The sequence below is a fragment of the Citricoccus sp. NPDC079358 genome (assembly GCF_040702545.1).
Classification (GTDB): domain Bacteria; phylum Actinomycetota; class Actinomycetes; order Actinomycetales; family Micrococcaceae; genus Citricoccus.
This window is the reverse complement of record NZ_JBFBLI010000007.1, coordinates 57672-171049: the sequence shown is the minus strand read 5'-3', so window position 1 is coordinate 171049 and position 113378 is coordinate 57672. Positions and strand designations below refer to the sequence as shown.

At 69.7% G+C, this 113378-nt stretch carries 102 protein-coding genes, 1 tRNA gene, 1 pseudogene and 2 riboswitches (2 of these 106 cut by a window edge); of the genes and pseudogenes, 45 read left to right on the top strand and 59 right to left on the bottom strand.

Annotated features, from left to right (window positions below):
• Positions 1-365, bottom strand: partial view of a hypothetical protein gene (locus tag AB0333_RS10880; RefSeq protein WP_366218707.1) — the start only. It extends 904 nt beyond the left edge of the window; the window shows 365 of its 1269 coding nt (coding positions 1-365); it begins with the start codon at positions 363-365; the stop codon falls past the left edge of the window.
• A 32-nt stretch (positions 366-397) separates the two neighbouring features.
• Positions 398-997 (bottom strand): hypothetical protein, encoded by a 600-nt coding sequence (locus AB0333_RS10875; protein ID WP_366218706.1) that lies wholly within the window; start codon positions 995-997, stop codon positions 398-400.
• Between the two features lie 133 nt (positions 998-1130).
• On the opposite strand from AB0333_RS10875, the gene AB0333_RS10870 reads away from it, so the two are divergent.
• The 3 genes from AB0333_RS10870 (at position 1131) to AB0333_RS10860 (ending at position 2904) form a co-directional block, all read left to right on the top strand.
• Positions 1131-1355, top strand: a complete 225-nt coding sequence (locus tag AB0333_RS10870) for an antitoxin MazE family protein (protein ID WP_366218705.1) — start codon at positions 1131-1133, stop codon at positions 1353-1355.
• Positions 1352-1681 carry a type II toxin-antitoxin system PemK/MazF family toxin gene (locus AB0333_RS10865; RefSeq protein WP_366218704.1) on the top strand — a complete coding sequence of 110 codons (330 nt, stop codon included), beginning with the start codon at positions 1352-1354 and terminating at the stop codon, positions 1679-1681. The genes AB0333_RS10870 and AB0333_RS10865 overlap by 4 nt, the downstream gene beginning before the upstream one ends.
• A 74-nt stretch (positions 1682-1755) precedes the next feature.
• Complete coding sequence (locus AB0333_RS10860; RefSeq protein ID WP_366218703.1) at positions 1756-2904, top strand: YihY/virulence factor BrkB family protein; 1149 nt, start codon at positions 1756-1758, stop codon at positions 2902-2904.
• Here AB0333_RS10860 and AB0333_RS10855 read toward each other — a convergent pair.
• The gene (locus AB0333_RS10855; protein ID WP_366218701.1) at positions 2901-3503 is read right to left on the bottom strand and encodes a response regulator transcription factor; all 603 of its coding nucleotides are present in this window, start codon (positions 3501-3503) and stop codon (positions 2901-2903) included. The two genes, AB0333_RS10860 and AB0333_RS10855, sit on opposite strands and share 4 nt — an antisense overlap.
• A complete protein-coding gene (locus tag AB0333_RS10850) occupies positions 3500-4837 on the bottom strand; it encodes a histidine kinase (protein WP_366218700.1) in 1338 nt (445 codons plus the stop codon). Before AB0333_RS10850 ends, AB0333_RS10855 begins: the two co-directional genes overlap by 4 nt.
• A 192-nt stretch (positions 4838-5029) precedes the next feature.
• On the opposite strand from AB0333_RS10850, the gene AB0333_RS10845 reads away from it, so the two are divergent.
• The 5 genes from AB0333_RS10845 (at position 5030) to AB0333_RS10825 (ending at position 8519) form a co-directional block, all read left to right on the top strand.
• The gene (locus tag AB0333_RS10845; protein WP_366218699.1) at positions 5030-5524 is read left to right on the top strand and encodes a small multi-drug export protein; all 495 of its coding nucleotides are present in this window, start codon (positions 5030-5032) and stop codon (positions 5522-5524) included.
• 24 nt (positions 5525-5548) lie between these two features.
• Positions 5549-5911, top strand: coding sequence for a cupin (locus AB0333_RS10840; RefSeq protein ID WP_366218698.1), 363 nt, complete (start codon positions 5549-5551; stop codon positions 5909-5911).
• Between the two features lie 128 nt (positions 5912-6039).
• Entirely contained in the window at positions 6040-6864 is an 825-nt protein-coding gene (locus AB0333_RS10835) for an ABC transporter substrate-binding protein (protein WP_366218697.1), read from the top strand.
• 74 nt (positions 6865-6938) lie between these two features.
• Entirely contained in the window at positions 6939-7724 is a 786-nt protein-coding gene (locus AB0333_RS10830) for an amino acid ABC transporter permease (RefSeq protein ID WP_366218719.1), read from the top strand.
• A gap of 9 nt (positions 7725-7733) precedes the next feature.
• On the top strand, positions 7734-8519 hold the full coding sequence (locus AB0333_RS10825) for an amino acid ABC transporter ATP-binding protein (RefSeq protein ID WP_366218696.1): 786 nt from the start codon (positions 7734-7736) through the stop codon (positions 8517-8519).
• Here the strand turns inward: AB0333_RS10825 and AB0333_RS10820 are convergent.
• Positions 8516-9058, bottom strand: a complete 543-nt coding sequence (locus tag AB0333_RS10820) for an SRPBCC domain-containing protein (RefSeq protein ID WP_366218694.1) — start codon at positions 9056-9058, stop codon at positions 8516-8518. The two genes, AB0333_RS10825 and AB0333_RS10820, sit on opposite strands and share 4 nt — an antisense overlap.
• A 115-nt stretch (positions 9059-9173) precedes the next feature.
• Between AB0333_RS10820 and AB0333_RS10815 the strand changes: the two genes are divergently transcribed.
• Together AB0333_RS10815 and AB0333_RS10810 are read left to right on the top strand one after the other, a co-directional pair.
• Positions 9174-9764 (top strand): sugar O-acetyltransferase, encoded by a 591-nt coding sequence (locus AB0333_RS10815; protein WP_366218718.1) that lies wholly within the window; start codon positions 9174-9176, stop codon positions 9762-9764.
• A 46-nt stretch (positions 9765-9810) separates the two neighbouring features.
• A protein-coding gene (locus AB0333_RS10810) for an IS5 family transposase (protein ID WP_366218693.1) occupies positions 9811-10744 on the top strand; the annotation gives its coding sequence in 2 pieces (ribosomal slippage) (positions 9811-10188 and positions 10190-10744; 933 coding nt in all).
• Here the strand turns inward: AB0333_RS10810 and AB0333_RS10805 are convergent.
• Positions 10727-11008, bottom strand: coding sequence for a hypothetical protein (locus tag AB0333_RS10805; protein WP_366218692.1), 282 nt, complete (start codon positions 11006-11008; stop codon positions 10727-10729). The genes AB0333_RS10810 and AB0333_RS10805 overlap by 18 nt on opposite strands.
• Positions 11009-11266: 258 nt before the next feature.
• Between AB0333_RS10805 and AB0333_RS10800 the strand changes: the two genes are divergently transcribed.
• Both AB0333_RS10800 and AB0333_RS10795 read left to right on the top strand, forming a co-directional pair.
• Entirely contained in the window at positions 11267-11953 is a 687-nt protein-coding gene (locus AB0333_RS10800; RefSeq protein WP_366218691.1) for a hypothetical protein, read from the top strand.
• A gap of 27 nt (positions 11954-11980) precedes the next feature.
• Positions 11981-12487, top strand: coding sequence for a hypothetical protein (locus AB0333_RS10795; RefSeq protein ID WP_366218690.1), 507 nt, complete (start codon positions 11981-11983; stop codon positions 12485-12487).
• A 283-nt stretch (positions 12488-12770) separates the two neighbouring features.
• Here the strand turns inward: AB0333_RS10795 and AB0333_RS10790 are convergent, their stop codons facing one another.
• Positions 12771-14189: a glucose-6-phosphate dehydrogenase gene (locus AB0333_RS10790; protein WP_366218689.1), complete on the bottom strand. Its 1419-nt coding sequence runs from the start codon at positions 14187-14189 to the stop codon at positions 12771-12773.
• Between the two features lie 60 nt (positions 14190-14249).
• On the opposite strand from AB0333_RS10790, the gene AB0333_RS10785 reads away from it, so the two are divergent.
• Positions 14250-16283, top strand: a complete 2034-nt coding sequence (locus tag AB0333_RS10785; RefSeq protein ID WP_366218688.1) for a glycoside hydrolase family 15 protein — start codon at positions 14250-14252, stop codon at positions 16281-16283.
• 119 nt (positions 16284-16402) lie between these two features.
• Here the strand turns inward: AB0333_RS10785 and AB0333_RS10780 are convergent, their stop codons facing one another.
• Positions 16403-17029 (bottom strand): hypothetical protein, encoded by a 627-nt coding sequence (locus AB0333_RS10780; RefSeq protein WP_366218687.1) that lies wholly within the window; start codon positions 17027-17029, stop codon positions 16403-16405.
• Between the two features lie 174 nt (positions 17030-17203).
• On the opposite strand from AB0333_RS10780, the gene AB0333_RS10775 reads away from it, so the two are divergent.
• Positions 17204-17824: a class I SAM-dependent methyltransferase gene (locus tag AB0333_RS10775; protein WP_366218686.1), complete on the top strand. Its 621-nt coding sequence runs from the start codon at positions 17204-17206 to the stop codon at positions 17822-17824.
• A 57-nt stretch (positions 17825-17881) separates the two neighbouring features.
• Here the strand turns inward: AB0333_RS10775 and AB0333_RS10770 are convergent, their stop codons facing one another.
• Positions 17882-18433 carry a VOC family protein gene (locus AB0333_RS10770; RefSeq protein ID WP_366218684.1) on the bottom strand — a complete coding sequence of 184 codons (552 nt, stop codon included), beginning with the start codon at positions 18431-18433 and terminating at the stop codon, positions 17882-17884.
• Between the two features lie 136 nt (positions 18434-18569).
• Positions 18570-20231, bottom strand: a complete 1662-nt coding sequence (locus AB0333_RS10765; protein WP_366218683.1) for an alpha/beta-hydrolase family protein — start codon at positions 20229-20231, stop codon at positions 18570-18572.
• Positions 20232-20304: 73 nt separating this feature from the next.
• Between AB0333_RS10765 and AB0333_RS10760 the strand changes: the two genes are divergently transcribed.
• The gene (locus AB0333_RS10760; RefSeq protein WP_366218681.1) at positions 20305-21069 is read left to right on the top strand and encodes a DedA family protein; all 765 of its coding nucleotides are present in this window, start codon (positions 20305-20307) and stop codon (positions 21067-21069) included.
• A 12-nt stretch (positions 21070-21081) separates the two neighbouring features.
• Here the strand turns inward: AB0333_RS10760 and AB0333_RS10755 are convergent, their stop codons facing one another.
• Positions 21082-21522, bottom strand: coding sequence for a YccF domain-containing protein (locus tag AB0333_RS10755; protein ID WP_366218680.1), 441 nt, complete (start codon positions 21520-21522; stop codon positions 21082-21084).
• 65 nt (positions 21523-21587) lie between these two features.
• Between AB0333_RS10755 and AB0333_RS10750 the strand changes: the two genes are divergently transcribed.
• The 3 genes from AB0333_RS10750 (at position 21588) to AB0333_RS10740 (ending at position 27011) form a co-directional block, all read left to right on the top strand.
• Positions 21588-23807 (top strand): penicillin-binding transpeptidase domain-containing protein, encoded by a 2220-nt coding sequence (locus tag AB0333_RS10750; protein WP_366218679.1) that lies wholly within the window; start codon positions 21588-21590, stop codon positions 23805-23807.
• Between the two features lie 49 nt (positions 23808-23856).
• Positions 23857-24786: a tRNA (guanosine(46)-N7)-methyltransferase TrmB gene (trmB, locus tag AB0333_RS10745; protein ID WP_366218678.1), complete on the top strand. Its 930-nt coding sequence runs from the start codon at positions 23857-23859 to the stop codon at positions 24784-24786.
• 200 nt (positions 24787-24986) lie between these two features.
• Entirely contained in the window at positions 24987-27011 is a 2025-nt protein-coding gene (locus AB0333_RS10740; protein ID WP_366218677.1) for a BCCT family transporter, read from the top strand.
• A 114-nt stretch (positions 27012-27125) separates the two neighbouring features.
• On the opposite strand, the gene AB0333_RS10735 is transcribed toward AB0333_RS10740, so the two are convergent.
• From AB0333_RS10735 to dnaK, 5 genes and pseudogenes are all read right to left on the bottom strand, one after another.
• Positions 27126-28265: an alpha/beta hydrolase gene (locus tag AB0333_RS10735; protein ID WP_366218676.1), complete on the bottom strand. Its 1140-nt coding sequence runs from the start codon at positions 28263-28265 to the stop codon at positions 27126-27128.
• A gap of 248 nt (positions 28266-28513) precedes the next feature.
• Positions 28514-28867: pseudogene (locus AB0333_RS10730) on the bottom strand (MerR family transcriptional regulator); the annotation flags it as partial.
• A complete protein-coding gene (locus AB0333_RS10725; RefSeq protein ID WP_366218675.1) occupies positions 28864-29874 on the bottom strand; it encodes a DnaJ C-terminal domain-containing protein in 1011 nt (336 codons plus the stop codon). The pseudogene AB0333_RS10730 and the gene AB0333_RS10725, both read right to left, overlap by 4 nt.
• A gap of 32 nt (positions 29875-29906) precedes the next feature.
• On the bottom strand, positions 29907-30617 hold the full coding sequence (locus AB0333_RS10720) for a nucleotide exchange factor GrpE (protein WP_366218674.1): 711 nt from the start codon (positions 30615-30617) through the stop codon (positions 29907-29909).
• Between the two features lie 149 nt (positions 30618-30766).
• Positions 30767-32656 (bottom strand): molecular chaperone DnaK, encoded by a 1890-nt coding sequence (dnaK, locus tag AB0333_RS10715; RefSeq protein ID WP_366218673.1) that lies wholly within the window; start codon positions 32654-32656, stop codon positions 30767-30769.
• 431 nt (positions 32657-33087) lie between these two features.
• Between dnaK and AB0333_RS10710 the strand changes: the two genes are divergently transcribed.
• Positions 33088-33642: a DNA starvation/stationary phase protection protein gene (locus AB0333_RS10710; RefSeq protein WP_366218672.1), complete on the top strand. Its 555-nt coding sequence runs from the start codon at positions 33088-33090 to the stop codon at positions 33640-33642.
• Positions 33643-33789: 147 nt separating this feature from the next.
• Here the strand turns inward: AB0333_RS10710 and AB0333_RS10705 are convergent, their stop codons facing one another.
• Positions 33790-36219 (bottom strand): MMPL family transporter, encoded by a 2430-nt coding sequence (locus tag AB0333_RS10705; RefSeq protein ID WP_366218670.1) that lies wholly within the window; start codon positions 36217-36219, stop codon positions 33790-33792.
• A gap of 124 nt (positions 36220-36343) precedes the next feature.
• Here AB0333_RS10705 and AB0333_RS10700 point away from each other — a divergent pair, with 124 nt between their 5' ends.
• Together AB0333_RS10700 and AB0333_RS10695 are read left to right on the top strand one after the other, a co-directional pair.
• Positions 36344-36841 carry a MarR family transcriptional regulator gene (locus tag AB0333_RS10700; protein ID WP_366218668.1) on the top strand — a complete coding sequence of 166 codons (498 nt, stop codon included), beginning with the start codon at positions 36344-36346 and terminating at the stop codon, positions 36839-36841.
• Positions 36838-39069, top strand: a complete 2232-nt coding sequence (locus AB0333_RS10695; protein ID WP_366218667.1) for a chorismate-binding protein — start codon at positions 36838-36840, stop codon at positions 39067-39069. Before AB0333_RS10700 ends, AB0333_RS10695 begins: the two co-directional genes overlap by 4 nt.
• A gap of 104 nt (positions 39070-39173) precedes the next feature.
• Here AB0333_RS10695 and cls read toward each other — a convergent pair whose 3' ends face one another.
• Together cls and AB0333_RS10685 are read right to left on the bottom strand one after the other, a co-directional pair.
• Positions 39174-40673, bottom strand: a complete 1500-nt coding sequence (gene cls, locus AB0333_RS10690; protein WP_366218666.1) for a cardiolipin synthase — start codon at positions 40671-40673, stop codon at positions 39174-39176.
• A 9-nt stretch (positions 40674-40682) separates the two neighbouring features.
• Complete coding sequence (locus AB0333_RS10685) at positions 40683-41294, bottom strand: TetR/AcrR family transcriptional regulator (protein ID WP_366218664.1); 612 nt, start codon at positions 41292-41294, stop codon at positions 40683-40685.
• A gap of 198 nt (positions 41295-41492) precedes the next feature.
• Here AB0333_RS10685 and AB0333_RS10680 point away from each other — a divergent pair, with 198 nt between their 5' ends.
• Together AB0333_RS10680 and AB0333_RS10675 are read left to right on the top strand one after the other, a co-directional pair.
• The gene (locus AB0333_RS10680) at positions 41493-44234 is read left to right on the top strand and encodes an MMPL family transporter (RefSeq protein ID WP_366218663.1); all 2742 of its coding nucleotides are present in this window, start codon (positions 41493-41495) and stop codon (positions 44232-44234) included.
• Positions 44235-44306: 72 nt separating this feature from the next.
• Positions 44307-45362, top strand: a complete 1056-nt coding sequence (locus AB0333_RS10675; RefSeq protein ID WP_366218662.1) for an aminotransferase class IV — start codon at positions 44307-44309, stop codon at positions 45360-45362.
• Positions 45363-45365: 3 nt separating this feature from the next.
• Here AB0333_RS10675 and AB0333_RS10670 read toward each other — a convergent pair whose 3' ends face one another.
• From AB0333_RS10670 to AB0333_RS10660, 3 genes are read right to left on the bottom strand one after another with little or no spacing between them, the layout of a single operon-like run.
• Entirely contained in the window at positions 45366-46217 is an 852-nt protein-coding gene (locus AB0333_RS10670; RefSeq protein WP_366218661.1) for an energy-coupling factor transporter transmembrane component T, read from the bottom strand.
• Positions 46214-47827 (bottom strand): ABC transporter ATP-binding protein, encoded by a 1614-nt coding sequence (locus tag AB0333_RS10665; protein ID WP_366218660.1) that lies wholly within the window; start codon positions 47825-47827, stop codon positions 46214-46216. The genes AB0333_RS10670 and AB0333_RS10665 overlap by 4 nt, the downstream gene beginning before the upstream one ends.
• A 3-nt stretch (positions 47828-47830) precedes the next feature.
• Positions 47831-48556, bottom strand: a complete 726-nt coding sequence (locus AB0333_RS10660; protein ID WP_366218659.1) for an ECF transporter S component — start codon at positions 48554-48556, stop codon at positions 47831-47833.
• Between the two features lie 91 nt (positions 48557-48647).
• Positions 48648-48751, bottom strand: a riboswitch (TPP riboswitch).
• A 71-nt stretch (positions 48752-48822) separates the two neighbouring features.
• Here AB0333_RS10660 and AB0333_RS10655 point away from each other — a divergent pair.
• The gene (locus AB0333_RS10655; protein ID WP_236557947.1) at positions 48823-49134 is read left to right on the top strand and encodes a DUF4235 domain-containing protein; all 312 of its coding nucleotides are present in this window, start codon (positions 48823-48825) and stop codon (positions 49132-49134) included.
• Positions 49135-49233: 99 nt separating this feature from the next.
• On the opposite strand, the gene mnhG is transcribed toward AB0333_RS10655, so the two are convergent.
• From mnhG to dcd, 8 genes are all read right to left on the bottom strand, one after another.
• Positions 49234-49674: a monovalent cation/H(+) antiporter subunit G gene (mnhG, locus tag AB0333_RS10650; RefSeq protein WP_256375977.1), complete on the bottom strand. Its 441-nt coding sequence runs from the start codon at positions 49672-49674 to the stop codon at positions 49234-49236.
• Positions 49667-49954: a monovalent cation/H+ antiporter complex subunit F gene (locus AB0333_RS10645; RefSeq protein WP_366218658.1), complete on the bottom strand. Its 288-nt coding sequence runs from the start codon at positions 49952-49954 to the stop codon at positions 49667-49669. Before AB0333_RS10645 ends, mnhG begins: the two co-directional genes overlap by 8 nt.
• Positions 49951-50547, bottom strand: coding sequence for a Na+/H+ antiporter subunit E (locus AB0333_RS10640; RefSeq protein ID WP_366218657.1), 597 nt, complete (start codon positions 50545-50547; stop codon positions 49951-49953). Before AB0333_RS10640 ends, AB0333_RS10645 begins: the two co-directional genes overlap by 4 nt.
• Positions 50544-52352 carry a Na+/H+ antiporter subunit D gene (locus AB0333_RS10635; protein WP_366218656.1) on the bottom strand — a complete coding sequence of 603 codons (1809 nt, stop codon included), beginning with the start codon at positions 52350-52352 and terminating at the stop codon, positions 50544-50546. Before AB0333_RS10635 ends, AB0333_RS10640 begins: the two co-directional genes overlap by 4 nt.
• Entirely contained in the window at positions 52352-53044 is a 693-nt protein-coding gene (locus AB0333_RS10630) for a Na(+)/H(+) antiporter subunit C (RefSeq protein WP_366218655.1), read from the bottom strand. The genes AB0333_RS10635 and AB0333_RS10630 overlap by 1 nt, the downstream gene beginning before the upstream one ends.
• Positions 53041-56271, bottom strand: a complete 3231-nt coding sequence (locus AB0333_RS10625) for a Na+/H+ antiporter subunit A (RefSeq protein ID WP_366218654.1) — start codon at positions 56269-56271, stop codon at positions 53041-53043. Before AB0333_RS10625 ends, AB0333_RS10630 begins: the two co-directional genes overlap by 4 nt.
• Before the next feature lie 126 nt (positions 56272-56397).
• Positions 56398-57774 (bottom strand): MFS transporter, encoded by a 1377-nt coding sequence (locus AB0333_RS10620; RefSeq protein WP_366218653.1) that lies wholly within the window; start codon positions 57772-57774, stop codon positions 56398-56400.
• A gap of 451 nt (positions 57775-58225) precedes the next feature.
• Entirely contained in the window at positions 58226-58807 is a 582-nt protein-coding gene (gene dcd, locus AB0333_RS10615; RefSeq protein ID WP_366218652.1) for a dCTP deaminase, read from the bottom strand.
• A gap of 141 nt (positions 58808-58948) precedes the next feature.
• Here dcd and AB0333_RS10610 point away from each other — a divergent pair.
• A tRNA-Gly gene (locus AB0333_RS10610) sits at positions 58949-59019 on the top strand.
• Positions 59020-59094: 75 nt separating this feature from the next.
• Positions 59095-60108, top strand: coding sequence for an AEC family transporter (locus AB0333_RS10605; protein ID WP_366218717.1), 1014 nt, complete (start codon positions 59095-59097; stop codon positions 60106-60108).
• 22 nt (positions 60109-60130) lie between these two features.
• Here AB0333_RS10605 and AB0333_RS10600 read toward each other — a convergent pair whose 3' ends face one another.
• A complete protein-coding gene (locus AB0333_RS10600) occupies positions 60131-60622 on the bottom strand; it encodes a hypothetical protein (RefSeq protein ID WP_366218651.1) in 492 nt (163 codons plus the stop codon).
• Positions 60623-60646: 24 nt separating this feature from the next.
• Between AB0333_RS10600 and AB0333_RS10595 the strand changes: the two genes are divergently transcribed.
• The 3 genes from AB0333_RS10595 to AB0333_RS10585 all read left to right on the top strand — a co-directional run bounded on the left by AB0333_RS10595 (position 60647) and on the right by AB0333_RS10585 (position 64186).
• Positions 60647-61861, top strand: coding sequence for a hypothetical protein (locus AB0333_RS10595; RefSeq protein ID WP_366218650.1), 1215 nt, complete (start codon positions 60647-60649; stop codon positions 61859-61861).
• 188 nt (positions 61862-62049) lie between these two features.
• Complete coding sequence (locus AB0333_RS10590; RefSeq protein WP_366218649.1) at positions 62050-63405, top strand: glycine cleavage T C-terminal barrel domain-containing protein; 1356 nt, start codon at positions 62050-62052, stop codon at positions 63403-63405.
• Positions 63392-64186 carry an IclR family transcriptional regulator gene (locus tag AB0333_RS10585; protein ID WP_366218648.1) on the top strand — a complete coding sequence of 265 codons (795 nt, stop codon included), beginning with the start codon at positions 63392-63394 and terminating at the stop codon, positions 64184-64186. Before AB0333_RS10590 ends, AB0333_RS10585 begins: the two co-directional genes overlap by 14 nt.
• A 177-nt stretch (positions 64187-64363) precedes the next feature.
• Here AB0333_RS10585 and AB0333_RS10580 read toward each other — a convergent pair whose 3' ends face one another.
• The 15 genes from AB0333_RS10580 to AB0333_RS10510 form a co-directional block, all read right to left on the bottom strand.
• Positions 64364-65743: a glutamate decarboxylase gene (locus tag AB0333_RS10580; protein ID WP_366218647.1), complete on the bottom strand. Its 1380-nt coding sequence runs from the start codon at positions 65741-65743 to the stop codon at positions 64364-64366.
• 31 nt (positions 65744-65774) lie between these two features.
• Positions 65775-67796, bottom strand: a complete 2022-nt coding sequence (locus tag AB0333_RS10575) for a chloride channel protein (RefSeq protein ID WP_366218646.1) — start codon at positions 67794-67796, stop codon at positions 65775-65777.
• A 701-nt stretch (positions 67797-68497) separates the two neighbouring features.
• On the bottom strand, positions 68498-71140 hold the full coding sequence (locus AB0333_RS10570; protein WP_366218645.1) for an FAD-dependent oxidoreductase: 2643 nt from the start codon (positions 71138-71140) through the stop codon (positions 68498-68500).
• Positions 71141-71273: 133 nt separating this feature from the next.
• Positions 71274-71750, bottom strand: a complete 477-nt coding sequence (locus AB0333_RS10565; RefSeq protein WP_366218644.1) for a flavodoxin domain-containing protein — start codon at positions 71748-71750, stop codon at positions 71274-71276.
• Positions 71751-71795: 45 nt separating this feature from the next.
• Positions 71796-73931, bottom strand: a complete 2136-nt coding sequence (locus AB0333_RS10560) for an NHL domain-containing thioredoxin family protein (RefSeq protein WP_366218643.1) — start codon at positions 73929-73931, stop codon at positions 71796-71798.
• A 75-nt stretch (positions 73932-74006) separates the two neighbouring features.
• Entirely contained in the window at positions 74007-74297 is a 291-nt protein-coding gene (locus AB0333_RS10555) for a DUF6480 family protein (RefSeq protein ID WP_366218642.1), read from the bottom strand.
• Positions 74298-74452: 155 nt separating this feature from the next.
• Positions 74453-75409: a hypothetical protein gene (locus tag AB0333_RS10550; protein ID WP_366218641.1), complete on the bottom strand. Its 957-nt coding sequence runs from the start codon at positions 75407-75409 to the stop codon at positions 74453-74455.
• Positions 75406-77511, bottom strand: coding sequence for a cytochrome c oxidase assembly protein (locus AB0333_RS10545; protein WP_366218640.1), 2106 nt, complete (start codon positions 77509-77511; stop codon positions 75406-75408). Before AB0333_RS10545 ends, AB0333_RS10550 begins: the two co-directional genes overlap by 4 nt.
• Before the next feature lie 90 nt (positions 77512-77601).
• Positions 77602-78483, bottom strand: coding sequence for a copper resistance CopC family protein (locus AB0333_RS10540; protein ID WP_366218639.1), 882 nt, complete (start codon positions 78481-78483; stop codon positions 77602-77604).
• Between the two features lie 87 nt (positions 78484-78570).
• Positions 78571-79353 carry a hypothetical protein gene (locus AB0333_RS10535; protein WP_366218638.1) on the bottom strand — a complete coding sequence of 261 codons (783 nt, stop codon included), beginning with the start codon at positions 79351-79353 and terminating at the stop codon, positions 78571-78573.
• 270 nt (positions 79354-79623) lie between these two features.
• Complete coding sequence (locus AB0333_RS10530; RefSeq protein ID WP_115932098.1) at positions 79624-79908, bottom strand: HU family DNA-binding protein; 285 nt, start codon at positions 79906-79908, stop codon at positions 79624-79626.
• A 466-nt stretch (positions 79909-80374) separates the two neighbouring features.
• Positions 80375-80680: a 30S ribosomal protein S14 gene (gene rpsN, locus AB0333_RS10525; RefSeq protein WP_115932099.1), complete on the bottom strand. Its 306-nt coding sequence runs from the start codon at positions 80678-80680 to the stop codon at positions 80375-80377.
• A 3-nt stretch (positions 80681-80683) separates the two neighbouring features.
• A complete protein-coding gene (rpmG, locus tag AB0333_RS10520; protein ID WP_159552753.1) occupies positions 80684-80851 on the bottom strand; it encodes a 50S ribosomal protein L33 in 168 nt (55 codons plus the stop codon).
• Between the two features lies 1 nt (position 80852).
• Entirely contained in the window at positions 80853-81089 is a 237-nt protein-coding gene (rpmB, locus tag AB0333_RS10515) for a 50S ribosomal protein L28 (RefSeq protein ID WP_115932101.1), read from the bottom strand.
• Between the two features lie 421 nt (positions 81090-81510).
• Positions 81511-82071 carry a MarR family transcriptional regulator gene (locus tag AB0333_RS10510; protein ID WP_366218637.1) on the bottom strand — a complete coding sequence of 187 codons (561 nt, stop codon included), beginning with the start codon at positions 82069-82071 and terminating at the stop codon, positions 81511-81513.
• A gap of 234 nt (positions 82072-82305) precedes the next feature.
• Here AB0333_RS10510 and AB0333_RS10505 point away from each other — a divergent pair, with 234 nt between their 5' ends.
• Positions 82306-83685 (top strand): aspartate aminotransferase family protein, encoded by a 1380-nt coding sequence (locus AB0333_RS10505; protein WP_366218636.1) that lies wholly within the window; start codon positions 82306-82308, stop codon positions 83683-83685.
• On the opposite strand, the gene AB0333_RS10500 is transcribed toward AB0333_RS10505, so the two are convergent.
• The gene (locus AB0333_RS10500; RefSeq protein ID WP_366218635.1) at positions 83675-84274 is read right to left on the bottom strand and encodes a DUF6328 family protein; all 600 of its coding nucleotides are present in this window, start codon (positions 84272-84274) and stop codon (positions 83675-83677) included. The genes AB0333_RS10505 and AB0333_RS10500 overlap by 11 nt on opposite strands.
• Complete coding sequence (locus tag AB0333_RS10495; protein ID WP_366218634.1) at positions 84271-86964, bottom strand: ATP-dependent DNA ligase; 2694 nt, start codon at positions 86962-86964, stop codon at positions 84271-84273. Before AB0333_RS10495 ends, AB0333_RS10500 begins: the two co-directional genes overlap by 4 nt.
• 44 nt (positions 86965-87008) lie before the next feature.
• Between AB0333_RS10495 and AB0333_RS10490 the strand changes: the two genes are divergently transcribed.
• Positions 87009-88082 carry a Ku protein gene (locus tag AB0333_RS10490; RefSeq protein ID WP_366218633.1) on the top strand — a complete coding sequence of 358 codons (1074 nt, stop codon included), beginning with the start codon at positions 87009-87011 and terminating at the stop codon, positions 88080-88082.
• A 1-nt stretch (position 88083) separates the two neighbouring features.
• Positions 88084-89145 carry a DNA topoisomerase IB gene (locus AB0333_RS10485; RefSeq protein WP_366218632.1) on the top strand — a complete coding sequence of 354 codons (1062 nt, stop codon included), beginning with the start codon at positions 88084-88086 and terminating at the stop codon, positions 89143-89145.
• Here AB0333_RS10485 and AB0333_RS10480 read toward each other — a convergent pair.
• On the bottom strand, positions 89142-89426 hold the full coding sequence (locus AB0333_RS10480; RefSeq protein WP_115932108.1) for a Rho termination factor N-terminal domain-containing protein: 285 nt from the start codon (positions 89424-89426) through the stop codon (positions 89142-89144). The two genes, AB0333_RS10485 and AB0333_RS10480, sit on opposite strands and share 4 nt — an antisense overlap.
• 289 nt (positions 89427-89715) lie before the next feature.
• On the opposite strand from AB0333_RS10480, the gene AB0333_RS10475 reads away from it, so the two are divergent.
• Positions 89716-90873 (top strand): NRAMP family divalent metal transporter, encoded by a 1158-nt coding sequence (locus AB0333_RS10475; protein WP_211309104.1) that lies wholly within the window; start codon positions 89716-89718, stop codon positions 90871-90873.
• Positions 90874-90878: 5 nt separating this feature from the next.
• A complete protein-coding gene (locus AB0333_RS10470; protein ID WP_115932109.1) occupies positions 90879-91667 on the top strand; it encodes a putative hydro-lyase in 789 nt (262 codons plus the stop codon).
• Positions 91668-91699: 32 nt separating this feature from the next.
• Here AB0333_RS10470 and AB0333_RS10465 read toward each other — a convergent pair whose 3' ends face one another.
• The 6 genes from AB0333_RS10465 to AB0333_RS10440 all read right to left on the bottom strand — a co-directional run bounded on the left by AB0333_RS10465 (position 91700) and on the right by AB0333_RS10440 (position 99087).
• Complete coding sequence (locus tag AB0333_RS10465; RefSeq protein ID WP_366218631.1) at positions 91700-92392, bottom strand: GntR family transcriptional regulator; 693 nt, start codon at positions 92390-92392, stop codon at positions 91700-91702.
• Positions 92385-94187 (bottom strand): biotin carboxylase N-terminal domain-containing protein, encoded by a 1803-nt coding sequence (locus AB0333_RS10460; RefSeq protein ID WP_366218630.1) that lies wholly within the window; start codon positions 94185-94187, stop codon positions 92385-92387. Before AB0333_RS10460 ends, AB0333_RS10465 begins: the two co-directional genes overlap by 8 nt.
• Entirely contained in the window at positions 94184-95983 is a 1800-nt protein-coding gene (locus tag AB0333_RS10455) for a carboxyltransferase domain-containing protein (protein ID WP_366218629.1), read from the bottom strand. Before AB0333_RS10455 ends, AB0333_RS10460 begins: the two co-directional genes overlap by 4 nt.
• Complete coding sequence (locus tag AB0333_RS10450) at positions 95980-96756, bottom strand: 5-oxoprolinase subunit PxpA (RefSeq protein WP_366218628.1); 777 nt, start codon at positions 96754-96756, stop codon at positions 95980-95982. The genes AB0333_RS10455 and AB0333_RS10450 overlap by 4 nt, the downstream gene beginning before the upstream one ends.
• A 126-nt stretch (positions 96757-96882) precedes the next feature.
• Positions 96883-97926, bottom strand: a complete 1044-nt coding sequence (locus AB0333_RS10445) for an NAD(P)-dependent alcohol dehydrogenase (protein WP_366218627.1) — start codon at positions 97924-97926, stop codon at positions 96883-96885.
• A gap of 51 nt (positions 97927-97977) precedes the next feature.
• Complete coding sequence (locus AB0333_RS10440) at positions 97978-99087, bottom strand: glutathione S-transferase C-terminal domain-containing protein (RefSeq protein WP_366218626.1); 1110 nt, start codon at positions 99085-99087, stop codon at positions 97978-97980.
• Between the two features lie 11 nt (positions 99088-99098).
• Between AB0333_RS10440 and AB0333_RS10435 the strand changes: the two genes are divergently transcribed.
• The 3 genes from AB0333_RS10435 to AB0333_RS10425 all read left to right on the top strand — a co-directional run bounded on the left by AB0333_RS10435 (position 99099) and on the right by AB0333_RS10425 (position 101542).
• Positions 99099-99965 (top strand): MBL fold metallo-hydrolase, encoded by an 867-nt coding sequence (locus AB0333_RS10435; protein WP_366218625.1) that lies wholly within the window; start codon positions 99099-99101, stop codon positions 99963-99965.
• A gap of 170 nt (positions 99966-100135) precedes the next feature.
• Entirely contained in the window at positions 100136-100975 is an 840-nt protein-coding gene (locus AB0333_RS10430) for an SDR family NAD(P)-dependent oxidoreductase (RefSeq protein WP_366218624.1), read from the top strand.
• 27 nt (positions 100976-101002) lie between these two features.
• Complete coding sequence (locus tag AB0333_RS10425; RefSeq protein WP_366218623.1) at positions 101003-101542, top strand: universal stress protein; 540 nt, start codon at positions 101003-101005, stop codon at positions 101540-101542.
• Between the two features lie 80 nt (positions 101543-101622).
• Here AB0333_RS10425 and AB0333_RS10420 read toward each other — a convergent pair whose 3' ends face one another.
• Positions 101623-103332 (bottom strand): mechanosensitive ion channel domain-containing protein, encoded by a 1710-nt coding sequence (locus tag AB0333_RS10420; protein ID WP_366218622.1) that lies wholly within the window; start codon positions 103330-103332, stop codon positions 101623-101625.
• A gap of 103 nt (positions 103333-103435) precedes the next feature.
• Here AB0333_RS10420 and hisD point away from each other — a divergent pair, with 103 nt between their 5' ends.
• From hisD to AB0333_RS10385, 7 genes are all read left to right on the top strand, one after another.
• Positions 103436-104743: a histidinol dehydrogenase gene (gene hisD, locus AB0333_RS10415; protein ID WP_366218621.1), complete on the top strand. Its 1308-nt coding sequence runs from the start codon at positions 103436-103438 to the stop codon at positions 104741-104743.
• 136 nt (positions 104744-104879) lie between these two features.
• A riboswitch (SAM riboswitch) is annotated at positions 104880-104999 on the top strand.
• Positions 105000-105072: 73 nt separating this feature from the next.
• Positions 105073-105627, top strand: coding sequence for a flavin reductase family protein (locus tag AB0333_RS10410; RefSeq protein WP_366218620.1), 555 nt, complete (start codon positions 105073-105075; stop codon positions 105625-105627).
• Positions 105628-105722: 95 nt separating this feature from the next.
• The gene (locus tag AB0333_RS10405) at positions 105723-106202 is read left to right on the top strand and encodes an RNA-binding S4 domain-containing protein (RefSeq protein ID WP_366218619.1); all 480 of its coding nucleotides are present in this window, start codon (positions 105723-105725) and stop codon (positions 106200-106202) included.
• Between the two features lie 248 nt (positions 106203-106450).
• A complete protein-coding gene (locus AB0333_RS10400; protein ID WP_115932123.1) occupies positions 106451-106654 on the top strand; it encodes a cold-shock protein in 204 nt (67 codons plus the stop codon).
• 127 nt (positions 106655-106781) lie between these two features.
• Positions 106782-107786 carry an aldo/keto reductase family protein gene (locus AB0333_RS10395; protein WP_366218618.1) on the top strand — a complete coding sequence of 335 codons (1005 nt, stop codon included), beginning with the start codon at positions 106782-106784 and terminating at the stop codon, positions 107784-107786.
• A 222-nt stretch (positions 107787-108008) separates the two neighbouring features.
• Entirely contained in the window at positions 108009-109151 is a 1143-nt protein-coding gene (locus AB0333_RS10390; RefSeq protein ID WP_366218617.1) for an Ig-like domain-containing protein, read from the top strand.
• Between the two features lie 71 nt (positions 109152-109222).
• Positions 109223-109537: a hypothetical protein gene (locus tag AB0333_RS10385; RefSeq protein WP_366218616.1), complete on the top strand. Its 315-nt coding sequence runs from the start codon at positions 109223-109225 to the stop codon at positions 109535-109537.
• A gap of 33 nt (positions 109538-109570) precedes the next feature.
• On the opposite strand, the gene AB0333_RS10380 is transcribed toward AB0333_RS10385, so the two are convergent.
• Positions 109571-110905 carry an MFS transporter gene (locus tag AB0333_RS10380; RefSeq protein WP_366218615.1) on the bottom strand — a complete coding sequence of 445 codons (1335 nt, stop codon included), beginning with the start codon at positions 110903-110905 and terminating at the stop codon, positions 109571-109573.
• A 116-nt stretch (positions 110906-111021) separates the two neighbouring features.
• On the opposite strand from AB0333_RS10380, the gene AB0333_RS10375 reads away from it, so the two are divergent.
• The gene (locus AB0333_RS10375; RefSeq protein ID WP_366218614.1) at positions 111022-112245 is read left to right on the top strand and encodes an MFS transporter; all 1224 of its coding nucleotides are present in this window, start codon (positions 111022-111024) and stop codon (positions 112243-112245) included.
• Here the strand turns inward: AB0333_RS10375 and AB0333_RS10370 are convergent.
• A complete protein-coding gene (locus AB0333_RS10370; RefSeq protein ID WP_366218613.1) occupies positions 112220-112711 on the bottom strand; it encodes a hypothetical protein in 492 nt (163 codons plus the stop codon). The two genes, AB0333_RS10375 and AB0333_RS10370, sit on opposite strands and share 26 nt — an antisense overlap.
• A 74-nt stretch (positions 112712-112785) precedes the next feature.
• Positions 112786-113378: the 3' portion of an MFS transporter gene (locus AB0333_RS10365; protein WP_366218612.1), read on the bottom strand. 646 nt of this gene lie beyond the right edge of the window; the window shows 593 of its 1239 coding nt (coding positions 647-1239); the start codon falls outside the window, past its right edge — the gene reads right to left on this strand; it ends in the stop codon at positions 112786-112788.

The window sequence follows — 113378 nt, the reverse complement described above, 5'->3', positions numbered from 1 at the left end:
TGATCCACCACGCACCGGTGTACCCAGTCGTCGCCGAGATCAAAGGTGTACTGGAACTCCTCCCCCAGGGACACCGTCCGGGTGACCTTGGCGGCCTCGATGTCCAGGGGCGATGCCAGCGGCCCTCCCGGTGAGGACGCCATCTCGGTGCCTGATTCCTCATCGGTCACGATTCGCCCGTCGGACAGCGTGAACACGGACAGATGGGAGCGATCCCACCGGGCGAAGGCGTCGTTGACGGCGTTGGCCAGGTCCATGAAGGTATGCGACGGCCCCACAGCGAAGATACGCCCGGGCCAGGGCCAGAGGTCTCCGCCTCGCCCGCCGAGCAGTTCCACCGTCACCGAGTACCACGTTCGCGCCATGGCCCCATCATGACACCCGGGAGCGGGCGTGGTCAGGCGCTCAGTGCTCCCAGTTCGGCGAGGTAGACCGCCCTGGCCTTGAGGATGGACATGATGTGGTCGCTCAGGTCCAGCTCGTCCAGATCGAGGTCGAACAGGGTGGCGCGGTCCGGAATCGGGGTGATCGCCGCCCGAAGACGCCTCCGTTCCGTTTTCGGCAGCTCGTAATCCTGGACGATGTCCGCCAGGACGTCACGCAGGTCAAAACGGGCCGGTTCCTCTGCGGTCTCGAGCACTGCGAGCGCGGCCTCGAGCCACCGGTGGTTCTCTGGTTCGGAGGCTTCCAGGGCATCGGTGACCACACCGAAGAGCCTCAAGTGCGCGGCCCACGCAGCCGGTGCTGCCTCTTCGTGGTCATCGAACGGCAATCGGGCCGCGCGGTCGGCGTATCGCCGGGCACGGTCGGTATCGTCGGCCTCCAGGGCCCGGACCGCCTTGTCGAGCAGGTTATCGGCGGCGGCCTGGCCGGCGCGGCTGAACGGCTGGAGCGTCCGGCCGGAGACGGCGTCGGTGTCGCCGAGGGGACGGTCTGCCTGTTCGGCCAGGATTGCCTGCAGTGATCGCACCATGTCGGTTCGCTCGTCGTGATCCATCGTGCCGAGTCTAGTAGCACCTGCCGCCGCTGCACCGTCCGTCGTAGCAGCGAAGCACCGGGAAGGTGGCCGTCCTCAGGGCCGCCTCCTCGGAGGGATGGTCCGCCCCACCTGTTACATGTAACATTGATTCATGGCCAGTACACGGGACCGAGTACGTGAATATCGAAAGCGCCTGCGCCGCCAGGGCCTTCGGCCGATCCAGATCTGGGTACCGGACACACGGAATCCCGCGTTTGCCGGGGAGGCCCACCGGCAGTCAGCCGCCATCGCCGCCCGCGAGAACGACTCCGACGATCAGGCCTTCGTCGACTCGATCTCCATCGACTGGGATGACGGTGCGGAGCCGTCCGCATGAGGCGAGGTGACATCGTCATGGCCGCGGCTCGCGGCGCCTACACCGGCAAGCCGAGGCCGGTGGTCATTGTTCAAGACCACCGATTCGATGCGACGACGTCGGTGACCGTCTGCCCTTTCACCTCCCACCCAGTCGATGCACCCCTGGTCCGGATCTCCATAGAACCTTCCGCGGCCACCGGGCTCGATGCAATCAGCCACATCATGGTCGACAAGATCACGACCATGCCGCGGACGGGCGTGCGAGAGCAGGTGGGGCGAATCGCAGACACAGATCTCGTTCGGCTCGATCGTGCACTCCTGGCCTTCCTCGGACTCGCCGGCTGAGGCAGCACTCAACACGCCGCAGGGGTCCTCTGCGAGGTACCGCCACCAGCACAGCACCGGATAACCTCGACACCATGCCCCGCCGCCTGCTTCGCCGTCCGGCACCGGCCCATACCTACGTTCGGCCGCGGTTGACCCTGTTCCACGTGATCCGCCGGACCATCATGAAACTGGTGGGCATGCAGGTGTGGGACGTGGCGGGCGGGATGACCTTCTACACGCTGCTGTCCGTGGTGCCTGGGGCGATCGCCATCGTCTCCATCGTCTCCATGCTGGGGCTGGAGGACGAGACCGTGGTGACCGCCGCCGGGCTGGTCCACGATCTGCTGCCGGAGATCAATCCGGACGTCCTCGCCTCCACGCTGCTGTCCCTGGCCAACAGCTCCACCGGCGTGCTGGGCCTCGTCCTCGGCCTCATCGGCTCCATCATCGCCGCCTCCAACGCGCTGGCCTCCTTCCACCGGGCCATGCACCGCATCTACGACACCCGTGAGGGCCGGCCGTTCCTCTGGTTCCGCACGGTGATCTTCTTCGAGACCCTCGTCCTGATGGTCGCCCTGATCGTCGTTCTGCTGCTGGTGCTGATCGGCGGGGACCTCTCCGCTCGGATCGGTGATCTGCTGGGCCTCACCGCAGCCACGGTGACCCTGTGGAACGTGCTGAAGTGGCCGGCCATCCTGGCCGTGCTCGTCTTCGTGGTCTCCGTGGCCTACCACTTGGGCCCGAACGTGGTGCAGCCCCGTTTTCGATGGCTGTCCTGGGGCGGGCTGACCGCCGTCCTCGCCCTCTTCGCCATGACCCTGCTCCTCGGATGGCTGGCCACCTACGCCGCGGCGCTGAACTGGCTCCTCGGCACCCTGAGCGGCCTCGGCGTGGTCATGATGGTCTCCTGGGTCAGCTTCATCGTGCTCGTGGCCGGCGCCGCGTTCGACGCCGAACTCCTCCGCGGCCGCCAGCTAGCCGCCGGCCTGCCAGCCTGGGACGTCCTGCAATTGCGCACCCGGTACACCCGTACCCTCAAGTTCCTGGACGAGGACGCCGCCCGGGCCCATTCCACCGCTCGGGCAGTGGTCGAGTCGGTCCGCACCGGTGAGCCCGTCACCGTGTCCAGGAGTCCCTGGATCGCCGAGGCGGACACGTTCTGGTCCATCGACTCGTCTGACCGGCCGGTCTCCACTGGGAGGCCCTACCGGACACCTCCCCCGGACCACATGTCCGACTAGATCCAGCCCTGCTCCCAGGCCACCTGGGAGGCCTCCCGCCGGGTCCCCACTCCGAGCTTGCCCATGGCCGAGGACAGGTAGTTGCGCACCGTGCCCGGCGCCAGGTGCAGCCACTCGGCGATCTGCTGCACGGTGGCCGCATCCCGGCCGGCCCGCAGCACGTCCAGCTCCCGGTCCGTCAGGGGGCTCCGCTCCCCGCCGAGGGCCGTGGCGGCGATGTCCGGGTCCACGTACCGCTTGCCGGCGGCCACGTCCCGGATCACCTTGGCCAGCTCCTCGGCCGGAGTGGACTTCGGCACGAAGCCGGACACCTTTTCGTTCAGCGCCCTCCGCAGCACCCCGGGCCGGGCATGCCGGGTCACGATGATGACCTTCGTGGCCACCTGTCGCAGGATCTGTCCGGCGGCCTCCACGCCGTCCATCTCCGGCATCTCCAGGTCCAGCAGGCAGACGTCCGGCGTCAGTTCCCGGGCGGCGGCGACCGCCTGGCGCCCGTTGTCCACGCCGGCCACCACCTCGAAGTCCGCCTCCAGGCCCAGCAGGGTCTCGAGCGCGCCGCGGATCAGCACCTCGTCGTCGGCGATCAGCAACCGGATCATGGGGTGGGCTCCTTCAGCGGGACGGTGGTGGATTCGGGGTGGCCCCGGCCCGGCGCTGCGGGCAACCGGGCCTCGAGGACGAAGGCGCCGTCGTCGTACCGGCCGGTCACCGCACCCCCGGAGGAGGCGAACCGCCGGTTCAGGCCGCACAACCCCGTGCCCGACGCCGGCTCGCCCACCCCGGGTGCCCCGGGGCCGCCGGGTGCCTCGGCGCCCCCACCGACGGGTCTCTCGACGCCGTCGTTCACCATGGCCAGCCGCAGTCCGCCGTCGGTGTCCTCCAAGGTGATGGACACCTTCGTCGCCGAGGTGGCATGGCGCAGGATGTTGGTGGCGCCCTCGCGGACGGCCAGGCCGAGCAGGGTGCGCACGGCGAGGTCCTCCACCAGGACCCCCCGCATGGCGACGGTGGCGCCGGACGCCTCGAGGACGTCCTTGGCATTGGCGATCTCCTCCTCGAGGGAGACCTCGCGCAGGTTGCGCACCAGCGAGCGCGTCTCCTCCAGGGCGGTGCGAGCGATCGTCCGGACCTCGTGGATGTTCGCCGCGGCGGCATCGGGCTGCCCCGCACCCATCAGTCGCTCGGCCAGTTCGGCCTTGAGGGCGATGACCTGCAGGTGATGGCCCTGGATGTCATGCAGGTCCGAGGCGAAGCGCAACCGTTCGCGCGCCACGGCCAGCTGGGCCGCGTCGCGGCGGGCGACGTCCAGTTGGACCACGATGTTCCACCACCACACGGAGAAGAGGAAGACCACCGGGACGAAGACGATGAAGAAGACCAGCGCAGGCATCTGCTGCGCGGCCGCCTCGCTGGGGATGACCACCCCCGTGATCAGCTGCCCGGCCCACCAGTGCACCGCGATCAGGGCAATGGCGACCGCGATGACCACCCGGCGGGTCAGGCCGCGGACCAGGATGGCCAGGATGTTCGCGGCGATCCACAAGGAGATCCCCCCGGGGAATGCCCCTCCCGGCAGCCACAGGGTCAGCACCCACGCGAGGCCTGCCGGCGCCAGCAGGAGCACGGTGGCCCACGGTCGCGGCCAGCCTGCTCCCATGCCGTTTCTGACCAGCCAGCTGCAGATGGACTGGGTCAGCCCTCCGATCGCGATCAGCACGGCGGAAACACTCACCAGCCACCCGTCGTGACCGCCGGCCTCGAGATGAAAGAACCGCAGCATGGCCGCTGTGATGAAGGCCATGAACACGGCGAACAAGACCATCGAGACGTACGTGTACCACCAGGTGACCTGCACGCCGCGGACGGACCGGCCGGGCACCGTGGACGGCAATTGTCCCGATGGTCGGTTCACAGACGGTTCTGGCTGGCTCACGGTCCCCAGGGTAGGCCGATGACAACTGTCACGGGATGGCGGTGACGCTTTCGGGCGCGGGGATGACAGCCGGGCACTGCCGCTGACCCGATCGCCCGACGAGGCTGGAAGCACACCAACCGCAGAACAGCAGAACAGCGGTCCACCTGCATCGAGGCCATCACACCGGCCTCGGCACTGAAAGGCACCACCATGGACATCCTCGCCAGCATCCAGTCCTTCACCGAGTCCCTGCCGACCGCCCTGCGGTTCGTCGGAGTCGTGCTCGCCGCATTCATCCCCTATATCGAGGGAGAGGGCGGCGCCATCGTCGGCATCATCGCCGGCATGGATCCCTGGCTCGCCATCCCGGTGGCCATCCTCGCCAACCTGGCCATCGTGGTGGTGATCGTCCTGTCCTTCGAGAAGATCCGCGCCGCGATCATCAACCGCCGGATCGCCGCCGGCAAGACGCCGAAGCCGGTCTCAGAGAAGCAGCAGAAGGTCCGCCGTGCGCTGGACAAGTACGGCGTCCCCGGCGTCTCCCTGCTCGGGCCCTTCCTGCTGCCGACCCATTTCACCGCCGCCGCCTTGACGTCCTCCGGCATCACCAAGGGCCGGGTCATCACCTGGCAGGCCGTGGCCATCGTCCTCTACTCCACCGTGTTCGGGATGCTGTTCTACGGTGTGCTCTCCGTGGTGGCCTGAGCCGGCGCGGGCTACGGTGACACCATGACCTACTCGCCGGGACCCCACGACCTGACAGCACTGACCCGCACCACGCTCGAAGCCGCCCTGGACAACCCCCACGGTCGCCATGGTGACCTGCTGTTGCGGGACGGCCACCTGCGCCAGTCGATCATCGCCCTGAAGTCCGGGGCACACCTGGCCGACCACAACGCCCCGCCCGCCGCCACGCTGCAGGTGCTGCTCGGCGCGGTGGACGTCACCGCCGGGTCCGGAACGGATCTGCACCTGGAGCAGGGCCACCTCGTCCAGCTCACGAAGGAACGCCACGGTGTGACGGCCCGGGAGGACAGCGTCTTCCTGCTGACCACCGTGACCGGGGTGGACGAGGGCAGCCACGGGGACTGATCCCCCTCGCGCCGGCACACCCGTCAGGCCGCCCGCCGGTCCGCCCGGTGGCCCGCCCCTCTTCCCGGTAGACTGTCCGTCTCGACGCCCTGCACTGCAGCAGGGTCCCCCGCACCGGAAGACCCTTCATGACCCCGTCCCGCACCCGACTCGCCCTGGTGGCCGTCCTGGGAGCCGGTTCACTGGCCCTGAGCGGATGTGCCGTGCTCGGCCCCCAGCTCGGCGGCTCCGAGACCGGCGCCTCTTCGCCCCTGGTCGAGAGCCTCGACCTGGTCAACCCCGGACAGCTCACCGTCTGTTCCGACATCCCGTACCCGCCCTTCGAGTTCATGCAGGGCAGCGACCTGGTCGGGTATGACATCGACATCGTCCAGCGGATCGCCGACGACCTCGGCGTCCCCCTCTCCGTGGTGGACTCCTCCTTCGAGGCCATCGAGTCCGGGTCCTCGCTGACGGGCTGTGACATCAACGCCTCCTCGATCTCCATCACCGAGGCCCGCCAGCAGATCATGGCGTTCTCCGTGCCCTACCTGAACGACGACCTGGTGCTCGTGGCCCAGGAGGGGTCCGGCATCACCGATCTGGAATCGGCCCAGGGCAAGCGCGTGGGCGTCCAGGCCGCCACCACCGGGGAGACCTTCGCCGAGGAGAACGGCCTGTCCCCGATTCAGTTCGAGGACGGCGGCATGCAGATGGAGGCCCTCCGGGCCGGCACCGTGGAGGCCGTCCTCGGCAACCAGTCCGTGGTGCTCTACAACGTCAAGGACGACCCCCAGTACGAGGTGGTCGCGGAGCTGCCGACCGGTGAGCAGCTCGGCGTGGCCGTGGCCCCGGACCAGGCGAAACTGCTGTCCGCCGTGAACGCGTCGCTGCAGGGCATGGAAGAGGACGGCACCCTCGACGAGTCGCGCGCGCGCTGGTTCGGCGAGGCAGCAACGGAGGGCGATCAGTGAGCACCGTCAACACCACCGGCCCGGCGTCGGGCCCCAACCCCTCTCCGGGCAACAGCCCCCAAACCGGCCGCAGGATGAGCAACCGGCGCCGCCGGCAGATCTCCCTCGGCCTGCAGGCCGGCGTCTTCGTCCTGGCCATCGTGATCCTCGTGGCCGTCATGGACTGGCCGACGCTGGGCCAGTCCGTCTTCAATTTCGCGGAGATCGGCCCCCTCTTCCCGGACATCATCCTGGTGGGCCTGGGCAACACCCTGCTGTACACGGCCTCGTCGTTCGTGGTCGGCCTGCTGGGCGGCACGCTGTTGGCCCTGATGCGGCTCTCCTCCTTCCCGCCATACCGCTGGCTGGCCACCGCCTACATCGAGCTGTTCCGCGGCCTGCCCGCCCTGCTGGTCTTCATCGCCTTCGGCTACGGCGTGCCCTTCGCCTTCGGCGTCCAGTGGCCCATCCCCCTCGTGGTGATGGTCTCGCTGGGCATGGTCTCCTCGGCCTACATCGCCGAGACCCTGCGCGCCGGCCTGCAGGCCGTGCCGAAGGGACAGGCCGAGGCCGCCCGCTCCCTGGGCATGCCGGCCTGGCGCGCCATGGTCACGATCGTCATCCCCCAGGCCTTCCGCCTGGTGCTGCCGCCCCTGACCAATGAGGTCATCCTGCTGACCAAGGATTCCTCCCTCGTCTACGTCCTGGGACTGGCCGCCTACGAGTACGAGCTGACCAAGTTCGGCCGGGACGGCATCACCGCCCTGGACGCCGGCCTCACCCCGGTGCTCGTGGCCGGTGTCATGTACCTGATCATCACCGTCCCCCTGTCCCTGCTGGCGCGGAAGTTCGAATCGCGCACCAACCGCACGCGCGTCTGAGAGGCCACGATGACCGAGACCACCAGCCACGCCAGCGCCATCCGCGCCGGCGGCGTCGCCATCACCGGACTGCACAAGTCCTACGGCTCCAATGAGGTCCTCAAGGGCATCGACCTGACCGTGGCCCCCGGCGAGGTGGTGTGCCTGATCGGCCCCTCCGGCTCGGGCAAGTCCACCCTGCTGCGCTGTGTGAACCTGCTGGAGACCCCCAACCAGGGCACGGTGGCCGTGTCCGGCTTCGACGCCACCGATCCGGAGGTGGACCTCAACGCCATGCGCCGCCACGTCGGCATGGTGTTCCAGCAGTTCAACCTGTTCCCGCACCTGTCCGTGCTGGAGAACTGCACGGTGGCCCAGGTCAAGGTCCTGCGGCGCGCCAAGGCCGAGGCGGCCGGCGTCGCCCGGGAGAACCTGCGCCGCGTGGGATTGGACGGCTTCGAGGACCGGTACCCGGACCAGCTCTCCGGCGGCCAGCAGCAGCGCGTGGCCATTGCCCGCGCGCTGTCCATGGACCCGCAGCTGATGCTCTTCGACGAGCCGACCTCCGCCCTGGACCCGGAGACCGTGGGAGAGGTGCTCTCCGTGATGCGCGGCCTGGCCGGCGCCGGGATGACCATGCTCGTGGTCACCCACGAGATGGGCTTCGCGCGCGAGGTCGCGGACCGCGTGGTGTTCATGGACGGCGGCGTGGTGGTCGAGGAGGGCCCGGCCGAGCAGGTCATCGGTTCCCCCACCCAGCCCCGCACCCAGGACTTCCTGCGCCGGGTCCTGAACCCGACCGACGTCGAGCTCTAGGCCGTCACCCCGGCCGCCGGGGTGTCCGGGCTGTAGTGCCTCTTCTGGGCGGGGTAGTAGTCGGCGAAGTCCACCGCGTCCACGTCACCGCCGTCCAGGGCCACGGTGAGCCGGTCGAGATAGTACTCCCAGCCGGGTCCGACATCACCGGCCTCATCCTTCGAGCCGGCCAGCGGCTGGCGGAAGACCAGATCCGTGTCCGTCCCCGCGCCCGACGCCGACCGGTCCAGGGACACCCGGAGCCGCCAGGGATTGCCGTTCGGATCGGCCAACGTCACGTGCAGGCGTGCCGGTCGTTCGCAGACCTCGATCACACACTCGCCCGGATGCTCCGGCGCCTCCACCATGGCCAGCTGCACGCTGCCGCTGGACGGGTCCCCCGTGTAGGTGCCATACCAGCGCAACAGCTCAGGGTCCGCCAGGTAGCTCCAGACGTCCTCCGGCGGGTGCCCGAGGGTGCGCTGGATCTGGATCGTGGGGCCCTCCGGACCGTCGACGACCGCCCCCGTGGGTTCGCGATGTTCTTCGTGGCGTGGCATGCGCCCATTGTGAACCCTCTGGCAGGCTGGGTCCATGCTGCCTGACCCGGACCAGTCCCCCGCCACTCCCGCCCCTGCCGCCTCCCCGTCCCCGTTCTTCCCGGACGGCCGGTCCATGTTCGAGAGGATGGTCGCCGGTGATCCCTACCTCGCCGATGACCCCCGGCTCGAGGAACTCTCCACAGCGGCCTCCCTGCTGACGGAGCAGTACAACGCCACCTCCGTCACCGAGCCGGACCTCCGTGGGCGGCTGTTGTCCCAGTTGCTGGGCTCCCTCGGCGAGGACGTGGTGATCCGCCCGCCGTTCCACGTGGACTACGGGCGGTTCATCAGCATCGGTGACCGCACCTTCGCGAACTTCGGCCTGATGGTGCTGGACGTGGCCCCGGTGCGGATCGGCGCGGACGTGCAGATCGGCACGAACGTCCAGCTGCTCACCCCGACCCACCCCCTCGAGCCGGGCCCGCGCCGGGACAAGTGGGAGGGCGCCGAGCCCATCACCATCGCGGACAACGTGTGGCTCGGTGGCGGCGTGATCGTAGGCCCCGGCGTGACGATCGGCGAGAACACGGTGGTGGGCGCCGGTGCCGTGGTGACCCGGGATCTGCCGGCCAACGTGGTCGCCGTGGGGGTGCCCGCCCGGCCCGTCAAGGACCTTCCCGCCGATCCCGACGGCGGGTGGTCCCGGTTGGCGGCCGGGGGCTAGGGCGTGTCTCCTATATGAGGCGTGATTGATCGGCGAAACTGGGTGCGTGTCATCAATTGTGGGTTCTCGTTCGCGTCGGTTGAGTGATGCGCAGTGGGCGGTGATCGGGCCGTTGCTGCCGTCGAATGCCGGGCGGCGGGGCCGGCCGTTCGAGGATGATCGGCGGGTTGTGGACGGGATCATCTATCGGTTTCGGACCTCGACTCCGTGGCGCGATATGCCCCGGGCGGAGTTTGGGCCATGGCAGACGATCTGGAAGCGACACCGCCGGTATGCCGGGGACGGCACCTGGGATCGGGTCTTGCAGGCGTTGCTCGCGCAGGCGGACGCAGCGGGTTTGATCAACTGGGGCGTGAGCGTCGACGCGACAATCGCGCGTGCGCATCAGCATGCGACGAACACGACGCGCCCTGACCAAGACACAGGGGGCGGTGTCGAATCACAAGAATCTGCCGCTGGGCGAGGTTGAACCTGCAGGTCACGGCATCGGTCGAACCCGGGGTGGACTGACAACGAAGATCCACCACGCTGTCGACGGCAACGGCCTCCCATTGGCCATCGTCGTCACCGGCGGGCAGCGCAACGACGGGGCGATGCTCGAACAGGTCCTCGACGACATCCGCATTCCCCGGATCGGTCGAGGTCGTCCTCGCACCAGGCCGGATGCGGTCTTGGGCGACAAGGCCTACGGCAGTGGTGTGAACAGGCGCATGCTCCGCGCCCGCGGAATCACGGCGGTGATCCCGGAGAAGAGCGACCAGATCGCCTCCCGCAAACGCAAGAGGAGCGCGGGCGGCAGGCCGCACTCGTTCGATGTCGAGGCCTACAAAGACCGCAACGTCGTCGAGAGGTCCTTTGCACTCGTCAAGCAATGGCGTGGCATCGCCACCCGCTACGACAAACTCGCCATCACCTACCGAGCCGGCGCCGTCCTCCACGCCTGCCTCACCTGGGCCACCCTATTAGGCGACACACCCTAGCTCGGAGAGTGTGCCGTACCGAGGCTCCAAGCTAGCGGTCGACATCGCGTAGTAGGCCGACTGGCCAGTGGCCACGTGGGTGATCTTCTGCTTGGCGGCGTTGTCCTGTGCCCAGGGGGTGACCGTGAACCCCATGGCCAGGATGGCGGCCGTCAGCAGGCCCAGGACGATGGCACCGACCATGATCGAGGGCAGGTCCCCGGCGTCGCGTTGGTTGGACAGGAGCCAGCTGAACGTAGCGCGGCACCTGTGGTCGGTTCTCATGACTGCGCACATACGCAGGCCGAGGTGGCTGGGTTGTAGTGGGATCAATATCGGGGTCCAAGCGCCACAGTGACGGCCTAACTGGTAGCACACCTTCTCGCGACCGTAGGTCTACTGGGAAGACCATGGGGCTATGCGCACTTCTTCGGCCCCCCTGTCAGTCCGATGCGTCACTGCCATCGAAGCGATAGACACTTGCGGTGACCTGCAGCACAGGAAATACTTCCCTTGTCACTCAGAAAGAATCCAGAGGGGAACATGAAACACTTACGAACAACTGCCAGCGCTGTCTTCGTTGCAGCCGCGCTACTCTTCACCGCAATGCCAGCGCAAGCAGCTGAAGCGATTGAGGCAGGTCCTGATTCCCCTGCCAATCAGTCAGCGAACGCCGAACAGGTCTACGTGCTCGACGAAAATGACGCTGTGACTCAGAACGGGCAGACCTTCTACCCCGCACCGCCCGAAACCCAGGACATGCATGTCATCATGCCTGATGTGGCTGAAGACCTGGGCATCAATAACATCGGCGCCCTCAATCGTGAGAAGAGCCGGCAGGTCGAGCAGCAGCTGGCTTCCGCAACGACGGCCGAAGATGACGCACCGACCACCATGGCGTCCAATGCGTCATGGACTTCCATCAGCGTGTATGCCAACGGCCACTACGGCCCCTGGACCAATCGATCCCGTTCCATTCAGGGTTCTCATGGAACGCGCTGGACGCCGCAGTGGGCCACTACCAACGATCTTCTGGCAGGCAACATGTGCGCCCAGGCCATCGGATGGGACTACCTCTACTCCTGGGGTGGGTACGGTTACTACGAACGCCAAATCCACATGGGATGCGTATCTGGGCGGAACTCGGTTCCCTGGGGCAACGTGTCCGCCTACCCACAGTTGCGTATGACCAACATCAGTACTTGGGCGGGCTTAGCACGGTTCCAGTAGCCCTTGGCAGATAGGAAGGACTCCACCATGACTGGTAGTCGAACACGAAACACATTGATTGGCTCTACGACCGTGGTGGCAGTCGGACTGCTGCTAGCGGCATGTGGTGGTGGTCAGGCCAGCACGGCCGACCCAAGTGCTTCCGGCTCTATGGCGCCCTCAGCTTCTGCGTCAGGCCAGCATTTCGACAGCCTGGAGGCCGTCTTCACCGCAGTCGATGACGAACTGGGTTGTCCCGCAGAAGTCAGCGGGGACCATTCGTTCATGATCGACGGCGAGCCGACAGGGTTGCCTGGACGTCAGTGTGGCAACAACCTCCTGATCGGCTGGTCGGATGACCCGACTAAGGCGGAGGCGGCACTGGGAATAGTGGCAGACGCTGATGGCGAGGTCTCAGCCGTGCAGGGCCCAGGGTGGTTCGTCGCCGATGTTTCCGAAGTCGCCGAGAGAGCCGATATGTCCGGGCCGGATTCGGAGTCCAATGATCTGAAGGCCCTGGCCGAACAACTCGGGGCCTCATACGGGGCGCTATAGCGCCCACGTACTGGCACTCGGCAGTGGTCGCCTAGCAGCATCCGACGACTACGGCCGAGTGCCAGTAGCGCCGCGAACCTCGGTCAGCAAAACCGCGTGTTTGCGCGGCCGAAACCAAGTACCTGGTTAAGTAGCACCCGGCATCGCGACCTGCATCTAAAAGCCCACAGTCACCTATCATGTGGCCGCAGTCATCCATGCCTGCATCGCCTGGGCAAACCTATTTAGGAGACACGCCCTAGTCAGCCGGTGTCAGGGCCGGACGGCCCCTCACCGACGGGGGTCAATGTGGGCCGGCCGGTCCCGCGGAGGCCGGGCCGGCCGATCCGGCCTCATAGTCCCGCAACGGCACATCCCCGGACGCGTAGGCCGCCGCGATCAGGGCCAGGATGCGCCAGCCCTCCTCGGCCCCGTCACCGCGGACGGTGAAGGCCGTCTTGTCCTCGAGCACCCAGCGCAGCACCGAGCCGTAGGCCGTCAATCCCGGCTCGGGCAACTCCGTGGAGAGCACCGTTCGGGTCATACCCCGGGAGTCGAACGGGCCTCCCGCGTTGAGTTCCAGGTCGATCCGTTCGTCCTCAAAACCGACCCGCAGCACGTCCGGGGGCTGGGGCCCCGAGGAGGGGAACTGCTCGTAGTCGTGCGGCGGGCGGCGGAAGACCACGGCGATCTCCTGCCGGGGCGCGCCGATGGCCTTGCCGCTCCGCAGCACCACCGGCACGCCGTTCCAGCGCCAGGAGTCCACCTCGACGACCACTTGGGCGAAGGTCTCGGTCTCCCGTTCCGGGTCCACGCCCTCCTCGTCCACATAGGACGGCATGGTCCGGCCGTCCACGGTTCCGGCGGTGTACCGGCCGCGTACGACGGACGGGGCCCCATCAGCCGAGTCGCCCCCGGACCACAGCCGGGCCGCCCGCAGGACGTGGGCGGTGTTGGCGGGAATCTCCACGCCGTCGAACCGGGTCGGCGGGTCCATCATCACCAGCGCCATGACCTGGAGCAGATGGGACTGGATCATGTCCCTCGCAGCCCCGGTGGCCTCATAGAACCCGGCACGCCCCTCCAGCCCGAGCACCTCGTCGAAGACGATCTCGATCCGCTCGATGTGGTCCCGGTTCCACAGCGGTTCCAGGATGCGGTTCGCGAAACGCAGGCCCACGAAGCCGAGCACACCGGGCAGACCGAGGAAGTGGTCCACGCGGAAGATCCGTTCCTCGGGGACGAACCCGGCCAGCAGGGCGTTCAGGTCCCGGGCGGAGTCCAGGTCGGTGCCGAAGGGCTTCTCCAACACGAGCACGGTGTCCTGGGGCAGCTGCCCCGCGTCATGCACCCGCGAGAGCGCCTCACAGGAGGCCATGGTCACGGACGGCGGGAGCGCGAAGTACAGGCCGAGGGGCCCCTCCACCCGGTCCAGCAGGGCGGCGAGGTGGTCGGGATCGGTGGCGTCCGCCGTGATCCATCGCGCCGCGTCCAGCGTGTGGCGCACCGCCGGCAGGGCCAGCTGATCCTCGTCGAGCACTCCGGCGAACGCCTCCCGCACCACGGCGGCGAAGTCCTCCCGCTCGTCCAGGCCGGAGCCGACCAGCGTGATGCCCCGTTCCGGCACCCCGGCGGCCAGGCAGGTGGCCAGCCCTGGCAACAGCAGCCGCCGGGTCAGGTCACCCGCGGCACCGAAGATGACCAGCGTGCGCAGTTCGCTCATGGGCCCACCGTATCGGCCCTGGGTCTATGCCAGGAACGGTTCATTCGGTAGACAGGGGACATGACGGACCAGACACCCTCCGCCCGCCCGCACCCGGCACCGGCTTCATCGGAACGGCCCAGATCCTCCCGCCCGCACCCTCGCCATCCCGCCGGGGCTACCCCGTTGGAGGACTACGCCCTGCTGTCCGATCTGAGCACCGGACCACTGGTGTCCCGGCGCGGGTCCATCGACTGGCTGTGCCTGCCGCGCTTCGACTCCCCCGCCCTGTTCTCCGCCCTGCTCGGCGGGCCCGACGACGGCCGGTGGAAGCTCTGGGCCGTGGACGGGGAGGTCGTGGAACGCCGCTACGTGCCCTACACCTTCATCCTCGAGACCGTCTGGCGCACCCCCACCGGCACCGTACGGGTGACCGATTTCCTGCCGCCGGCCGAGGCACAGGATGACCTGTACCGCCGCGTGGAGTGCCTCAGCGGCGAGGTGGTGGTGGAGCACGACCTGCGGATCCGCTTCGACTATGCCCGCGCCCTGCCCTGGTTCCGCCGCACCGAGCGGCCCGAACCGGCGCTGCTGTGCACGGCGGGGCCGGACGGCGTGCTGGTCACCGGTCCCCTGCTCTACGCCACCACCCGGCCGACCGCGGACGATGAACGGTCCGAGGAGGCGGCCGGCGGCGGACGGGGCGGGGCCGGCGTCGGGAATCCCGTCAGTGGGGACTCCGAGTACGGGCGCGAGCTCGGCGGGGAAGAGCAGCCCGCGGGTTCCCCGGACTCCGGCGGCCTCCCGGCACCCCGGCTGGCCGGCCGGTTCCGGTTGCGCGCCGGCGAGCGGCTGGACTGGGTGTTGACCTGGTTCCCCTCCTGGGAACAGCCTCCGGCCCCGGTGGAGCCGGAGGCGGCTCAGCACCGGACCCAGGAGTTCTGGACCGACTGGGCGTCCCGGCTGGAGGTCGATTCGCCGGAGGAACACCTCGTGGCCCGCTCCCTATTGGTGCTGCGGGCACTCACCAACCTGAAGACGGGCGGGATCGTGGCGGCGCCCACCACCTCGCTGCCGGAGGAGTTCGGCGGCTCGCGGAACTGGGACTATCGCTACACCTGGCTGCGGGATGCGGCCCTGACGATCGAGGTCCTGGTCTCCCACGGCTTCACGGAGGGCGCCCTGCACTGGCGGGACTGGCTGCTGCGGGCCGTGGCCGGGGACCCGGAGAAGCTGCGGATCATGTATGGCCTCGCCGGGGAACGGGAGCTGGACGAGAAGGAGCTGGATCACCTGGACGGGTACGCCGACTCCCGGCCCGTCCGGATCGGCAACGGCGCGGCGGATCAGTACCAGGCCGATGTGGTCGGTGAGGTGATGCTCGCCCTCGCCGAGCTCCGGGACGCCGGCGTCCACGAGGACGAGTATTCGTGGCGACTGCAGAAGTCCCTGCTGGCCTTCTGCGTCCGCAACATCGACCGCAAGGACCATGGGATCTGGGAGATGCGCGGCGAACCGCACTTCTTCACCCACGGCCGGGTGATGATGTGGGCTGCGTTCAATGAGGGCATCCGCGCCGTCACCGAGCATGGCCTGGACGGGGACGTGGCATCCTGGACCCGGCATCGCGATGGCCTGCGGGCGGAGATCCTGGAGCGTGGCTTCAGCACCGCACGGGAATCGTTCACCCAGACCTACGGGGGCAGCGAGGTGGACGCCTCCCTGCTGCAGTTGCCGCACACCGGTTTCCTGGCCGCCGACGATCCGATGATGCTCGGCACCGTGGCCGCCATCGAAGGGGACCTGATGGGCACGCGCGGGCTGGTCCACCGCTACCGCACCGGCGCCGACCTCGATGGCCTGGAAGGGCACGAGTACGCGTTCCTGATCTGCTCGTTCTGGCTGGTGGAGCAGTACGCCGCGTCCGGCCGGTTGGACGACGCCGAGGAGACCATGACGCTGTTGTGCTCCTGCGCCACCGACCTCGGCCTGCTGGCCGAGGAGTACGACGCCGGCTCGGGGCGCCTGGCGGGCAACTTCCCGCAGGCGTTCTCCCACCTCGCGCTCATCCGGGCCGCCGACGCCATCCAGAAGGCGCACCGCCACCCCAGCTGAGGGCCCACTGACGTCGAACCGCCGGGATGTCCTTCGGTCGGGGTTAATGCATGATGGCCCGCCCCCGGGTCACCGGGGACGGGCCATCATGACGCTCCGCTGGCATCAGCGGTGCGAGATCAGATCTTCTTGCGAGCCTGCTGCATCTCCTTGCGGGCGGTGCGCAGCGCCTCGGTCTGCTCCACGCGGGCCTTGTTGATGGCCTCGGCCTTCTCCGCGGCGGCGGCACGGATGGTCTCGGCCTGCTCCTCCTTGGCGGCCTCGATCGCAGCGACCTTGGCCTCCTTCGCGACGTCCAGCTTGTGGGCGCGCTTGGACGCGGCGGCGTTCTTGCGGCCGGTGCGGTTCACGGCACCATCCACCATCAGGGCGGTGCCGATGCCGAAGAGGAACACGTCCTTCGCCACGGAGGTGCCCTGCTCGGAGGGGCGGATGCCGTCCGACTCGGTCATGAAGTCGGTGTTCTTGTACATCGCCAGCAGGCCGCCGGAGAAGGCGGTCACGGCCGCGCCAGCCAGCCAGCCCGGCACGAAGGGCAGCAGGCAGGCCGCACCGATGCCGATCTCCGAGGCGGCGATGAACTGCTTGAACTGCTTCGGGGTCAGGTCCTTGAGGAACGGAAGCCCGTTGGCCCCCAGGTCCCTCATCTGTTCAGCCTGCTCCTCCGTGAGCTTGGTCTTGTTGATGCCCGAGTTCAGGATGAAGGCTCCGGCGGTCAGCCGAAGCGGGAGCTGCGCGATGCTCATGGAATTTCCTTCCGAAGGTCTGCTCTGGTTCCAAGGTCAGCCTATAGGCACACGGGGCCCACGGGGAGACCGATCGGTAACCTCGGGCCATCGCGGCCGGCCAGATCCAGGCAGAACCAGGCAGTTCGAGGCAGATCCAAGCGGACCGCAGCGGCCAGGGGCGATACTGGGGTCATGGATGAGAACGCGAGCCAGAACCTCTGGGCCACCATGGTGGCCAACGATCCCGAGCACTCCCGCCGGTACGCCGAGCGCTGGCGCCGTCTCGCCTCCGAAGGCATGGACCTGGACGGGGAGGCCCGGCTCATCGATGCAATGGCCTCCCGCGGCTCCCGGATCCTCGACGCCGGCTGCGGCACCGGCCGCGTGGGCGGCTACCTGGCGCGGTGCGGCCACCAGGTGACGGGTGTGGACCTGGACGAGCACCTCATCGAGGTCGCGAACGAGGACCATCCCGAGGCCGACTGGTACGTGGCCGACCTGGAAACCCTGGATGCGGCCACCCTGGCCGAGCTGGGCGAGTCCGAGCCGTTCGACCTCGTCTTCTCCGCCGGCAACGTCTTTGGCTTCCTCTCCCCGGCCTCCCGCGGGGACGTGCTGCGCCACCTGCACGGCCTGCTGCGGGACGGCGGCCGTGCGGTGATCGGCTTCGGGGCCGGGCGCGGCTACGATTTCGCCGATTTCGTGGACGACGCCGGCCAGGCCGGCTTCCACAGCCAGGGCCAGTACTCCTCGTGGCAGCTCGACCCCTTCACCGACGACGCCGACTTCCTGGTCGCGGTCCTCTCCCGCTGATCCTCGTTGCAAGCCAGCACGGCGGGCCGGCACTGCTGACCCACACCTCGGCGTCCGTTACTCCTCCTCGGCCCCGTAGGCGTCCTTGGCCGCGTCCATCAGGCCCTCGATGCTGAACTTGCTCATGCCCATCATGGCGTTCTGCACCCGGGCCGCCGCGTCCTGGTCCTCACCGGCCAGCAACTCGAACAGGACGTGCGGGACCACCTGCCACCGCACCCCGTAGCGGTCCGTCACCCATCCACACGCGACCTCCTGCCCGCCTCCCGCGGTCAGGGCCGTCCAGAAGTGGTCGATCTCCTGCTGGTTCGCACACAGGACCTGGAAGGAAACGGCGTCCGTGAAGGGCACCGGTTCGGTCGATCCGTTGAGCGCCACGAAGCGCTGACCGTCCAGCGTGAAGTCGACCGTCAGCACCTCGCCGCGCTCCAGCACGGTCTCCCCTTGCGGCGCCACGTCGATGTTGCTGCGGTGGACGTCACCCACCTGCGTGTCGGGGCGATAGCCGGAGAAGGCCTCCACATAGAACCGGGCGGCCTCCTCCGCCTGCCCGGTGAACCACAGACAGGTGACGAGCTGGTGTGCGGTGGTGGGGCGTGGCGCGCTCATGCGTCCAGTGTCCGCCTGGCAGCCGGAGGGGGTCCACCGTTCGCCGCCAGCCGAATCCAGAGAGAATCAGCCGGGCCCAACCGCACCGGACGGGCCCGGGCGTGCCCCGGGAAGGCTCAGACGGGCTCCGACCGACTCAGGCGAAGTTCGGCACGATCGTCCGGCGGATCGCCTGGGCGATGGTCGAGTAGTCCGTCAACGGGTCCTGGCCGAGCACGGCGGCCCAGTACTGGAGCATGTCCTCCACGTAGCGGTGGCCGTGGCCGCCGGGCACGGAGACGGACTGCGGCATGTCCGAGGCCACCTGCCAGAACGTCACCCAGGGCTGCCACTGCAGGCTGCGGGACACGTCCGATCCGGCCTTCTCCTTGGCCCAGTCGGGCTTGCGCCACATCAGGTCCGGACTCCACCACACCACGGGGTCGGAAGCATGCTGGGCCACCACGATCCGGGGGCTGTCCCACGCACCGTAGGGGACACCGGTGACATCGGTGACCAGGTCCTCGGGCCTGGTGGCGAAACGGACGTGCCGGCCGTCGTCGATCACGGGGGCGATCTCCGGGGTCCCGCGCCGGCGGAACGGCACGAGGGACTCCCAGAACTCGGCGAACCGCGGCAGGCCGGACCAGACGGCACCATCCACGCGGCCGATCATGTCGTCGAGGCCTTCGAAGGCCTTCGTGCCGCCGAGGGCGCCCAGCGACTCACCGCCGACCAACAGCTTCGGCCGCCGTTCCGGGGGGCGTTGCTCCAGCTCCGCCTCGATCGCGGCGAGCAGGGCGCTGGCGGCCAGCACGGGTGAGATCCGGTCGGCGATGAAGGCCACGCCGGAGGGCAGGTAGGTGTACTGCATGGAGGCCAGCGCACAGTTGCCGCCGGTGAGGAACTCCACGGAGGAGGCGGACCATTCCTGCAGCCAGCCGGTCCCCGTGGTGGTCAGCACCAGGAGCACCTCGCGGTCGAAGCCCCCGGTGCGGTGCAGTTCGGCGACGACGGCGGCCGCGGTCTCCTCCAGGTCCCGCCCCTCGCGCCACCCGGCATAGGCCCGGATGGGTGTCAGGGCCGGCTTGCCGGTGGCCTCCTCGATGTCCACGGCGCGGGGCCCGTCCGAGACGACGGCCTGCCCCTTGGCGCCCAGGGTGCTCCAGTCCTCGAAGGAGGCGGCCGAGCCGGAGCGCTCGGGTTCCACCGGCGGGACCCGGCCCGGCAGCAGCTTGGCGTTGGTCTCCTGGGCGGTCTTGGACAGCCACTCCAGGAGCCGGCGGTAGACCACCTTGTCCAGCACGAAGGCCGTCCCCGTGGCCGTGGCCCCCGCGCCGATGGCCGCGGCGACCGGGGCGGGCATCACCGGCTTGAGCGCCGAGGAGAGGTTGGCTGCGATCGCGTTGATGCCCCGGCCGACCGAGACGAGGCCGGCGGTCAGGGCCAGGCCGCCGATCACGCCGACCATGTGCTCTCGGCTGCGGATGGGGCGGGTCTCCATCAGGCCGGCGATCTCCGTCTGAGCCCGGAGGTTGCGCAACCAGGACAGCCCGCTGATGCCGAACATGAGCCACGGCAGGGCCTCGGTGGCGGGCCGAGCCTTCTCCTCGTCAATCCGGATCTCGATCCCGAGCTGCCGGCCGACGGCCCGGGCCGCTGCCGTCCCGGCGGCGCCGACCACATAGCCGAAGGTCTGGGATATCCCGGTGTTCACGGCCGTCATCCACCACGTGCGCGGAATGAAACTGGGAGACAGTGAGACCCAACTCATGACGTGGGCTCCGACCAGCCCGGCCGCGTCGGGTTTGAACCGCATGCGCCCCATTATGCCTGCCTTCCCCGGCTCGTCGGTTCGGTGTTCCGCCCTGTGGTCCGGGAGAATAGGGCCCATGACGCCTTCGAACGCCACCGCATCAGCCGCCGGATCCGCTGCCGGGTCCACGGGAGAAGCCTCCTATGGCTGGCTCGGTGACATCGTCGTCTCGATCATGGAGACCATCGGCCCGATCGGTGTGGCGCTGGCCGTCTTCGCCGAGAACCTCTTCCCGCCGATCCCGTCCGAGCTCATCTTGCCCCTGGCCGGCTTCACCGCGGCCGACGGTGCCTTCAGCCCGTGGGAGGCCCTGATCTGGGCCACCGTGGGCTCCGTACTGGGCGCGCTGATGCTCTACGGGCTCGGCGCGTGGCTGGGCCGACGGCGGCTGTACCGGATCGCCGACTGGCTGCCGCTCGTGGACATCGAGGACGTCGAGAAGACGGAGCGCTGGTTCAACCGCCACGGCTACTGGACCGTGCTGCTGGGCCGCATGGTCCCGATCTTCCGCTCGCTGATCTCCATCCCGGCCGGCATCGAGCGGATGAACCTGTGGTTGTTCACCCTCTTCACGCTGATCGGCTCCGGCATCTGGAACACCATCTTCGTCTGGGCGGGTTTCACGCTCGGGGACAACTGGCACCTGGTGTCCGACTACGCCGACGTCTTCTCCAACCTCGTGCTGATCGCCGTGATCGTGTTCATCGCCTGGTGGGTGACGGCCCGCATCCTGCGCAACCGCCGGCGCGCCCAGGACCCCAACTACGTGGCGCCCTCGGCAGACGAGGCCGTGGCCCGAATGGAGGCCCTCCTCGCCGATTCACAGCACGGCCGCACGTAGCGCTCCGGCGGGTTACCGGTAGCCGGCCTGGGCGGCCGGGACGTACTGCGGCAGTGAGCGTGCCTCACCGGAGTCCATGATCTTCTTGCCCAGGGGTAGGAGCGAGACCGGGATCATGCGCAGGTTGGCGATGCCCAACGGGATGCCGATGATCGAGATGAACATGGGGATGGCCGTCAGCACGTGCCCGATGGCGATCCAGACGCCGGCCACGATGAACCAGATGATGTTCCCCAGGCCGGTGAAGACCCCCATGCCCGGCTGGGTGTCCACCACCACCCGGCCGAAGGGCCACAGGGCGTACCCCGCAATCCGGAACGAGGCGATGCCGAAGGGGATGGTGACAATGAGGATGCAGCAGATGAGTCCGGCCAGGAAGTAGCCCACGGCCAGCCACAGGCCGCCGAAGACCAGCCAGATGATGTTGAGGATGAGGTTCAGGGGACGATTCATGTGCCCATGCTCCCAGCAGGTCCGGGTCAGCGGCTACTCTGGCGGGAGTCTTGTCAGGAGATTTCATGCAGATCCACCAGTCAACGGGCCGTTCCCGTCCTCTCCCGCCGTCCAGCCGGACCGCCCGTCCTCACGGTTTCTCCCGCTTCGGCCGTCCCGCGGCGGTGCTGGGCCTCTCCACCGTCATGGTGCTGACCGCCACCGGCTGCTTCGGTGACTCCCGTCCCGCCCCGCAGGAGACCGCCACCGCCCTGGCCGGCGCGATCTCTGCGGGCGACTACTCCACCGTGTCCCTGACACCGGAGTCCGAGGACGTCCCCGAGCAGCTCACCGAGGCGCTGGCAGACCTAGAAGACGTGGACCGCACGGTCACCGTGGCCTCTACTGAGGTGGACGGCGAGGACAACGACCGTGCCAGCGCCACCCTCACCGTCGACTGGCAGCTCGATGGCGGCGACGCAGAGGCAGACGCTGATGCGGACACCGAGGCCGGCGCACGCCCCAACGCCAGCGATGCGGCCGAGGCCACGTCCAGTGCCAGCGGTGCGGCTGAGGCCGACGCCAGCCCAGGCACTGACCCAGAACGAACCTGGTCCTATGAGACCACCGCCGAGATGCAGTGGGACGGGGAAGCCCAGGAGTGGCTCGTCGACTTGGCCCCGGAGACGGTCGTCCCGCAGTTGGCCGAGAGCGGCACCGTCCATCTCACGACCGTCCCCGCCGAGCGTGGCAGCATCCTCGACGGCTCGGGCGAGGAACTGATGATGGAACGAGACGTGGCCATTCTCGGGCTGGACAAGGCCCAGCTCGAGGCAGATGACCCGGAGGCTCTGGCCGAGGCCGCCGGCCAGGTGGCCGAGATCGCCGGGGTGGACGAGGACGCCTTCGTGGCGCGAGCTGAGGCCGCCGGAGAGAGGGCCTTCGTGCAGGCCATCACCGTGCGCAACAACGGGGACACCGAGATCCCGGCGGACCAGCTGCTGGCCGTCCCGGGCGGCCGGGTCCTCGAGGACACCGCCGTCCTGGCTCCCACCCGCGCCTTCGCACGGGACGTGCTGGGCACCTACGGTGAACCCAACGCCGAGCAGGTCGAGGCCTCCGAGGGCGAGTTGGAGGCCGGCGTCGAGGTCGGCCTGTCCGGTCTGCAAGCCACGTGGGAGGACCACCTGGCTGGCTTCCCCGGGGTCCAAATCACCATCGAGAACCCGGATCAGCCGGACGCCGGCGAATCCGGGCCGGATAGCTCCAGCTCCCCCAACGCCACCGCGGCCGCCACGCCGACGGCGGGCACCGAGACGGAGGAGCCGGACGGGCCGGTCTTCAGCACCGATCCGGTGCCGGGCCAGGACCTGACATCCACGCTGAACCGGCGCGTGCAGGAGGAGGCCGAGGCCGTCGTCGCCGCCTCGGACGTGCCGGCCGGGCTGGTGGCCCTGCGGCCCTCGGACGGGCAGGTGCTCGCCGCGGCCTCCAGTCCCGAGGGGTGGCCCGTGGCCGTGTCCGGGTCCTACGCACCGGGCTCCACGTTCAAGGTCGTCACCGCCCTGGCCCTGCTGCGGTCCGGGATCGCCCCCGGGGACACGGTGCAGTGCCCGGAGACGCTCAATGTGGGCGGCATGGTCGTGGGCAATTATGACGATTACCCGGATGAGTCCGTGGGCGAGATCCCGTTCTCCGAGGCCTTCGCCGAGTCCTGCAACACCGTCTTCGTGGGCGCCCACGAGGAGATCAGCGCCGCCGACGAGGCCGAGGCTGCCGAGGCGCTGGGGCTGACCGCCGAGCCGGTGACCGGGCTCGATTCCGCCTTCCTCGGTTCCGTCCCGGACGACTCCACCGGAACCGAGCATGCCGCCAACCTCTTCGGCCAGGGCGTCGTGGAGGCCTCACCGCTGGGCATGGCCACGGTGGCCGCCTCGGTGGCCGCCGGGCAGACGGTCCGTCCCCTCTTCGTGACCGATCCGACCGTGGAGACCCCCGCCGCCCCGGAATCCGGGGTCACGGCCGAAGAGGCCGAGCAGCTGCAGACGCTGATGTCCGGGGTGGTGGAGACGGGCACCGCCGAGATGCTGCAGGACGTTCCGGGCGCCCCCGTGCTGGCCAAGACCGGCACGGCCCAGTTCGTCGCCGATGGTGAGGACCTCGCCCACACCTGGCTGGTCGCCATCCACGGCGACCTGGCCGTGGCCCTGTTCTTCAACGAGGGACTCGGCGGCGGCTATGACAACGGGCCGGTGGTCCGGGACTTCCTGACCGCCGTGGAGGAGATCATCCCCTCGGAGGGGTGACCCCTGACCGACTCGCCCCCGCGGATCTCCCGGTACCCTTGAAGTCCTCATGAGCAGCGAACATCCCGCCCCCGCGCAGCACGCCCACGGGCACAACAACCGCCCCGATCCAGAGCTCTACCGCACCGAACCGGTGTCCTTCGTGCGCCGCGGCGAGCGGCTGAACCCGCGCCGCCAGAAGACGTGGGATCGGTCCCACGGCAAGTACATCGTGGACGTGCCCCGGGACCGCGCCACCACGTCCGTGGCCGAGGGCGCTGACATCGACTGGGGCCAGGTGTTCGGCCGGACCGCCCCCCTCGTGGTGGACATCGGCTCCGGCCTCGGCGAGTCCACCGCCCAGGGGGCGATCGACCACCCGGAACGGGACTTCATCTCGGTGGAGGTCTACACCCCCGGCCTCGCCGCCCTGCTCGTGCGGGTCGAGGACGAGGGCCTGGAGAACGTCCGCGGCGTCCAGGCCAACGCCCCCGAGGTCCTGGACCACCTGCTGCCCGCCGGTGGGGTGCAGGAGATCTGGGTGTTCTTCCCGGATCCGTGGCACAAGACCCGTCACCACAAACGCCGCCTCGTCAGCCCGGCCTTTGCCAACCGCGTGGCCCGCGCGTTGGCCCCGGGAGGCGTGCTGCGCCTGGCCACGGACTGGTCCAGCTACGCCGTGCACATGCGTTCGGCCATGGAGGCCCACCCCCAGCTGGCCAACGCCCATCCGGGACGTGCCTCCGGAGAGGACTCTCCGCTGACCCGCGTCCGGCTGGAGGGCCGGGAACTGGAGGTCGGCGCCCAGCCGATCGCCCCGCGCACCGGCTCGGTTCGTGCCGGCGTCAGCGAGGCGACGTCCGGGGCCGGCCTGGAGGATCCCGTGGACCACGAGGGCGGGTGGGCTCCTCGCTTCGAGGGCCGTCCGCTGACCAGTTTTGAGAACAAGGCGCTGCGCGCGGGACGGCTCGTGTTCGATCTCACGTACGTCCGGCTCTAGCCGCCTGCCCGCACTGGAGTAGGGCTCCCGGCAGGCCACTCCGGGGCCCCGCTCCAACGCCCCCGCCTTTGCACCCATGCCATCGGGCAGGGATACTGGGAGGCCGAATCATCCACCGGCCTCCCCCAGGGCGCCATCGAAGCGCCCGGCAGGTCCGGTCTGCGCAGTACCCTGGGCGGGTCACAACCGAAGGGACCCCGGTGCCAGACACCACCCCCTCCCCTGCCACACCCGGTCTGCCGACGAGCCCGCCGGAGACGTCCGGTGCCGTAGGGATGTACCCGCACGACATCCACCCCGGCCTGGTCCCAGGTATCGGCGTGGACGAGCAGCGCAACCGCTTCGGCCTGGACAAGCTCGTCTTCGGCATCACGGGTGCCCTCATCGTGGCCTTCGTGACGTGGGGCGTCGTCTCCCCGGAGTCCGTGTCCGAGGTCTCCGCCTCGGCCTTCGGCTGGTCCATGACCAACGCCGGCTGGCTGCTGAACATCACCGCCATCGTGGCGCTCGGTGCCATGCTGTTCATCGGCTTCAGCCGGTTCGGCAAGATCCGCCTGGGCCGTGACGACGAGGAGCCGGAGTTCTCCCGCTTCTCGTGGGTGGCCATGATGTTCGGTGCAGGGATCGGCGTCGGGATCTTCTTCTTCGGCCCCTCCGAGCCCCTGTCCCACTATCTCTCCCCGCCGCCGGACACGGTGGCCGCCGGCACGGACTCCGCCCTGCACCAGGCCATGGCCCAGTCCCACTTCCACTGGGGCCTGCACGCGTGGGCCATGTATGCCCTGGTCGGCGGCGCCATCGCCTATGCCTCCTACCGCCGCGGCCGCGTCCCCCTGATCAGCTCGGTGTTCCGGACGCTCTTCGGGGCCCGGCAGACCGACGGCCTGGCGGGCAAGATCGTGGACATCTTCGCGATCATCGCCACGCTCTTCGGCACCGCCGCGACGCTCGGGCTGGCCGCCATCCAGATCGGCCAGGGCGTGGAGATCATCTCCGGGGCCGGACCCCTGGGCAACAACGGGCTGATCATCATCCTGGCGGTGCTCACCGCCGCCTTCGTCATCAGCGCGATCTCCGGCGTCGCCCGGGGCATCCGCTACCTGTCCAACATCAACATCCTGATGACGCTGGGCCTGGTCCTGTTCGTGTTCATCGCCGGTCCCACCCTGTTCCTGCTGAACCTGCTGCCCTCGGGCGTCATGGAGTACGCGGACGAGATGTTCTCCATGATGGGCAAGTCCCTGTCCTGGGGCGCGGACACGGTGGAATTCCAGTCCTACTGGACCGGGTTCTACTGGGCCTGGTGGATCGCCTGGACCCCGTTCGTCGGCGTCTTCATCGCCCGCATCTCCCGCGGCCGGACGTTGCGGGAGTTCGTCCTGGTGGTCATGGGCGTGCCGACCTCCATCCTGATCTTCGCCTTCACCATCTTCGGCGGCGCCGCCATCTGGATGAACCGCAACGGCGTGGAGGGCACCGACGGCTCGGCCTCCGCGGAGTCCCTGCTCTTCACCCTGTTCGACCAGCTGCCGCTGTCCCAGATCACCCCGTTCATCGTGATCGCGGTGCTGGCCATCTTCTTCGTCACCTCGGCCGACTCGGCCTCGGTGGTGATGGGCACCATGTCCTCCCGCGGCAACCCCGAGCCCAACAAGCTCGTGGTGATCTTCTGGGGCCTGTGCATGATGGGCATCGCGGTGGTGATGCTGCTGGTCGGCGGCGAGACCGTCCTGACGGGTCTGCAGAACCTGACCATCCTGATCGCCCTGCCGTTCTCGGTCATCCTGCTGCTCATGGTGGTCGCCTTCCTGCGGGACCTGTCCACGGACCCCGAGGCCATCCGTCGCGACTACGCCAAGACGGCCATCTCCAATGCCGTGCGCCGCGGCATCGAGGAGCACGGCGATGACTTCGAGCTCTCCGTGCGTGAGGCCCCCGAGGGCCGCGGTGCCGGTGCCGACTTCGACTCCACCGCGGATCAGGTCACCGAGTGGTACCAGCGCACCGACGAGGAGGGTCAGCCGGTCGACTACGACTACGAGACCGGCACCTACGCCGACGGCTGGACGCCGGAGGGCACCGAGCCCACCGCCGAGGCCCGCACCACTGACGCCAGCGCCAGCGCCAGCGCCAGCAAGGGTGCGGGCGGGGCATCCGGCCAGGACCAGGCCACGGACCCCGGTACCCAGGACCGTCAGCCGGGCCGGGGAACCTCCACCAGCTGACACCAGCACGGCCCCGGCTGCCGTCCAGGCAGTGCACCACGCCCCGTCCCCGCCTGTGACCGGCGGAAGGCGGGGCGTGGTCGTCGGCCGGGGGCATCACCGAGAACCCGAGATTCAGTCGAGAGGCAGGCCAGCCGTCGCGCGGGCGATGTGGTGCAGCGAGGTGGTCCCCACATCCCGGTATCCGAAGCCGCGGTGCATCGGGCCGGAATCAGGCCGGTGCCGCGACGTGTTGTGCCCGACCACGCCGGCGAGACCACGCGAGTCGTCCGCCCCGACCTCCAGCGGTGTGAACCGGGTCCAGCGTGGCCGCCGCGAGAGCAGCCGCCCGAGCCGGGACAGGTAATCGGTCTCCGCCAGGGCGACGTAGATCTGTTCCTCCCTCAACCCCAGCTTCCCAGGGTCCTCCGCCAGGTCGCGAGGCAGGCCCACCACGCCGGACACCACCAGCGCGTCCAGGCTGCGCGGCGGTTCGCGCCGCTGCAGGATCTGCAGGGCCCGCGCGGCCACCACACTCCCGTAGGAATGGGCTTCCACGGCAGTGTGCGGCAGCGGGGCCGTCCCTGCCTGGGGTCCGACGCCGGCCGACCCGGTCCCCGCGGCGGGCGCGGTACCAGCGGGCGCGGTGCCAGCGGGCGCGGTGCCAGCGGGCGCGGTCGCCGTGCCGATGTCCGGTCCGGTCCCCGCGGCGGGTGCGGGGCCCGCAGCGAGCCGTACTCGGTAGTCGAACCAGCCGTCCAGGTGCCGGGCCAGCCGGGCTCCGCCGCGCAGGGCGGACTGGCCGGACAGCACACCCCAGGGGCCGGGCGGGTGGTAGCCGAGCCAGGCCACCACGCAGGGCCGTGGCACCCCGGCGTCCCGTTGGGCGGCCCACAATTGCCCGGCCTCCCGGACCGAGCCCCACATGGCGGTGTGCACCAGGATTCCCATGCCGGAGACCTGCCAGGTCAGATGGCTGGCGGTGGACGGTTCCCCCACCGCGATGGCGGCGGAAGCCGGTCGCAGGGCCGTGCCGAGGTCATAGGCCAGCAGGTGCCGCTCCGGGTAGGAGCGGTCCATGGAGTCCGGTTTCAAGGCGTGCACCAGACCGTCCAGGGCGGACCTCTGGCGTGCCCCCAGGGTCTCGCGACGGCGCAGGTCCGCCCGGAGCCGGGCCCGGGTGGCCGCCCGCTCGGCGGCGTCCCAGATGTCCCGGCGCGCCACCGACGCGACCGGCTCGGCCGGTCGCTCCGGCCTCAGCCCTGGCGTTTCCATATCCGCACCGTGGACGTCGCGCCGGGGCGCGGTTCCGAGCCCTCCGAGGGGTAGTGCCGGCCCGCGGTGGTGGTGCCAGCGGCGGGGCCGGGACCCGCGGTGATCTCGAAGATGCCGGGAGCGGCGGAAAGGGCCGCGGCCGGACGGCGCCACCGGGCAGCCCGGCGGGCGCGCTCGATGGTGGCCGCCGTCTCAGCCTCCCGGGCCCGGGAGGCGTGCTGCGATCCCTCCGAGCCGGCGTCGAAGGTACTGGTCACGTCACCGGTGGCGCCGGCGGTGAACACGCGGGGGTAGCGGGCGTAGGCCTGGAAGGCCTGGATCTGCCCGGCGAGTTCCGCCACGGTGTTCTGCAATTGCTCGACCTCGCCCTGCAGCTCCACGATCCGGCGGATGCCCTCCAGGGAGACACCGTCCCGGCTGAGCTGCTGGATGGTGCGGAGGCGGTCCACATCCTGCCGGGAGTAGCGGCGCTGCCGACCTCCCTGGCGCTGCGGGACCACCAGGCCGATCCGGTCATACTGACGCAGGGTCTGCGGGTGCATGTCTGCCAGCTCGGCTGCCACCGAGATGACGTAGATCGGTTCCTCCCAGAACGTGGTCACAGGCGGGCCTTGTCCGCCAGCCCCGCCCTCGGATGGTGTCCCGCAGTCGCGGCGGCGAAGGATTCCACGGCGGCCCGGGCGTCGTCGGACAGGGACGTGGGCACCTCGACCTGGAGTTCGACGAGGAGGTCTCCGGCCGGCGTCGTGCCCTTGGAGGACTTCACGCCGCGTCCCTTGACGCGCAGCACGCGCCCGGAGGACGATCCGGCAGGGACCTTCACCTTCACAGAGCCGTCCAGGGTGGGCACCTCGATCGTGGCGCCGAGGGCGGCCTCGTCGAAGGAGATCGGCACCTGGACGCGCAGGTTGTTGCCGTCACGGTGGAAGAAGGGGTGGTCCTTCACGCTGACGGTGACGATCAGGTCTCCGGCGCCGGCGGCACCGGGCGCGCCCTTGCCCCGCGAGCGGACCTTCTGGCCGTCCTTGATGCCGGCGGGAATGCGGACGTCGATGACCTCTCCGTCCGCGGCGCGCAGGGAGATGGTGGTGCCGCGCATGGCCCCGGCGAAGGAGATGCTCGTGCTGGCAGTGCGATCCGCCCCCTTGGCCGGGGGACCGCCGAAGCCGCCCCCGCCGGGCCGGCCGCCGAAGCCACCGGAGCGGCCCCCGAAGCCGCCGAACAGGTCGGCGAACTCCGGTGGGATGTCCCCGGTGGTCGGCCCGGAGCGGCCGCGGCTGGCGCCGGTGTTGAACAGGCCGCCGAACATGTCCTCGAAGCCACCGCCGGCGGGGCCGCCCGCACCGGAGCCGGGTGCGGAGAACCGCGCCCCGGATCCCATGGCGCGGATCGCGTCGTACTGCTGGCGCTCCTCCGGGTCGGAGAGCACGGAATTGGCCTCCGTGACCTCCTTGAACTTCTTCTCGGCGGCATCGTCACCGGGGTTCTGGTCCGGGTGGTACTTGCGGGCCAGCTTCCGGTAGGCCTTCTTGATGTCCGCTTCCGAGGCGTCCTTGGAGACACCGAGGACGGCGTAGAAGTCCTTGTCCACCCAATCCTGTGAGGCCATGGTGCCTCCTTTCCTGTCTGGCGGAGGTCCGGTCAGCCTTCGCCGGCGGAGACCATCACCTGGGCGGCGCGCAGGACGCGCTCACCGCGGAGGTAGCCGTTGCGGAACACCTGGACGACATGTTCCTCCGGGATGTCCTGGCTCGGCTGGCGCAGCATGGCCTCATGGCGGGCCGGGTCGAACGGCTGGCCGACCAGGGTGTCCTGGTCCTGCCGCTCCAGCCCGAAGCCGGTGAGCACCGAGTTGAACTTGGTGGCGATCGAGGCGAACGGGCCCTCGGCGAGGTCGCCCGCGGCACGCGCGGCGTCCAGGTCGTCCAGCACCGGCAGCAGTGCCGTCAGGACCGACTGGATGGCGTTGTCCTTGGACACGTCCCGGTCTCGGTCCACGCGGCGCTTGTAGTTCACGAACTCCGCCTGCACGCGCAACAGGTCGTTGCGCAGCTCCTCCTCGCGGGCGGTGGCGCTGGCCAGCTCCGGGTCCTGGGCGCCGGTGACGCCCTCGTCGGAGGCATCGGCGACACTGTTGAGGATCTGCTCGGCCTGGGAGAGCGCGTCTCCGTCCGCGTCCGCCGCAGCGGGGCCGGCGTCGTTGTCAGTGTTGGCTGGGTCTTCAGCGGCGTCACCGGCGGACTGGCCCGCCGGTTCGCGGACCTTCCCGGTCATCGGGTCGATCCGGCGCTTGTCCTGGAAGCTCACCGGCTCCTCGCGCTCGCGGTCTTCTTCATTACCGTGGTTCGGCATGGTCTGGGGTCCTTTCCTCCGGTACCCCCGGGGCCGGCCGGCCCTGCCTGCGACAGTGCAGGGACAGAGTCCGACCGGCCCGGGTCCGGTGGCCCGCCGTCGGACGACGGGCCGGGTATCAGCTAGGGATCAACGATGGGGGAAGAGCCTTACTTGGACTCGTCCTTGGACTCGCCGTCCTTCGGCTCCTCCTCGTCCACGACCTCGGCGTCGACGATGTCCTCGTCTTCGCCGGCCGCGCCGGAGTCGGCAGCACCCTCGGCCCCGGCAGCGCCGGCTTCCGAAGCCTGGGAGGCGTACAGGGCCTCACCGATCTTGGTCTGGGACGCCTGCAGCTTCTCGTAGGCGGCCTTCACCTCATCGTCGTTGTCCTGCTTCTCCAGGGCGGCCTTGAGGGCGTCGACGTCGGCCTGGACCTCCGTCTTGATGTCCTCGGGCAGCTTGTCCCCGTTGTCCGTGAGCAACTTGTCCACGGAGTACGCGGTCTGCTCGGCCTGGTTGCGGCGGTCGGCAGCCTCGCGGCGCTCCTTGTCCTCCGCGGCGTGGGCCTCGGCGTCCTTCACCATGCGGTCGATGTCGTCATCGGACAGCGAGGTTCCGCCGGTGATGGTCATGGACTGCTCGGTACCGGTGCCCTTGTCCTTCGCGGAGACGTGGACGATGCCGTTGGCGTCGATGTCAAAGGTGACCTCGACCTGCGGCATGCCGCGCGGGGCCGGTGCGATGCCGGTCAGCTCGAAGGTGCCCAGCGGCTTGTTGTCCCGGGTGAACTCGCGCTCGCCCTGGAAGACCTGGATGGACACGGAGGGCTGGTTGTCCTCAGCGGTCGTGAAGGTCTCGGACCGCTTGGTCGGGATCGCGGTGTTGCGCTCGATGAGCTTGGTCATCACGCCACCCTTGGTCTCAATGCCCAGGGACAGCGGGGTGACGTCGATCAGCAGCACGTCCTTGCGCTCACCGGCGAGCACACCGGCCTGCAGGGCGGCGCCCACGGCCACGACCTCGTCCGGGTTGACGCCCTTGTTCGGCTCCTGGCCGCCGGTCATCTCGGTGACGAGCTCCGCCACGGCCGGCATGCGGGTGGAACCGCCCACGAGGACCACGTGGTCGATCTCCTTGACGGACACGCCGGCTTCCTTGATGACGTCCTCGAACGGCTTGCGGGTGCGCTCAAGCAGGTCCTTGGTCAGGTCCTGGAACTTGGCGCGGGACAGGTGCTCGTCCAGGTGCACCGGGCCGTCCGCGGTCACGGACAGGTACTGCAGCGAGATGTTGGTGGAGGTGGCGGAGGACAGCTCCTTCTTGGCCTGCTCCGCGGCTTCCTTCAGACGCTGCAGGGCGATCTTGTCCTTGGACAGGTCGGCACCCTTGGACTTGGCCTGGCTCAGCAGCCAGTCGACGATTCGCTGGTCCCAGTCGTCGCCGCCGAGGCGGTTGTCACCGGACGTGGAGCGGACCTGGATGGTGGAGAAGTCGTCCTCGTCCTTGCCCACTTCGAGCAGGGAGACGTCGAAGGTGCCGCCGCCGAGGTCGAAGACCAGGATGAGCTCGTCCTCCTTGCCCTTCTCCAAGCCGTAGGCCAGTGCGGCCGCCGTCGGCTCGTTGATGATGCGGGAGACCTTGAGGCCAGCGATCTCGCCGGCTTCCTTGGTGGCCTGACGCTCAGCGTCGTTGAAGTAGGCCGGCACGGTGATGACCGCGTCGGTGACCTTCTCGCCCAGGTAATCCTCGGCGTCGTGCTTGAGCTTCATCAGGGTGCGCGCGGAGATCTCCTGCGCGGTGTACTTCTTGCCATCCATCTCGGTGCTCCAGTCAGTGCCCATGTGGCGCTTGACGGAGGCGAGGGTGCGCTCGGGGTTGTTCACGGCCTGACGCTTGGCGATCTCGCCGACGAGGACCTCGCCGGACTTCGAGAAGGCGACGACGGACGGGGTGGTCCGGGAGCCTTCGGCATTGGCGATGACGACGGGGTCGCCACCCTCCAGGACGGAGACGACAGAGTTGGTGGTGCCGAGGTCGATTCCCACTGCACGGGACATGGGCGGTTCCTTTCCTAAACGGACGATTCGAGGGCTGCGAGAGCCGGACGCCACACGGTGCCGGACTGGGGGCTGGGGCCGGCGGGCTTCCCCGCCATCCAGTCACCTGAGCGTTCAAGACTCAAGGTTTCATGACCAGGAGGTCCCTGTCAATCTCCCTTGAGCCAACCTGACTCAACTTTGCCTTCGATGAAGATAACCACGGGCTTCCGGGATCCATTCCCGCCGGGGCCCAAGACATTCTCCGCCCACACCCACGGGCGGCGACCGCAGGATCACCAGGAATGCCTTGCATTGTTTTGAGTAGGTCAAAATAACTAAGGCTAGGCTTCGTTTCCTTGTGGGGAAGCTACCGGGGTGTTTGAGTAAGGGCATCGACACAGCGGCGCAATGCAGTTCCGACAGTCGGCGCCGCACGGAAAGGAGTCACGATGGCAGCGAAGGATACTCAGGCCAAGGCAACCAAGAAGGCCAACGAGATTTCATCCAAGTACACCGTTCCCGGCATCGAGATCGAAGACGGCCACCGCGTCGCCGAGATCCTTCAGATGCGCCTGCATGCCCTCAACGATCTCCAGCTCACCCTGAAGCACGCCCACTGGAACGTGGTGGGCCCGAACTTCATCGCCGTCCACGAGATGCTCGACCCCCAGGTCGACGTGGTGCGCGGATTCGTGGACGAGGTCGCCGAGCGCGTGGCCACCATGGGCCTGTCCCCCAAGGGCACACCCGGCGCCATCACCAGTGAACGCACCTGGGACGACTACACCCTGGGCCGCGCCGACACCCTGACCCACATCTCCGCCCTGGACAAGGTCTACGACGGCGTGATCGCCGACCACCGCAACGCCATCGACGAGGTCGGCAAGATCGACCCGATGGCCGAGGACCTGCTGGTCGGCCAGACCCGCGAGCTGGAGCTGTTCCAGTGGTTCCTCCGCTCGTTCATCAGCAACACCGGCGGGGAGCTGAAGCACCAGAACTGAGAGGCCCCGGGCTACCACCGGGCGACAACCGGACCCCGACGAAAAGTGCCGGGCCACCCAGTGCATCACTGGGTGGCCCGGCACTTCTGGTGTCCTCCGGGTTCTCATCGGCAGCCGCCTGCCTCAACCGGCGTCAGCGGACCGGCCTCAGCGGACCTTCTCCGGCTCCGGAATGTCTTCCGCGACCGATTCGGCGGGCTCCAGGTCTCGCCCACGCCGCGAGAGCTTCGAGGGCCACCAGACCTTCGGCCCGATGTCATACGTGAGCGCCGGGACCACGAGTGAGCGGACCAGGAAGGTGTCCAGCAGGACACCGAAGGCCACGATGAACGCCAGTTGCACCATGAACATCAGCGGGATGACCACGAGCGCTGCGAAGGTGGCCGCCAGCACGACGCCGGCCGAGGTGATGACGCCACCGGTCACGGTCAGGGCCTTGAGCACGCTGGCCCGGGTGCCGAGGGAGAACGCCTCCTCCCGGGCCCGGGTCATGAGGAAGATCGTGTAGTCCACGCCGAGCGCCACGAGGAACACGAAGCCGTAGAGCGGCACCGTGGGATCGGCCCCCGAAAAGCCCAGCACGTGGTTGAACACGAGTGCCGAGACGCCGATGGCGGTACCGAAGCTGAGCACGGTGGCCAGCACCAGCAGGATCGGCGCAATGACGGAACGCAACAGGACCATGAGGATGACCAGCACCACGATCAGCACGAGCGGGATGATGGTCCGCACATCGGCCTGCGCCGTGGTGTTGGTGTCCAGGTTGGTGGCGGTGGTCCCGCCGACCAGGATTCCCGCGTCCATGGCGTGCAGGCTCTCCCGGAGCTCGACGACGGTCTGCTCGGCCTCCATGGAGTCCGCGGGATCCGCGAGGGTTGCCTGCAAGTAGACGCGGCCGTCGACCTCGAGCGGCTCGGCTGGCGGGCCGCCCTGTCCGGCACCTGCCGGGCCGCCACCCTCGGCGGTGAGGTAGGCGGAGGCGATGCCGTCCGTGTTCTGGACGTCCTCGAGGACCTCGTCCGCACGTTCCGCGGGGGCGATGATCGTGGCCGGGGCCCCGGTGCCGGCATCGAAGTGGTCTTCGAGCACCACCTGCCCGGCCTTGCCGTCACTCTCGCCCAGCAGGACTTCGGTCTGCGGGACGCCGCTGGTCTGGAGCTGAGTGATGCCCGCCGTTCCCACCAACAGCACCGCGGCGGTGACCATCCACACGGCGCGGGGACGGCGTGCCACCAGGGCGCCGATCCTGGTCCACACGCCGTGGTTGGACTCGAGCCCGCGGATCGGTGTGCCGTTCGCATCGACGGGCTGGCGGAACCGGGCGTCCTTGCGGGACACGGCGCCCGGCCGGGGAATCGAGGGCCAGAAGGCAGCACGCCCCACGAGGTAGAGCACCGCCGGCAGGAAGGTCAGGGATGCCGCCCAGGCCAGGACGATGCCCGAGGCCGCGATCGGGCCGAGGGAGCGGTTCGAGTTGAGGTCGGAGAAGAGAAGGCACAACAGGGCGATCGCCACCGTGGCCGCCGAGGCGGTGATGGGCTCGAAGGACCCCTTCCAGGCGTTCCGCACGGCCGTGGCCACCTTCGTCCGGACGCGCAGCTCCTCTCGGTACCGGGCCACCATCAGCAGGGAGTAGTCCGTGGCGGCGCCGATCACCAGGATCGAGAGAATCCCCTGCGACTGGCCGTTCAAGGCGATCCACCCCTCGGCGGCCATCCAGTAGATCGCGAGGATGGCCACGCACAGGGCCGCCACGGAGTTGAACAGCACCAGCAGGGGCAGCAGCACGGAGCGGTAGACCAGCACCAGGATCACGAACACCACGCTGAGCGCCACGGCCAGCAGGATCCCGTCAATGCCGGCGAACGCACCGGCCAGGTCGGCAGCGAGTCCGGCGGGCCCGGCCACGTGGACCTCGGCTCCATCCAGACCCCCGTTGCCCGCGCCGGCCAGGTCCGCCTGGGAGTTGGCTGCCACGGTCCGGAGATCCTCGACCACCGCGTCCGACTCGGCCGACTCCGTGTTGACGAGGGCGATGTACTGCACAGCCTCCCGGTCCTCCGATGGCACCGGGCCGATGATCTGGTCCACGCCCTCCACGGCGCCGAGTTCTTCACCGAATCCGGCCAGCGCCTCCATCTCACCGGCAGACTCGGCACCCTCGGCGAGCGCCTGTCCGTCCGGCAGACCGAGGACCACGAGTGCGGGGATCTGCTCACTGTCCGTGAACTGGGAGACCCATTCCCCGGCCTGCGTGGATTCGGCGGAGGCCGGCAGGAACGTGGACTGGTCATTGGAGGAGACCTCCCCGAGCTTGCCGAAGGTCGGTCCACCCAGGCCGGTGCCGGCCAACCAGGCCAGGACCAGGACGGCGGCGGCCACCACCCGGATCCACACCTTGCCCCAGGGACGGTTCTGCTCCTGGCCCGAATGGCCCTCCGGCCGATCCTCGGGCCGGCTCTCGGCCCGGTCCTTGGCGCGGTGCTCAGGCCGGCGATCTGACGGTGGGCCTGACTGACGGCCCGGCTGGATGTCGGCGGCTTCAGGCTCGGCCCGATGTCGGGGGTTCTCTGGCATGAGCCCTACGCTAGCGCATTCACTCGATGATCGAGATACCTGCTGTCGAGTTTGATGTCGAGTTAAATCCTGGTCACTGCCGCTCAGTAGACTGGGGCGTCAGACACCGGCGGAAGGAGGCCCCATGTCGCACGCCGGCCAGGAGCCTTCGGAGCTCTTCCAGTTGATCCATGCCCTGCGGCGGTATGCCGAAGTGGCAGATCGGACCACCGACGCCGCCGGCCACCGCAGCGGCCTGCACCGTACCGACCTGCGCGCCCTGACCATCCTCATGCAACGTCAGGCGGCTGGCCTGAACACCAGCCCCACCGACCTCGGGCGGATGCTGAGCCTCACCTCGGCCTCCACCACGGCCCTCGTGGACCGCCTGGTCGCCAACGGCCACGCCCAGCGCACCCCGTCCACCACGGACCGGCGCCGGGTCAGCATCTCCCACACGGACACCGCCGCCGTGGACGGCCGGAAGATCTTCATGCCGATGGCCCGCACCATAGCGGACCGCCTGTCCGGGTTCACACCGGAGCAGATGCAGACCGCCATCGAGGTCCTGGCGGCGGCCACTGAGGCCCTTGACTCCTTCGAGGCCCCGGCGGGCCCACCGCCCACCCACGTCCAGTCATGACACCCACCGCTCGTTCCGAAACCCGCACGGAGACCGCGGGAGGGCGACTTCGACCTCCCCTTCTGCTGGCGATCGACGGCCGCTCCGGCGCCGGCAAGACCTCCCTCGCCGTGGAGACGGCCGCGTTGTTGCGGCCCCACCTGGAGGTCGCCGTCTTCCACCTGGACTCCATCTATCCCGGTTGGGACGGCCTCGTCGCCTCGCTGGACACCTACGCCCACGACGTCGTCGCCCCGCTCGCCCAGGGCCGCACCGCCCGGTGGACCTGGTGGGACTGGACCGCTGATGCGCCGGGACGCGCGGATGCCACCCCGCCGGCCGACGTCGTCATCCTCGAGGGCGTGGGGGCCGGGAACCGGAACGCCCGTCCGCACCTGGATGCCGTGGCCTGGGTGGCCATGGATGACGGCGAGCGCAAGCGGCGGGCCCTGAGGCGTGACGGCGAGACCTTCGCCGCACACTGGGACCGTTGGGCCGCGCAGGAGGACACCTACCTCGCCGGTGACGAGGTGGCGGAGGCAGCCTGGCTGACCCTCGACGGCCACGGACCCACGCCGCGGGCCGCAGCCGACCTGGTGGAGGGCCTGCGCTCCCTGCCCGGCTGGGAAGCCGCGCTCGCCCTCGTGCCGGCGCCCGGCCCGTCCCAGTGGGAACGCCGCACCCTGTCCACGGCCGCCGAGCCGAGGGCGCTGTTCGCCGCCATGGGCGGACCGGAGGCCGCGACCGCCCTGCTGCTGGAGAGCTCGGACCGGGACGTCACCCCCTCACCAGAGCGCAGCCGGTACTCACTCATCGGCCTGGCCACCGACTCCTCGACCGTCGCGACCCACACGGACGGCGTCACCACCGTCTCCTCCGGCCTCCTCACCCTGCGGCACCCCGGGGCGTTCTTCCCGTGGCTGGCCACCGTCTGGCCCGCTGGCCCCGGCCCTGCGGACGGCCCGTTCCAACCCGGCTGGATGGGCTGGATCGGCTACGGCATCAAACGCGAGGCCGGGTCCCCGGACGGCGCCGCAACGCTGACTGCGGCCGCCGACGAGGCGGCGCCGACCGTACCCGAGGCACTGCTGTTCCGCCCGGAGCGGGGCGCCAGCGTGGATCATGTGGCCGGCACCACGACCCTCTTCTGGTCCGCCGACGACCGGAGCGGGCCGGAGTGGGCGGACCGGGTGCTGGACGGACTGGCGGATGGGCTGTCGGCTGAGAGTTCGGAGGGGCGGCCCGTCGCATCGCCCGCCGCTCCCCCGGTCTTCACCGTGCGGGATTCCCGTGAGGAGTACCTGGCCAAGATCCGGGCGGCCCAGGCCGAGATCCACGAGGGGAACACCTACGAGGTCTGCCTGACCACGGCCCTGGAGTCCACGGTGGACTCCTTCGACGGCTGGTCCACCTACCAGCGGCTCGCCGAGGCGAACCGGGCCCCGTTCACCCTGTACTTGCGCGCCCAGGTGACCAGGGCCGGCGTCGGGCGCGGGGCCGGGACGGGCAGCGAACCTCAGACCGGGAGCGAGCCGGTGCAGATCCTCTCCACCAGCCCCGAGCGATTCCTCTCCGTCTCCTCGAGGGCGGCGGGAGGCTGGCTGGTGACGGAGCCGATCAAGGGAACGCGCCCGCGCGGGGCCACGCCGGACGAGGACCGCGCGCTGGCCGAGGAGCTGGCGTCCTCCCCCAAGGACCGGGCCGAGAACATCATGATCACGGACCTGGCCCGCAACGACCTCTCGCGATTCGCCCGGCCGGGGACACTGGCGACCACACGGGTGTGCGCGATCGAGTCGTACCCGACGGTGCACCAGATGGTCTCCACGGTGACCGCCCAGCTGCAGCCCGGTGTGCCGCGGGCCGACGCGCTCGCCGCGGCCTTCCCGCCCGGGTCGATGACCGGCGCCCCGAAGATCTCCACCATGGACATCCTCGAGGACCTTGAAGCGGGGCCCCGCGGGGTGTACTCGGGGGTCGCCGGCTACCTCTCCGCCGACGGTGCGGCCGACTTGAACGTGCTGATCCGCACGCTGGTCGCGGTGCCGGTGGGGACCGCGGAACCGGTGGGGACTCCGGAACCGGCATGGCCGGCGTCGGATCCGGGGGAATCCGGGCGCACGCACCTCTCGCTCGGCGTGGGCGGGGCCATCACCGCGGACTCGGTGCCGGAGGAGGAGTGGGACGAGGTGCGGACCAAGGCCCACGGGGTGCTGAGGGTGCTCGGCTCGGCCTTCCCGGACGCCTGACACCAGCCCCTCCGCAGCACCGGGCTCCGCACGAGACTGTCGTGCGGCACCGCTCCATCAGCTTTGCGGGCAGAAATGAGTACTCATCTCTGCCCGCAAAGTGGTCACTGCAGGGCGGAGGTCAGGCGGAAGACGTTGTCCACCCAGCGCTGAGCACGCGGCCGTCCCTGCCATTCCGCCAGGGTCAGCTCCTCGGAGACGGCCCGGTAGTCCTCGACCACCGGTTGCAGCGCCTCCACCGTCTCGGAACCCACGGTCAGCACCGAGACCTCCATGTTCAGGGAGAACGAGCGCATGTCCATGTTGGAGGAGCCGAAGACCGCCACGTCGTTGTCCACGGTGAACAGCTTGGCGTGCAGCACGTTGGGATCCGGGTAGCGGAAAATCCGGATGCCGGCCTTCAACAGGGCGTCGTAGTAGGACTGCTGGGCGTGGTGGACCATGAACTGGTCCGCCTTGCGGCACACGAACAGCTCTACGGCCACCCCGCGCTGGGCGGCGGTGGTCAGGGCGTAGAGCATCGAGTCATCCGGCACCAGATAGGGCGAGACCACCACGAGGCGTTCCCGCGCGGAGTAGAACAGGTGGTTGAACAGGCGCAGGTTGTTCTCGTGGGAGAACCCCGGACCGGAGGGGACGACTTGGGCGATGCTGCCCTCGTCGACCTGGTACTCCGAGGGGTCCGGCTCCCGGAACTTGCCCTCCAGCTCGTCACCGGTCTCCGCATACCAGTCGGTGACGAACACCACGTCCAGCGAGGCCACCACGGGGCCGGTGATGCGGCTCATCAGGTCCACCCACTCCCGGCCCATCGCGTGGGCGGAGGCCCGCTTGTAGCCGGGCTCCACGAGGTTCTGCGAGCCGGTGTAGCCCACCAGCCCGTCCACGACGAGGATCTTGCGGTGGTTGCGCAGGTCCGGGCGTTGGTACTTGCCCCGCCAGGGCAGCACGGGCATCGCCAGGTGGTATTCGAGCCCCGCCGCATCCAGCCGGCGCCGCAGCTGCCGATATCCTTTGACCCGCATCGAGGCAACGTGGTCGAAGAGAATCCGCACCGTCACACCCCGGGCGTGGGCCCGCTCCAGGGCCTCGAGCACCACGGAGGAGTACCCCTGCCGGTCCTTCGGGTCGTCCGCGAGGATGTAGAAGATCAGGTGGACGTAGTCCTGGGCCCGGTCGATCTCCGCCGCCATCCGCCGCATGGACTCCCGGTAGTCCGTGATGAACTCGAACTCGTTGCCGTCCAGCATCGGGAAGCTCGTCAGATTCCGGGTCAACCGCGCCGCCGCCACCACGTACCGCGGCGCCATGCCGGCGTCGTTGGGCAGCTGCAGGTGGGCGGTGGCCTGGCCGAGCGCATCATTGACCGCCTTCTGGCGGGAGCGGCGCTGGCCCCCGAGCCGGAAGGAGCCCAGCAGCAGGAACAGGATGAGGCCGGGCAGCGGCAGGAAGAAGATGATGAGCAGCCATGCCATCGCCACTGCGGGGCGGCGACCGCCCGGGACGATGCCGAGCAGCAGGACGCGGATGCCGACGTCGATGATCCAGAAGAGCACGGTCAACCAGTCGGGGAAGATGCCGAACTCGGCGGTGGGCCAGAGCATCACCCCAGCTTACGGTGAGTCAGGTCTCCCGGACGGGACCACGAGGTCCAACAGCTGGTCAATCCACTCGGTGGTCAGGGATCGGGAGAACATCAGGCGCAACAGCAGGCTCGCGGCCACCGTCTCGGCGAGGAACGACGGCGGCGCGGCCAGTCCCCCGGGATGGTTCCGGTCGTGCTCCTGGAACCGGGCGTCCAGCCCGGCCATGATCGGCTGCACCAGGGCCGAGTGCATGGCGGCGGAGGTCTCCCCGGCGGAGGCCAGGGCGGACATGATCGTCTGGATGAGGCGGGAGACCTCCGGCGCCTCGATCTCGGACTTGAGCGCCGTGAGCCAGGCACCCAGGTCGCCGCGCAGGTCACCGGTGTCCTCGGGCACCCCGAGGGGCATCTCCAGGAAACCCTCGGCCAAGGCCTCGACCACCACGCCGGCCTTGGAGCCCCACCAGCGATAGATGGTCTGCTTGCCGACCCCCGCTGCGGCGGCGATCCCCTCCACCGTGAGTTCCTGGAACCCGCAGCCGACCATCAGGTCCGCCGCCGCCTCCAGCACGGCCACGCGCGACTTCTCGCTGCGCGGCCGCCCCCGGTGCTCCGCCGGCTTCTCCGCCTCGACGCTCAACGACGCCCTCCTGCTCCTGTGGTCTGCCCGCTAGCTGAGGGCCTGCCCTCCGTGGCTCATCTCACACCGATCATTTCGAAACGTGACGTTGCGTCTACTATAGTCGGTGCCGGACGTGTTGGGTCACGGCAGGCCGCCGCATGACCCGTCCGCCGACTCTCCTGGCCGCCTTTTTCTCTCCTCAAGGAGTGACGCCTCATGGCTGAACTGCTCTACCGACTCGGCTTCGGGTCCTCCCAGCGTCCCTGGACCGTGATCAGCAGCTGGCTGGTGGTGCTGGCGCTGGCCGTGGGCGGCTTCCTCGCCTTCGGCGGAACCCTGACCTCCTCCATCACCATCCCGGGCACCCCCACCAGCCAGGTCACCGACCGGCTGACCGAGGAGTTCCCGGAGGCGGCCAACGGCGCCGGCTCCGTGGTGTTCCGCACCGCGGACGGCTCCGAGTTCACCGCCGAGCAGGAACAGCAGATCACCGACCTGATGGCCGAGGTCGGGGACGTCGAGGGGGTCGACTCCACCCTGGACCCCTTCACCACGGAGCAGCAGAAGGCGGACGGGCAGCAGGACCTGGAGGACGGCCGCGCCGAACTCGAGGACGGCCGCCAGCAACTGGAGGACGGCCAGGCCCAGCTGGATGACGCCGTGGCCCAACTGGACGCGGCGCAGACCGAGCTGGACTCCGGTCAGGAACAGCTCGACGCCGGCCAGGCCCAGTTGGACGAGGCACGCACCCAGGCCGAGGCGGCCGGCGCCCCGGCCGCGACGATGGCCCAGCTCCAGCAACAGCAGGCCGCCCTGGACGCCCAGCAGGAACAACTGGACGCCGCCCGCGCCCAGCTCGACGAGGGCCGGGGCGAGATCGAGACGAACCAGGCCACCCTGGACGAGTCCGCCCAGGAGCTGGCGAACGGCGAGACCGAACTGGCCCAGGGCGAGCAGATGCTCACCCTCACCCAGGACTACCGGACCGTGTCCGAGGACGGCACGGCCGCCGTCGGGACCGTGTCCTTCACCCTCCCGGGGATGGAGGTGGACCAGGCCGTCAAGGACGAGGTCGTCTCCGCCCTGACCGAGGCGGACATCGCCGGCGTCGAGGTGCTGCCCGCCAACGACCTCTCCCAGGCCATCCCCCAGATCGTCGGGCCGGCCGAGGTCGTCGGCCTGGTCATCGCCGGCATCGTGCTGTTCATCATGCTCGGCACCCTCGTGGCCGCAGGCCTGCCGATCCTGACCGCCCTGATCGGTGTGGCCATCGGCGCCGCCGGCACGCTGGCGTTCTCCGGGATGGTCGACATGCTGTCCGTGACGCCGGTGCTGGGGCTGATGCTCGGCCTGGCCGTGGGCATCGACTACGCCCTGTTCATCATCAACCGCCACCGGCGCCAGCTCAAGGACGGTGTCCCGCTGCACGAGTCCATCGGCCTGGCCACGGGCACCTCCGGCAACGCCGTGGTGTTCGCGGGCCTGACCGTCGTCATCGCCCTCGTCGCGCTCAATGTCACGGGCATTCCGTTCCTGGGCCTGATGGGCACCGTGGGCGCCGTCTGCGTGGCCCTGGCCGTGTTGATCGCCATCACCATGATCCCGGCCCTCCTGGGCCTGGCGAAGTTCCGGGTGCTCTCCACGAAGGAGCGGGCCGCCGCCGACGCGGCGACGGCCGCGGCCACCAGTTCCGGCAAGCACGCCGCGGCTGCGGAGCACTCCGCCCCCACTGGCCGGGCACCCCGGCCGATGTCCACGGTGCGCGCGGTCCTCACCGCCGTCGGATCCGTCCTGCTGCTGGCCGTCATCGCCATCCCGTTCTTCTCCATGCGCCTCGGCCTGCCGGACGGCGCCTCGGAGCCGCCGGAGTCGGCCAGTTACCAGGCCTACGAGACCCTGGGCACCAAGTTCGGCGAAGGCCGCAACGGCCCCCTCGTGGTCACCGCTGACCTGCCGGAGGGTCTGACGGACTCCGAGATCGTGGACGAGCAGCTGGCCGTCGCGCAGCAGCTCCAGGGCATCGAGCACGTGACCTCCGTGGTCCCGGCCGCCGTGTCCGAGGACAACGGCATGGCGATGTTCCAGGTCATCCCGGAGGGCGGCCCGAACGCCGTCTCCACCGAGGAACTGGTGCACACGCTGCGCGCCACGGAGCCGGAGTCAGAGTCCACCCACCTGGCCGTGGCCGGCACCACCAGCGGATTCGTGGACGTGGCGGAGAAGCTCGCCGACGCGCTGCCGCTGTACCTGGGCGTCGTCGTCGGGCTGTCCCTGATCATCATGATCGTGGTGTTCCGCTCGCTGTTGGTGCCGCTGATCGCCACCGGCGGGTTCATCCTCTCCGCCTTCGCCGCGATGGGTGGCGTGGTGGCCATCTACCAGTGGGGCTGGCTGGCCTCGGTCTTCCAGGTCCACAACCCGGCCCCGATCCTGGCCTTCCTGCCGACGATCATGGTGGGCGTGCTGTTCGGCCTGGCGATGGACTATCAGCTGTTCATCTCCACCGGCATGCGTGAGGCCTACGCCCACGGCTCATCGGCCCGCGTGGCGGTGCAGCAGGGGCTGAAGGCGGGCCGTTCCGTGGTCATCGCCGCGGCCATCATCATGATCAGCGTGTTCGGCGGCTTCGTGTTCTCCGAGTCCGCCATGATCCGGCCGATCGGCTTCGGCCTGGCGTTCGGCGTGCTCGTGGACGCCTTCGTGGTCCGGCTGCTGCTGATCCCGGCCCTGATGCACCTGTTCGGCGACGCCGCCTGGTGGCTGCCGAAGTGGCTGGACCGGATCCTGCCGAACGTGGACGTCGAGGGTGCCTCGCTGGAGCGCAGCCACGGCTACTCGGATCCGGAGCTGGCCGGCGCTGAGGGAGCTGATGATGGCGGGGCAGGCGGGCCCGGCGGATCCGGCGACGGCGGAGACGGCCGGGGCCGCGACGATGACCCGGCACTGACCCGGGCCTGACACCGCATCACCACCGCAGTAGGGCGGGGCGCATCACGGATGTGCCCCGCCCTGCTGCGTAGGCTGTGGGCTATGACAGAGTCGCCCCAGCCAGCTGCACCGTTCGTCCCGGGTCCCGGGGAATCCGTGGTCGTCTATCTCGAGCCCGACGCCGGCCCGGCCGGCGTCGGCGTGAAGCTCCGCGTGGACGATCCCCGCCGACCGGCCATCCTGGTCACCGACCAGGGCTTGACTCGAGGGGACGGCGTGTTCGAGACCATGACCGCGGTGGCGGCTGAGGGCGCCGGCCCAGGCTCAGGCTCACCATTGCGGGTCCGCAAGGAGGACTCCCACCTGGCACGGCTGGCCACCTCGGCCCAGGCCCTGGAGATTCCCCTTCCGCCGGCCGCCGATTGGCAGCGGGCCGCCGCGGCGGGGCTGGAGGCGTTCGCCGCCGGCAACCCCGGCGTCGACGCCGTGGTGAAGCTGGTGGCCACCCGGGGTCCGGAAGGGGCACCCGGCGGAGGGCACTACGTCAGGGCTGAGGCCGGCGTCGAGCGCCTGACCGGGACGTATTGGGTGCTCGTCTCCCCCGTGTCCCCAGGGCTGGTCGCAGCCCGTGAGCGCGGACTGAAGGTGCTGCTGCTGGACCGCGGTGTGGACTCCGGGGTGGCGGAGCGCGCGCCGTGGCTGCTGATGGGCACCAAGTCGCTGAGCTATGCCGTGAACATGGCCGCTCTGCGTTACGCCGCGTCCCAGGGGGCGGACGACGTCATCTTCACGTCGTCAGACGGCCAGGTACTGGAGGGGCCCACCTCGACCGTGCTGATGGCCCGGCGGATCCCGCAGCAGGACGGCAGCACCGGGATCGAGCTGGTCACGCCCCTGCGCAGCTCCGGGATCCTGCCCGGCACCTCCCAGGGCACCATCTTCGCCGCCGCCCAGGCCGCCGGCTGGCAGCTGGGCTACGGGCCGCTGGAGCCTTCGGACCTGGTGGATGCCGATGGGGTCTGGCTGGTGTCCTCCGTGCGCCTGGTCGCCCCCGTGACCCACCTGGACGGCGAAGAAATCCCGCAGGACGCCGAGCTCACCGAGCTGCTGAACGGCTTCCTGGCCGAGGACCGGGAACCCGGCGAGCACGGACCGTGACCCCTACGCCCACACGAGGTTGAAGGCCCCGGTGGCCACGGACAGGCCCACGGCAAGCGCGGACAGCCCGAGGCCTCCCAGAACCACCCAGGCGTCCACCGCGCCGAACCGCGACTCCCGCGCCCAGGTACGGTCGCCGGTTCCGAAGCCCCGGGCCTCCATCGTGATGGCGAGCTTGGTGGCCCGGCGGATGGCCTGCACCATGAGCCCGAAGACCTGACCGAGCCAAGAGCCCAGTCGGCGCAGCGGATTGCCTCCCGTCCCGACGCCACGGGCGCGCCGGGCCTGGCCGAGGGTCCGCCATTCCTCCGTCAGCACGCCCAGCAACCGGAAGGCCGCCAGCGAGCCGAGCACGAAGCGGGCGGGCAGTCGCAGCCGTTGGGACAGGGCGTCGGCCAGGTCGGTGGGGTCCGTGGTGATGAAGACCATCACGCCCGGCAGCGCCACCGCGAGGATGCGCAACCCGGTGGCCAGCCCGGCCAGGACCGAGCCCTCGGAGATGCTCACCGGCCCCGCCTCGAACAACAGGGCCCCGGAGTCCTCCCCGACCAGCGCGGTCCCCCATGCGGACACCAGCGCGGCCGCCACCAGCACCCAGGCCCGGCGGAAGAATTCTCCGACCCGGATCCCGGACAACGGCAAGAGGGCCACGGCGGCCACCAGCACGATCCCGGAGGACACCCAGTCCATCGTCGCCACCAGCACCGCCGTCACCGGCAGCAGCGCCGCGAGCTTGGCCAGGGGGTTGGCACGCTCGAAGACCGAGCCGGCCTCCGGGCGGGACGGAGCAGTCCGTGCGGCACTCGCAGACCGGGCGGAGGTGGTTCCGGCGCGCGGCGAGATCGGCAGGGTCATGATCGCGCCCCTGACTCCCCTGAGTTCACCGGATTCACCGGATTCACCGGCACCGCGGCCACCGCGGCCAGCTCGATCGTCCGGGCATCGAGCGCCGCCGCGAAGTCGGCGTCGTGGGTCACGGCCAGCACCGAGCGGCCCTCGGCCACCAGTCCGCGCAGCAAGCCCGTGAGCACGGCCCACGTGTTGGCGTCCTGGCCGAAGGTCGGCTCGTCGAGGAACACCATCTCGGGCCCGGCCGCCAACACCGTGGCCACGGACAGCCGCCGCTTCTCCCCGCCGGAGAGCGTGAACGGGTTGACCTCGGCCAGCGATTCCAGGTTCAGCGCCGTCAGCAGACCGTCCGCCCGCTGGGCGGCCTCCTCATCGGTGAACAGCCGTTGCCCGCTCTCGGGGTCGCGGGCATGGCGGGGCCCGAACAGCAACTCGTCCCGCACGGTGGTGGCGACGAACTGGTGCTCGGGCTCCTGGAAGACGGTGCCGATCCGGCTGACCAGGTCAGCGGCCTTCCACCGGTACGGGTCGTCCGGCAGGTGGCCGGCCCGCTCCCCCTTGAGCGCGGCGCCCGCCGTCAGCGTGCCCGCGTGGGAGGGGATCAGGCCGGCCAGGGTCAGCAGCAGCGTGGACTTCCCGCTGCCGTTGGCCCCGGTCACGACGACGGCCTCGCCGGCCCCCAGCTCCAGGTCCAGGTCCGCCTGGACCGGCGTCGGGGTCGGGCCGAAGCGCCGGCGCCATCCAGGTGTCACGGGTTCCCGGGAGACGGCCAGGCCACGGGCGGTCAACAGTGTCCCGGAGGGGGCCGCCGTCGGGCTGTGTGCGGACGTGGAGGTGGGGGTCATCGGTGCCGGAACGCGGCCGGGCACCCAGACGCCCGCCGCGGCCAGCTCGTCCCGGACGCGGCCCGGGGCCAGGAGTTCGCCCGGGGAGCCGTCGTGGCTGATCCCGCCGCCGGGCTCCAGGACGAGCATGCGGTCTACATGGTCGGCCCAGATCGCCAACCGGTGCTCGACGACGAGCAGCGTCGCCCCGCTCCGCTCGACCACGGCGAGCACGGCGTCGCGGACCTCCAGCACCCCGGTCGGATCCAGGTTGGCGGTCGGCTCGTCCAAGAGGATCAACGGCGGGCGCATCGCCAGGATCCCGGCCAGGGCGAGGCGCTGTTTCTGCCCGCCGGAGAGTCGCGAGGTGTCCCGGGTCAAGCAGATGCCCTGGTCTTCGCCCAGTCCCACGGCGTCCAGGGCGTCCCGGACGCGGCCCCAGATCTGCTCCCTGGGCACCTGCAGGTTCTCGGCGCCGAACGCGGCATCATCGCCGACGCGGGACAGGATCACCTGCGTCTCGGGGTCCTGCTGCACCAGCCCGGCGTGGCCGCGCAGCTGGCGGGACACGGCGCCGTCCACCTGCAGGGACCCGGTCTCCTCGGACTCGTCCGCGGGGTCCAGCACCCCGGCGAGGGCGTAGAGCAGGGTGGATTTGCCGGCGCCGGAGGGCCCGGCCAGCAGGACCTTCTGCCCGGCCGGCACCTCCAGGTCCAGCCCCGCGACGGCGGGAACCGGCCGGCCGGCGTGGCGCCAGCCCCAGCCCGCCGCGGTGATGCGTGCTCCCGGCACCGCTCAGGCCACCGGCTCCTGGTGGGCACGGCGGGAGGCCAGGGCGGACAGGGCGCCCGTGGCCGCGAGCCCGCGCGTGGCCAGCCAGGACAGCAGGCCGGCGATCACCACCCCGGACACGCCCACCAGTCCCACGTAGATCAGCTTCCAGTCCAGCGTGTACTCGGGGAACCAGTTGAAGATGAACGCGTCATTGATGCCGCCGAAGAGGCCGGTGAGCAGGCCGGCGAGCAGGGCTACCGGCAGCGTGAAGCGGCGGTAGAGGAAGGCCAGCAGGATCAGTTCGGCGCCGAGGCCCTGGATCACGCCGGAGGCCAGCACGGTCAGGCCGAACTGGGAGCCGAGCAACGCGGAGACGGTCGCTGCGACCAGTTCGGTGAACAGCGCGGCACCGGGCCTGCGGATGATGAGCCCGCCGAGCACGGCCGGGAAGAGCCACATCCCGGCCACCAGGGCGGAGGACGGCGGGAAGGCCGCGAAGGCGGGGCTCAGTCCGGCATAGGCCAGGTTCCACGCCCAGAAGATGACGCCGGAGGCCACCGCGATGACGGCGGCCACGACGATGTCCACCACCCGCCAGGAGCGCCGGTTCGGGGCGCTGCGGGACGCCTGCCCGGCGCCGGTAGTTCCGGTTCCGGTTCCGGTGCCTGCGGACGGCGCGTGGCCGGCGTCGGGCCCGGGGGTGGAGCCGGAGTGGTGCGGGGTGTTGCCGGTCTTCATAGAGACCATGTGGTGTTCCTCCTCAAGGATGCAAGGAGGGGGACGGAACGGTACGCCACGGACACCCGCACGCGGATGCTGCCGGACGGTTCCTGACGTTCCATCAGAGAACTCGACTTCCTTCGCCGGTGCTAGCCGGAGCAGGTTCGAGGGTCTGCGCTGAGCGCACTCTCAGCACCCGAAGGTGCTCCCCTGTCGTTCACAGTGTCCGTCCATCATAGTCCACCCGGGGCGCGTCTGGGCCGGTGAACCGTTAGGCTGACTCTGAACGCGCAATGACCACCGTCAACGTCCTGGAGGAACCCGTGAACACCCTCGTGGAAAAGCTCATCGCCACCGGAATCACCATCGGCGGTGGCATCATCGGCACCAAGGTCGTGGAGTTCGCCTGGAGGAAGATCACCGGCCATGACGCTCCGAAGGACCTGGACGACACCGAGGCCAACATGTGGAGCGCCATCACCTTCGCCACCATCTCCGCGGGCATCTCCGCCATCATCCGCGTCTCATCCAAGCGCGGCGCGAACTCCGCCGTGAAGGCCATCCAGTCCCGCTCGAAGAGCAAGGCCGGAACCGCCGAGGTCTGAGGTCCGACGCCGGCCGGACTCGGACCGGTTCAGCTCACCGGCGGCGACGGTCGCGCCAAGCGAGAGATGCCCGGACTCAGCCGGCCCAGCGGGGCGGGTTCAGTCGCGGCCCTGCTGGTCGGTCGGGTCGTCCTTCGGGACGGTCCGCTGGTCGTGGGCCGTGGCGGCTGGCTTGCCCGCGTCGTCCTGACGGGCGACCACGTCCGCGAGTTCGTCCACGTAGTGGAATTCCGGCTTGAGGTGCTTGGTGCGGTAGCCCGCCCGGCCCACGAGGTGGGCGGAGACCGGCGCGGTGAGCATCTGCAGCACCCACGCCAGCACCAGTATCGGCACCCACACCCACGCCCGCCAGGCGAAGGCCAGGGCCATCAGCATCAGCAGCAGCCCGAGCACCTGGGGCTTCGTGCCGGCGTGCATGCGGGAGAGCTGGTCCGGGAACCGGAACAGGCCGATCCCGGCCACGGTGGACATCAGGGCACCGAGGACCAACAGCACGGCGGCGATGCCGTCGGAGATCTGGATCCAGTCCAGGTCAGGCACGTTCACTGGGCTCCTTCCTGGCCTCGGCCACGAACCGGGACAGCGTCACCGATCCCACGAATCCGATCACGGAGGCCACCACCACGAACACGATGTTGTCCGTGTGGTGGTTCACGGCCATCTCCACGCACAGCGCGGACGAGATGACGATCAGCAGCACATCCGTGGCGATGGCCCGATCCAGGATCGAGGGCCCGCGGACGATCCGGTAGATCGCCGCCAGGGCGCCCACGCCCAACAGCACCAGGCAGATGATCCCCGCCCCTTCCAGCATCGTCATCCGAGCCTCCTCCCCGCCGTGGCGTCGGCGCGACGCGCCTCGTCCTCCCGCACCAGGGCCAGGTCCGCCTTGGTGCCGATCGCCCGGACGATCGCGGCCTCGGTGCTCAGGGCCTGGGCCCGGAAGGCCTCGACCGCCTCCGCGTTGTCCACGTTCAGGCAGTGCAGGTACAGGGTGGAGCTGGGCCGGTCCACGTCGATGACGAGGGAGCCGGGCACCAGGGCCAGCGCATGGCCGGTGAGCGTGACGATCAAGTCATCGTGGCTGCGCAGCGGGACCGCCACCACGGAGTTGACGATCTTGGGCCCCTGCGTGATCGCGTCCCAGGCCACCGAGATGGAGGCAGTCACCACGTGCCACAGGAACCGTAACGTGAAGACCAGGGCATACCAGAGATTGAATCGGTCCGAGAAGTTCACCCGCGGCAGCCGGTAGAAGCTCAACGTCAGCATCGAGAACACGACGCCGGCCAGCAGCACCCCCGGCGAGAAGTCCTGCCAGAGGGCGCCCCACGTGAGGGTCAGCCCCAGGAGGATCGGCCATTGGCTCCAGAAGGAGCGGCCGCCGTCCTGGTCGTCCGAACCGGTGCTCATGGCTGCCCCCCTTCCGTGCTGTCGCCGACATCATGCCCCTCGGAATCCCCGGGGATGGAATCCAGCACGCCTGGCCCACCGTTGTCCTGGTCCGGGACATGGATGCCCCGTTCCTCCAGTCCACCCAGGTCCCGCTCCGCCTGGGCGGCGGCCTCCGGGCCGAGGACCGCCTCGATATAGGGCGTGCGCAGGAGCATGTCCGTGGCGGCCCGGTCGGAGAACGCGTAGAGCGGTCCGGCGAACACGGTGAAGGCCAGGCCGAAGGCCACGAGCGCGATCGTCGGATAGACCATGCCGCGGGCCGGTCCCTTGGCGATCTTGGTCGGGGTCTTGGTCTGGGTCAGGACCTTGGTACCGGCGTGCGTTGGGGTTGTGGTCTGGGTCTCGACCGCGACAGCCCTGGCGCTCCGGCCGGCGCGCCGGGCCTCGGTCTCCTCCAGTGCCAGGACGAGTTTGGCCGGCGGGTGCTCCACGTCCTCCACCCGGCGCCAGAACGAGCGGGTCCACACGCGGACCATCACCAGCAGGGTCAACAGGGAGGTCACCACGGAGGCGGCCACGAGCGCCCACGCCATGCCGTGATCCGCGCCCACGCCGGCCTGGATCAGTCCGACCTTGGCGAGGAAGCCGGAGAACGGCGGGATGCCGCCCAGGTTCATGGCCGGGATGAAGAACAGGATCGCGATCAGCGGTGAGATCTTCGCCATCCCGCCGAGACGGTCGATGTTGGCGGATCCGGCCCGCTGCTCGATCAGGCCGGTGACGAGGAACAGGCCGGTCTGCACGGTGATGTGGTGCACCACGTAGAACACCGTGGCCCCCAGCCCGAGCACGCTGGCCATGGCCACACCGAAGATCATGAAGCCGATGTGGGAGACGAGCGTGAAGGACAGGACACGCTTGATGTCGTTCTGGGCGAGGGCGCCGAGGATGCCGACGATCATCGTCAGCAGCGCCACCCAGAGCAGCAGTGAGTTCACCCGGTCTCCCGGGAACAGCAGCGTCTCGGTGCGGATGATCGCGTAGACGCCGACCTTGGTGAGCAGGCCCGCGAATACGGCGGTCACGGGCGCAGGGGCGGTCGGGTAGGAGTCGGGCAGCCAGAAGGACAGCGGGAACACGGCGGCCTTGATGCCGAAGCCCACGAGCAGCATCACATGCAGCACCATTTGGACGTCCGGGTCCAGCTCTGCCAGCTTCACGGCCAGGTCGGCCATGTTGATGGTGCCGGTGGCGCCGTAGATCATGGCGATGGCGATCAGGAAGAGCACCGAGGAGATCACCGAGACCACCACGTAGGTCACGCCGGCTCGGACGCGCGGACCGGTGCCTCCCAGGGTCAGCAGCACATATGAGGCCGTCAACAGGATCTCGAACCCGACGTAGAGGTTGAAGAGGTCACCGGCGAGGAAGGCGTTGGACACGCCCGCCACGAGGATCAGGAACGTGGGGTGGAAGATCGAGACCGGCCCGCCCTGGTCCTGGTCCGTGATGCCCTGCGCGGAGGCGTAGATCAGCACCGCGAGCACGATCGCCGAGGACACCACCAGCATCAGGGCGGAGAACCGGTCCACCACCATCGTGATGCCCCACGGGGCCTCCCAGCCGCCGAGGAAGACGGCCACCGCCCCCGTGTCCCACGTGGCGGCCAGCAGCAGGCACTCGAGGAGCAGGGTCAGGGTGATGGTGGTGACGGTGGTGGCGATCTGCGCCTTGGGGCGGCGGACCAGCACGAAGGCCAGGGCTGCGCCGAGGATCGGCAGCAGGACCGCGAGGGGTGCGAGGGAGACGATGTCCAGGTCCATCACTCACCGTCCTTCGGGTCGCGGCCCCGTGGTCGGGACCGGGGGCTGCCGGAGCGTTCGTCCTCATCCGGAAGATGGTCGTCATGTCCGAGCGAGCCGACGGGGTGTTCGCCCTCCTCCGGTTCGTGCCGTGAGCGGCGGCCGCCGCCCGGCAGGTGCCGGTTGGCGTCCGTCTTCACCTTCACCGTGCCGTCTGCACGGTGGCGGACCGCCAGGGCACCGGTGGAGGGGTTGATGGCCGTGGCGTGCTCGTAGTCCGCGTTCGGGTCCTCGTTCTCCTCGATGAACTCCGACGGCTCCTCCAGCAGCTCCGCATCCTCCTCCGCGTCGAAGGAGGACTGCTCGGCGACCTTGACGTCCTCGGTGTCCACCAGGACCTCGTCCCGCCGGCCCAGCTTCCAGGACCGGTAGATCATGCCGAGCATGAAGGCCGTGATGGCGAAGGAGATCACGATCGAGGTCAGGGTCATGGCCTGAGGCAGCGGATCCGTGTAGGCGCTGGGATCCACGCCGTCCTCCACGAGCGGGGCCTGGCCGGGGGCACCGGCCATGGTGAGGATCAGCAGGTTCGTGGCGTTGGTGATCAGGATCATGCCCAGCAGCACGCGGGTCAGGGTCCGCTCCAGCAACAGGTAGATGCTGACGGCATACATCACACCCATGACCAGCAGCAGCACAATGTTCACGCTCATGGCGTCACCGTCCCGGTTCCCGTGGTTCCCGCGGCACCGGTGGACCCGGTGGTGGACGTGGTCGTCGTGCCCGCCGGTGAGCCGGTGGCGGAGGTCGTGGCGGTGCTGGAGGTGGCCGTGCTCGAGGTGGCTGCTGCAAGGCCGGCGCGGGCATCACGGCGGCGCTTCTCGGCCTCCACGAGCGCCGTGCTCTCGACCTCGTGGCGGCGGTCCACCTCCGAGCCGAGGGAGCGCAGGACATCGATGACGAGGCCGACCACCACGAGGTAGACGCCGATGTCGAAGATGGTGGCCGTGACGAACTTGACGTGCCCGAGCACCGGGAGGGTGAACTCGATGATGGCCGACTGGAACACCTGGCCGCCGAAGAACAGCGGGACCATGCCGGTGACGGCGGCCAGGGCGAGTCCCGAGCCCAGCAGCACGCCGGCGGGGATCGGCATGGCCTGCTCGAGCTCGTAGCGGCCACCGGCCAGATAGCGGATGGTCAGGGCGAGGCCGGCGATCAGCCCTCCGGCGAAGCCGCCGCCCGGCGTGTTGTGGCCGGCCAGCAACAGGTAGATGGACAGCAGGATAATCACGTGGAACACGAGCCGGGTGACCACCTCGAAGATGATGGACCGGCGCTCCGGGGCCACGGTGCGGCCCGCCACGAGCCACTGGTCCTCATCCACGATGGCGAACTTGCGCAGAGCGGCCAGCTGCCGGGACTCGGCGGGACCCTTGGGACTGTAACGGCCCACCGACCCGGAGGCCACCTTGTCCAGGTCGCCGGTGCGGCGGTCCCGGTGCTGGATGAAGATCAGCGAGGCCACCCCGGTGGCGGCCGCGGCGAGAACGGTGAGCTCGCCGAACGTGTCCCAGGCACGGATGTCCACCAGCAGCACGTTGACGATGTTGGCGCCGCCACCGTCCTCGTAGGCCAGCCGCGGCATCTCCAGGGAGATCGGGTCGGCGGTCCGGGAGGCCATGACGGTGATGGCCACCCAGATCATCACCAGTCCGAACAGGATGCCGAGCACCGCATGGGCCCAGCGGATGTTGGTGCGGTCCCGGGTGTACCAGCCGGCCGGCAGCACGCGCAGGCCGAGCACCATGGCCACCAGGACGATGGACTCCACCAGCAGCTGCGTCAGAGCCAGGTCCGGGGCACCCTGCAGGGCGAAGATGGCCGCCAGCCCGTAGCCGCACACGGAGACGAGCAGCACCGCCATGAAGCGCTTGCGGGCCCGGATCGCGGCGATGGCGCCGGTGATGATGGCCGCCCCGACGAGGATCTGGGCGACGGAATCGCCCCACGTCCAGTTCGCGGAACTGAAGATGGACGCGGCCATGCCCGCGCCGCCGTCGTGCTCGTGGGGGAACAGCAGCGCCAGCAGGGGTGCGATGAAGGCGACCGCCAGGATGATGAACAGGTAGAAGCTCAGGGAACCGCGCTGGGTGCGGCCGGTGACCCAGACGGCCACGTCATCCAGCCCCCGGAGCGTGGAGCGGTAGAGGCGCTGGGCGTCCACCCAGGAGGGCACGGCCTCCTGGAAGCGGGCCACTGCGTCCCTGATGGCGTACAGGGCTAGACCGAGCAGGACGATGCCCACGGAGATGGCCAGGATCGGCGTGAAGCCGTGCCACAGGGCCAGGTAGGCGGGCTCGACACCGGGCTCGAGCGCCGCCATCGATCCGCCGAAGGCCACGGGCAGGGCGTCCATGACGGTGGGGATGAAGGCGCCGACCACGCAGGCAAGGGCCAGCAGTGCGGACGGGCCGAGGGCGCCGGCCGTGACGGGGCCGTGGAAACGCGTGTCCGCGACGGTCTTCAATTCGCCGTCCGTGCGGAGCTTCTTGGTGGCGAACGCACCCCAGACGAAGCGGGCCGAATAGGCCACCGTCAGGACGGAGCCGAGGGTGACACCGACGAGCGGGGCCCAGGCCCAGACGCTGGCCCAGAGCCCGCCGCCGGAACCGGCCTCGGCCCAGTGCAGCAGTGCTTCGAGGACGGACTCCTTGGCGACGAAGCCGAAGAGCGGCGGGATGCCGGCCATGGAGGCGGCGCAGATGACAGCGGTGGCGGTCAGCCAGGGGTGATTCCGGCCGACCCCGGAGAGCTTGGCCAGATCACGGGTGCCTGCCTCGTGGTCGATGATGCCGACGACCATGAACAGGGGAGCCTTGAAGAGGGCGTGGGCCACCAGCATGGCCAGGCCGGCCATGGCGGCGTCCTGATTGCCGAGCCCGTTGGCGACCATGAGGAAACCGAGCTGGGACACGGTGCCGTAGGCCAGGACCAGTTTGATGTCCGTCTGGCGCAGAGCCCGCCAGCCGCCGACGAGCATGGTCCAGAGGCCCACGCCCAGCACCAGCGCCTGCCACCAGCCGGACTCCGCGAACGCCGGGGCGAGCCGGGCGACGAGATAGACGCCGGCCTTGACCATGGCGGCGGCGTGGAGGTAGGCGGAGACCGGGGTCGGGGCGGCCATGGCTGCCGGGAGCCAGAAGTGGAAGGGTGCCTGCGCGGACTTGGAGAGGGCCCCCACGAGGACGAGCACGATGGCCCACTCCATGAACGCGCCGCCGTAGGGACCGGCCATCAGCTCCTGACCGCGGGCCACGATCTCGGAGAGGCGGTAGGTGCCGGCGGCCTGGCCGAGCATCACCAGTCCGACCAGCATCGCCAGACCACCGAAGGTGGTGACGATCAGGGCCTGGATGGCGGACCGGCGGGCGAAGATGCGGTGGGCGGAGTAGCCGATCAACAGGAACGAGAGGACGGAGGTCAGTTCCCAGAAGGTATAGAGCACCATCAGGTCGTCCGTGGTGACCAGACCGAACATGGCGCCGGCGAAAGCGATCAGCTGGGCGCCGAAGGCCGCATTGCGCGGCTCGTTGATCGTGAAATACCGGGCACAGTACGCGAGCACGAGGGCGCCGACGCCGAGGACGATCAACCCCATGAACGCGGCGAGGGCGTCCATCCGGAAGGACAGGTTGATGCCGAGGTCGGGGATCCACTCGTAGGTCTGGACGAGTCCACCGGGAGCCGCCGCGGGCGGGGAGGCCCCCGAGTTGACGGCCTCCTGCGCCTGGAGGACGGCCGGCAGCTGGAACAGGAGCCAGACGAAACCCGCGGCCGGGACGGCGGCGAGGACATAGAACCCGTTGCGATCCGCGACCCGGAAGACCAAGGGGGCCACGAGTGCCATTGCAAAGAGCGCAATGAGCACAGTCAGCACGGGGCGGCCTCCATCTTCGGGGTGGGGGGTCGGTTACATCCTACCGGGCGCGCGAAGACTCGACTCGCCGATTATTCTCGTGGCGTCAAGGGAATGCAAACAGTTTGTCCAGTGTTTATTCAGGGGTTAAAGGGTGTCCTCGACCTTCGGGTCCCGCACCCTGACCAGCAGGGCCATGCCGGCGATCAGCACCAGCAGGATGGCCGGGACCATGTACCGCGAGTCACCGGTCAGGGCGATCCCCACGGAGATCAGGGCCGGCGTCAGGAAGGACACCGCACGGCCGGTGGTGGCATAGAGGCCGTAGATCTCCCCCGCCCGTTGCTCCGAGGTCAGCCGGCCGAGGAACGACCGGGACGAGGACTGTACGGGTCCCACGAAGAAGCACAGGAGCAGTCCGAAGATCCAGAACGCCGTGGTCGGGGTCAGGGTGATCTCCAGCCCCAGAAGCTGCGCCTCCAGGGTGCCGCTGATGAGGAAGAGGATCCCGGCAGTGATGATCAGCCCCACCAGCGACCCCATGATGACCCGCTTCGGCCCGATCCGATCGTCGATCCAGCCACCGGCGAAGGAGCCGGCGGCGGCCACCACGTTGGCGGCGATGCCGAAGATGAGAATGTCGGCCGGGTCCACGCCGTAGACCGTGGTGCCGAGAATGGCGCCGTAGGCGAAGACCGCGCCGACGCCGTCACGGAACACGGCCGAGGACGCCAGGAACCAGAAGGTGTTGCGCTGATGCCGCCACAGCCCCAGGATGGTCCGCCAGAGACGGCGGTAGGACTCGAGCAGGCTGACCTTCTCCTCCTCGCCGGAGCCCCGGTGTTCAGGGGCGCTGAAGAAGAGTGGCAGGGCGAAGACGATGAACCACAGGGCTGAGAAGAGGGCCACCACACGGATGTTCATCGCGTCGTCGTTGGTCACCCCGAGCCAGTGCGTGTCCCCCGCGATGAAGCCCACGTAGAGGATGAGCAACAGGAAGATTCCGCCCACGTAGCCGGCACCCCAGCCGATGCCGGAGACCTTGCCGATGGTCTTCGGCGTGGCCACCTGCAGCAGCATGGCGTTGTAATTCACCCCGGCGAACTCGAAGGCCACATTGGCGGCGGCGATCAGGACCACGCCGAGCAACAGGTACGCCTCGTCCGGGCGGACGAAGAAGCACAGGGCCGTGAGCAGGATGACCACGCCCGTGTTGATGCCCAGCCACAGCTTGCGCCGGCCACCCCGGTCCGAGCGCTGGCCCATCACGGGAGCGGTGAGCGCCACCACGAGGCCGCCGATCGCGTTGGCCGCGGTGAGCCACTGCGTACCCCGGTCATCCGGCCCGAACGAGTCGGAGGCCAGGTAGGTGGCGAACACGAACGTCACCATCACGGCATTGAAGGAGGCGGAGCCCCAGTCCCACAACGCCCAGGCGGTGACGTGCTTCCGGTTCAGCGGGCGGTCGATCGGACCGGCATCCGCCATGGCCGTGGGCGACGCCGGTGCGTTGGGTGTGCTCATGCGGGCATGCTACTTGGCGGCCGGGTCCGGACCGTGAACGACCGGCGACGACGCGACGGCATTCCCGCCGCCTGGCCTCCACATCAGTTGCTGGATGACACCCCGGTGTTGCGGTCTAGCACCGGGACGCGTCTCGAGGCACCGGACATCGTTCGCCTCGGACAGGACGATCCACCTGACGTGGTGTAGTGGGACTGGAGCCGCCCAGCGCAAGGGCATCACAGCCCATCGCTCACCGGTGCCAGAAGAGGATCGGGCGCAGTTCCGGCGGCTGCCACTGACCAGCCCGGCAAGAACCTGGGTGGACATGGCCCGTCTCCTGGACCTCACCGACCTCATCATCCCGACTCACCACCGGGGACGTTGACGAGGCTGGCCCTGGTGGATGCAGGCCTTCCCGAACCGGTCGTGCAGCAGCAACTGATCCTTCGAGCTGGCAAGGCGACCCCCGTCAGCGTTCGATGATGGTCCGGTGGAAGTTCTGGTGCGAGCGGGATGCCGTGGGGCCACGCTGTCCCTGGTAGCGGTTCACGTAGGGGCCGGATCCGTAGGAGTGCTCGGCCGGCGAGGACAGCTGGAAGAAGCAGAGCTGGCCGATCTTCGAGCCGGGCCACAGTTTGATCGGCAGGGTCGCCATATTGGACAGCTCGAGCGTCACGTGCCCGGAGAAGCCGGGGTCGATGAAGCCGGCGGTCGAGTGCGTCAGCAGGCCCAACCGGCCCAGCGAGCTCTTTCCCTCCAGTCGCGCCGCGATGTCGTCCGGCAACGTGACCTGCTCATAGGTGGAGCCCAGCACGAACTCCCCCGGGTGCAGGATGAACGGCTCCTCGGGATCTACCTCGACCAGCCGGGTGAGTTCCTCCTGCGGCTCGGCCGGGTCGATGTGCGCGTACTTGTGGTTGTCGAAGAGCCGGAAGAACCGGTCGAGGCGGACGTCCACGCTGGAAGGCTGGACCATGTCCAGGACCAGCGGATCCAACTGGATACGTCCGGCGCTGAGTTCGGCCCTGATGTCGCGGTCTGAGAGAAGCACCTACCCAAAGTAGCGCAGGGCCGCCCAAGGTGCAGAAGCAGTCCAGAAGCGGACAGTGCCTGAGCTCCGTGTCCCGCAGTGACCTGCGGGGGAATCCGTGTAAGCTGGACTGCGCGTGACAGGCCGATGAGGCCGTGTCCTGCGGGCGTAGCTCAATGGTAGAGCGCTTGCTTCCCAAGCAAGATACGCGGGTTCGATTCCCGTCGCCCGCTCTCTTTCTGCCCGGAGTGAGCCCCCTCCGGCCGGATCCAGCCTCCGGGGCGGAACCGCAGGGGAAGGGGATGCCGGTGTTGGAGGTCATCTCCGGATTCACGGTCGTCTGGGTGATCATCCTGGTCGGCTACGCCACCGGACGCTCCAGGGTCCTCGGCGAGCACGGTCAGCCGGTCCTGTCTCGTCTCGCCTTCTTCGTCGCCAGCCCCGCACTGCTCTTCGACACGCTCTCCGCCGCTGACGTGCAGTCCGTGCTCGGTCCGCAGCTGCTGGTCGCCGGCATCTCCGCCTTCGCCGCCGCCGGCCTGTACCTTCTGCTGGCTCGGTTCATCCTGCCGAAGCGCGACGGCTCGGAGACCGTCATCGGTGCCCTGAGCGCCTCGATGGTCAACTCTGCCAACCTGGGCATCCCCATCGCCGCCTATGTCCTCGGCGACGCCGCCCTCGCCGCCCCGGTGCTGATCTTCCAGCTCGCCATCTACACCCCCATCTACGTGGCCTCGCTGGACTCCACCACCTTGGCCGAGGCGCGCCGCCGCGCGGCGGCGGCGGACAGTGCACCGGAGCACGACGCCGGCCGCTCGTCCGGTCCGAAGCGCCCGCCCAACCGGTGGGTCGCCTTCTGGCGGCAGGTCGGCCACATCGCGGTGAATCCGATGATCATCGGCTCGGTGCTCGGACTGGTCTTCTCGGCGACCGGGTGGGTCCTGTCGGAGCCGATCGCCGAATCCGTCAGCCTGATCGCCGGCGCGTCCATCCCGGCCATGCTGCTGGCGTTCGGCATGTCCCTGGTCGGTTCCAAACCCTTCGAGAAGGCCGCCGGCCGCCGGCCGGACGTGGCACTGGCCTCCGCCATCAAGTTGCTGATCCATCCGCTGCTGGCCTGGGTCGTGGCCGGACCGCTATTCGGGATGGAGGGCAACGAGCTGCTGATCGCGGTCGTCCTGGGCTCCCTGCCCACGGCACAGAACGTGTTCGTCTCGGCCTCCCGCTATGAGACCGGCATGGTGGCCTCGAAGGACACGATCCTCATCACCACGATCGTGGCGATCCCGGCCATGATCGCCGTCGCGCTGATCTTCGCCTGAGCGCGGTCCGGGTTGGCCCGGCTCAGCCCCTGATGCCGCGGCGACGCGCGACCTTCGCCCCGGCCCGCCACAGCAGTACGAGCCAGAACGCCAGGAACGCCGCGAGGCTGATCTGCAGCAGCACCGCACCCCACGGGGCGACATCCCCGCCGGACTCGACCAGGCTGTCACCCAGGCTCATGCCGGCGTTGAAGGATGCCAGAAAGTACGCGGGCCCACCGCAGGCCAGCAGGGCCAACCCCAGCAGCGCCACGTGGACCACCGCCCCGCCGGCTCGCACCATCCAGGTCACCAGTACCGCCGTCAGGACCACGCCCAGCCCGAGGACGATGATCACCGGCGCGAGGTGGAGTGACTCGCTGGCCTCTTCCATGGCGTGGCGGATCTGCCCCAGGGTCATCCCGGGCACGGCCGCCAGCGGGTTCCACACGAGGATCTGCAACGCTGCCACGGTGGCGTAGGCCACCACCACGAGGAATACCACCACGGCCGCGTAGCGCTGCGACGAGTGCATGCTGCCCATCCTAGGATGGCAGTCATGCCAGAGGTCAGAGACGACACCGCCGCCCGGGCCGACGGTCAGCCGGCGATGGACGGACCCGGAGGACGAGACACCGGCGCACCAGGAAACCGCCGTCGCCGGACCCTGGGCCCGGCCTGGGCCTGGTGGGGCGGCGGAGCGGCGGTGGCGCTGGTGGCCGGCGGCATCGCGATCGCCACGGTGAACACCACCGTCTACTCCCCCGAGGCGCAGGTCGAGGACTACCTGGCAGCCCTCGCCGCTGGGGAGGGCGGGACCGCTGTGGCCCTGGCCTCCGGTGATACTCCCGAGCTCGCGCCCGGCACGGCCACAGATCTGTTGCAGGGTGAGCCGCTGATCTCCGGCATGGCGGCCCTCGGAGAGCTCACTGTCTCTCCCGGTGAGGACACGCCAGAGGGTCGTTCGGCGGAGGTCCTGGTCGGTTACACCGTGGACGGCGAGGAGCACAGCACCACCTTCACAGTGGAGAAGACGGGCCGCGATTGGCTCTTCTTCGATCGGTGGCGACTGGCGGAGGTGCCCGTGCAGTCGGTCCAGGTGGCGCCGACGCAGGTGCCGACCGAAGCCGCGTCCGGACCGCTGACGGCGACCGTGAACGGCGTTGAGGCTCCCCTGGTGACCGAGCAGGGGGAGACACCCGGGCGTTCCTTCGCGGTATTGCCTCCGATGGTGGTGGAGGCCGGCTTCGAGAGCACCTACCTGCAGGCCGAGCCGGCCCGGCTGATCGTGGACCACACCGCGGCCGCGGGCTCAGACGGCTCAAACGGCTCAGACAATGCCACCGGCACCGAGGCGGACACCGCCGCCCCGTCGGCGGAATCCCTCACGCTGAACCTGCCGCTGGAGTACACGGATGCCGTCTCGGCCGAGGTCAACGAGCAGTTGGACCGTTTCCTCGCCGGGTGCACGGAGCAGAAGGTCCTCAACCCCGCCGGCTGCCCCATGGGCTACGACACGGTGAACCGGATTCCGCCGGAGTCGATCGCGTGGTCCCTGGCCGGCGACCCCCAGGCCGGCGTGCACGAGCTGCCCGCCGAGGGCGACGATCCCACGGCCGTGGCTCCGCTGGAGGCGGAGGCCATCCTGTCCCTGAGCGAAATCGACTTGATGACCGGCGAACAGCGCACGGTCGAGCATCGCGAACCGTTCACGCTGGAGGCGGACCTCACCGTCACCCCGGACGTGGTGCGCTACACGCCGAACGTGCCCTGACGCCGTCGGGCAAGACGACGGTCAACGACGGGACCGCATCTCTTCCCCGGGACTTTTGACGCCGCTACGGTGGTCGCACCAGATGCGCATGACGGAACGGTGTTCATGATGCGCAACGTCTGGCGAGGCGGTCCGGCCGTCGCCGCGGCAGCCTCCCCGCCGCCCACAGCGCCCAGAGGATGACCCCCATGCAGAACACTCACCCGAACGTCCCCTCGATCGACCAACAGGACCGCACTGTCCCGATCAACCTCCGGCAGTCCGGCCCCACGCCGGTCCAGATGCTGATCGACACCCGCGTGCGCAAGTCCCCCTATTGGCAGCTGTCCATGGAGGCCGGCTGCTGGCGGGCCTCCGTCTACAACCGCATGTACCACCCCCGTGGCTACGTGCCGCCGGAGGACGGCGGCATGATGGTCGAGTACGACTCCCTCGTGAACCACGTAACCCTGTGGAACGTGGCCGTGGAGCGCCAGATCCGCGTGCTCGGCCCCGAGGCGGAGGCCTTCGTGGACTTCGTCATCACGCGCGACGCCACCAAGATCCCCGCGATGCACGCCCGCTACGTGATCCTGTGCAACGAGGCCGGCGGCGTGCTCAACGACCCGGTGCTGCTGCGCGTGGCCGAGGACGAGTTCTGGTTCAGCCTCTCCGACTCCGACCTGCTGTTCTGGCTGCAGGGGGTCAACGTGGGCCGCCGGTTCAACGTGGACATCCGCGAGATCGATGTCTCCCCCGTGCAGGTCCAGGGCCCGAAGTCCCTGGCGCTGATGACGGACCTCTTCGGCCCGGCCGTGGCCGAGTTGCCGTCCTACGGGCTGCTGGCCGGCGAGGTGGCCGGCTGCCCCGTGATCGTCTCCCAGACCGGGTTCTCCGGGGAGAAGGGCTACGAGATCTACCTCAAGGACTCCACCCTGCACGCCGAGACGATGTGGAATGCGGTCCTGGAGGCCGGCAGGCCCCACCAGCTGGCCGTCGTCGCCCCCGCCCACCACCGGCGGATCGCCGCGGGCATCCTCTCCTGGGGCCAGGACCTGGACCAGGAGACCCTGCCCTTCCAGGCCAACCTCGGCTACCAGGTGCCCCGGCAGAAGACCGCCGACTACATCGGCAAGGCCGCCCTGGAGGCAGCCCGCGCGCGGATCGAGGCCGGCACCCCGCCGTACACCCACCAGCTGGTCGGGATGCGGCTCGGCGGCAGGCCCATCGACGACTACGCCCCGGACTTCTGGCTCATCAGCGTCTCGTCTGCCGCGCAGAAGGCTGGGGAGAACACCGGGCACGACGCCGGCCCGGGCGAGCCGGTCGGTTACGTCACCTCCCCCTGGTTCTCGCCGGAGCTCGGCCACAACATCGCGATGGGCTACGTACCGGTGGGGCTCACCGCGGTGGGCACCGAACTGTGGGTGCACCTGCCCGAGCAGTACGCGGAGGAGACCGGCCGGCCCGTGGCGGCCGAGGTGGTAGAGGTGCCGTTCCGCCCCTCGGTCAACCCGAACCAGCGGGAGATCCTGCGCCAACGGGGGCTGGATGCCGCCGTCTGAAATGGAACCGGCCGAGAACGGTGGCGCCGGTGGCGTGCAGTCCGTGGACCGGGCTGCCACGGTGCTGCAGATCCTGGCGCGCGAGGGCCAGGCCGGGGTCAGCGACATCGCCGCGGAGATGGGGATCCACAAGTCCACCGTCTCCCGACTGCTGGCGGCCCTGGTGGCCCGCGAGCTCGTGCAGCAGGACCAGGGCCGGGGCAAGTATCAGCTGGGGTTCGGCATCCTGCGTCTGGCCGCCGCGATCCCGGGGCGGCTGAACCTGGTCCAGGAGGCCGGTCCGTTCCTGCGGGAGCTGGCCGCGAGCGCCCGGGAGACGGTGAACCTGGCCGTGCTCCGGTCCGGTTACGCTGTCAACGTGGACCAGGCCCGGGGGCCCTCCACCCTGGGCACCCAGGACTGGGTGGGCAGCCTGACACCCCTGCACGCCACGAGCTCTGGCAAGGTGCTGCTGGCCGCCCTGACTGCCGAGGAACGGGGCGCCCTGCTGACCGGCAGCCGTCTGCCGCGGTTCACCTCCCGGACCCTGACCAGCCGGGCCCGACTGGAGGAGGAGTTGCTCGCGGTGGCCCACGCCGGCTTCGCCACCACATGGGAGGAGTACGAGATCGGGCTGGTCTCCCTCGCCGTCCCGGTCCGCGATCACCGCGGTGTGGTGATCGCCGCCATCAGCGTCTCAGGCCCGGAGTTCCGCTTCGACCCCGAGGATGCCGGGATCCTGACCCAGCTCAAGGACGCCGGCCTCGCCGTCAGCCAGCAGGTGGGCTACTCCCCCGTTTGATTCCAGGGTTGGCGTTGTGATCGACAAGCGAAAGTCCTGCAGCTTCTCTCGACCGGATCCGAGGCCGAGAACCGGGATGATGAAAATTCGAGGCCGTCGTGTTCGCGGTACCTGCGAATCCGCCGGTGCGGACGACTCCCCCATGGTGGAGGCCGTGCGGCCGGATGTCGGGGAGGGTCAGTGGCCGGGTCCGGTGACGATCCTGTTCCGCTCGGATGCGTGTGCGCCACCCTTCTTCGCAAGTGTGGAGCATGCCTCCTCGATGTCTCGGGCGAGCGTGTCGACGTGCTCGCGGCTCAACGTCTCCTTGACCAGGGCTCGCATGATCGTCACGTCCTGGGCATTCGGCGGCAGGGTGTATGCCGGCACCATCCAGCCGCGCTCGGCCGCGAGCTGCCAGGCGATGTCGAACTCGTCGTACCCGGTGTCCTCGGCGAGCCGGAACGCGACCAGGGGAAGTTGCTCCGCGTCGACGCCGATGAGCTCGAATCCGCCCATGGCGTCCAACTTCCCGGCGAGGACGCGGGCGTTGGCCTGCATATTCCGCATGATGTAGGTGTAGCCGGCACGTCCATAGCGGACGAAGTTGTAGTACTGGGCCAGAACCATCGCCGAGCCCGTGGAGAAGTTCAGGGTGAAGGTCGAGTCGGTCTTGCCGAGGTAGTTCTCCTCGAAGACGAGGTCCTTGGCCAGGTCGGCAGCCTCCCGGAAGATCAGCCAGCCGATGCCGGGATAGACCAGCCCGAACTTGTGACCGGAGACATTGATCGAGCGGACCTGTTCGAGCCGGAAGTCCCACTCGGAGTCCGGGTAGAGGAAGGGCCAAACGAATCCCCCACTGGCCGCGTCCACGTGCAGCGGCACATCCAGGCCGCGCTCACGCTTGATCCGGACCAGCAGGTCGTTGATGCCGATGATGTCGTCCTTGTGGCCGGTGAACGTGGTACCCAGCACTGCGGCGACGCCGATGGTGTTCTCATCGACATGGGGATGCACATCGTCGGGGCCGATCGTGTACTTCCCCGGCCGCAGTGGCACGATCCGCGGCTCGACGTCGAAATAGCGGCAGAACTTCTCCCACACGACGTGCACATCGCCGCCGAACACCAGGTTGGGGCTTGACGTCGGGGCGCCGGCGGCCTCGCGGCGCTTGCGCCAGTTCCACTTCAGGGAAAGCCCGCCGAGCATGATCGCCTCCGACGATCCCTGGGTTCGGGCTCCCGTCGTCTCGCCGGGCGCGTGGAAGAGGTCGGCGAGCATCCGGATGCAGCGCTGCTCGATCTCGGCCGTGCGGGGATATTCGGCGTGGTCGATGAAATTGCGGTGCAGGTTCGCCGCGATGATCCGCTGGGCCTCCGGCTCCATCCAGGTCGTCACGAAGGTTGCCAGGTTCCGGGCCGGATCACCCTCCAACGCCAGGTCCTCCGACACCAGCCGGAAGGCGTCTTGGGCGGGCATGCCGGTGTACGGGAACTCCCGGGTCGGGACCTCCTCGGTGACGAATCGGTTGCCGAACAGCGCCGCGTCGGCATCGGTCGGCTGGTAATTTTCTGACATCACTTCTCCTTCAGAGACTGTTGACAAGGGGTTATGGAAGAATTCTCCGGTCCACGGGAACAGAGACGCCGATGGATCCCGGACTCAGCATCAGCATCGCGCCGGTGAGGAAGCATAGGGCTCCCACGAGTGTGCCGAGATTGGACAGCTGGGCGTTCCAGACATCGCCGGTCGCCGGGATGATGAAGGCCGCGACGGCCGAGATGCCGAACGCCACGGAGCCGGCCATGTTGATCGCCGCGATCTTCCACACCCGGGGCCTGGGCCGGCCGGCGATGGCGCGACCGGCAGCCCGCAGCGCCACACCACTGGCAACGAGGAAGGCGGCTGACCCCAGGGCGTCGGGCCGCCACACCCGTTGCTCGGTCAGTTCCGCGGTGAGATTCACTGCCATCGCGTTGGCCGTGCTCCAGTTGAACCACAGCGTGCCGGCGAGTTGAACCGCGCCGGCGAGCCAGTCGGGATCCCGCGGCGCCCAGACCCAGAACGCGTGGCGCCGCGTGGCACCGGCGACTGGGAGTGCGTCAACGGCTTCCCGGTACTGCAGGAACGCTGCGCAGGTGAAGAACAGCGAACCGACGAAGAACGTGGCTGCACCCCAACGCGATCCCACGGCCCCGGCGTACCACGGCACCGCCCCCACTGCGAACAGGCCCGAGCCGATGATGAACAACCAGGCGATCCTCCGGTCACGTCCGGTTGAACGGCCCGTGCTCGAGACCTCTGTTGCGTGCTGGACCGTCAAGGGAGTCCGATGGTGGACGCTGCCGGCACCGTCGGGGGCCACGGACGCCCTCGGGCCCGGGGCCGGGAGCACCGTGGTGATCACGAAGGCCACCGCCACGGCCACCACCACTTGGGGCGTCACGGCAACTCCGTCCACTCCCAGCAGCAACGTGGCCAGCAGCGTCGACGTCAACGGCAGTCGCAGCATGGCTGCGCACATGGCGCCCATGCCCATGCCGATCCCTGCCGCGAGATCCATTCCGGGCAGTCCACTGGCAGCAATTCCGAGCGCCGCACCGATGAACATCGAGGGAAAGACCGGCCCACCGCGAAACGCGCTCAGCGAGAGCGCGTAGACCAAGGTCTTGCAGGCGATCAGCAGGACCAGCACGGCAAGGGAGTAGTCCGCGGCGTGTTCGACCAACTCCGGAAGTGCATCTTGCCCCGAGAACAAGACCTGCGTGAAGCTGCGCCCGGAGATCAGCTGGTACGCCATGGCCGTGAGACCGATCAGCAAGCCGAGCGCAGACGTCACCAGCACCCGGTTCAGGTGCACGACCGGACGAAGCGACAGCGCGATCCAACGGATCAACCATCCCAACAGCGCGCCGACCGCGCCCATGATCACCGCCCAACCCAACATCGCCACCGTCGGGGCCACCGCAGGCGGCACCACGGGCAGTGCTAGCGAGAAGCTGCCCCACCCGGTCCAGCCGTCCAAGCCCACGAAGACCAGCGCCCCGATGCCGGACGCGAGCAGTCCGGGCAGGGCCATCAGGCTCAGCCTCATCCCCCCGATCCCGGCAGCCTCCATGATGAGGAAGGCGCCGAGCACGGGGGAACCGAGCAGCGTGCTGATCGCTGCGAAGCTGCCGGCCGAGGCCATGATTGTCAGGGCCATCGGCGGGGCGTCCTTCCTCACCAGGTGCACCGCCAGTGCCCCGAGTCCGCCACCGATCGCGATCAGCGGCCCCTCTGGTCCGAGCACCGCCCCGAGGCTGAGCGTGGTCAGCGCCGCGAGAACGATGCCCACGAGCTCCCGGCAGCTGGGCGGGCCACTGCCCGTGGTGAATCCGAAGGCGGGCGAGTGGCCTCCGGTTCCCGGAAGATACCGGATGGTCAACGCCGTCAACAGCCCGCAGAGCACCAACCACGGAACCGGCCACCACGCCGGGGCAGCACCCCCGAGGAGGTGATGCGGCAGCCCGACGAAGACAGACCGCTGGAGTATTGCGACCACTGCGAGAAACCCGTACGCCATGATCGAGACGGGAACGCCCAGGACCGCTGCCAGCACGAGCGCGGAGATGTACGGTCTGGGACGCATCACGGCGACCGGATCGATACTGAGAGGCGACGCGGCGGGCTCGCTCATGCCCGGCCGCCCCGGGCGGATTCGGCCATCGTCCGCCCTGAGGCCGTCCCCCGGTAAACGGAGGCGCCGAAAGGGCCGGATGAGCGGGTTGCGCGGCAGAGTCTGAGCATTCCCTCTCCTTCCGCTGGCCCTCCGTTTGACGGCGGAGCCCTCAGCGAGGTCTCCTGGCGAGCAAGGCTGGTCAATCACGTTTTTTGAGCCCGGTCGATCACCAAGTCTCCAAGCTAATGCGTCCAGGTGGTGCGGTCGTCACCCCATGAGGGTGAGAGAGAACCGGTTTCAAACGGTGCTCTCCATGACGGTGCTGATGCGCGGCGTGGCCCACCAGGCCGCCGGGCGTGCGCCCGGCTGGCGGCTAAGAATGTCCGTCGACTTGTGTTCGCCGTCCACCATGCGGGTGACCCATCGGTCCAAGGGGCCATCGCCGTCGTGATCGCCCGGAGGCAGACTACGGTCAGTCACGTCGCCGCTGACGTGAGCCTGCCCGAGGTCTGAAGGTGGCCGGCCCGTGCCTGTCAGGTCGTCCGTGGCGACACCAAGTTCCTCTCCTGACGTCGCTGAGTCGTTGCATGCGGTCCCGTGAATCGTCCCTGGTTTGGTGGTACGCCTCGACGGCCAGGTGGGGGCGGCCCTCGGTCTTGCCGGACGAGTGGCTAGCCCCGCAGCCGCTTCCCGTCCGGATCCACCAGCGGCTCCGCCGTCACGGTGGCCGGGACCATCCGGTCGAAGGAGCGGATGGCAACGGCGTCACCCACGCCCACCGAGGCCGGTAGCCAGGCATAGGCGATCGGCCGGTGCACGGTATACCCGTAGGCGGCACTCGTCGTGTGGCCCACCGCCTCCTCCCCCACGAACACGGGGTCCGAGCCCATCACCACCGTGGTGGCATCGTCCACCGTCAGGCACCGCAGAGCACGACGACGGCCGTTCGCCACAGCGCCCGGCCCACCTGGGGACGCCTCGGCCTGCGCACCGCCGCGCAGCCGATCCACCGCCTCCTCACCCACATACCCGCTCCGGTCCTTCCGCACCGCGAAGCCCAGCCCGGCGGACCACGGGTCGTGCTCGGTGTCCATGTCCGTCCCCCACGCCCGGTACCCCTTCTCGATCCGCAGGCTGTTGAACGCCGCGCGCCCGGCGGCCACAACCCCCATAGCGCGCCCCGCCGACCACAGCGCGTCCCAGAGTTCCAGGCCCTCGGCGGTGTCGGCGTAGATCTCCCAGCCGAGCTCGCCCACATAGGAGACCCGCAGTATCCGCACTTCGATCCCCGCGACCGAGGTGACGGCCGCGCGGAAGTAGCGCAGGCCGTCGTCGGACAGGTCCGTCTCCGTGAGCAGCTGGACCAGGTCCCGGGCCCGCGGGCCCCACACACCGATGCAGCAGGTGCGGTCGGTGAGGTCCTCCACCCGGACCTCACCCCGCTCGGAACCAGTCCCGGCCGCGGCGTTCCAGTCCGCGGCGGCCCGCGCCAGGTACGCGGCATCGATCCCGCCGTTGGCCCCGACCTGGAACACGTCCTGCCCCACGCGGGCCACCGTGACGTCGCTGCGGATCCCGCCGGCCTCGGTCAGCATCAGGGCATAGCCCACGGAGCCGACGGCACGGTCCACCCGTCCTGTGGTCAGCTGCTCCAACAGGCCCACGGCGCCGGGTCCGGAGACCTCGAGCCGGCGCAGGGACGTGAGGTCGAACAGGGCCACGTTCGTCCGGGTGGCATAGGCCTCGGCGGCGGAGACCGGGGAGTCGTAGCGCCCGGTCCATCCCGCCCGCTCCGGCGGCACCCACTCGGCGGGCAGCTTCTCCAGCAGGGCCCGGTTGGCCTCGAACCAGTGCGGACGCTCCCAGCCGCCGGACTCCAGGAAGGACGCGCCGAGCTCCACCTGCCGGTCGTAGAACGGGGAGAGCCGCAACCGGCGCGGGGAGAGCCGCGGCTCGAGCGGATGCTTGATGTCGTAGACCTCCACGAAGGCCTGCTGGGAGGTCTCGAGCACGTAGTCGCCGGCCAGCTGCACCTCCTCGAAGCGCGCGATGTCCAGCTCCCGGAGGTCCGTCTCCGAGCCGCCGTTCACGATCAGCTCCGCCACGGCCCGCGCCACCCCGGCCGAATGCGTCACCCAGACCGCCTCGGCCAGGAAGAACCCGCGCAGCTCGGACGACTCCCCCACCAGGGAACCGCCATCCGGGGTGAAGGAGAAGATGCCGTTGAACCCCTCCCGCACCTCCGTCTCCCGCAGGTCCGGCAACAGCTCCCGGCTGGCGGCCCACGGCCCCTCGAAGTCCGCCGGGGTGAACGGCAGCTTCGAGGGCATCGCCCCGGTCACGGCGTCGTACTGCGGCAGGTCCTGGATCCGGGCGGGCATCGGCCGGTGGGCGTAGGAGCCGATCCCCAGCCGCGTCCCGATCTGCCGGAAGTACAGGTCTTCCCCCTGGTGCCGCAGGATCGGCAGGCGTGCGGTGTTCCCGGTCCCGACGGCGGCACCCTCGCCCGCCCGGCCGGAGGCCTCTCCGGTCCGGTCCCGCCACCGCCGCAGCGCGGGGACCTCGGAGGTGGTCACGTACTGGTGGGCCAACGGCACCAGGGGCACCCGGACTCCGGCCAGTTCCCCGATCTGCGGCCCCCAGAACCCTGCGGCGCTCACCACCACGTCGGCGGCGAGCACCTCGCCGTCTCGAGCACCGCCTCCAGCACCGTCTCCACCCCCGGCACCGGAGGTGCGTACCCCGGTGACCCGGCCGGCGTCGCTCTCCAGGCCCGTGACCGTGACGCGTTCGAGGAACCGGGCCCCACGGGCCTCGGCGCGGGCCCGCAGCGCCTCGACGGCAAGGACGGAGGAGGCCAGCCCGTCCGTGGGCACGTGGAGGGCGCCGAGGATCCGCCCGGCGTGCAGCAGCGGATGCAGGGCGGCCGCCGGCCCCGGGTCCAGCACCGTGGCCTCCAGTCCCCACGCCACGGCGAAGTTGGCGCGGCGGTGCAGCTCGGCGAGGCGTTCGGCGGTGGTGGCCACCTCGAGGCCACCGACCGGATTGAACGCGGGCTCGCCGGTGCCGGGGTCCATCAGCGAGGCGAGCTTGGTCCGCGTGTAGGCGGCGAGCCGGGTCATGGCACGGGAGGGGTTGGTCTGGAAGACGAGCCCGGGGGCATGGGACGTGGAGCCGCCGGTGAGCGGGATCGGTCCCCGGTCCAGGACGGTGATGTCCGTCCAGCCACACGCGGTGAGCTCGTCGGCCAGGTTCGCGCCGACGATCCCGGCGCCGATGATCACGACCCGGGGGGACTTCGAGAGTGTGTGCATGTTCCGCATCCCTCAACAGCGTTCACGTACTGCAACCGTGAACCCCGGGTGAGGGGTGCGTCAAGGAATCCCGGCGCGAAGACCGGCCAAGGCCTGCGAAGACCTGCGACGTCCGGCTGAGGCCTGCGTGGGTTTAGTGGGCGCCGCGGTCGGACAGCGACTTGCCCCAGGCCTCGATGGCCTCCCAGTTGCGGAAGTCGCCGTACTGGCCCTTGACCAGCTTGATGCTCAGCTTGTCCAGGAAGCCGAGCTTCTCCTCCGTCAGGGCGCCGCGCAGGTAGGCGGTGTCGCGGGGTCCGTAGGACTCGATGGTGGCCTGCAGCCGCGGGTTGATCGAGGGCGCGGCGCCGGAGGCGAGGATGAACAGGGACTTGTCCGCCAGCTCGGCCCGATGGGTGTCCAGGAACGCCTTGCCGGTCTTGTCCAGCGCATTACGGTAGATCGGCAGGGCCACCACGACGGCCTCGACCGTCGCGAGCCACTTCGGGGCGTCCTTCGGGTGCTCCACCACGGTGGTCACGCCCTTGTTCACGCGCAGGACCTGGGCGATCCGTTCGGCGATCTCTCGGGTGGATCCGTGCTGTGAGGAGGCTACAACCAGGGTGGTCATGGGACATCGGCCGCCTTCGGGTGTCGGGTGCGGTGCTGGCGCTTGTCAGTGTATCCCGCGCAGGTCCAGGTCCAGGCGGGTCTCCGGCGCCGGACCGCCTGCAGCGGTCCCGGCCGCAGCCGCTGTCGCCGAGTCGGACTCCGTCTCGGCGCCGCCGGTTCCGGGGTGCACGGTCACCGGGATGCCCCAGTCCTGCTGGTAGAGGTGGCAGGCGGCATGGTCCGGGATCGGCTGTCCCTTCTCGCCGTCACAGGAGGCGGCGCGCGCGGTGATGTGCAGGACGCCCTCCGCCACCTCGGGGTTGATCCGCAGGGTGCGGTGCAGTCCGGTCGAGGTTCCGTCGCCGCCCAGGAGCAGGTTCTCCGGGGAGGAGGAGATCTTCAGCTGCGTGGGGTCGCCCCAGCGGTCGTCCAGCTTCTGCCCGGTGGGGGCCTTGAAGGCCACCGCCAGCTCCACCTCCCCGGCGGCGATGGCGGTCCGGGGACGCTGGGTCTGCAGGGCGCCCTCGTCCACCTGCAGGTATTCCTCCGGAACGGACAGCCGCACCAGCTGGTGGGCGTTGGTCTCCACCACCACGATCGAGGCGGGGTTCCCCTCGGCGTCGGGTTCGACCAGGATGTCCGAGGGCTCCTTCAGCCCGCGGGCCAGGGTGGACACCTCGGCCTCCGTGGCGCGGCCGTCAGCGGCCACCCCGGCCGGGGCATACCGGCGGATGGCCCCGTTGTAGGTGTCCGCCACCAGCACGGAGCCGTCCGGCAGGGCGGCCACGCCCAGCGGGTGCTGGAAGCGCGCCTGCTCGGCGGCCCCGTCGCGGAAGCCGAAATCGAACAGTCCGGTCCCGACGGCGGAGTCCACCTGGCGTCCCCGCGCCTCCGAGCCGGTGGCCGGCGCACCGCCCGGGGTGATGGACCGCAGGGCGGAGGACTCGGAGTCCGCCAGCCACAGGGTGCCGTCCGCCGACTCGGCCAGTCCGGAGGTCTGGGCGAACCAGGCCACGTCCGGAGCGCCGTCCTCGAGGCCTTCCAGGCCGGTGCCGGCGTAGACGGCGAGTTCCGCGGTACGGGGGTCGAAGCTGAAGATCTGGTGGGTGCCGGCCATGGCCACGATGAGGGTGTCCTCGGCGGTGGACCAGAGCACGTCCCACGGGCTGGAGAGGGAGGTCTGCAGCGGATCGGTGCCGAACGGCTCAAGAGACACCGACGCTTCGCCCTCGCCGGATCCGGCGTCCGCGGAGCCGCGGGCCCGCTCCGGATCGATCAGGCGCTGCACGCCGTTGCCGGCCAGGGTGGTCACGGTCCCGTCCGCCAGGTGCACGCCGCGCAGCCGGTGATTGACGGTGTCCGCCACCACCACGTCGTAGCCCACCGCGGCGGCCACGTCCTCCGGCAGCAGGGTCAGGCCCTGCGGCTCGTTGAAGAGGGCTGTCTGCGGCCCGCCGTCCGTGATGCCCTTGCTGCCCCCGCCGATGGTCCGCAGCACGGTGGTCAGGTCTTCGCCGAGTTCGACGAGCCGGTGGTGGCCGGTGTCCGCCACCAGGAACGTGCCGGGTTGCGAGCCGCGGGCGCCCAGGGCGATGGCCTTGCCGGGGAACTTCAGATCACGGGACACCGGTTCCGGCGGGACGTAAGGGCCGTTGCCGCGGTGCAGGGTGCCCTTGGCCTCGTGCTCCGCCACCAGCTCGTTGACGAGGGAGGTCAGCCCGGCCACGTGGCCCTCACCGGAGAGGTGTGCGGCGATGTAGCCCTCGGGGTCCACCACCACCAGGGTGGGCCACGCGCGGGCCGAGTAGGCCTGCCACGTGGTGAGGGTCGGATCGTCCAGCACGGGGTGCTGGACGTCATAGCGTTCCACGGCGGCGGCGAGCGCGTCCGGGTCCGCCTCGTGGTCGAACTTGGGCGAGTGCACGCCCACGGTCACGAGCACGTCATGGAACTCCGCCTCCAGGGGCCGCAGCTCATCCAGCACGTGCAGGCAGTTGACACAACAGAAGGACCAGAAGTCCAGGATCACAATTTTGCCGCGCAGCGACTCCAGGTCCAGGGCCGTGCCGCCCGTGTTCAGCCAACTCCGGCCGACCAGCTCGGAGGCACGCACTCGGGACGAGGCCCGGGGAGTGACCACGGCGGGAGCGGCATCAACGGGGGCTGCTGTGGTGACCGGCTGGTCGGCAGAGGTGCTCATGGGCTCCATTCTCGCCCCGGCCTCACCTCGGTGGCCAACGCATGAAGTCATACAACGCCCACGGCTGAATCGGGCCTATTCCTCGTGCCCCTGATCGCGGCTCATCTGGCCGTCAGCGGGCGGCGTCTCCCCCGGCGGCACGCTGCCACCGCGGTCCAGGCCGGTGACGTTCTCCTCCGCCGGGTCCCGGTTGGCGGACTCGGCCTGGTCCTCGGAGGACGTGTCCCCGCCCCCCTCGGCCGGCTTTCCCGGCTGGTTGGCGGCACCCGAGACCCCGCGCTGGGGCTGCTGGGTGCCCCGTTCGTCGAGTTCGTTGGTCTCCGTGTCCCGGAAGCTGTCATCAGGCTGGGGCTGGGTGGTGCTCACGGCGGGCTCCTTCGAGTCAGTTCTGCCGGTCAGGGGTTCCGTGCGGCCATCCTGACAGCATCCCGGGCCGCGCGTGAACCCTTGTGGTCCACGGTGGGGCCAGGGGAAGTCCTGGGGTGGATCAGGGGCGGCCCAGGGTCGGGCCACGGCGAGGCTCAGAGCGCCCCTTCGGCGGCAGCCAGGATCTGCTCGGCGATGGCGGTGAACTCCTCGCCGGCCACCTCCGAGTCGCCGATGAAGGAGACCATGACCACGTGCTCGGCCGTCTGTCCGATCAGCACCTGCGCCGTGGTCGCGGTATCCCCGCCGGCCGGGGTGCGGGTCCACACCAGGCCGGAGTCCGCTCCCTCCGCTGCGGAGGTCCGGGCGGTGAAGTCGAACGTGGACTGCTGGAGGTTGGAGTCCGTGACGGTCATCGTCAGCTCGGGACAGTCCGCCACGAGCCGCTCCACGTTGGCCAGGTGCTCCTCCACCACTCCGGCGTCTTCGAGGGAGGCGACCTCCACGGTGCCCGTCCCAGCGAACGTCTCGGAGCCGAAGTCCAGCCGGGAGGCATCCGCCTCCGGCATGAGGATGGGCGACCAGTCCACCGCCGTCAGCGGGGATTTGCAGCGGGCCGGCTCCACCGTGGTGCCGGAAGAGTTCGTCTGCCGCAGCCGGGCGTCCTCACGGGTGGCAGCGATCTCGGTGTCCGTGGCGGAGACCTGGTTGGTGAAGCCGAAACTGGCGGCCCGCTCTGCGGCGGCGCCCACCGCGGCCTGGTCCGCCCGCGCGTCGGCGGCCTCGGTTGCGTCGGGGTCGGCGGAGGCCGGGCCCGACGCCGGCGACCCACCGTCCGTGGTCGTCTCGCCTTCCCCGCCGTCTCCGCTCTGGGCGTCGGCACCAGCGCTCGGCGCGGCGGTACCGGACGGATTCTCCGCGGTGATCCCGTGCGGGTTGGCGGGGACGTCGGCGTCGGCGCCCTCCTGGTCACCGGCACCGCCCGAGCAGCCGGCGAGGACGAGCATCCCGGCCAGGCTCAGGGCGGCCATCCGGGCACCCGGCCGGATCATCCGGGCAGGTCCGGAGATGGTCAGGACGGCCGGGGTGCGGCGGGGGGAACGCGTGGTCATCGGCGGGGCTCCTCGTTCTCGGCAAGGTCTTCATACATGCGGTTCCAGGCCTTGAGCTCTGCCTCGTCGTTGAGGTCAGCCTTGCGGTCCAGCCGCTTGGTCTCCTTGGCGTCCGTGCGGGACCACATCACGGCCACCGCCACCGCCATGAGCACCGTGGGCACCTCGCCAATCCCCCACATCACGGCGCCGCCGATCTGCTGGTCGGCGATGGCGGAGAGGCCCCAGTCGCGGCCGGTGGAGCCGAACCAGGAGGCCTGCAGCAGGGATTCGGAGGAGGTCATGGCCACCCCGATGAACGCGTGGAAGGCCATGGTGGCCAGCAGGATGACCAGCCGCATCGGGTAGAGCGCCTTGCGCGGCAGCGGGTCGATCCCGATCATCACCGAGGCGAAGAGGTAGCCGGTCAGCAGGAAGTGCACGTTCATGAACTCGTGTCCGAGGTGCTCCTGGAGCGAGAAGCCGAAGAACGGCGTGTAGTAGAAGACCAGGATCGAGCCGGCGAAGTTCACGGCGGCCACCACCGGGTTGGTGATGAACCGCGCGAAGGGTGAGTGCACGAGCCACAGGATCCACTCACGGGGGCCGCGAGAGCCGTCCGTGCGGCTGGGCAGGGAACGCAGCGCCAGGGTGACGGGGGCGCCGAGCACCAGGAACATCGGCGAGATCATGGTCAGCGTCATGTGGGCCACCATGTGGGCGCTGAACAGGACCTGGCCGTAGATCGCCGGGGAGCCCGAGGTCACCCAGAACAGGATGGTCAGGCCGACCACGAAGGAGATCGTGCGCAGCACGGGCCACCGGTCCCCGCGGCGGTGGAGCCGGATGGTGGCGCGCACGTACCAGAGCACCAGGAACGCGATGATGGCGACCCACAGCCAGTCGAAGCGCCACTGCGTGAACCAGGTCTCGAAGGTTAGCTCCGGGGGCAGGTCGTAGCCGGTGAGGATGCGGGCCGGGGAGGCATCCGGGGCGATCTCCTCGGGGACGGGCGGTGAGGTGCGGGAGAGCACGGTGGCCAGCCCCATGATCGCCGCCATGATCGCCGCCTCCACCGCGATCAGTTGCCAGAGCAGGCGCTTGGCGGCCGGCGGCGGGGCGCTGGTGCCGGTGGCCAGCCGCGGGATGACCCACAGCCGGTGCATCAGCCCGATCAGGCCGAGCAGCACGGAGCCCACGAGCTTGGCCAGCACCAGCACGCCGTACGGACTGGCGAGCTGTTCCAGCGTGTTCATCCGGATGGCGGCGTTGACCACTCCGGACAGGACCACGGTGACCAGTCCCAGTCCGGCCAGGAGCGAGTAGCGGCTGACCACGGTGTAGATCAGCGGTTCTGGCCCCTGTCGATGGGCGGAGGGCTTGCCGCTGGCGCCGTCCGGCCCGTGCAACCGCGGGGAGATCAGGGCCAGGACGATCAACCCGCCGATCCAGACGACCACCCCGAGCAGGTGCAGGCCGATGGAGTTGACGGCGCCGTTGTGGTCATCCCCGGAGGCCGAGTGGCCGATGAGGGCCAAGGGCACGATGCCGACCAGGCCGAGCAGGGCGGTCCACGCCAGACCGACCGTGGAGCGGACAGCCAGCGTCAGCGAGGTAATGACGGCGGCGAGGACCGTGACCACGGTCCAGGCCTGGCCCACGGAGATGTCCTGCAGGTATCCGACGAGGCCGGAGGTGAAGGAGACGCTGGGGTCCAGGGGCATGCCGGCGAGGTCCGAGTAGGACAGCACGAGTACGGCGAGGGCGGACAGCGTCCAGACCACGGAGGCCGCCGTGGCCACCTGCATCAATCGGGTGAAGGCCGGATGTTCGCCGTCCTCTCCACGGTGAGCGCGCCGGCCCCGGGAGGGCGGCATGATCGCGCAGGCGAAGATCAGCGCGCCGACGGCGGTGGGCATGGCCAGGTTGTTCACCATCTCGGCCACCGGCAGTCCCCAACGGGTCAGGACCCCGGGGTCGGAGAGCTGGTCCACGGCCAGGATTCCCGTCCAGGCGGCGGCCAGCACCAGGCTGACCGCGCCGACGACGCCGGCCACGGGCCACAGCCACACCGGTGCGGCGGTGTCCCGCTCAGCGGTTGGGGAAGATTTCACAGTATCCATTCTCTCGCAGGTGGTTCCTGCCGGTGGCGGCCCGGGGCGGAGGTGTCTCGGGCCGGCTGATGCGGTGCCGTCCAGCCGTGCCGTGACAGATCAGCGGTCGCTGGTTCCCGTACCGCTCGACCCTCCGTCGGTACCGTCGCCGCCGTTGGTTCCGTCGGCGTTTCCGGCGCCGTCCCCACGGCTCGAGGAGCCGGCGTCGATGGCCCTGGCCTTGCGGAACACCATCAGCATGGCGACCACGACGACGAGGACGCCGCCGATGGCCGCGGGCCAGACCCAGCCGGCGACGGGGCCGGCGGGTGCCTGGCTGTCCTCGGCCGTGGCCTCGCCCGACGCCGGGTCGGTGGCCGCGGTGCCGGGTCCGGCGGTGGCCGCCGTGGTCGCCGTGGTCGCGGGATCCTTGGCATCAGTGGCGGTGGTGCCGCCGTCGTCTGCCGCGGCACCCGCACCATCGGTGCCGGCCTCACCCGGGGTGGCGTCCGAGGAGACCGACGCGTCCGGGTTCGGCACACCGCAGTCCTCCGGGGCGGCCGATTCGGGTGCGGCAGGGTCCTCGAGGGTGAACTCGTAGTCCTTCTCCTCGGAGTGGCCGTCCGAATACACGATGCGGTAGTCCACCGTGTATTCGCCATTGGGCAGGCCCTCGCACACAGCGGCGGTGAGGTTCGCGCCGGCGACCTGGGCTGCGCCGTCCTGCCACTGGTGACCGTCCTCGTCCGTGACCGTCACGAGGTTCTGGATGCCCTGGCCGGTGGTCAGGTCCCCGGAGAATTCCAGGCCGATCTCCGCCGGGGCTTCGAGGACCGCGGTGCCGGCCGCCGGGGTCGCGGACAGCAGTTGGTCGTGGGCCGCCGCCGGGGTGGCCGTGGCCACGGCGAGCAGCACGGCGGCCGAGACGGCGGCCGTGCCGGCGCCGATGCCGCGGCCGGTACGCGGGGATCGTGCAGGGGTGGTGGTTCTGTGCGTGTTCATGGTGTCCTTCACAGCCCGGGCCGAGAACGGCTCCGGGCAGGGGTGCCGGAGGGAGGGTGGGGTTGTCCTGGCCGGCGGATCCGTGGATCAGGCGGCCAGGGCGAACTCCGGCGGACCACGCAGACGTTGGGATGCCAGCAGCACCTCATCCGGCCGGCGCGCCACCCGGACGGCGCGGACGGCCACCCGGCGGACGGGGACAGCGGGGACCCACCGGGCCAGCCGAGCGCCCGGCGACCGGAGGACGAGCCCGACGGCGAGGTCCGCCACCCGCGCCGCGAGCAGTTCGCCGCGGCGCAGGACCAAGACGGTTCCGACGGCGGCCAGCACGTGGGCGAGCATCATCGCCGCGGAGAGCGTGGTCAGGGCGTCGTCGGCGACCGTGGGGCCGGGCACACCGGCCAGGGAGCCGGAGCCGAGATCGCCGGCAGGGTGGGCACGGCCTGCGGACCCCGGATGACCTGCATGGCCTGCATGACCTGCGGCTGTCCTCAGTCTGCTGAGGGCGCCGGCCTCGGCGGGCACAGCGGCGATGGAGTAGAGCCAGTGGAAGAGCAGTTGGCTGGCGCTCACCGCGGCGGCCAGTCGCCACCAGGACAGCCGGCGACCGGCCAGGGCGGTGCAGAGGGGGCCGGCCAGCGCGAGGGTGAGGATCCAGACGATCGGTGCCGGGCCGGCGTCGTGCAGGTGGTCCGGGACGGGGCCGGGCGCGGTCAGGTCGACCGAACGCGTGGAAAGGGACGCAACGGTGTGCGATCCGGCGGCCCAGAGGGTGGCGACGACGGCGGCCGCCCAGCCGCGCAGCAACCGGGCGGGGCCGCGCGCGGGGGCGGCGCGGGGCGCAGGGTACCGCGCAGGACGTGTGGCCACCGTGCACCTCCCGGGCGTCGAGCGTTTGGACCGTCCTCTATGCTACGGGGATTCTACCGGCTGTAGAAAACCGCGAGCCCGGGGCGGACGAGGGTCCGGGGCCTCCGGTGAAGGTTCAGGACGGCTGTCCGGACGGCCTGCGCAGCCCGGGCGTCAGGTCGGTCCCGCGGCACCGAGGCGTTAACCGACGAAGGCGCCCCACCCAGTGGAGCGCCTTCGTCGAGGGCCGGTGGCCGGACCCGTGAGGGCCACGGCCGCGGCCGTTCTGGATCACTTGCCGGTGGCAGCAGCCTTCAGCTTGGAGCCAGCGGAGATCTTGACCGAGTGGCCGGCCGGGATCTGGATGGTCTCGCCGGTCTGCGGGTTGCGGCCGGTGCGGGCAGCGCGATCGGTGCGCTCGACGGCGAGCCAGCCGGGGATGGTGACCTTCTCGCCCTTGGAGACCTGGGCGGAGAAGATCTCGAAGACGGCATCCAGCACGCCGTTCACGGCGGCCTGGGAGTTGCCGGTCTTCTCGGCGGCGGCGGCGACAAGTTCACTGCGGTTCATAGCCATGTGTCCTCCTGGACTTCGATGGTGGTTTCCCTTGGCCCGAACCGGTCAGATCCGGGCGCGTGCTTCGAAAGCTACCACCCGAAAGCGCCGAAACACGCCGTGGAAGCCTGTAAACACGCGGATTCTGGGCGAATTTCCGCAAATTTCCGCCTTCAGGGGGTCCCACAGCGGCGAAGGGCCCTCTCCGCGGAGGAGAGAGCCCTTCGGCGAAGGGCCCTCTCCGCAGAGGAGAGAGCCCTTCGTCCCAGGGGGCCAGGCCACGGTGGGCCAGGCCTGCCGGCCGGGTGGTTCCGGCCGGTCAGGAGGTGCGCCCCGGAAGACCTTCTGGAGGGATGACGGCACCCGGGACGGAGAATGGCCGAAGGGGTGGCAGACCCAACGGTCTGCCACCCCTTCGGATGGTGTGCTTGGCGCCAGAAGGCACCGTCACCGGGCCAGAGGCCGGCGGGTTGTCACCGGGTAGACGTCACCAGGACGACTTGGTGATGCCCGGCAGCTCGCCACGGTGGGCCATGTCGCGGAAGCGGACACGGGAGATGCCGAACTTCTGGAACGTACCGCGCGGGCGGCCGTCGATGGCGTCGCGGTTGCGGACACGCACCGGGGAGGCGTTGCGGGGCAGCTTCTGCAGGCCCACGCGGGCGGCCTCGCGCGCTTCGTCAGAAGCGTTCGGGTCGACCAGGGTCTTCTTCAGCTCCAGGCGCTTCTCGGCATAGCGGGCAACGATGACCTTACGCTGCTCATTCTTGGCAATCATGGACTTCTTAGCCATGCCTCAGCGCTCCTCTCGAAATTCGACGTGCTGGCGTGCAACCGGATCGTACTTCTTGAGCACGATGCGATCCGGGGTGTTGCGGCGGTTCTTCCGGGTCACGTAGGTGTACCCGGTGCCGGCAGTGGACTTCAGCTTGATGATGGGACGTACGTCCTTGTCCTTGGCCATGTCAGAGCTTCACTCCCTTGGCGAGCAGGTCGGCGATGACGGCGTCGATACCGCGCACGTCAATGGTCTTGATGCCCTTGGCGGACAGGGTCAGCGTCACGTTGCGGCGCAGGGACGGAACCCAGTAGGTCTTCTTCTGGATGTTCGGGTCGAACCGGCGCTTGGTGCGACGGTGCGAGTGGGAAATGCTGTGGCCGAAACCTGGCCCAGCCCCGGTTACCTGGCAGTTTGCTGCCATGATCACTCCTCGTTGCAAGTAGTAGTAAAAGAACGGGCGGAACCCGTTGTGAAGCCTCCGGACGAACCGGGCGCTCCACGAGTCCCGCCACCAGTTGTGACACCGCGCTCTTACTGCGACTTTCCGAAGGGGTAACCAGGCTGGGTGAGATCCAACCGAAGTGCCCTATATCGCGGGGGAAGACGGTGAGTCCCCAGCCGGCGCCGGTGAAGGCTGGCCGGAGATCCGGTTACGGGAAGCACGTTGTTTTCCGATGTTCTGGCGACCCCTGCGGGACACGGGCACACCACAACTCAACGCGGCTTAACGCCGTTCCATCTTAGGGCACAGTCCCGCATCGTTCAAACCGGAGGACCTGCGCTGGTCAGGCGGGCCAGGGCTGGTCAGCCGGATCGAGACCAGACCGTCGCGCCGCGGCCGGTCAGGCGGGCCGGGGCTGGTCGTTCGCCAAGGCCGGATCCCGGAAGACCCAATGATCCGGGTCCAGATGCGCGATGATCTTGGATCCGATCCGGCCCAGGTCGGCCAGGTCCCGGTCATCCAGACTGTCCAACAGCCGTGCGCGCACGCTGGCCACGTGACGGGGGGCCAGACGGACGATCTCAGCCGTCCCCCCCTCCGTGATGACGGCCATCGTCACGCGGGCATCCTCGCTCGAGGGGCTACGCCGCATGAGGCCACGACCCTCGAGCTTGCGGGCCACATGGGACAGCCGTGACAGGGAGGAGTTCGTGCGGGCGGCCAGCTCGCTCATCGGCAACGCCTCGGCACTCTCCGAGAGCATGGCCAACACCTGGTATTCGAAGAAGCTGACGGTGCCCTCCATCTGAAGGTCTGCCTCCAGGGTGGGCATGAGCTGCATGTGGGTGGCCACGAGGGTCAACCAGGCCCGGCGCTCCGTGGCGGACAGCCAGCGGACGCCGTCGAGCCCGGTCTCCGCGGCGGAGTCCGCGCCCGGGGCCGCCTGAACAGAATCTCTCACGGGGTCCATGGTGCCATGGTGCCATTCCGCCGGCCGGGCCCGGCACGCATCACGCCACGTGACCATCCTGGTTCGCCCTGGTTCGCCCTGGTTCGCGCTGGTTCGCCCTGGTTCTCATTCGCCCGCACGGGCCCGCCGCGGCGGCACATCAGGCATGCTGGTGGACGGGAGTGTTCCCGGACACATCACTGTGGACCTCTCTCGTTGCCCGCCGGCCTGTACCAAGGAGAGTCGATGACCATCCAGCCCGTGTCCCCTGACCCGACCATCAGTGAGGACCTGCTGGCCGCCGGCCGCAAGGCCTACGACCTCGATCGCGAGCACGTGTTCCACTCGTGGAGCGCCCAGCGGACCATCACGCCGATGACGGTCGTCAAGGCCGAGGGGCCGTATGTCTGGGACGGGCAGGGCCACCGGCTCATCGACTTCTCCTGCCAGCTGATCAACACGAACATCGGCCACTCGCACCCGAAGGTCGTGGCCGCCATCCAGGAGCAGGCCGCGGACATCGCCACCATCAATCCTGCCCACGTCAACGCCGCCCGGTCCGAGGCGGCCCGGCTCGTGGCGGACCTGGCACCCGGAGACCTGAACCACGTGTTCTTCACGAACGCCGGGGCGGACGCCGTGGAGCACGCCGTGCGGATGGCCCGGGTCCACACGGGCCGGCCCAAGGTGCTGTCCGCCTACCGGGCGTACCACGGGGGCACGGACCTGGCCTTCGCCCTGACCGCCGACCCCCGGCGGAATCCCGTCGATACGGCGACGGCCGGCGTCGCCCATTTCATGCCCTCCTATCCGTACCGCAGCTACTTCAACGCGGCCACCGAGCAGGAGGAGTCCGAGCGCGCGCTGGCGCACCTGGAGCAGACCATCCTGCTGGAGGGACCGCAGTCGATCGCGGCGGTGATCCTGGAGTCCGTCCCCGGCACGGCGGGAATCTATGTGCCTCCGGCGGGGTATCTGGAGGGGGTGCGGGAACTGACGCGCCAGTACGGCATCCTGTTCATCGCGGACGAGGTCATGGTGGGCTTCGGCCGCACGGGCGAGTGGTTCGCGGTCAACCACTGGGGCGTGGAGCCGGACCTGCTGACCTTCGCCAAGGGCGTGAACTCCGGTTACGTGCCACTCGGCGGGGTCGCCCTCTCGGACGCGATCTACGAGACCTTCGCCGAGACCCCCTACCCCGGCGGACTGACCTACTCCGGCCACCCACTGGCCTGCGCCGCGGCCGTGGCCACGTTGAACGCGATGCAGGACGAGGGCATGGTCGCCAACGCCGCCCGGCTGGGTGAGGAGATCATCGGACCGCGCCTGCGGGAGATCTTCGAGGCGCACCCCTCCGTGGGAGACGTCCGCGGACTCGGCGCCTTCTGGGCCGTGGAACTGGTGAAGAATCGGGAGACCAAGGAGCCCATGGCCGCCTATGGCGGTTCCTCCCCCGAGATGAACGAGCTCGTGGCCGAGTGCAAGAAGCTGGGGCTGCTGCCGTTCCAGAACATGAACCGAATCCACGTGGCCCCGCCCCTGAACGCCCCGGACGAGGTGGTGCGCCACGGACTGGACATCCTGGACCAGGCGCTGGCGGTCACCGACCGGTACGTCACCGGCTGAGCGGGGGAGGCTCCGCGCCGGGCGCCCCGGTGCGGGGCCGACTACCGGCCGGCGGCCCGGGGCGCAGCAACGGCGGAAGCACCCCCATCAGGACCGCGATCACGAGGGCGGTGGCTCCCGTGATCCACCAGGCCACGTCCGTGGCCACCAGGACGTGGGCGATGAACGCCACGCAGCCGGCCAGCAGCAGCCCCATCCCCGCCAGGCAGATCCGCACCACGCGATCCCCGAGCGCCACGGTGCGGTTCTTGACGAGCCGGCCGAAGAACCGCCGGTGGATCACCACGGGCAGCAGCATGAGCACGGTCAACAGCACCGCCGTCACCAGCAGCGCCATGTACCACCCCTGGAGGTGGCCGGCCACCTCCGCGAACCGGGCCTGGAAGGGCAGCGTCATCAGGAACGCCGTGACGATCTGCGTCCCGGTCTGCATCACCCGCAGTTCCTGGAGCAGGTCGCTCCAGTTGCGGTCCAGCTTCTCCCCCGGCGTCTCATGCCGGAAGGCCGTCTCCGGGGAGCCGTTCTCACCGGCCGGCGCCGGGGACTCCCTCTCACCGGCCGGCTCGGGGCCGTGCGCCGCGCGGCTCACGGGATCTCCCAGCGCACTTCGTCAGGGGACTTGTCCTCACGCCAGCCCCGCCACGAGGCCTGGCGGACCCGGCCGGAACGGGTCCGGCCGGCCAGGGACACCTCGCCCACCAGGGACGGGGTGACCCACCAGGCGTCGGAGCGGTCCTCAGCCGGCACATCCGGCACGGGCGGGGTCTTGCGGTGCAGGCGCCGCAACCGGGATTCGGTCTCCGCCAGCTGGGCGGCCGAGAATCCGGTCCCCACCCGCCCGGCGTACCGCAGCTCACCCGCTTCGTCCGGCACGGCCACCAGCAGGGAACCGATCCCGCCCGACCGGCCTCCCTTGCCCTCCCGAGCCCCGATGACCACGACCTCCTGGTGCTGATGCAGCTTCAGCTTGATCCACGCGGAGCCGCGCCGCCCCGGCAGATACAGCGAGTCCCTCCTCTTGGCGACCACGCCCTCAAGCCCGAGATCGCGACTGGCCTGCTGGGCCCGGGCGAGCGTCCCGCGGTATCCCGGCGGCACGGACACCACATCCCCGTTCCCGACGCCGGCCTCCAGGACCTCTCGACGCTCACCATAGGGGGTGCGCACGAGAGAACGGACCTGCCGCCCCGAGGCGCCCGGTGGCCCCAGCTGGAGGATGTCGAACACCAGATACCGCAACTCGATCACCTCCGCATCGGCGGTGGACCCGTCGGTCTGACCGGTCCGGCCGGACCTTCCGGTGCGGCGCCCACGCCGCAATCCCCGGCTGGTGCGGCCGCTGACTTCCTGGAGCAGTCCGAAGTCCGGCCGGCCCTGATCGTCTAGGGCCACCAGCTCCCCGTCGAGCACCGCCCCGCCACATTCCTCCGCCGGCCCGGTGAGCAGGTCGGTGAGTTCCTGCACGGCGGGGTAGTCGGCCGTCAGGTCCTTGCCGTTGCGGCTGGCCAGGATGACCTGCCCGGACGACACCCCCGCCAGGAGGCGGTAGCCGTCCCACTTCATCTCGTAGGACCAGTCTTCGTCCGCCGTGAGGTCGGAGGGCTGACCGGAGGTGGCCAGCATCGGTGCGGGCAGGTCTGCCACCGTGAAGGCCGAGCTCTCCGCTGCCTTCGCCGCAGGTTTTCCGGTGGGCTTGTCGGCACGCTTCTTGGTGGGTTCCCTGGCTGGTTTCGCCGCAGGTTCACCGGTGGACTCCGAGGCGGGAGGCGTGGTGTTAGCCTCCGGCTGGTCCTGCATGAGGTGGAGCAGCCAGTTGTCCTGCCCGCCCATGCCGGGGGCGTTGATCAGGGCGTACCGCCGCGGCACCCCGCCGAGACCGCCGTCCGACCGCCCGGACAGCACGGCGATGACCTCCTTGCCCTCCCGCCACTTCTCGATCTCGATGGTCCCGGCGTCCCAGATGGTGACCTCTCCGGCGCCATACTCACCCTTCGCGATGGTTCCCTCGAAGGTGCCGTACTCCAGGGGGTGATCCTCGGTCTGGACGGCCAGCCGGTTGGTCTCGGTGTCCAGGGGCGGCCCCTTGGGCACCGCCCAGGACACCAGCACCCCGGAGTGCTCGAGCCGGAAGTCCCAGTGCAGGCGCCGGGCGTGGTGTTCCTGGATGACGAAGGTCGGCCCCTCGCCCCCGCCGAACTGCCGTTCCACCGGTGCCTGCTCCGGCACCGGCTCGGCTGTCTTGGCCGCATCCCGCATGGAACGGTACTTCGCGAGGCGGTCGGTCGCAGTGCCGGTGCCGGTGCCCGCACCAGTGCTGCGGCCGCGGGCGCCCGGCGACCGGTCGGCGTCGTCCCCGCCCGAGCCCTCGGAACTGTCCGGGCCGTCCGGCACCCAGCCGAGGGGCGCCAGCGGGTCCTGGCCGTCCGCCACCCGCTCCAGCACCTCCCCGAGCTCCAGGTGCTGCAGGTCCGGGTCCTCCAATTCCGCCCAGGTGCGCGGCGCGGCCACCCAGGGACGGTCCCGCCCACGCAGCGAGTAGGGCGCCACGGTGGTCTTGGACCCGTTGTTCTGGCTCCAGTCCACGAACACCTTGCCGGCGCGGCTGGCCTTGCGCATGCTCGAGATGACCTCGTCCGGGTGATCGGCCTCCAGCGCCTTGGCCAGCTCATGGGCCACAGCGCTGATGGCGTCCGCGTTGTGCTGGCCGTCCAGCGCAGCGTAGAGGTGGATGCCCTTGGACCCTGAGGTCACGGGAAAGGACTCCATGCCCATGTCCGCGAGGATGTCCCGGCACCAGCGCGCCACCTCGGCGCAGTCGGCCAGGCCCACCCCCTCCCCCGGATCCAGGTCCAGCACCAGGCGGTCCGGGTTGCGCGGCTGTCCGTTCCGCCCGAAGCGCCACTGGGGAGTGTGCAACTCCAGTGCGGCGACCTGGGCGAACCAGGCCAGGACGGCCGGCTCATTGGCCAGCGGATAGGTGTTGGTGTGGTCCGAGTGCGCAATGCTGCCGGTCGGGATCCAGGATGGCGCCGAGTCCTCCAGGTCCTTGCGGAAGAACACCTGTCCGGGCTTCTCCGCCGTCCCCACGCCGTCCACCCACCGCTTGCGGGTGACCGGGCGCTGGGCCACCTGCGGGATGAGCACGTCCGCCACCGCGAGGAAGTACTGCATGACCTCGGCCTTGGTGGTGCCGGTGGCCGGGTAGAGCACCTTGTCGAGGCTGGAGACGGAGAGCTGGTGTTCACCGACGGTGTAGGTCTGCCGCGCGGATCGTGCCATGTGAACCCTCCCGCAACGGTCGATCGAGGCCTAGGCTGGCGTCCATGCGAGCCGTATGGTCTGGATCTATTACCTTCGGACTGGTGAACGTGCCTGTCAAGGCGTATTCGGCGACGAAAAGACATGACGTCGCCCTGCACCAGGTCCACGATGCCGATGGCGGGCGGATTCGCTACCAGCGCCGATGCGAGGTGTGCGGGAAGAAGATCGACTACGAGCACATCGACAAGGCCTATGAGGACGGCGAGCAGACGGTCGTGCTGACGGACGAGGACTTCGAGTCCCTGCCGGAGGCCCAGAACGACGAGATCGAGGTGGTGCAGTTCGTCCCCTCGGACCAGATCGATCCCCTCACGCTCGGCAAGAGTTACTTCCTGGAGCCCCAGGGCAAGTCCCCCAAGTCCTACCTGTTGCTGCGGCAGGCCCTGGAGGACACCGACCGCACCGCCGTGGTGACGTTCTCCCTGCGGCAGAAGACCCGCTTGGGGGTGCTGCGGGTCCAGGACCGGATCTTGGTGCTGCAGTCCATGCACTGGGCTGATGAGGTCCGCGAGGTGGACTTTCCCGCCGTTCGGTCCCGCTCCACCATCGGCACCAAGGAGAAGAAGCTGGCGGCGGCGCTGGTGGACCAGTTCGCCTCCGACTTCACGCCGGAGGACTTCGTGGACTCCTACCAGGTCGAGCTGCGCCAGCTCATCGATGCGAAGCTCGAGCAGGGTGAGGCCCTGGACACCGAGGCCACCTTCGGCGAGCGTCCGGACGAGTCGGGCCACGGGGATGCCGGCGAGGACGCCGAGGTCATCGACCTGATGCAGGCCCTGAAGGCCTCCCTGGACAAGAAGCGGGGTGGCCGCAGGACGGCGGCGAAGAAGTCCCGATCCACATCCGGGACCACGCCGTCGGGAACGGAGAAGCCCGACTCGAAGGCGTCCGGTGGTCGGAAGACCGGTGCAAAGACGTCCAGTTCAAAGGCGTCCAGCTCGAAGGCGTCCAGTTCGAAGGCGTCCGGTGGGCGGAAGACCGGTGCGAAGAAGTCCGGCTCGTCCGGAAAGAAGCCGGCGAAATCCAGCGCGACGTCCGGAGAGAAGTCCGGCTCCCGCCGCCGCAAGAGCGCCTGAGATGGCCCGGCTGCGGAAGTCGACGCCGGGCACCGGTGGTTACAGCCGGCGCCGGTCGGGCACGGGCTTCAGTTACCGCGGCGCCAACGGGCACCGGATCAGCAACGCCGCCACCCTCGAACGCCTCCGCGGCCTGGCCGTCCCGCCCGCGTGGACGGACGTCTGGATCGCCGCGGATCCGCAGGCACACATCCAGGCCACCGGGGTGGACGACGCCGGCCGGACCCAGTACCTCTACCATCCCCAGTGGCGTGCCCGGCGCGATGCGGAGAAGTACGAGCGGGCCCTGTCCTTCGCGGAGGCCCTGCCCGCGCTCCGCCGCCAGGTGAGCCGGGACCTTCGCCCTGCCGGTGCGGCCGGTGCGGCCGGCGCGAACGGCACGGACGGATCCACCGGCGCAGCCGGGACCACCGCGAGCGGGACGGCGAACGGGGACGCGACGGGCCGGCGTCGGACGCTGGCGGCCGCCGTGCGGCTGATGGACCGGGCAGCCCTGCGAGTCGGCGGCTCCGAGCACACGGGACAGCTGGAGGCCTTCGGGGCAACCACCCTGCAGCGCCGGCATGTGGACGTCCACGTCCCACACGTGCACCTGGTGTTCCGCGGCAAGTCCGGCAGCGAGTGGGACGTGACGGTCAAGGACCCCGATCTGGCGGACTTCTTCGACGGCATCCCGGCGGCCCCGCGCACCGCACCGGCGGTGGCGTACCCCGTCAGGGCCGGCCGGCGCCGGGAATGGAAGGGCGTGACGGCAGCGGATGTGAATGACTACCTCACGGACCTGGCGGGGTTGGAGTTCACCGCGAAGGACTTCCGCACGTGGCAGGGGACCGTGGCGGCGGCCCGATCCCTGGCCCGTTCACACCGCGCCGGAGTGAGCGGGCCGGATGCGGTGAAGATCGCCGTGCAGGCGGCGGCCGACCTGCTCCACAACACGCCCACCGTGGCCCGGGAGTCCTACGTGGACCCCCGGGTGGTGGACCTGTTCGAGCGGGGACGGGTGATGGACCTGGACCGTCAGCCGGACCGGGCGCTGCTGCGGCTGCTCACCGGCGGTGACTAGTGGTTGCGCAGCTTGTCGATCAGTTCTTCCTTGCGGAGATCGGAGTAGCCGGAGAGGTCCAGCTCCTTGGCACGGTCCTTCAGTTCCTCGACGGTCCAGTCGTCATAGGAACCGGATTCGCCGCCGCGCTCACCCACCTCGGACCGGCTGTCTCGGGCGGCGGCATTCGAGATCCGGGCCGCCTTCTCCTTGCTGGCCCCGTCCTCGCGGAGGGATTCGTACATCTCCTCGTCCTTGATCTGCGGGGCGTCGGATTCCTTGGATGCATTCTTCTTGGCCATGCGGCCAGTCTGCGCCCGCGGAGCGGTCCGTTTCAACCGGCCCTCCGCCGTGTCCTCCGGCTGGAGGATGCTCCCCCTCCCCGGGTCACGCGCTCTGATTGTTGAACAATGTATTGCCATGATTGTTGAACAACCTGTAGTGTTCCCACAGATTCAATCGGTGACCCGCATCACGCGCCCCTGGAAGGACACCATGGAGGAACCCACGCAGGACCCCGCACCCGCGAACGCCCCGGCCGCCCGGAAACGGCGTCCGAGAAACGCCCAGCGCACGGCCCTGTTCGGTGCCATGTTCCTCATGGCGACCAGCGCCATCGGTCCGGGCTTCATCACCCAGACCACCACGTTCACCGTCCAGCTCGGCGCTGCCTTCGCCTTCGCCATCCTGATCTCGATCCTTGTGGACATCGCCGTACAGCTGAACGTCTGGCGCATCATCGGCATCTCCGGGCTGCGCGCCCAGGAACTCGGCAACAAGGTCCTACCGGGCATCGGCTGGGTGCTCGCGGCCCTGGTCTTCGCCGGCGGCCTGGTCTTCAACATCGGCAACATCGCCGGGACCGGCCTCGGGGCCAATGCCATGCTCGGCGTGGATCCGAAGATCGGCGGCGTGGTCTCCGCGGCTGTCGCCATCCTGATCTTCCTGTCCAAGCGGGCCGGCATGGCCCTGGACCGGATCGTCGTGATGCTCGGCGCCGTCATGATCCTGCTCATGCTCTATGTGGCCGTCGTGGCCGCGCCGCCCGTCGGAGAGGCCCTGAAGAACACGGTCATGCCGGAGACCGTGGACATCCTGGTCATCACCACCCTGGTGGGCGGCACGGTGGGCGGCTACATCACCTACGCCGGTGCCCACCGCATGATCGATTCGGGCATCCGCGGCCCAGGGGCTGTGAAGGAGATCACCCGCACCTCCATCCTCGGCATCATCGTCACCGGTGTCATGCGAGTGTTGCTGTTCCTGGCGATCCTCGGCGTGGTGGCCAGCGGCGTGGCCCTGACCAGTGACAACCAGGCGGCCGAGGCGTTCCAGCATGCCGCCGGCGAGATCGGGCTACGGATGTTCGGCGTGGTCCTGTGGGCCGCCTCGGTCACCTCGGTGATCGGCGCCTCTTACACCTCCGTCTCCTTCATCACCAGGACGGACGGCAACCCCCGCCGCCGCAACATGCTCACCGTGGCCTTCATCGCCGTCTGCGCCGTGATCTACGCCTTCCTGGGTCAGGCGCCCCAGACCCTGCTGGTCTTCGCAGGGGCGTTCAACGGCCTGATCCTGCCCATCGGCTTCGCCGTGCTGCTGTGGGTCGCCCTGCGCCGCCGGGACCTGCTGGGCGGTTACCTGTACCCCGTGTGGCTCATCGTCATCGGGGTGATGGCCTGGCTGGTGACCGTGTTCCTGGCTGTCTATTCCTTCGGCCCCGCCATCGACCTGCTGACCGGAGCCTGAACCGCATGACCGAGAACCTGTCCACCCTCTCCCCTGCCGAGGCCCGGGCGCGCTTCCGCGCCGGGCTGGTGCGGCCGACGTCGGGCATCTCCGCAGGGTATGCCCAGGCCAACCTGATCATCGTCCCGGCGCCCCACGCCTTCGACCTGCTGCTGTTCGCCCAGCGCAACCCCCAGCCCATGCCCCTGCTGGGCGTGCTCGACGCCGGCCAGGTCACCTCCGGCCTACTGGCCGGCGGCGACATCCGCACGGACGTCCCGCGGTACGTGGTCTACGAGGACGGAATGCCGGTGGCGGAGCCGACCGAGATCACCGACTGGTGGCGGGAGGACCTCGTGACGTTCATCGTCGGCTGTTCCTTCACCTTCGAGGCAGCTCTGGTGGCCGGCGGCGTGCCCGTGGCCCACCAGCAGCAGGGGGTGAACGTGCCGATGTACCGCACCTCGACCCGATGTGCCCCGGCCGGGACCCTGTCCGGGCCACTGGTCGTCTCGATGCGGCCGGTCCCGGCGTCCCAGGTGGCCGACGCCGTCCGGATCACCTCCCGCTACCCCGCGGTCCACGGGGCGCCCGTGCACGTGGGGGCGCCGCACGAACTCGGGATCACGGACCTGTCCCGCCCGGACTTCGGCGACCCGGTGGAGATCCCGGCCGGGCATATCCCGGTCTTCTGGGCGTGCGGCGTGACCCCGCAGGCGGCCGTCATGGAGTCGCGACCCCCACTGGCGATCGGCCACGCACCCGGACACATGCTCATCACCGACGCGCGGGATTCCGACTACCTGGTGCCCTGAACCCCGCAGCCGGGCCGGGTCTGTCCGCCGGGTCAGAGTCCCCAGCGGTCCAAGTGGCCCAGCAGTTCCGCCTCGGCGGTGTCCAGGTACGCCCGCAGGGCGGCGGCGGCCTCCTCACGGCGGCCTTCCCGCAGCATCCGGACCAGGTCACGGTTGTGCTCGGCGTACCCCGAATGGAAATCGGGGGCATCGGACATCCGGTAGAACACCAGCCGCATCCGGGCCAGCGTCCGGTCCATGACCGTGGACAGGGTCGGCGATCCGGCCATCGCCACGATCACCCCGTGCAGTTGCTGGTTCGCGTCCGCCATGCCGGGGACGTCACCGGCCGCGAGGGCGGCGAGCGCGCGCCGGACGATCTCGTCCAGCTCGGCCAGCGCCGGTGCGGTCAGCTCCCCCCAGAGCAGTGCGGCCGGCTCGATCATGCGGCGGATTCGGTAGATCTCCCGGATGTCCTCCGCATCCGGCTTGGCGACGAAGACCCCCCGGTTGGGCAGCCGTTCGACGATCAGCTCGTCTGCCAGCGTCCCGAAGGCCTCGCGCAGGGTGTTCCGGGAGACGCACAGCTCGGCGGCGAGCCCCTGCTCCGCCAGCTTGGCCCCGGGCAACAACTCACCGCGGGAGATCCTGGTGCGCAGGACCTGCGCCGCCCACGCTCCCGTGTGCGCGTGCGCGGCACGCGCCGTGTGTGCCGGTGCCGGCGTTCGTGCTGAGGGTTCAGTCAAGGCGACCCAGTTCCTGCCCGCGCTTCACCGGGTCGCCCGGGCCGAGTCCGGCGCGGGTGAAGACACCGGCCGCCGGCGCTGGCACGGCGGTCTCCATCTTCATCGCCTCCAGCACCACCAGGTCCTGCCCGGCGGTCACCTCGGCCCCGTCCTCCACGAGCCACGTCACCACGGTGCCGTTCATCGGGGCAGGGACGACGCCGGCCCGATCCCCTTCCGGGACGAGTCCCGGTCCACCGTCGGTCCGGGCCGCGCCACGGCCGACACCACCGCCAGCGTCGCCACCGCCGCACCCGCTGCCGCCACTGCGCAGCGCACGAACCAGTTCGGCGGGCAGGCCGAGGCTGACGGCTTTGCCGTCCACGGTCACGGTCAGCTCCGTGCGTTCGGCTCCCGGCGCGGCCGAGGCCAGGTAGGGCGAGGCCTCCAGGTCGGCGGCGAAGGCCGACTCGATCCAGGTCGTGTGGACGCCGAGCGCGTCCTGCGAGGTGAAGTCCGGGTGGTCCAGGACGGCCTGATGGAACGGGACCACGGTCGGCAGGCCGCGGATGGCCAGTTCGCCCAGGGCCATCCGTGCCCGCCGGATCGCCTGCTGACGGTCCTCTCCCCAGACGATGAGCTTGGCGAGCAGCGAGTCGTACTCGGCCGGAACGGTGGATCCCGAGCGCACACCGGTGTCCACGCGGACTCCTGCACCGGTGGGCGCCTCGAAGGCCTCGACCGTCCCCGGGGAGGGCAGGAAGCCCAGGGCCGGGTCCTCCGCGTTGAGCCGAAACTCGAGGGCATGCCCGCGCGGGGTGGGGTCCTCGGTCAAGGTGAGCCGCTGCCCCGCAGCGATCCGGAACTGCTCACGGACCAGGTCCACGCCGGTGGTCTCCTCGGTGACGGGGTGCTCCACCTGGAGGCGGGTGTTGACCTCGAGGAAGGAGATCAGCCCGTCCGGGGCCACCAGGTACTCGACCGTTCCGGCACCGGTGTAGCCGGCCTCGCGGCAGATCGCCTTGGCGGAGGCGTGGATGCGCTCGCGCTGCTCCGGGCTGAGGAACGGCGCGGGGGCCTCCTCCACGAGCTTCTGATTCCGGCGTTGCAGGGAGCAGTCCCGGGTGCCGACCACCACCACGGTGCCGTGGGTGTCCGCCAGCACCTGTGCCTCCACGTGCCGCGGTTTCTCCAGGAACCGCTCCACGAAGCACTCGCCACGGCCAAAGGCCGCCACGGCCTCCCGCACGGCGGAGTCGAAGGCGGACTCCACCTCCTCCATCCGGTGCACGATCTTCATACCGCGGCCGCCACCGCCGAAGGCGGCCTTGATGGCCACGGGCAGGCCGTGCTTCTCGGCGAAGGCCCGCACCTGGGCGGCGTCCTCCGCTGGTCCATCGGTTCCCGGGACCAGGGGCGCCCCGGCGTTGACGGCGATCCTCCGGGCGGAGACCTTGTCCCCGAGGGCACGGATCGCCGCCGGGGAGGGACCGACCCAGGTCAACCCGGCCTCCATCACGGCCTCGGCGAAGTCCGCGTTCTCGGACAGGAAGCCGTAGCCCGGGTGCACGGCGTCGGCCCCGGAGCGCCGGGCGATCTCGAGCAGCCTGCCGATGTCCAGGTAGGTCTCCGCGGCGGAGGTGCCCTCCAGCGCATAGGCCTTGTCGGCGAGGTGCACGTGCATCGCGTCCGCATCCGGATCCGAGTACACGGCCACGGAGGTGAGGCCGGCATCCGTGCAGGCGCGGGCCACGCGCACGGCGATCTCACCGCGGTTGGCGATCAGGACCTTGGTCAGGGTTCGGTGTGGGCTCATGGATCGGTCCTCTCGGGGACGGTCTCCGAGGAGACGGTCTCGGACGGGATGGTCTCGGACTGGGTCAGCACGAAGCGGACGTGTGCCCCGGGGGGCAGCTGGGCGGCCAGGGTCAGGTCCTCCGAAACCACGACCCCGATCACGGGATAGCCGCCGGTGACGGGATGATCCGCCAGGAACAGCACGGGCAGCCCGGACGGCGGCACCTGCAGCGCCCCGGTCACGGCACCCTCGCTGGCCAATTCACCGTCCCTGATCCGCTCAAGGGGCTTGCCGGTATGCGACGTCCCGCCCGAGGCCACTGCGAGCCGCACGCCGATGCGGTTGGACTGGTCGGTCACGAGCCAGTCCTGGCCGGTCAGCCGGTCCAGCCCGGCCGCCCCGAACCAGTCATCGCGGGGTCCGGGAACCACGCGCAGCTCCGTCGTCGCCCCGGCCCGCGGCATCGGCCGCAACGGCCGTTCATCGCTCCCGACGGCGGCGTAGCGCGGGCCCGCGCCCACCGGAACCTCGGTGCCGGCGACCAGTGGTGCGGGCCCGAGCCCGGACATGGTGTCCGTCGATCGGCTGCCGAGCACGACGTCGGCCTCCAGGCCTCCGCGCACGGCCACGTAGGTGCGCAGCCCGGCCGTGGGCTCGCCGATCTCGAGGGTCTCCCCGTCGTAGAGGGCGAAGGGTGTCCGACGGACCACGATCCGGTCGGCAGGCAGTCCTCCGGCGACGGCCGTGATGATCACTGGGGCCTCGGCACCGGCCAACGCCAGGACCTGGTGTCCGCGTGCGCGCAGCCGCAGTCCGCCGAGCAGCGTCTCGATCACGGCCACCCCCGGGGCGTTGCCCACGATCCGGTTGGCCTGCCGGGCCGAGTCCACGTCCGCGGCACCAGCGGCGGAGACGCCGAGATCGCCCTGGCCCGGCCGGCCCAGGTCCTGGAGGAGCGACTGCAGTCCGGGGTGCTCGACGACCACCGCGGGACCGGTGGCGGGTACCGTGGTGCCGGCCGGCGTCGTGCCGGGGCCGGGTGCAGCGGTGCCGAGGCCAGTGCCTCCTCCCGCGCCGAGGCGCGCCTGCTCGCGGACGGCACGGTAGCGGACACGGTCCCCCGGGGCCACCAACGCGGGCTCGGAACGGTCCAGGTCCCACAGGGCCGCGGTGGTGCGCCCGATCAGCTGCCAGCCGCCCGGGGAGGGCCGGGGGTAGACGGCGGAGAAGCGTCCGGCCAGGGCGACCGATCCGGCCGGGACCGTGGTGCGGGGGCTGGCGCGGCGGGGGATGTCCAAGGCCCGGCCATCCGGTACCCGATCCTCGGGCCGACCATCCGCCGATCCGGCCACTGGGCCGACCGTCGGGTGGTCCGCCGGCACCAGGTAGGTGAAGCCGGGGGCGAAGCCGCCGAAGGCCCCGATCCATTCGGTCCCGGTGTGCCAGCGGATGAGCCCCTCCCGGCCCAGACCGGTCAGTTCACCGACCTCCTCCAGGTCCTCGCCGTCGTAGACGACCTCGATCTCCACCAGTCCGCCCGCCTGCAGGTCGCCCTCCACCGGCCCCCACCCGCGCAGGACCTCCGCGGCGGACAGGGCCGCCTCGCGATGGGTGAAGGACAGCGCCAGGGTCTCAGCGGCGGCCAGGGCCTGTACCTGCCCTGGCAACGGCTCGGAGGAGAGACGGGCGTGCAACGCCACGACGTCGGACAGGGACCCGCACTCGACGAGGAAGGCCCGAGTGCCGGCCCAGCGGATACCGCGCGAGCTGGTTCCCGGCCCGGGGCGGTGGGTGCCTGGAATGGCTCCGCTCACGCGAAGGAACCGATCCGCACTCCGGCCTCCTCGAGGCCGGCCCGGACGGCGGCTGCCATCGCCACCGCCCCGGGGGTGTCACTGTGGACGCAGATACTGGCCGCCTCCACGCGGATCTCGGTGCCGTCCACCGCGGTCAGGGTGTTCTCGGTGGCGAGACGGACCATGCGCTCGGCGACCAGGGCCTCGTCGAGGAGGACGGCACCGGGCTCACGGCGGGAGACCAGGGTGCCCTCGGGGGTGTAGGCGCGGTCGGCGAAGGCCTCCGTCACCACCCGCATCCCTTCGGCCGTGGCGATCTCGGCGGCCACGGCGCCAGGCAGCAGCAGGAGCGGCAGCTCGGGATCGTAGGCCTTGACGGCGTCCACCACGGCACGGGCATGCACGGTGTGGTGGACGATCGTGTTGTACAGGGCGCCGTGTGGTTTGACGTACCGGACGGCGGTCCCGGCCGCATGGGCCATCGCCTCCAGGGCGCCGATCTGGTACAGGACGTCGTCGGCCAGTTCAGTGGGCGAGCAGTCCAGGAACCGGCGGCCGAAACCGGCCAGATCCCGGTAGGCCACGTGCGCGCCGACCGTGATCCCCGCCGCCGCGGCATCCCGGCAGGTCTGCGCGATCACTGACGGGTCGCCGCCATGGAAACCGCAGGCGACATTCGCGGAGGACACCGAGCGGAAGATCGCGGCGTCGTCGCCCATCGTGTAGGAGCCGAAGGACTCACCGACGTCACTGTTCAGGTCGATCTGTGCTGTGCTGCCCTGTGCGTTCACGGTGGTGACCTCCGTCTCTCGTCATGGTCACCCCAGCATGCCCCACAGGCACCGATTGTTCAACAATCCAAGTTTGTGGGGCGGCTCTGGATTCACCGTTCGGCGCAGTGAACGCGGGAGTCGTCCTCAGGTATGCGGCACGACGACGGCGCGGCCGGAGACCTTCCCGTCCACCAGGGCCCGGTAGGCGTCGAGGGCCCTGTCCATGGGGTAGGTCGTGTACATCGGCTTCACCTGCCCGGCTTTGAACAGGTCGACCACCTCGTAGAGCTCCTCGATGGTGCCCCAGTAGGTGCTGGTCAGCTCCACCTCGTAGGGTGCCGTGAAGAAGGACCAGTCATAGGAGCCTCCGGCGATCCCGACGATCGTGCAGCGGCCCTGACGTGCCGTGGAGCCCATCGCGGTCCTCACGGTCGGCCCGACGCCCACGAAATCAAACGCGGCGTCCACGCCCTTCCCTCCGGTGATCTCGCGGATGCGCTCGACCTGGTCCTCGCCGCCCGACACGGTGACGGCCCCCAGCTTCTCCGCCTCGGCCATGGCCTCCGGCTTCATGTCCGTGGCGATGATGGTGGCGCCCGTGAGAGCCTTGAGGATTTGCACACCGAGCAGGCCGAGGCCCCCCAGGCCGATGACCAGGGCGTACTTGCCCCCACCGTTGAGGTGCGGCAGAGCCAGCTTGATCGCGTGGTAAGGGGTCACCGCCGCGTCGGAGAGGGATGCCGCCGCTACTGGATCGGCGTCCCCCAGGGGGACCAGGTTGCGGGCCGGCACACGCACATACTCGGCCATGCCTCCGTCGCGCCCCAGGCCGACGCCCAGGTACGGCATCGTGGCCGCGTTCTCACAGTAGGTGTCCTGGCCGCGCGAGCAGGCTCGGCAGTGCTGGCACCCGATAGGCCCGTAGACGAGGTAGGCATCCCCCTTGTTCAGGCCTTCCACGCCAGGGCCGAGCTCTTCAATCCAGCCGGAGTTCTCGTGACCGAGGGTGAAGGCCGGGGGAATGGCGCCCGGGGCCCCCTCGGTGAAGTCCTGGAAGATTGCGACGTCGGAATGGCAGGCACCCGCTCCGGCCACCTTGAGCAGGACCTCGCCGGGGCCGGGCACCGGCTTCTCGACGTCCTTGAGGACGGGGAAGGTCTGGTAGTTCTCGAACACGACAGCGCGCATGCTTGGTCTCCTTTGGGGCAGGGGTTTCGGGCCAGGTCAGGTCAGGGCAGGTCAGGATGGGTAGAGGGGATTGTGGCCGGCGGCCACCCGTTCGGAATCGCGCACCGGGCCCGGCGCGGTCCCCGCTCCGAACGGCGAGCCGCCGAGCTCCTCGCGCCCGTGCTCGGTGAGCCAGCCGCTCAGGTCCGGGCCCTGCGGCACGATCCCGGTCGGGTTGATGTCCCGATGCACCTCGTAGTAGTGGCTCTTGATCTGAGTGAAGTCGATCGTGTCCCCGAAGCCGGGCGTCTGGAACAGGTCCCGGGCATACCCCCACAGCGCGGGCATCTCATCCAGCTTGTTGCGGTTGCACTTGAAGTGACCGTGGTAGACGGGATCGAAGCGGGCGAGCGTGGTGAAGAGCCGCACGTCGGCCTCGGTGATGGTGCCCCCCATGAGGTACCGCCGGTCCGTCAGGCGCTCCTCAAGCCAGTCCAGGGCGGTCCAGAGACGGTCATAGGCGGAGTCGTAGGCCTCCTGGGAGCCGGCGAAGCCGCAGCGGTACACGCCGTTGTTGACCTCGGTGAAGATGCGGGTGACCACCTCCCGCATCTCGGGCAGCTGCTCCTTCGGAAGCAGGTCCGGCGCGCCCTCACGGTGGTACTTCTTCCACTGGGTGGAGAAGTCGAGGGTCATCTGCGGGTAGTCGTTGGTCACCACCGCACCGGTGGGGATGTCCACGATCGCTGGGACGGTGATGCCACGCGGGTAGCCGGGGAAGCGCTGGAAGTAGTTCTCCTGGAGGCGTTCGGTTCCCAGGACAGGGTCCTTGCCGCCGGGATCCAGGTCGAAGGTCCAGGACCGCTCATCATGGGTGGGGCCCGGGGTGCCGAGGGAGAGGACGTCCTCCAGCCCCAGCAGCCGGCGCACGATGATGGTGCGGTTGGCCCAGGGACAGGCTCGGGCAGCCACCAGGCGGTAGCGGCCGGGTTCCACCGGCCAGGCCTCAGCGTCTTCGGTCAGGCCGCCCCGCGCCCTGCCGACCTTGTCCCCGGCGATCCGCGGCGCAGCCAGCGCGGCGGCCGGGTCAGCGACGATCCGGTCCTGGATGTAATGGGTGTCCCGGGTGAATTCCTGCCCGGACATCACGTAACTGCCCTGTCGGTTCTCGTTCTGGTCCATACACTGAGCCTATGGCCTCCACCGCACCCGCCCCAGAGCCACAGCCCGCACAGCCGCCGGTCCCTTCGCCCGCACCGCAGGCGGACTCGCACCTGACCACATCCGTGCTGGCGGACAACCCCTCGGGCATGACGCTGGAGGGCACCAACACCTATCTGATCGGGGACCCGGAGGCCGAGACCGTGGTCGTGGTGGACCCGGGTCCAGTGGAGGGTGCCGAGCAGCACCTGGAGGCCGTGCTCGAGGCCGCCGGGGGCCGCCGGATCGAGTTGATCCTCGTGACCCATCACCATGGAGACCACACCGGCGCCGTGGACCTCTTCGCCACGCAGACCGGGGCCCCGGTCCGCGGCGGCTCCCCCGACTGGTCGCGCGGCGGGGCACCCCTGGTGCCGGGCGAGCGGATCCCCGCGGCCGGCGTCGTGATCACGGCCTGGCACACACCCGGACACACCTCGGATTCCTACTCCTTCGCCCTGCCCGACGACGGCGCGGCCGGCTCGGTGCTGACCGGGGACACGGTGCTGGGGCGGGGAACGACGGTGATCGACCACCCGGACGGCACGCTCGCGGACTACCTGCACTCACTGGAGATCCTCATCGCCCTCGGGGACGCCACGGTGCTGCCGGCTCACGGTCCCGTCCTGCCGTCCATGGCGCAGGTCGGGGCGATCTACCGCAACCACCGCCGGCAGCGCCTGGACCAGGCACGCCAGGCGCTGGCAGACCTGGAGGAGTGGCAGCGGAACGCCGCCTCGATCGACGAGCTCGCCCGGCTGCTCTCCCACACCGTGTACCCGGACATCGACGAACGCGTGCGACCCGCCGCCGTCAAGTCCCTGTCCGCCCAGCTGGCTTACCTGGAGAACGAGGTCTGACATCGGCCGTTGCCGAGAGTGTCCAGACTGTGATCTCCCGCGCCGCCCCTCTGCCGTCATTCGGGGGGTGCTCGCGAATATCATGGGACGTGGAGGGCCCACCACCTCCACCCCCACCTCCCGAGTACTTTTCGGCAGTCGGACGACAGTCCTGAAGCAAGGCGGACCACGTGGCAGAACAACTCGATGAACGCACACTCCAGCAGGACGAGTTCGTCCCGGTCGAGGCCTCACCCCGAGGCACCGGCCAGACGATCCTGATCACCGGCGCCACCGCGGGGCTGGGCGCCGAATTCGCCCGTCAGCTCGCCGGGCAGGGCCACCACCTCGTGATCACGTCCCGTAACCCCCACCAGCTGGTGGCCAAGGCCCAGGGCCTCGAGGCCCAGTACGGCATCAGCGTGGAGACCCTCACCACGGATCTGTCCACCTCCGAAGGCGTCGAGGTGGTCGCGGCACGGCTGCGTCAACGCGAGCAGCCGATCACCATGCTCGTGAACAATGCCGGCTCCGGCCTGGCCACCGAGTTCCACGCCAGTGAGGCGGAGGACGAACTGGCCATGCTCAAGCTGCTGGTCGAGGCACCGATGCTGCTCTCCCACACCGCCATCCAGGCCTTCCTGGCCCGCGGCGGCGGCCGGATCATCAACGTCTCCTCCGTGGCCGGTTTCCTCCCCGAGGGCAGCTATGGCGCCGCGAAGGCCTGGTCCATCAGCTTCAGCCGATGGGCCAACACCCGGTACAAGCCTGACGGTGTCACCATCACGGCTCTGTGCCCGGGACCGGTGCGGACCGAGTTCCACACCCGGGCCGGCATCGACACCTCCAAGAAGCCGCGGTGGGCGTGGATGGATGCCGAGGACGTGGTCCGCGAGGGCCTGACCGCCGCAGCCGAGGGCCGGAGCGTGTGCATCCCCTCCCGCCGGTATCGCTCCCTCATGACGGCCGCCCGGTTCAGCCCGGACGCCGTGGTGGAGCGGTTCAGCCGGATCGAGCCCAAAGCCACCTAGCCCCTGACGACGAGAGGAGTACCGACCATGACCATTCTCGTCGGTTACACGGACAGCAAGGAATCCAAGGCCGCACTCGAGGAGGCCATCCGCATCGCCCGGTTGACCCGTGAGGCCCTGCTGGTGGTCAACGCGGGGCCCGGCGGAGAGCACCAGCACGATTCCATGGTCACCGAGGACCAGCAGCGGGAACTACAGACGCTCCTGGACTCCACCGGCTTGCCCGCCGAGTTCCGCCAGTACGCCCGCGGCCGCTCGACGGTGGATGAGCTCAAGGACGTGGCGGACGAGGTACAGCCCTCCGTCGTGGTGATCGGCCTCAAGCGCCGCGGCACCTTCGGCCGCTTCGTCATGGGTTCCGTCTCGGACGGGCTGCTCAAGGAGCTCGACCAGCCCGTGCTCTGCGTCAAGGAGAATCCCGCCCAGACCTCCGGCGTGGTCCGCGATGCGCCGTCCAAGGACATCACCGCCGCCCCGGAGCCGCGGTTCCTCGCGGAAGCCCCGGACATCACCGATGCTCCGGACGGCACCAATTCGGCCAGGACCGACACGGGTCCGCGCCGGTAACCCACCACCGCACCTACTGTTCAGAGCTGACCGGCTGTTCAGAGCTGACCGGCAGGGTTGAGCCGGTGCGGCCACCGGAGTCAGCGGTCGCCGTGGTCAGGTCCTGTGGCGTCGGGACCGGGACGTCGCCGCAGCTCCCCGTCCACGGGCTCATCCGGCGCGGCACCATCACGGGGCTCGGACTCCGCGCCCTCCGGGTCAGCGGCTTCGGCGGCCTTCTCCTTGCGTTCGGCGAAGGCCGCCTCACCCGGGCCGGCGAACTCGCGATTGCGTTCCACCGCGGTGATGGAGCCGGTGAACACCGTGGAGTCGTCACTGGACCGGGTCAGGGGCGTGGAGCCCGTGACGGCCGCGGTGGCGCCGGTGGTCGGTTGCTGGCCCGTGACGGGATGGACCTGCGGCAGGGGGCTGGTGGGGGTCCGCGGCTGGGATCCTCTCGCGCCACCGGTCACGCCACCGCTCGCGCCACCGGGCACCCCGCCGGACGCGCCGCCGTCGTCCTGATGTCCCGCCGGCACCCCGGCGCCTGGCTCGACGGCACGGAACTCGCCCGTACCGGGCTCGGCGCCGACGGGCGCCAGGGACGGCGCGTGGACGGGCGTCTCGGCGAAGCGCTGCGCGTAGATCGCCTCGGGATGCTCGCTGCGCAGGAAGTTGACGAGGTCCTCCCGCACGAGGCAGCGCAGGTCCCACAGGTCGCCGGCGTTGCGGGCGGAGACCGCCACCCAGAGCTTCACGGTGCCGCCCAGCGCCTCACTCACCTGGATGGTGCTGTCCTTGCCGTCCCAGAGCTCGGTGGAGGCCAGCAAAGCCTTGAGGCGTTCTCGGGTGGCGTCCACCGGAACCCGCCAGTCCACGTCGATCTCCACGGTCCCGGACAGGGCGGACCCGGTGCGGGTCCAGTTCTCGAACGGGGTGGTGGTGAAGTGGCTGGAGGGGTAGATCACCCGGCGCCCGTCCCAGATCTTGACCACCACGTAGGACAGGGTGATGTCCTCGATGGTGCCGTAGACCCCGTCCGCGGTCACCACGTCTCCCACCCGGATCGCATCGGTGAACGCCAGCTGGATGCCGGCGAACACGTTGGTCAGGGTGGACTGCACGGCGAGGCCGGCCACCACGGAGATCACGCCGGCCGAGGCCAGCAGACCGGCGCCCACGGCGCGGACCTGCGGGATGGTCAACAGGACGATGGACACGGCGATGACGATGACGGCGGCCTGGATCACGCGCCGCAGCAGCACGGTCTGGGTGCGGATTTTGCGGTCGCGGCGGTCGTCCACGCCCTCCGAGGCATACTTGCCGAGCAATCGCTCCTCGACGATCCGCACCACCCGCAGCGCCAGCCAGGCGAGGGAGCCGATGATGCCGGCCATCAGCAGGAAGTTCACGCCGTTGAACCAGGCGTACGTGGCGGCGGTCAGTCCGAGGGCGATCCGCACCGCCAGCAGCACCGCGGCGAGCGCCACCGGGACCCGGCACCGGGCGACCTGGTTGCGCAGCTGGGGCTTGCGGCGCAGCAGGGCGTTGACCAGGAGCCAGGCGACCACCAGCACGGCCAGCGCGAACGCCACGGAGATCGCCACCGTGGAGAGCATCCCCCAGAACGGTCCGAGCGAGTCGACGGCCCCTTCGGCACCCTCGCGCACGCTGTCCTGCATGTTCTCCGGGGATCCGCTCGGGTCGGGCGTCGATGCGGACTCCGGTCCCGCGCCGGAGGCGAGGATCGAGGTGGACGGACTGGAGAGTGGATCAGTGAACAGATCGGTGAAGGAGGACAAACTGGGCATGGCCCCAGTCTGTCATCTGGTGCTCAGACGTTCCTGAACGGGGGGAGAATGGACGCTGGACCACCGAAACCAGCCGAACCCTCGGAATCACAGGAGCCACCCCATGCTTGCCACCACGGACCTGCGCGGCCGCACCTACGATCCCGCCACGGTGCTCCCCCGCGCCGAGGTCGATGTGGCCGCCGCCGTGCCGAAGGTGCTGCCGATCCTGGACCGGGTCCGCACCGAGGGGACCCGAGCCGTGCTGGATCTCGGCGAGCAGTTCGACGGGGTCCGGCCGCCGTCGTTGGCCGTGCCGGCCGAGAAGCTCGCCGAGGCGCTCGAGTCCCTGGACCCCGAGGTCCGCTCCGCCCTCGAGGAGTCCATCGACCGAGCCCGCAAGGTGCACGCCGCCCAGATTCCCTCCGGGTCCGAGGTGGACCTCGGGGAAGGTGCCATCGTCGAGAACCGCTGGGTCCCGGTGAACCGCGTGGGCCTCTACGTTCCGGGCGGCCGCGCCGTCTACCCCTCCTCCGTGGTGATGAACGTGGTCCCGGCCCAGGCCGCCGGGGTCGCCTCGCTCGCGGTCGCCTCCCCGCCGCAGAAGGATTTCGGCGGCCTCCCGCACCCGGTCATCCTCGCGGCGTGCTCGCTGCTCGGCGTGGATGAGGTCTACGCCGCGGGCGGCGCCCAGGCGGTGGCCATGTTCGCCTATGGCGTGGCGGACGACGACGGCACTCGCGTGTGTGCCCCCGTGGACATGGTCACGGGGCCGGGCAACATCTTCGTGGCCGCCGCCAAGCGCGCCCTGCTCGGCACCATCGGCATCGACGCGGAGGCCGGGCCGACCGAGATCGCCGTGCTGGCCGACGGCACCGCCGATGCCCGGTGGGTGGCTGCCGACCTCATCAGCCAGGCCGAGCACGATCCCATGGCCGGCTCGGTGCTCATCACCACCTCACCCGAGCTGGCCCGGGACGTGGCGGCGGAGATCGAGCGGCAGGTGCCGGGGAGCTTCCACGAGGAGCAGATCCGCCAGGCTCTGGGCGGCCCGCAGTCCGGGATCCTGCTCGTGGGGACCCTGGACGAGGCGCTGGCCGTGGCCGACGCCTACGCCGCCGAGCACCTCGAGGTCCACACCGTGAACCCCCTGCAGACGGCCCGCCGGGTGACCAATGCCGGTGCCGTGTTCGTGGGCCCACACGCGCCCGTTCCGCTGGGCGACTACTCCTCCGGCTCCAACCATGTGCTGCCCACCGGCGGCTCCGCCCGCTACTCCTCCGGGCTGAACACGGTGAGCTTCCTGCGCCTGCAGCAGCTCATCCGCTACACGGAGACGGGGTTGAAGGAACTGGACACCAAGATCGCCGCACTGTCCACGGCAGAAGGATTGCCGGCCCACGGCGAGGCCGTCTCCCTGCGCTTCCGCTGACCTGCTGCCTGCTCCTCCGCGACCGCCGCACCCCGGGGGTGGGAGGCGGCGGTGGCGGGGGCGCGTTGGTCACGGGGGTTCATAGTTCGAGAAACCCTTTGACCGTTCCGGACGTCCGTCGTTAGTCTGGATCCAGAATCACGAGTTCCCGCTGTTACAGCCCTGGCTTGCGGGACGGCAACCCTCTTCACGCAGTAGTGGGGTGCTCCAGGTGAGGATTCGGCCTACCGGATGCCCCGGCGGGCAAGTACCGCGTTTCTGCTGGTGCCGATCGGGAGCCTCCCGTGGCGTGCCGCCGTGCAGATGCGCCTTCGGACGGAGGACCCACCATGACCGCCCTGGCTACCCACGACCTGCAGCAGACCGACCTCGACAGTGACCTCGATCGAGACCTGTCCGTACAGACCCTTCGCTCGGCCTTCTCCCACTTCCCCTCCGGCGTGGCGGCGCTCGCCGGCGTCGCCAACGGTGCGAAGGAGGGCCTCGTGGCCTCGTCCTTCACCGTCGGGGTCTCCCTGGAGCCGGCGCTGGTCTCCTTCGCCGTGCAGAACACCTCCCGCACCTGGCCCCGGCTGAAGCAGGCCGAGCGGATCGGGATCTCCATCCTCGGCGAGGACCACACCGACGTCTGCCGTCAGCTGGCCTCCAAGGAGGGGGACCGCTTCGCCGGCCTGGACATCCGGTCCACGGATGAGGGCGCGATCTTCCTGGACGGCGCCGCCCTGTGGCTGGACACCACCGTCTACTCCGAGCTGCCGGCCGGTGACCACACCATCGTCCTGCTCGAGGTGCACGGCGTGCACGATCACTCCGCAGAGCACGAGCCGATCGTGTTCCACCGCTCGGCCTTCCGCAACCTGCGCACCGCCGAGGGCAACCAGTAACCCGACCCCTCGCTTTGCGGGCAGAGAAGAGTACTGTTTTCTGCCCGCAAAGCGACCTCGGTGCCGGCGTGCGGCCCGGAGGTAGGATGTCCGGCATGCCTTCCGTCACTCCGTCCGCGCGGCGTTCGGGTTCGGGCTCGAGCACGACGCCGGCCGGCCCGGTCCGCTTGGATGCCTGGCTCTGGGGCGTGCGCATGTACAAGACCCGGTCAGCCGCCACCACGGCGTGCCGGGCCGGTCACGTCCGCCTCAACGGGCAGCCCGCCAAGGCCGCCCAACCGGTCAAGCCGGGCGACACCATCCGGTTGCGCCTTCCGGGCAGAGAGCGGATCCTCGAAGTCACCGGCCTGGTGGCCAAGCGGGTCGGCGCCCCCGAGGCGGTCCGGCACTACCTCGATCACTCCCCGGAACCCGTGCCACGGGAACTGCTGGCCGTGCCTCGCCGGGACCGCGGCGCCGGCCGACCCACCAAGCGCGACCGGCGCCAGCTGGACCGGCTCCGCAGCCGTGCCGTCCCAGAGCACGACTCTGTCCTTCGTGATCCCGGCTTCGATCCCGGCCTCGATCCCGAGTGAGCTCCTGGGCCGATGACGGACTCAGATGAACACCGGGAAAAGAATGCGCACCGGGAAAAATGGGGGCTTCAGTTCCGCGGCATCTCCCGTATTATGTGTCTCAGAAGTAGTAGTAGCAGTAAGTCCGTCACCACTGCGGACCGGTTGGCCCTCGGGCCGTTCGGAGCGTTGTAGGAAGCGGTTTCGCACACGCCGCTTCGCCCCCGTTGGAAGACCGACGGGTTTACAACCTCAGGAAAGGGCCCATCATGGCTACCGGTACCGTCAAGTGGTTCAACGCAGAGAAGGGCTACGGCTTCATCTCCCCGGATGATCAGTCCGCTGACATCTTCGTTCACTTCTCCGCCATTGAGGGCAATGGCTTCCGCGAACTGCAGGAAGACCAGAAGGTCGAGTTCGAGTCCCAGCAGGGCCCCAAGGGCATGCAGGCTGCGGCAGTCCGCCCGCTCTGATCGAGCTCGCCTGAACCCTTCAGGCTCCAGAACGGCCACCCTCCCCTCGGGGACGGTGGCCGTTCTGCTGTGACCAACGCGCCATGTCAGCGCCCCACCTCGGCGGAATCCGGTCTAGGGTACAACCATGAAATTTCGTTACCTGGGCCACAGCGGGCTCAAGATCTCAGAGATCATCTACGGCAACTGGCTCACCCACGGCTCCCAAGTCGAGAATGAGACGGCCCATGCCTGTGTGAAGGAGGCCCTGGCGCAGGGCATCACCAGTTTCGACACGGCGGATACCTACGCGAACACCAAGGCGGAAAGCGTCCTGGGTGAGGCCCTGAAGAACGAACGCCGGGAGTCCCTCGAGGTATTCACCAAGGTCTACTGGCCCACCGGCCCCAAGGGCCACAATGACACCGGCCTCTCCCGCAAGCACATCATGGAGTCCATCAACGGATCCCTGCAGCGCCTGGAAATGGACTACGTGGACCTCTACCAGGCCCACCGCTTCGACGTGGAGACCCCGTTGGAGGAGACCATGCAGGCGTTCGCGGACATCGTCCGCGCCGGCAAGGCCCTCTACATCGGCGTTTCCGAATGGCCGGCGGACAAGATCCGCGAGGCCCATGCCATGGCCGCCCAGCTCGGGTTCCAGCTCATCTCCAGCCAGCCCCAGTACTCCATGCTGTGGCGCGTCATCGAAGCCGAGGTCGTCCCGACCTGCGAGGACCTTGGACTGTCCCAGATCGTCTGGTCCCCCATGGCCGGGGGCATCCTCACCGGCAAGTACCTGCCCGGCCAACAGGCCCCGGAGGGATCCCGCGGAGCGGACGAGAAGGGCGGAGCGCGCTCGATGGCCAGCAAGATGACGGATGAGGTCCTCACCGCCGTCCAGAAGCTGCGTCCGATCGCGGACGGGCTCGGTGCCACCATGGGCCAGCTCGCGATCGCCTGGGTCCTGTCCAATCCCAACGTGGCCGGCGCCCTGGTGGGAGCGTCCCGCCCCGAGCAGATCGCCGAGAACGTCAAGGCCCTGGACCTCACCCTGGACCAGGCGACCCTGGGTGCCATTGACGCGGCCATCGGCCATGTCGTCACCGATGATCCCTCGCTCGTGTCCGTCCCCGAGGGTCGCGCCGTCTGACCTGGCCGGGCACGACTCCCCAAACTGTGACGCTTCCGTGATGTGGACATCCCTGTAGATCACGGTATGATCACAGTTAGCCGGTGTTGCCCGTTCTGCTGGACAGGGCGGGCAACACGGGGTCAAGTGCCAACCAACGGGGGGCGGAGCATGACCACCACGGCAGGACGCTCTCCTGGCCACGCCTCCCCGAGTCGAGCTCTCCGCCTCCTCGGACGTACCGTGGCCACCACCGCCGGCACCCTCGCCCTCCTCACCGGACTGGTCGGAACCGCTCAGGCCACCCCGGTGCCCTCCCCCAGCGACTCCCTGGGCCCCACGCAGTCCGCGGCCCCCGCACCCCCACCGCCGTCCCCCTCCCCGTCGCCCTCACCCCCCTCCGGCGCCAATCAGCCTCCCCAGATCGACTGCCCCGGTCTCGTCACCGAGGCCGGCGACACCGAATCCGTCCGCATCGTGGTCCTAGACCCGGACGGGGACACCATCACCCTGAGCGCGGGGAGATCCTGGCTCGGCGGTGAGGCCACCGTAGAGGGACACGTGGTGACGTACACGGCGCCCACCGATGCCCGTGGTGGTGACGGCGTCACCGTCACCGCGGACGATGGACGGGGAGGTACGTCCGAATGCGAGATCTCGATCGTGGTGCAACCCGGACCGAGCCCCACGCCCACCCCGACTCCCCCACCCACAGTCACCCCCACCCCGACGAGCCCGGCCCCCACACCGAATCCCACGAGTTCCGCCCCGGACCCCAGCCCCGAGCCGACCAGCGGGTCGGGCACGCCGACCCGAACACCGACGTCGGCCCCCGCGCCAGCCCCGAGCCACAATCCGACCACACCAGGCGGCTTGAGCCCGAGCAGCGGTGCGCCCACCGGGCCCCCCGGCAGTGGGAACGGCGGCAACGGGAACGGCGGCAACGGCGCCGCCCCGGGCGGCTCAGCCTCCGCAGATGCAGGCGGCAGCGGCTCGGGTGGCGACGGCGCGGACGGCGGCGGTTCCGAGAGTCAGACACCAGACGGCACCGGATCACCCTCCGAACCGACGGCCGAGGCGTCGAGCGCACAGAAGCTCAGCAACATCATCCGGGACACCGCCATCGCCTGCCCGGTCCGGGCCGTGGCGGATGCCGAGAAGCTCGTCGCCGGCATCTCTGCTGGCATGACGTCGCGTCCCGGCGGCGGGAACTTCCCCAGCGGTAACGCCGCCGAGGACACTGGCAGCGCGGAGCCCGTGGCCGCCGCCGACCGGACCGCGCACACCGGGTCCACCCTGTGGCTGTTCGCGGGGGTGGGCTTCATGATGATCGCCCTCATCGCCCTCGCCCTGGCGGCCGTGCCCCGCGGCGGCCGTCGGCACTAGACTGACCGGACGATGCGGCCGTTTGGACGGATTGTCCGCCGGAGGGCCGCCCGAGATTCAGGAGGTTCGAGTTGGCCCGCTACGAAGACGATCTGGAACAGCAATTCATCGAAGAGCCCGAGAACGACCTGGAGCAGCCGGCTGACGGCCGCGACGGGACCACGGACCACGGGTCCTCCGATGACCCGGATTCACTGGATGCGATCGACCCGCTGCGCCGGGACACCTTCCTGCTGGACGGGGACGAGGACTACAACGGCGTCCCGGACTACCAGGAGGGCAGTTCCGATGACTCAGGCGGCGCTGCCGAGCCGGACGAGGACTCCGAGTGGGCCGGTCGGGACGACGAGGACGAGGACGAGGAAGGCTCAGGCGTCACAGCCTAGGCCCAGTCAGCCGCTGTTCCCGTTCAGGTCCTGCTAGCGCTTCCGGCCGGAGACCAGTCTCTCCGTGCCGGAAGCGGCCAGGATCAGACAGGCGCACCAGATGCCACCGGCAGGCCCGAGGGGTGCCGCGGCCAGTCCGGCCACCACCGGCATCGCCACTTGACCCACCCGGTTGCCGACCAGCCGGAACGCCAGTGCTGGTCCGCGCCACGTCGTGGGCACGGCCTGGGACACCAAGGACATGGTCAGCGGCTGCCCGATGCCCAGGGCGAAACCGCCGACCGCCATGAGCACCACGGCCAGCCAGACGGCGTGCCACCCCTCCAGGGCCGGGGGCACGAAGCCCAGGGCCACGGCGGACGCGAAGAGGGACACGAGCACGAGGTGGTGCCGCCGCCACCGTCCGGACAACCACGGAAGCACGATCCTGGACACGAACGAGGCTCCGCCGCGGACGGCCAGCAGCAGGCCCACCCAGAACGGTGAGACCCCGGCCGCTTCGCCGACCAGCGGCATGAACGCCGTGAGGATGTCCAGCATCGCCAGCAGGGCCAAGGACGCCATCATGTGCGAGGGGATCCCCGGGACCCGCCAGATGGCCAGCATCGTCGGCTTCCCCGGCCCCGCCGTGCTTCCGGATTCAGCGCCCCCTGGATTCTCGGTGTCCGACGCCGGTCCGGCGGGCCCGGCGTTCTCGTCACCCAGAGCGGGCGTCTGATCCCCCGGCTCCTGCACGGGTTCGGCAGGCGGGTGCCGGGAGCGGCGGCCGCCGTCAGCCCGCATGAGGTACATCACGGGCACGGCGAGCAGGGAGCAGGCCGCGCCGAGCCACAGGGCCCCATCGATGCGGCCGGCGAACTCCGCACTGTGGGTGGCCTCGCTGAGCGTGGCGTTGCCCAGGATCAGCCCGGAGATCAGCGGTCCGGACATCTGTCCCACGGAGAAGGCGGCGGTGAACCACCCGAAGGCGGCGTCCATGTTCTCCGGGGCGGATCGCCGGCCGATCACGGTCTGGCCGGCGATGGTGAACAGCAGATGGCCCATGCCGAGCACCGCCGAGGACACCATCAGCACGGCGACGGTGGAGCCGAAGGCGAGTCCGACGCCGCCCAGTCCCAGGACCAGTGCCCCCACAGCGATCATGCCGCGCAGGGTGGGCAGCCGGCTGCTGAGCCGTCCCAGGGACATCGCGAACACCAACGGGAGGATGGCATACGCGGCGGTGGCCAGGCCGACGGTGGTCTCCCCGGCGCCCAAGGCCAACAGCTTGTAGCTCGTGACGGGCCGCAGCAGGTTCAGGGCGGTCTGGGTGAGGACGGCTGCGGCGATCATGACCCAGAGCCAGGTCAGGTTTCCGCGGTTTGCCATGATCTCCAGAGTAGTCCTCGCTCGGGCCCGGTCCGGGCGCATGGCCCCGGACTAGAATGATGACGGCCCTGCCCTCGCCGGGGCCCCTCTCCCACCTCAGAAAGCCGGTCTTTTCCGTGTCCTCCGCCTCCAGCGTCCCGCAGCCTCCGCGGCTGCTGTGGAGCCGGAATTTCATCCTGGCCGCCGTGACCAACCTGTTCCTGGCCATGGTGTTCTACCTGCTGGTGACGGCGATGGCCCTCTACGCCGTGAATGAGTTCCAGGCGACGGACATGTTGTCCGGTCTGGCGGTCAGTGCCTTCGTTCTGGGCGCCGTGGTGTCCCGCCTGGTCACCGGCCAGGCCATGGAGATCATCGGGCGCAAGAGGGTTCTCGTCACGAGTCTGATGCTCTTCCTCATCGCCTCCGCCCTGTACCTGCTGGCCGATGGTCTCGGCCTGTTGATCGTCGTCCGCCTGGTCCACGGGCTGGCGTTCGGCGCGGCCAACACAGTGCTCGCCACCGCGGTCCAGGGCATGATCCCGCCCACGCGCCGCAGCGAGGGAACCGGCTGGTTCGGCACGTCCACCACGGTGGGGACCGCCCTGGGGCCGTTGCTGGCCTTCCAACTCACGGATCGGTTCGGCTTCGACTCGCTGTTCTACGTGTGCACGGCCTTCTCCGTCTGCGGCCTCGTGGCCGGCCTGGTGGTGCGGCTGCCGCGGGCACAGCATCATCAGCAGGTCGCCGGACCCCCGCGGTTCACCGTGCGGGGCGTGATCTCCTTGAGGGCCCTGCCCGTGTCCCTCGTAATGCTCATGGGCGGGCTGGCCTATTCCGGGGTGCTGGCCTTCCTCAACGGCTATGCCCAGGAACAGGGCATCAGTTCCACGATTGCCAGTGCCTACTTCGTGGTCTACGCCGTGGTCCTCGTCCTCTCGCGCTTCGTGGTGGGGAACCTGCAGGACCGGCATGGTGACAACGCGGTGGTGTTTCCCCTGCTGGCGTGCTTCGTGGCCAGCCTGGCGGTGCTGGCGCTCTGGCCGGCCGACGGCGGGTTCCTGGTGGCCGCCGCCCTATGCGCCCTCGGCTTCGGAGCCCTGTTGACGTCGCTGCAGTCGGTGGCCGCCACCGTCGTGCCACCCTTCCAGATCGGCGTGGCCACCTCCACGTACTTCCTCATGCTGGACATCGGCACCGGCGTGGGCCCGGTGCTGCTGGGCGCCCTGCTGCCGGCCACCGGGTTCTCCGGGATGTACCTGATGCTGTCCGGCTTCCTCGTGCTGGCCATGGTGGTCTACTGGTTCGCCCATGGCCGCCGCAGCGCCGGCGGCGCTACAGCACGGAGCGTGCCGCGGTGATCAGCAGCGCCACGAGAGCCGCCAGCAGACCCACCTCGGCCGCGATATAGAAGTAGTGCGTGGTGGAGCCGGCGGCGAGGTCACCGGCCAGAACCGCGTCGGTGCGGATGTTGAGGAAGGGCTTGATCACCAGCATCTTGACAGCCAGCACCCCGGCCGCGGCACCGCCGAGGATCCACAGCCGCTGCCGGCCCGGGCGGCCCACCGTCCGCCACATGGCCACGAGCAACAGGACCGCGAGGACCACCTCCACGATGTTCATGGCCATGAATACCCGGCGGCCGATGCCCAGCCCGAGCGGAATGGTGATGCCCGGCGCCGTGAACTTCAAGGGCGCCTCGATCAGGGAGATCCCGAGGACCAGCCCCAGCCAGACGGCTGGGATGACCAGGAGGAAGGACCGCGCCCACAGCGGGCCGGTGACGGAGCGGACGGCCGGGTGCCGGCCGGCGTCGGAAGTGTCCATGCCCTCATGCTAGGTCCGTCCGTGGCCTGCAGCTCGCCGGCCGGTCAGCCCCGCCCGACTCAGCCCCACCCGACTCAGCCCCGCCGGGTGGTGCGGACCATGGCCACCGCCAGGCCGAGCAGCACGGCATAGGCCACGCCGACCAGCACCCAGCCGAGGACGAACCCGCCGGTCAGCTCCACGATCGCACCCATCCCCACGGGCCCGACGGCGAAGCCCGCGTACATGCCCATGGTCGTGGTTCCGCTGGCGGCACCGATCCGGGTGGCGTCCACCGCCTGCATGGTCCCCGCGTTGACGACCACGTTGGTGCCCAGCACGGTCAACCCGTGCAGGACGACCCCGGCCCAGAACAGGGCGGGCAGGTTCCACAGGGATGAGGTGGCCATGCAGGCCATCCCGAGCAGGGCCCCGGAGGAGATCAGCAGCAGCAGCGTGCCCGGCCGGCGTCCAGCGCCCAGGGCACGGCCCCAGTAGATGCGGCTGGCCACGCCCACCACGCCGGAGAGGCCGGCGGCGAGGCCGCCGATGAGCAGGCTGTAGCCGTGGTCCCGCACCGCGAAGAGCGGCAGGTACACGTTGGTGGCCTGGGTGCCCATGCCCGAGAAGAAGGCGACGGCGGTGAACAGCCAGACCTGGACCGGCAGGGATGCCGTCGAGCCAGGTC

Bases quoted from the DNA above. Each gene is read 5' to 3' on its own strand.
- AB0333_RS10875 (WP_366218706.1), bottom strand. From the start codon at position 997: ATGGATCACGACGAGCGAACCGACATGGTGCGATCACTGCAGGCAATC.
- AB0333_RS10870 (WP_366218705.1), top strand. From the start codon at position 1,131: ATGGCCAGTACACGGGACCGAGTACGTGAATATCGAAAGCGCCTGCGC.
- AB0333_RS10865 (WP_366218704.1), top strand. From the start codon at position 1,352: ATGAGGCGAGGTGACATCGTCATGGCCGCGGCTCGCGGCGCCTACACC.
- AB0333_RS10860 (WP_366218703.1), top strand. From the start codon at position 1,756: ATGCCCCGCCGCCTGCTTCGCCGTCCGGCACCGGCCCATACCTACGTT.
- AB0333_RS10855 (WP_366218701.1), bottom strand. From the start codon at position 3,503: ATGATCCGGTTGCTGATCGCCGACGACGAGGTGCTGATCCGCGGCGCG.
- AB0333_RS10845 (WP_366218699.1), top strand. From the start codon at position 5,030: ATGGACATCCTCGCCAGCATCCAGTCCTTCACCGAGTCCCTGCCGACC.
- AB0333_RS10840 (WP_366218698.1), top strand. From the start codon at position 5,549: ATGACCTACTCGCCGGGACCCCACGACCTGACAGCACTGACCCGCACC.
- AB0333_RS10835 (WP_366218697.1), top strand. From the start codon at position 6,040: ATGACCCCGTCCCGCACCCGACTCGCCCTGGTGGCCGTCCTGGGAGCC.
- AB0333_RS10830 (WP_366218719.1), top strand. From the start codon at position 6,939: ATGAGCAACCGGCGCCGCCGGCAGATCTCCCTCGGCCTGCAGGCCGGC.
- AB0333_RS10825 (WP_366218696.1), top strand. From the start codon at position 7,734: ATGACCGAGACCACCAGCCACGCCAGCGCCATCCGCGCCGGCGGCGTC.
- AB0333_RS10820 (WP_366218694.1), bottom strand. From the start codon at position 9,058: ATGCCACGCCACGAAGAACATCGCGAACCCACGGGGGCGGTCGTCGAC.
- AB0333_RS10815 (WP_366218718.1), top strand. From the start codon at position 9,174: ATGTTCGAGAGGATGGTCGCCGGTGATCCCTACCTCGCCGATGACCCC.
- AB0333_RS10805 (WP_366218692.1), bottom strand. From the start codon at position 11,008: ATGAGAACCGACCACAGGTGCCGCGCTACGTTCAGCTGGCTCCTGTCC.
- AB0333_RS10800 (WP_366218691.1), top strand. From the start codon at position 11,267: ATGAAACACTTACGAACAACTGCCAGCGCTGTCTTCGTTGCAGCCGCG.
- AB0333_RS10795 (WP_366218690.1), top strand. From the start codon at position 11,981: ATGACTGGTAGTCGAACACGAAACACATTGATTGGCTCTACGACCGTG.
- AB0333_RS10790 (WP_366218689.1), bottom strand. From the start codon at position 14,189: ATGAGCGAACTGCGCACGCTGGTCATCTTCGGTGCCGCGGGTGACCTG.
- AB0333_RS10785 (WP_366218688.1), top strand. From the start codon at position 14,250: ATGACGGACCAGACACCCTCCGCCCGCCCGCACCCGGCACCGGCTTCA.
- AB0333_RS10780 (WP_366218687.1), bottom strand. From the start codon at position 17,029: ATGAGCATCGCGCAGCTCCCGCTTCGGCTGACCGCCGGAGCCTTCATC.
- AB0333_RS10775 (WP_366218686.1), top strand. From the start codon at position 17,204: ATGGATGAGAACGCGAGCCAGAACCTCTGGGCCACCATGGTGGCCAAC.
- AB0333_RS10770 (WP_366218684.1), bottom strand. From the start codon at position 18,433: ATGAGCGCGCCACGCCCCACCACCGCACACCAGCTCGTCACCTGTCTG.
- AB0333_RS10765 (WP_366218683.1), bottom strand. From the start codon at position 20,231: ATGCGGTTCAAACCCGACGCGGCCGGGCTGGTCGGAGCCCACGTCATG.
- AB0333_RS10760 (WP_366218681.1), top strand. From the start codon at position 20,305: ATGACGCCTTCGAACGCCACCGCATCAGCCGCCGGATCCGCTGCCGGG.
- AB0333_RS10755 (WP_366218680.1), bottom strand. From the start codon at position 21,522: ATGAATCGTCCCCTGAACCTCATCCTCAACATCATCTGGCTGGTCTTC.
- AB0333_RS10750 (WP_366218679.1), top strand. From the start codon at position 21,588: ATGCAGATCCACCAGTCAACGGGCCGTTCCCGTCCTCTCCCGCCGTCC.
- trmB (WP_366218678.1), top strand. From the start codon at position 23,857: ATGAGCAGCGAACATCCCGCCCCCGCGCAGCACGCCCACGGGCACAAC.
- AB0333_RS10735 (WP_366218676.1), bottom strand. From the start codon at position 28,265: ATGGAAACGCCAGGGCTGAGGCCGGAGCGACCGGCCGAGCCGGTCGCG.
- AB0333_RS10725 (WP_366218675.1), bottom strand. From the start codon at position 29,874: ATGGCCTCACAGGATTGGGTGGACAAGGACTTCTACGCCGTCCTCGGT.
- AB0333_RS10720 (WP_366218674.1), bottom strand. From the start codon at position 30,617: ATGCCGAACCACGGTAATGAAGAAGACCGCGAGCGCGAGGAGCCGGTG.
- dnaK (WP_366218673.1), bottom strand. From the start codon at position 32,656: ATGTCCCGTGCAGTGGGAATCGACCTCGGCACCACCAACTCTGTCGTC.
- AB0333_RS10710 (WP_366218672.1), top strand. From the start codon at position 33,088: ATGGCAGCGAAGGATACTCAGGCCAAGGCAACCAAGAAGGCCAACGAG.
- AB0333_RS10705 (WP_366218670.1), bottom strand. From the start codon at position 36,219: ATGCCAGAGAACCCCCGACATCGGGCCGAGCCTGAAGCCGCCGACATC.
- AB0333_RS10700 (WP_366218668.1), top strand. From the start codon at position 36,344: ATGTCGCACGCCGGCCAGGAGCCTTCGGAGCTCTTCCAGTTGATCCAT.
- AB0333_RS10695 (WP_366218667.1), top strand. From the start codon at position 36,838: ATGACACCCACCGCTCGTTCCGAAACCCGCACGGAGACCGCGGGAGGG.
- cls (WP_366218666.1), bottom strand. From the start codon at position 40,673: ATGCTCTGGCCCACCGCCGAGTTCGGCATCTTCCCCGACTGGTTGACC.
- AB0333_RS10680 (WP_366218663.1), top strand. From the start codon at position 41,493: ATGGCTGAACTGCTCTACCGACTCGGCTTCGGGTCCTCCCAGCGTCCC.
- AB0333_RS10675 (WP_366218662.1), top strand. From the start codon at position 44,307: ATGACAGAGTCGCCCCAGCCAGCTGCACCGTTCGTCCCGGGTCCCGGG.
- AB0333_RS10670 (WP_366218661.1), bottom strand. From the start codon at position 46,217: ATGACCCTGCCGATCTCGCCGCGCGCCGGAACCACCTCCGCCCGGTCT.
- AB0333_RS10660 (WP_366218659.1), bottom strand. From the start codon at position 48,556: ATGGTCTCTATGAAGACCGGCAACACCCCGCACCACTCCGGCTCCACC.
- AB0333_RS10655 (WP_236557947.1), top strand. From the start codon at position 48,823: ATGACCACCGTCAACGTCCTGGAGGAACCCGTGAACACCCTCGTGGAA.
- AB0333_RS10645 (WP_366218658.1), bottom strand. From the start codon at position 49,954: ATGACGATGCTGGAAGGGGCGGGGATCATCTGCCTGGTGCTGTTGGGC.
- AB0333_RS10640 (WP_366218657.1), bottom strand. From the start codon at position 50,547: ATGAGCACCGGTTCGGACGACCAGGACGGCGGCCGCTCCTTCTGGAGC.
- AB0333_RS10635 (WP_366218656.1), bottom strand. From the start codon at position 52,352: ATGGACCTGGACATCGTCTCCCTCGCACCCCTCGCGGTCCTGCTGCCG.
- AB0333_RS10630 (WP_366218655.1), bottom strand. From the start codon at position 53,044: ATGAGCGTGAACATTGTGCTGCTGCTGGTCATGGGTGTGATGTATGCC.
- AB0333_RS10620 (WP_366218653.1), bottom strand. From the start codon at position 57,774: ATGAGCACACCCAACGCACCGGCGTCGCCCACGGCCATGGCGGATGCC.
- AB0333_RS10600 (WP_366218651.1), bottom strand. From the start codon at position 60,622: ATGCACTCGTCGCAGCGCTACGCGGCCGTGGTGGTATTCCTCGTGGTG.
- AB0333_RS10595 (WP_366218650.1), top strand. From the start codon at position 60,647: ATGCCAGAGGTCAGAGACGACACCGCCGCCCGGGCCGACGGTCAGCCG.
- AB0333_RS10590 (WP_366218649.1), top strand. From the start codon at position 62,050: ATGCAGAACACTCACCCGAACGTCCCCTCGATCGACCAACAGGACCGC.
- AB0333_RS10585 (WP_366218648.1), top strand. From the start codon at position 63,392: ATGCCGCCGTCTGAAATGGAACCGGCCGAGAACGGTGGCGCCGGTGGC.
- AB0333_RS10580 (WP_366218647.1), bottom strand. From the start codon at position 65,743: ATGTCAGAAAATTACCAGCCGACCGATGCCGACGCGGCGCTGTTCGGC.
- AB0333_RS10575 (WP_366218646.1), bottom strand. From the start codon at position 67,796: ATGCGTCCCAGACCGTACATCTCCGCGCTCGTGCTGGCAGCGGTCCTG.
- AB0333_RS10570 (WP_366218645.1), bottom strand. From the start codon at position 71,140: ATGCACACACTCTCGAAGTCCCCCCGGGTCGTGATCATCGGCGCCGGG.
- AB0333_RS10565 (WP_366218644.1), bottom strand. From the start codon at position 71,750: ATGACCACCCTGGTTGTAGCCTCCTCACAGCACGGATCCACCCGAGAG.
- AB0333_RS10560 (WP_366218643.1), bottom strand. From the start codon at position 73,931: ATGAGCACCTCTGCCGACCAGCCGGTCACCACAGCAGCCCCCGTTGAT.
- AB0333_RS10550 (WP_366218641.1), bottom strand. From the start codon at position 75,409: ATGACCACGCGTTCCCCCCGCCGCACCCCGGCCGTCCTGACCATCTCC.
- AB0333_RS10545 (WP_366218640.1), bottom strand. From the start codon at position 77,511: ATGGATACTGTGAAATCTTCCCCAACCGCTGAGCGGGACACCGCCGCA.
- AB0333_RS10540 (WP_366218639.1), bottom strand. From the start codon at position 78,483: ATGAACACGCACAGAACCACCACCCCTGCACGATCCCCGCGTACCGGC.
- AB0333_RS10530 (WP_115932098.1), bottom strand. From the start codon at position 79,908: ATGGCTATGAACCGCAGTGAACTTGTCGCCGCCGCCGCCGAGAAGACC.
- rpsN (WP_115932099.1), bottom strand. From the start codon at position 80,680: ATGGCTAAGAAGTCCATGATTGCCAAGAATGAGCAGCGTAAGGTCATC.
- rpmG (WP_159552753.1), bottom strand. From the start codon at position 80,851: ATGGCCAAGGACAAGGACGTACGTCCCATCATCAAGCTGAAGTCCACT.
- rpmB (WP_115932101.1), bottom strand. From the start codon at position 81,089: ATGGCAGCAAACTGCCAGGTAACCGGGGCTGGGCCAGGTTTCGGCCAC.
- AB0333_RS10505 (WP_366218636.1), top strand. From the start codon at position 82,306: ATGACCATCCAGCCCGTGTCCCCTGACCCGACCATCAGTGAGGACCTG.
- AB0333_RS10495 (WP_366218634.1), bottom strand. From the start codon at position 86,964: ATGGCACGATCCGCGCGGCAGACCTACACCGTCGGTGAACACCAGCTC.
- AB0333_RS10490 (WP_366218633.1), top strand. From the start codon at position 87,009: ATGCGAGCCGTATGGTCTGGATCTATTACCTTCGGACTGGTGAACGTG.
- AB0333_RS10485 (WP_366218632.1), top strand. From the start codon at position 88,084: ATGGCCCGGCTGCGGAAGTCGACGCCGGGCACCGGTGGTTACAGCCGG.
- AB0333_RS10480 (WP_115932108.1), bottom strand. From the start codon at position 89,426: ATGGCCAAGAAGAATGCATCCAAGGAATCCGACGCCCCGCAGATCAAG.
- AB0333_RS10475 (WP_211309104.1), top strand. From the start codon at position 89,716: ATGTTCCTCATGGCGACCAGCGCCATCGGTCCGGGCTTCATCACCCAG.
- AB0333_RS10470 (WP_115932109.1), top strand. From the start codon at position 90,879: ATGACCGAGAACCTGTCCACCCTCTCCCCTGCCGAGGCCCGGGCGCGC.
- AB0333_RS10460 (WP_366218630.1), bottom strand. From the start codon at position 94,187: ATGAGCCCACACCGAACCCTGACCAAGGTCCTGATCGCCAACCGCGGT.
- AB0333_RS10445 (WP_366218627.1), bottom strand. From the start codon at position 97,926: ATGCGCGCTGTCGTGTTCGAGAACTACCAGACCTTCCCCGTCCTCAAG.
- AB0333_RS10440 (WP_366218626.1), bottom strand. From the start codon at position 99,087: ATGGACCAGAACGAGAACCGACAGGGCAGTTACGTGATGTCCGGGCAG.
- AB0333_RS10435 (WP_366218625.1), top strand. From the start codon at position 99,099: ATGGCCTCCACCGCACCCGCCCCAGAGCCACAGCCCGCACAGCCGCCG.
- AB0333_RS10425 (WP_366218623.1), top strand. From the start codon at position 101,003: ATGACCATTCTCGTCGGTTACACGGACAGCAAGGAATCCAAGGCCGCA.
- AB0333_RS10420 (WP_366218622.1), bottom strand. From the start codon at position 103,332: ATGCCCAGTTTGTCCTCCTTCACCGATCTGTTCACTGATCCACTCTCC.
- hisD (WP_366218621.1), top strand. From the start codon at position 103,436: ATGCTTGCCACCACGGACCTGCGCGGCCGCACCTACGATCCCGCCACG.
- AB0333_RS10410 (WP_366218620.1), top strand. From the start codon at position 105,073: ATGACCGCCCTGGCTACCCACGACCTGCAGCAGACCGACCTCGACAGT.
- AB0333_RS10405 (WP_366218619.1), top strand. From the start codon at position 105,723: ATGCCTTCCGTCACTCCGTCCGCGCGGCGTTCGGGTTCGGGCTCGAGC.
- AB0333_RS10400 (WP_115932123.1), top strand. From the start codon at position 106,451: ATGGCTACCGGTACCGTCAAGTGGTTCAACGCAGAGAAGGGCTACGGC.
- AB0333_RS10395 (WP_366218618.1), top strand. From the start codon at position 106,782: ATGAAATTTCGTTACCTGGGCCACAGCGGGCTCAAGATCTCAGAGATC.
- AB0333_RS10380 (WP_366218615.1), bottom strand. From the start codon at position 110,905: ATGGCAAACCGCGGAAACCTGACCTGGCTCTGGGTCATGATCGCCGCA.
- AB0333_RS10370 (WP_366218613.1), bottom strand. From the start codon at position 112,711: ATGGACACTTCCGACGCCGGCCGGCACCCGGCCGTCCGCTCCGTCACC.